The sequence below is a fragment of the Paenibacillus vandeheii genome, from assembly GCF_030433635.1.
Lineage (GTDB): Bacteria > Bacillota > Bacilli > Paenibacillales > Paenibacillaceae > Paenibacillus > Paenibacillus vandeheii.
Map to the genome: position 1 here is coordinate 1 of NZ_JAROCD010000013.1, position 115,343 is coordinate 115,343.

At 46.6% G+C, this 115,343-nt stretch carries 99 protein-coding genes, 11 tRNA genes, 2 rRNA genes, 1 pseudogene and 1 riboswitch (1 of these 114 running past the window's edge); of the genes and pseudogenes, 83 read left to right on the forward strand and 30 right to left on the reverse strand.

All coding sequences use genetic code 11. The features are described 5' to 3' along the window. From P5G61_RS23775 to glmS, 21 genes are all read left to right on the forward strand, one after another. Positions 1-739: ribosomal RNA gene (locus P5G61_RS23775) — 23S ribosomal RNA — on the forward strand; the annotation flags it as partial. A 145-nt stretch (positions 740-884) separates the two neighbouring features. Further along, positions 885-1,001: ribosomal RNA gene (rrf, locus tag P5G61_RS23780) — 5S ribosomal RNA — on the forward strand. Positions 1,002-1,085: 84 nt separating this feature from the next. Beyond that, positions 1,086-1,161: transfer RNA gene (locus tag P5G61_RS23785), tRNA-Asn, on the forward strand. A gap of 3 nt (positions 1,162-1,164) precedes the next feature. Beyond that, positions 1,165-1,237 (forward strand) — tRNA-Thr (locus tag P5G61_RS23790). 10 nt (positions 1,238-1,247) lie between these two features. Then, a tRNA-Glu gene (locus P5G61_RS23795) sits at positions 1,248-1,319 on the forward strand. A 123-nt stretch (positions 1,320-1,442) separates the two neighbouring features. Beyond that, positions 1,443-1,518: transfer RNA gene (locus P5G61_RS23800), tRNA-Val, on the forward strand. A 10-nt stretch (positions 1,519-1,528) separates the two neighbouring features. Further along, positions 1,529-1,603, forward strand: a tRNA-Gln gene (locus P5G61_RS23805). A gap of 16 nt (positions 1,604-1,619) precedes the next feature. After that, positions 1,620-1,695 (forward strand) — tRNA-Lys (locus P5G61_RS23810). 6 nt (positions 1,696-1,701) lie between these two features. After that, positions 1,702-1,782, forward strand: a tRNA-Leu gene (locus P5G61_RS23815). Between the two features lie 10 nt (positions 1,783-1,792). Next, positions 1,793-1,867, forward strand: a tRNA-Gly gene (locus P5G61_RS23820). A 6-nt stretch (positions 1,868-1,873) separates the two neighbouring features. Next, positions 1,874-1,950 (forward strand) — tRNA-Arg (locus tag P5G61_RS23825). Positions 1,951-1,966: 16 nt separating this feature from the next. Continuing rightward, positions 1,967-2,040, forward strand: a tRNA-Pro gene (locus tag P5G61_RS23830). Positions 2,041-2,049: 9 nt separating this feature from the next. Continuing rightward, positions 2,050-2,120 (forward strand) — tRNA-Gly (locus tag P5G61_RS23835). Between the two features lie 573 nt (positions 2,121-2,693). Continuing rightward, the gene (gene ppc, locus P5G61_RS23840; protein WP_301248700.1) at positions 2,694-5,486 is read left to right on the forward strand and encodes a phosphoenolpyruvate carboxylase; all 2,793 of its coding nucleotides are present in this window, start codon (positions 2,694-2,696) and stop codon (positions 5,484-5,486) included. A 256-nt stretch (positions 5,487-5,742) separates the two neighbouring features. Next, positions 5,743-6,309: an RNA polymerase sigma factor SigW gene (gene sigW / locus P5G61_RS23845; protein WP_017692117.1), complete on the forward strand. Its 567-nt coding sequence runs from the start codon at positions 5,743-5,745 to the stop codon at positions 6,307-6,309. A gap of 136 nt (positions 6,310-6,445) precedes the next feature. Continuing rightward, positions 6,446-7,060, forward strand: coding sequence for a zf-HC2 domain-containing protein (locus tag P5G61_RS23850; protein WP_024631514.1), 615 nt, complete (start codon positions 6,446-6,448; stop codon positions 7,058-7,060). A gap of 393 nt (positions 7,061-7,453) precedes the next feature. Next, positions 7,454-8,293, forward strand: a complete 840-nt coding sequence (gene cdaA / locus P5G61_RS23855) for a diadenylate cyclase CdaA (protein ID WP_024631513.1) — start codon at positions 7,454-7,456, stop codon at positions 8,291-8,293. After that, positions 8,286-9,767, forward strand: a complete 1,482-nt coding sequence (locus P5G61_RS23860; protein ID WP_301248701.1) for a CdaR family protein — start codon at positions 8,286-8,288, stop codon at positions 9,765-9,767. The genes cdaA and P5G61_RS23860 overlap by 8 nt, the downstream gene beginning before the upstream one ends. A 73-nt stretch (positions 9,768-9,840) precedes the next feature. Continuing rightward, positions 9,841-11,181: a phosphoglucosamine mutase gene (gene glmM, locus P5G61_RS23865; protein WP_301248703.1), complete on the forward strand. Its 1,341-nt coding sequence runs from the start codon at positions 9,841-9,843 to the stop codon at positions 11,179-11,181. A 322-nt stretch (positions 11,182-11,503) separates the two neighbouring features. Then, complete coding sequence (locus tag P5G61_RS23870) at positions 11,504-11,677, forward strand: hypothetical protein (RefSeq protein ID WP_301248704.1); 174 nt, start codon at positions 11,504-11,506, stop codon at positions 11,675-11,677. A gap of 245 nt (positions 11,678-11,922) precedes the next feature. Next, on the forward strand, positions 11,923-13,755 hold the full coding sequence (glmS, locus tag P5G61_RS23875; RefSeq protein ID WP_301248705.1) for a glutamine--fructose-6-phosphate transaminase (isomerizing): 1,833 nt from the start codon (positions 11,923-11,925) through the stop codon (positions 13,753-13,755). A 346-nt stretch (positions 13,756-14,101) separates the two neighbouring features. Here the strand turns inward: glmS and catA are convergent. From catA to P5G61_RS23890, 3 genes and pseudogenes are all read right to left on the reverse strand, one after another. Continuing rightward, positions 14,102-14,753: pseudogene (gene catA, locus P5G61_RS23880) on the reverse strand (type A chloramphenicol O-acetyltransferase); the annotation flags it as partial. 157 nt (positions 14,754-14,910) lie between these two features. After that, positions 14,911-15,585: a VOC family protein gene (locus tag P5G61_RS23885; RefSeq protein WP_301248706.1), complete on the reverse strand. Its 675-nt coding sequence runs from the start codon at positions 15,583-15,585 to the stop codon at positions 14,911-14,913. 22 nt (positions 15,586-15,607) lie between these two features. Beyond that, the gene (locus P5G61_RS23890; RefSeq protein ID WP_301248707.1) at positions 15,608-16,489 is read right to left on the reverse strand and encodes a LysR family transcriptional regulator; all 882 of its coding nucleotides are present in this window, start codon (positions 16,487-16,489) and stop codon (positions 15,608-15,610) included. 164 nt (positions 16,490-16,653) lie between these two features. Here P5G61_RS23890 and P5G61_RS23895 point away from each other — a divergent pair, with 164 nt between their 5' ends. Next, on the forward strand, positions 16,654-17,847 hold the full coding sequence (locus P5G61_RS23895) for an MFS transporter (protein ID WP_301248708.1): 1,194 nt from the start codon (positions 16,654-16,656) through the stop codon (positions 17,845-17,847). 159 nt (positions 17,848-18,006) lie between these two features. Here the strand turns inward: P5G61_RS23895 and P5G61_RS32090 are convergent, their stop codons facing one another. Together P5G61_RS32090 and P5G61_RS32095 are read right to left on the reverse strand one after the other, a co-directional pair. Further along, on the reverse strand, positions 18,007-18,582 hold the full coding sequence (locus tag P5G61_RS32090; RefSeq protein WP_301248709.1) for a WYL domain-containing protein: 576 nt from the start codon (positions 18,580-18,582) through the stop codon (positions 18,007-18,009). A 107-nt stretch (positions 18,583-18,689) separates the two neighbouring features. Beyond that, positions 18,690-19,013 carry a helix-turn-helix transcriptional regulator gene (locus P5G61_RS32095; protein WP_301248711.1) on the reverse strand — a complete coding sequence of 108 codons (324 nt, stop codon included), beginning with the start codon at positions 19,011-19,013 and terminating at the stop codon, positions 18,690-18,692. Between the two features lie 88 nt (positions 19,014-19,101). Between P5G61_RS32095 and P5G61_RS23910 the strand changes: the two genes are divergently transcribed. Beyond that, a complete protein-coding gene (locus tag P5G61_RS23910) occupies positions 19,102-19,545 on the forward strand; it encodes a VOC family protein (protein ID WP_301248713.1) in 444 nt (147 codons plus the stop codon). Positions 19,546-19,630: 85 nt separating this feature from the next. Here the strand turns inward: P5G61_RS23910 and P5G61_RS23915 are convergent, their stop codons facing one another. From P5G61_RS23915 to P5G61_RS23930, 4 genes are all read right to left on the reverse strand, one after another. Further along, positions 19,631-20,410 carry a PHP domain-containing protein gene (locus P5G61_RS23915; protein WP_301248715.1) on the reverse strand — a complete coding sequence of 260 codons (780 nt, stop codon included), beginning with the start codon at positions 20,408-20,410 and terminating at the stop codon, positions 19,631-19,633. Between the two features lie 65 nt (positions 20,411-20,475). Further along, on the reverse strand, positions 20,476-21,303 hold the full coding sequence (locus P5G61_RS23920; protein ID WP_301248717.1) for an energy-coupling factor transporter transmembrane component T family protein: 828 nt from the start codon (positions 21,301-21,303) through the stop codon (positions 20,476-20,478). Further along, positions 21,278-23,170, reverse strand: a complete 1,893-nt coding sequence (locus P5G61_RS23925; RefSeq protein ID WP_301248719.1) for an ABC transporter ATP-binding protein — start codon at positions 23,168-23,170, stop codon at positions 21,278-21,280. The genes P5G61_RS23920 and P5G61_RS23925 overlap by 26 nt, the downstream gene beginning before the upstream one ends. Continuing rightward, on the reverse strand, positions 23,163-24,050 hold the full coding sequence (locus tag P5G61_RS23930) for a DUF8171 family membrane protein (protein WP_301248721.1): 888 nt from the start codon (positions 24,048-24,050) through the stop codon (positions 23,163-23,165). The genes P5G61_RS23925 and P5G61_RS23930 overlap by 8 nt, the downstream gene beginning before the upstream one ends. Before the next feature lie 393 nt (positions 24,051-24,443). Here P5G61_RS23930 and P5G61_RS23935 point away from each other — a divergent pair, with 393 nt between their 5' ends. The 7 genes from P5G61_RS23935 to mmuM all read left to right on the forward strand — a co-directional run bounded on the left by P5G61_RS23935 (position 24,444) and on the right by mmuM (position 33,405). Next, positions 24,444-25,277 (forward strand): MurR/RpiR family transcriptional regulator, encoded by an 834-nt coding sequence (locus P5G61_RS23935; RefSeq protein WP_301248723.1) that lies wholly within the window; start codon positions 24,444-24,446, stop codon positions 25,275-25,277. A gap of 396 nt (positions 25,278-25,673) precedes the next feature. Then, positions 25,674-26,534 carry a methyl-accepting chemotaxis protein gene (locus P5G61_RS23940; protein ID WP_435874284.1) on the forward strand — a complete coding sequence of 287 codons (861 nt, stop codon included), beginning with the start codon at positions 25,674-25,676 and terminating at the stop codon, positions 26,532-26,534. 150 nt (positions 26,535-26,684) lie between these two features. After that, the gene (locus P5G61_RS23945) at positions 26,685-28,379 is read left to right on the forward strand and encodes a spore germination protein (protein ID WP_301248725.1); all 1,695 of its coding nucleotides are present in this window, start codon (positions 26,685-26,687) and stop codon (positions 28,377-28,379) included. A 27-nt stretch (positions 28,380-28,406) separates the two neighbouring features. Further along, positions 28,407-29,504: a spore germination protein gene (locus P5G61_RS23950; protein WP_301248727.1), complete on the forward strand. Its 1,098-nt coding sequence runs from the start codon at positions 28,407-28,409 to the stop codon at positions 29,502-29,504. Then, on the forward strand, positions 29,501-30,703 hold the full coding sequence (locus tag P5G61_RS23955; protein ID WP_301248728.1) for a Ger(x)C family spore germination protein: 1,203 nt from the start codon (positions 29,501-29,503) through the stop codon (positions 30,701-30,703). The genes P5G61_RS23950 and P5G61_RS23955 overlap by 4 nt, the downstream gene beginning before the upstream one ends. Before the next feature lie 84 nt (positions 30,704-30,787). Then, positions 30,788-30,890: riboswitch (SAM riboswitch) on the forward strand. Positions 30,891-30,977: 87 nt separating this feature from the next. Then, a complete protein-coding gene (gene mmuP, locus P5G61_RS23960; RefSeq protein ID WP_301248730.1) occupies positions 30,978-32,390 on the forward strand; it encodes an S-methylmethionine permease in 1,413 nt (470 codons plus the stop codon). After that, the gene (mmuM, locus tag P5G61_RS23965) at positions 32,368-33,405 is read left to right on the forward strand and encodes a homocysteine S-methyltransferase (protein ID WP_285079649.1); all 1,038 of its coding nucleotides are present in this window, start codon (positions 32,368-32,370) and stop codon (positions 33,403-33,405) included. Before mmuP ends, mmuM begins: the two co-directional genes overlap by 23 nt. 90 nt (positions 33,406-33,495) lie before the next feature. Here mmuM and P5G61_RS23970 read toward each other — a convergent pair whose 3' ends face one another. The 6 genes from P5G61_RS23970 to P5G61_RS23995 form a co-directional block, all read right to left on the reverse strand. Continuing rightward, entirely contained in the window at positions 33,496-34,356 is an 861-nt protein-coding gene (locus P5G61_RS23970) for a DUF4097 family beta strand repeat-containing protein (protein ID WP_301248731.1), read from the reverse strand. Positions 34,357-34,378: 22 nt separating this feature from the next. After that, positions 34,379-36,772: an ABC transporter permease gene (locus tag P5G61_RS23975; RefSeq protein ID WP_301248732.1), complete on the reverse strand. Its 2,394-nt coding sequence runs from the start codon at positions 36,770-36,772 to the stop codon at positions 34,379-34,381. Between the two features lie 12 nt (positions 36,773-36,784). Beyond that, positions 36,785-37,543 carry an ABC transporter ATP-binding protein gene (locus P5G61_RS23980; RefSeq protein ID WP_301248733.1) on the reverse strand — a complete coding sequence of 253 codons (759 nt, stop codon included), beginning with the start codon at positions 37,541-37,543 and terminating at the stop codon, positions 36,785-36,787. A 126-nt stretch (positions 37,544-37,669) separates the two neighbouring features. Continuing rightward, positions 37,670-39,112, reverse strand: a complete 1,443-nt coding sequence (locus P5G61_RS23985; RefSeq protein WP_301248735.1) for a sensor histidine kinase — start codon at positions 39,110-39,112, stop codon at positions 37,670-37,672. Positions 39,113-39,132: 20 nt separating this feature from the next. Next, positions 39,133-39,831 carry a response regulator transcription factor gene (locus P5G61_RS23990; protein ID WP_301248737.1) on the reverse strand — a complete coding sequence of 233 codons (699 nt, stop codon included), beginning with the start codon at positions 39,829-39,831 and terminating at the stop codon, positions 39,133-39,135. Between the two features lie 197 nt (positions 39,832-40,028). Further along, positions 40,029-40,847 carry a helix-turn-helix domain-containing protein gene (locus P5G61_RS23995; protein ID WP_301248739.1) on the reverse strand — a complete coding sequence of 273 codons (819 nt, stop codon included), beginning with the start codon at positions 40,845-40,847 and terminating at the stop codon, positions 40,029-40,031. Between the two features lie 144 nt (positions 40,848-40,991). Here P5G61_RS23995 and P5G61_RS24000 point away from each other — a divergent pair, with 144 nt between their 5' ends. Both P5G61_RS24000 and P5G61_RS24005 read left to right on the forward strand, forming a co-directional pair. After that, entirely contained in the window at positions 40,992-41,768 is a 777-nt protein-coding gene (locus tag P5G61_RS24000) for a sugar phosphate isomerase/epimerase family protein (protein ID WP_024631488.1), read from the forward strand. Between the two features lie 27 nt (positions 41,769-41,795). Beyond that, on the forward strand, positions 41,796-42,815 hold the full coding sequence (locus tag P5G61_RS24005; protein WP_113055467.1) for a Gfo/Idh/MocA family protein: 1,020 nt from the start codon (positions 41,796-41,798) through the stop codon (positions 42,813-42,815). Between the two features lie 332 nt (positions 42,816-43,147). On the opposite strand, the gene P5G61_RS24010 is transcribed toward P5G61_RS24005, so the two are convergent. Beyond that, positions 43,148-44,095: an aldo/keto reductase gene (locus P5G61_RS24010; RefSeq protein WP_079350172.1), complete on the reverse strand. Its 948-nt coding sequence runs from the start codon at positions 44,093-44,095 to the stop codon at positions 43,148-43,150. A gap of 21 nt (positions 44,096-44,116) precedes the next feature. After that, positions 44,117-45,121 carry a Gfo/Idh/MocA family protein gene (locus P5G61_RS24015; protein WP_094937094.1) on the reverse strand — a complete coding sequence of 335 codons (1,005 nt, stop codon included), beginning with the start codon at positions 45,119-45,121 and terminating at the stop codon, positions 44,117-44,119. A gap of 118 nt (positions 45,122-45,239) precedes the next feature. On the opposite strand from P5G61_RS24015, the gene P5G61_RS24020 reads away from it, so the two are divergent. Continuing rightward, positions 45,240-46,076 (forward strand): helix-turn-helix transcriptional regulator, encoded by an 837-nt coding sequence (locus P5G61_RS24020; RefSeq protein ID WP_079350170.1) that lies wholly within the window; start codon positions 45,240-45,242, stop codon positions 46,074-46,076. Between the two features lie 110 nt (positions 46,077-46,186). Then, positions 46,187-46,594, forward strand: a complete 408-nt coding sequence (locus P5G61_RS24025; RefSeq protein WP_094937093.1) for an Rrf2 family transcriptional regulator — start codon at positions 46,187-46,189, stop codon at positions 46,592-46,594. Positions 46,595-46,775: 181 nt separating this feature from the next. Here P5G61_RS24025 and P5G61_RS24030 read toward each other — a convergent pair whose 3' ends face one another. Together P5G61_RS24030 and P5G61_RS24035 are read right to left on the reverse strand one after the other, a co-directional pair. Then, positions 46,776-47,990 (reverse strand): sugar efflux transporter, encoded by a 1,215-nt coding sequence (locus tag P5G61_RS24030; RefSeq protein ID WP_301248742.1) that lies wholly within the window; start codon positions 47,988-47,990, stop codon positions 46,776-46,778. A gap of 207 nt (positions 47,991-48,197) precedes the next feature. Next, positions 48,198-49,574 carry an MFS transporter gene (locus tag P5G61_RS24035; RefSeq protein WP_301248743.1) on the reverse strand — a complete coding sequence of 459 codons (1,377 nt, stop codon included), beginning with the start codon at positions 49,572-49,574 and terminating at the stop codon, positions 48,198-48,200. A gap of 207 nt (positions 49,575-49,781) precedes the next feature. Here P5G61_RS24035 and P5G61_RS24040 point away from each other — a divergent pair, with 207 nt between their 5' ends. Both P5G61_RS24040 and P5G61_RS24045 read left to right on the forward strand, forming a co-directional pair. Then, a complete protein-coding gene (locus P5G61_RS24040) occupies positions 49,782-50,105 on the forward strand; it encodes an ArsR/SmtB family transcription factor (protein ID WP_301248744.1) in 324 nt (107 codons plus the stop codon). 386 nt (positions 50,106-50,491) lie between these two features. Beyond that, entirely contained in the window at positions 50,492-50,674 is a 183-nt protein-coding gene (locus P5G61_RS24045; RefSeq protein WP_024631476.1) for an aspartyl-phosphate phosphatase Spo0E family protein, read from the forward strand. A 62-nt stretch (positions 50,675-50,736) separates the two neighbouring features. Here the strand turns inward: P5G61_RS24045 and P5G61_RS24050 are convergent, their stop codons facing one another. After that, positions 50,737-51,615 (reverse strand): carbohydrate ABC transporter permease, encoded by an 879-nt coding sequence (locus P5G61_RS24050; RefSeq protein ID WP_301248746.1) that lies wholly within the window; start codon positions 51,613-51,615, stop codon positions 50,737-50,739. A gap of 133 nt (positions 51,616-51,748) precedes the next feature. Next, complete coding sequence (locus P5G61_RS24055; protein ID WP_435874285.1) at positions 51,749-52,708, reverse strand: ABC transporter permease; 960 nt, start codon at positions 52,706-52,708, stop codon at positions 51,749-51,751. Positions 52,709-53,051: 343 nt separating this feature from the next. Between P5G61_RS24055 and P5G61_RS24060 the strand changes: the two genes are divergently transcribed. From P5G61_RS24060 to P5G61_RS24090, 7 genes are all read left to right on the forward strand, one after another. Beyond that, positions 53,052-54,812: a sensor histidine kinase gene (locus P5G61_RS24060; RefSeq protein ID WP_301248747.1), complete on the forward strand. Its 1,761-nt coding sequence runs from the start codon at positions 53,052-53,054 to the stop codon at positions 54,810-54,812. Continuing rightward, positions 54,787-56,379 carry a response regulator transcription factor gene (locus tag P5G61_RS24065; RefSeq protein ID WP_301248748.1) on the forward strand — a complete coding sequence of 531 codons (1,593 nt, stop codon included), beginning with the start codon at positions 54,787-54,789 and terminating at the stop codon, positions 56,377-56,379. Before P5G61_RS24060 ends, P5G61_RS24065 begins: the two co-directional genes overlap by 26 nt. A gap of 99 nt (positions 56,380-56,478) precedes the next feature. Next, positions 56,479-58,131 (forward strand): extracellular solute-binding protein, encoded by a 1,653-nt coding sequence (locus P5G61_RS24070; protein ID WP_301248749.1) that lies wholly within the window; start codon positions 56,479-56,481, stop codon positions 58,129-58,131. A gap of 20 nt (positions 58,132-58,151) precedes the next feature. After that, the gene (locus tag P5G61_RS24075; RefSeq protein ID WP_301248750.1) at positions 58,152-58,313 is read left to right on the forward strand and encodes a hypothetical protein; all 162 of its coding nucleotides are present in this window, start codon (positions 58,152-58,154) and stop codon (positions 58,311-58,313) included. 174 nt (positions 58,314-58,487) lie between these two features. After that, a complete protein-coding gene (locus P5G61_RS24080) occupies positions 58,488-60,176 on the forward strand; it encodes a DUF6138 family protein (protein ID WP_301248751.1) in 1,689 nt (562 codons plus the stop codon). Between the two features lie 61 nt (positions 60,177-60,237). Next, entirely contained in the window at positions 60,238-61,272 is a 1,035-nt protein-coding gene (locus P5G61_RS24085; protein WP_301248752.1) for a hypothetical protein, read from the forward strand. Positions 61,273-61,876: 604 nt separating this feature from the next. Then, the gene (locus P5G61_RS24090; protein ID WP_301248753.1) at positions 61,877-63,361 is read left to right on the forward strand and encodes a hypothetical protein; all 1,485 of its coding nucleotides are present in this window, start codon (positions 61,877-61,879) and stop codon (positions 63,359-63,361) included. A gap of 235 nt (positions 63,362-63,596) precedes the next feature. On the opposite strand, the gene P5G61_RS24095 is transcribed toward P5G61_RS24090, so the two are convergent. Then, positions 63,597-64,700 (reverse strand): stalk domain-containing protein, encoded by a 1,104-nt coding sequence (locus P5G61_RS24095; RefSeq protein WP_301248754.1) that lies wholly within the window; start codon positions 64,698-64,700, stop codon positions 63,597-63,599. Positions 64,701-64,909: 209 nt separating this feature from the next. Between P5G61_RS24095 and P5G61_RS24100 the strand changes: the two genes are divergently transcribed. After that, positions 64,910-65,767, forward strand: coding sequence for a phosphotransferase (locus tag P5G61_RS24100; RefSeq protein WP_301248883.1), 858 nt, complete (start codon positions 64,910-64,912; stop codon positions 65,765-65,767). A 12-nt stretch (positions 65,768-65,779) separates the two neighbouring features. Here the strand turns inward: P5G61_RS24100 and P5G61_RS24105 are convergent, their stop codons facing one another. Beyond that, positions 65,780-65,986 (reverse strand): hypothetical protein, encoded by a 207-nt coding sequence (locus tag P5G61_RS24105; protein WP_053780164.1) that lies wholly within the window; start codon positions 65,984-65,986, stop codon positions 65,780-65,782. Positions 65,987-66,325: 339 nt separating this feature from the next. Here P5G61_RS24105 and P5G61_RS24110 point away from each other — a divergent pair, with 339 nt between their 5' ends. From P5G61_RS24110 to P5G61_RS24155, 10 genes are all read left to right on the forward strand, one after another. Further along, positions 66,326-67,954, forward strand: coding sequence for a copper amine oxidase N-terminal domain-containing protein (locus tag P5G61_RS24110; protein ID WP_301248884.1), 1,629 nt, complete (start codon positions 66,326-66,328; stop codon positions 67,952-67,954). Positions 67,955-68,254: 300 nt separating this feature from the next. Further along, complete coding sequence (locus P5G61_RS24115) at positions 68,255-68,707, forward strand: disulfide oxidoreductase (protein ID WP_024631460.1); 453 nt, start codon at positions 68,255-68,257, stop codon at positions 68,705-68,707. Between the two features lie 17 nt (positions 68,708-68,724). Next, positions 68,725-69,168: a FixH family protein gene (locus P5G61_RS24120; protein ID WP_301248755.1), complete on the forward strand. Its 444-nt coding sequence runs from the start codon at positions 68,725-68,727 to the stop codon at positions 69,166-69,168. Between the two features lie 89 nt (positions 69,169-69,257). Further along, a complete protein-coding gene (locus tag P5G61_RS24125) occupies positions 69,258-70,238 on the forward strand; it encodes a LacI family DNA-binding transcriptional regulator (protein ID WP_301248757.1) in 981 nt (326 codons plus the stop codon). A 165-nt stretch (positions 70,239-70,403) separates the two neighbouring features. Next, on the forward strand, positions 70,404-71,726 hold the full coding sequence (locus P5G61_RS24130; protein WP_301248758.1) for an ABC transporter substrate-binding protein: 1,323 nt from the start codon (positions 70,404-70,406) through the stop codon (positions 71,724-71,726). 186 nt (positions 71,727-71,912) lie between these two features. Continuing rightward, positions 71,913-72,797, forward strand: a complete 885-nt coding sequence (locus P5G61_RS24135; protein WP_301248760.1) for a carbohydrate ABC transporter permease — start codon at positions 71,913-71,915, stop codon at positions 72,795-72,797. Continuing rightward, positions 72,797-73,624 carry a carbohydrate ABC transporter permease gene (locus P5G61_RS24140; RefSeq protein WP_301248761.1) on the forward strand — a complete coding sequence of 276 codons (828 nt, stop codon included), beginning with the start codon at positions 72,797-72,799 and terminating at the stop codon, positions 73,622-73,624. Before P5G61_RS24135 ends, P5G61_RS24140 begins: the two co-directional genes overlap by 1 nt. Positions 73,625-73,669: 45 nt before the next feature. Next, a complete protein-coding gene (locus tag P5G61_RS24145; RefSeq protein ID WP_301248763.1) occupies positions 73,670-75,217 on the forward strand; it encodes a glycoside hydrolase family 32 protein in 1,548 nt (515 codons plus the stop codon). Between the two features lie 164 nt (positions 75,218-75,381). Then, the gene (locus P5G61_RS24150; protein ID WP_301248765.1) at positions 75,382-76,863 is read left to right on the forward strand and encodes an alpha/beta hydrolase family protein; all 1,482 of its coding nucleotides are present in this window, start codon (positions 75,382-75,384) and stop codon (positions 76,861-76,863) included. A 25-nt stretch (positions 76,864-76,888) separates the two neighbouring features. Then, positions 76,889-77,296, forward strand: coding sequence for a MerR family transcriptional regulator (locus P5G61_RS24155; protein ID WP_301248767.1), 408 nt, complete (start codon positions 76,889-76,891; stop codon positions 77,294-77,296). A gap of 132 nt (positions 77,297-77,428) precedes the next feature. Here P5G61_RS24155 and P5G61_RS24160 read toward each other — a convergent pair whose 3' ends face one another. The 4 genes from P5G61_RS24160 to P5G61_RS24175 form a co-directional block, all read right to left on the reverse strand. After that, entirely contained in the window at positions 77,429-78,106 is a 678-nt protein-coding gene (locus P5G61_RS24160) for a succinylglutamate desuccinylase/aspartoacylase family protein (protein ID WP_301248768.1), read from the reverse strand. Between the two features lie 95 nt (positions 78,107-78,201). Beyond that, a complete protein-coding gene (locus P5G61_RS24165; protein WP_301248885.1) occupies positions 78,202-79,170 on the reverse strand; it encodes an ABC transporter ATP-binding protein in 969 nt (322 codons plus the stop codon). A 22-nt stretch (positions 79,171-79,192) separates the two neighbouring features. Beyond that, a complete protein-coding gene (locus P5G61_RS24170; protein ID WP_301248770.1) occupies positions 79,193-79,993 on the reverse strand; it encodes an ABC transporter permease in 801 nt (266 codons plus the stop codon). Next, positions 79,990-80,766: an ABC transporter permease gene (locus P5G61_RS24175; RefSeq protein WP_285079686.1), complete on the reverse strand. Its 777-nt coding sequence runs from the start codon at positions 80,764-80,766 to the stop codon at positions 79,990-79,992. The genes P5G61_RS24170 and P5G61_RS24175 overlap by 4 nt, the downstream gene beginning before the upstream one ends. Positions 80,767-81,071: 305 nt before the next feature. Between P5G61_RS24175 and P5G61_RS24180 the strand changes: the two genes are divergently transcribed. The 10 genes from P5G61_RS24180 to P5G61_RS24225 all read left to right on the forward strand — a co-directional run bounded on the left by P5G61_RS24180 (position 81,072) and on the right by P5G61_RS24225 (position 90,102). Then, positions 81,072-81,914, forward strand: a complete 843-nt coding sequence (locus P5G61_RS24180; RefSeq protein ID WP_301248771.1) for a DegV family protein — start codon at positions 81,072-81,074, stop codon at positions 81,912-81,914. 187 nt (positions 81,915-82,101) lie between these two features. Further along, a complete protein-coding gene (locus P5G61_RS24185) occupies positions 82,102-82,770 on the forward strand; it encodes a response regulator transcription factor (protein WP_435874286.1) in 669 nt (222 codons plus the stop codon). A 23-nt stretch (positions 82,771-82,793) separates the two neighbouring features. Beyond that, the gene (locus P5G61_RS24190; protein WP_301248886.1) at positions 82,794-83,699 is read left to right on the forward strand and encodes a sensor histidine kinase; all 906 of its coding nucleotides are present in this window, start codon (positions 82,794-82,796) and stop codon (positions 83,697-83,699) included. Positions 83,700-83,827: 128 nt separating this feature from the next. After that, positions 83,828-84,751 (forward strand): ABC transporter ATP-binding protein, encoded by a 924-nt coding sequence (locus tag P5G61_RS24195; protein ID WP_301248773.1) that lies wholly within the window; start codon positions 83,828-83,830, stop codon positions 84,749-84,751. Beyond that, a complete protein-coding gene (locus P5G61_RS24200; protein WP_301248774.1) occupies positions 84,744-85,442 on the forward strand; it encodes an ABC transporter permease in 699 nt (232 codons plus the stop codon). Before P5G61_RS24195 ends, P5G61_RS24200 begins: the two co-directional genes overlap by 8 nt. 105 nt (positions 85,443-85,547) lie before the next feature. Beyond that, positions 85,548-86,360, forward strand: coding sequence for a bifunctional hydroxymethylpyrimidine kinase/phosphomethylpyrimidine kinase (thiD, locus tag P5G61_RS24205; RefSeq protein WP_024631442.1), 813 nt, complete (start codon positions 85,548-85,550; stop codon positions 86,358-86,360). Positions 86,361-86,602: 242 nt separating this feature from the next. Next, the gene (locus tag P5G61_RS24210) at positions 86,603-87,283 is read left to right on the forward strand and encodes a response regulator transcription factor (RefSeq protein ID WP_285079692.1); all 681 of its coding nucleotides are present in this window, start codon (positions 86,603-86,605) and stop codon (positions 87,281-87,283) included. Beyond that, positions 87,280-89,037: a sensor histidine kinase gene (locus P5G61_RS24215; protein WP_301248775.1), complete on the forward strand. Its 1,758-nt coding sequence runs from the start codon at positions 87,280-87,282 to the stop codon at positions 89,035-89,037. Before P5G61_RS24210 ends, P5G61_RS24215 begins: the two co-directional genes overlap by 4 nt. A gap of 20 nt (positions 89,038-89,057) precedes the next feature. Next, entirely contained in the window at positions 89,058-89,603 is a 546-nt protein-coding gene (pssA, locus tag P5G61_RS24220) for a CDP-diacylglycerol--serine O-phosphatidyltransferase (RefSeq protein WP_024631439.1), read from the forward strand. Between the two features lie 13 nt (positions 89,604-89,616). Beyond that, positions 89,617-90,102 (forward strand): DedA family protein, encoded by a 486-nt coding sequence (locus tag P5G61_RS24225; RefSeq protein ID WP_024631438.1) that lies wholly within the window; start codon positions 89,617-89,619, stop codon positions 90,100-90,102. A gap of 149 nt (positions 90,103-90,251) precedes the next feature. On the opposite strand, the gene P5G61_RS24230 is transcribed toward P5G61_RS24225, so the two are convergent. Continuing rightward, positions 90,252-91,442: a cation:proton antiporter gene (locus P5G61_RS24230; RefSeq protein WP_024631437.1), complete on the reverse strand. Its 1,191-nt coding sequence runs from the start codon at positions 91,440-91,442 to the stop codon at positions 90,252-90,254. A gap of 376 nt (positions 91,443-91,818) precedes the next feature. Here P5G61_RS24230 and P5G61_RS24235 point away from each other — a divergent pair, with 376 nt between their 5' ends. The 5 genes from P5G61_RS24235 to P5G61_RS24255 all read left to right on the forward strand — a co-directional run bounded on the left by P5G61_RS24235 (position 91,819) and on the right by P5G61_RS24255 (position 95,041). Continuing rightward, positions 91,819-92,403, forward strand: coding sequence for a DUF420 domain-containing protein (locus tag P5G61_RS24235; RefSeq protein WP_024631436.1), 585 nt, complete (start codon positions 91,819-91,821; stop codon positions 92,401-92,403). Between the two features lie 72 nt (positions 92,404-92,475). Then, on the forward strand, positions 92,476-93,219 hold the full coding sequence (gpmA, locus tag P5G61_RS24240; protein WP_301248776.1) for a 2,3-diphosphoglycerate-dependent phosphoglycerate mutase: 744 nt from the start codon (positions 92,476-92,478) through the stop codon (positions 93,217-93,219). 175 nt (positions 93,220-93,394) lie between these two features. Continuing rightward, positions 93,395-93,574: a hypothetical protein gene (locus tag P5G61_RS24245; RefSeq protein ID WP_094937074.1), complete on the forward strand. Its 180-nt coding sequence runs from the start codon at positions 93,395-93,397 to the stop codon at positions 93,572-93,574. Positions 93,575-93,721: 147 nt separating this feature from the next. Then, complete coding sequence (locus P5G61_RS24250; protein WP_301248777.1) at positions 93,722-94,630, forward strand: aldo/keto reductase; 909 nt, start codon at positions 93,722-93,724, stop codon at positions 94,628-94,630. 84 nt (positions 94,631-94,714) lie between these two features. Further along, positions 94,715-95,041, forward strand: a complete 327-nt coding sequence (locus P5G61_RS24255; RefSeq protein WP_024631432.1) for a thioredoxin family protein — start codon at positions 94,715-94,717, stop codon at positions 95,039-95,041. Between the two features lie 463 nt (positions 95,042-95,504). On the opposite strand, the gene P5G61_RS24260 is transcribed toward P5G61_RS24255, so the two are convergent. Then, positions 95,505-96,293, reverse strand: a complete 789-nt coding sequence (locus P5G61_RS24260; RefSeq protein ID WP_301248888.1) for an undecaprenyl-diphosphate phosphatase — start codon at positions 96,291-96,293, stop codon at positions 95,505-95,507. Positions 96,294-96,532: 239 nt separating this feature from the next. Here P5G61_RS24260 and P5G61_RS24265 point away from each other — a divergent pair, with 239 nt between their 5' ends. The 5 genes from P5G61_RS24265 (at position 96,533) to P5G61_RS24285 (ending at position 100,184) form a co-directional block, all read left to right on the forward strand. Further along, complete coding sequence (locus P5G61_RS24265) at positions 96,533-97,165, forward strand: TetR/AcrR family transcriptional regulator (protein WP_301248779.1); 633 nt, start codon at positions 96,533-96,535, stop codon at positions 97,163-97,165. A 176-nt stretch (positions 97,166-97,341) separates the two neighbouring features. After that, positions 97,342-98,175 (forward strand): substrate-binding periplasmic protein, encoded by an 834-nt coding sequence (locus tag P5G61_RS24270; RefSeq protein ID WP_301248889.1) that lies wholly within the window; start codon positions 97,342-97,344, stop codon positions 98,173-98,175. Between the two features lie 31 nt (positions 98,176-98,206). Further along, positions 98,207-98,851: an amino acid ABC transporter permease gene (locus P5G61_RS24275; protein WP_301248781.1), complete on the forward strand. Its 645-nt coding sequence runs from the start codon at positions 98,207-98,209 to the stop codon at positions 98,849-98,851. Between the two features lie 16 nt (positions 98,852-98,867). After that, entirely contained in the window at positions 98,868-99,614 is a 747-nt protein-coding gene (locus P5G61_RS24280) for an amino acid ABC transporter ATP-binding protein (protein WP_079350127.1), read from the forward strand. 147 nt (positions 99,615-99,761) lie between these two features. Next, the gene (locus P5G61_RS24285) at positions 99,762-100,184 is read left to right on the forward strand and encodes an OsmC family protein (RefSeq protein WP_301248783.1); all 423 of its coding nucleotides are present in this window, start codon (positions 99,762-99,764) and stop codon (positions 100,182-100,184) included. 104 nt (positions 100,185-100,288) lie between these two features. Here P5G61_RS24285 and P5G61_RS24290 read toward each other — a convergent pair whose 3' ends face one another. After that, complete coding sequence (locus P5G61_RS24290) at positions 100,289-100,900, reverse strand: TetR/AcrR family transcriptional regulator (protein WP_301248784.1); 612 nt, start codon at positions 100,898-100,900, stop codon at positions 100,289-100,291. A 142-nt stretch (positions 100,901-101,042) separates the two neighbouring features. Here P5G61_RS24290 and P5G61_RS24295 point away from each other — a divergent pair, with 142 nt between their 5' ends. From P5G61_RS24295 to P5G61_RS24335, 9 genes are all read left to right on the forward strand, one after another. Next, complete coding sequence (locus P5G61_RS24295; RefSeq protein WP_301248785.1) at positions 101,043-102,221, forward strand: MFS transporter; 1,179 nt, start codon at positions 101,043-101,045, stop codon at positions 102,219-102,221. A gap of 194 nt (positions 102,222-102,415) precedes the next feature. Then, positions 102,416-104,206, forward strand: a complete 1,791-nt coding sequence (locus P5G61_RS24300) for a sensor histidine kinase (protein ID WP_301248787.1) — start codon at positions 102,416-102,418, stop codon at positions 104,204-104,206. Further along, positions 104,199-105,803: a response regulator transcription factor gene (locus tag P5G61_RS24305; protein ID WP_301248789.1), complete on the forward strand. Its 1,605-nt coding sequence runs from the start codon at positions 104,199-104,201 to the stop codon at positions 105,801-105,803. The genes P5G61_RS24300 and P5G61_RS24305 overlap by 8 nt, the downstream gene beginning before the upstream one ends. A 357-nt stretch (positions 105,804-106,160) precedes the next feature. Continuing rightward, positions 106,161-107,144, forward strand: coding sequence for an ABC transporter permease (locus P5G61_RS24310; protein WP_094937065.1), 984 nt, complete (start codon positions 106,161-106,163; stop codon positions 107,142-107,144). Positions 107,145-107,159: 15 nt separating this feature from the next. Continuing rightward, positions 107,160-108,062 (forward strand): carbohydrate ABC transporter permease, encoded by a 903-nt coding sequence (locus P5G61_RS24315; RefSeq protein WP_024631420.1) that lies wholly within the window; start codon positions 107,160-107,162, stop codon positions 108,060-108,062. Positions 108,063-108,246: 184 nt separating this feature from the next. Further along, positions 108,247-109,935: an ABC transporter substrate-binding protein gene (locus P5G61_RS24320; RefSeq protein WP_301248790.1), complete on the forward strand. Its 1,689-nt coding sequence runs from the start codon at positions 108,247-108,249 to the stop codon at positions 109,933-109,935. Positions 109,936-110,315: 380 nt separating this feature from the next. Continuing rightward, the gene (locus P5G61_RS24325; RefSeq protein ID WP_024631418.1) at positions 110,316-112,016 is read left to right on the forward strand and encodes an ABC transporter substrate-binding protein; all 1,701 of its coding nucleotides are present in this window, start codon (positions 110,316-110,318) and stop codon (positions 112,014-112,016) included. 328 nt (positions 112,017-112,344) lie between these two features. Beyond that, complete coding sequence (locus P5G61_RS24330) at positions 112,345-114,042, forward strand: ABC transporter substrate-binding protein (protein ID WP_435874283.1); 1,698 nt, start codon at positions 112,345-112,347, stop codon at positions 114,040-114,042. A gap of 268 nt (positions 114,043-114,310) precedes the next feature. Beyond that, positions 114,311-115,343 carry the start of a glycoside hydrolase family 95 protein gene (locus P5G61_RS24335; protein WP_301248791.1) on the forward strand. The gene runs 1,349 nt beyond the window's last position, so 1,033 of the gene's 2,382 nt are visible here — the first part of the coding sequence; its start codon is at positions 114,311-114,313; the stop codon falls past the right edge of the window.

The following is a 115,343-nucleotide window of genomic DNA, read 5'->3' on the forward strand; positions in this document are numbered from 1 at the left end:
TGTGGAGGCACCGTTGGGATACCACCCTGATCGTATCTAGGTTCTAACCTGGTACCGTAATCCGGTGCGGGGACAGTGTCAGGTGGGCAGTTTGACTGGGGCGGTCGCCTCCTAAAGAGTAACGGAGGCGCCCAAAGGTTCCCTCAGAATGGTTGGAAATCATTCGAAGAGTGCAAAGGCATAAGGGAGCTTGACTGCGAGACCTACAAGTCGAGCAGGGACGAAAGTCGGGCTTAGTGATCCGGTGGTACCGCATGGAAGGGCCATCGCTCAACGGATAAAAGCTACCCTGGGGATAACAGGCTTATCTCCCCCAAGAGTCCACATCGACGGGGAGGTTTGGCACCTCGATGTCGGCTCATCGCATCCTGGGGCTGAAGTAGGTCCCAAGGGTTGGGCTGTTCGCCCATTAAAGCGGTACGCGAGCTGGGTTCAGAACGTCGTGAGACAGTTCGGTCCCTATCTGTCGTGGGCGTAGGAAATTTGAGAGGAGCTGTCCTTAGTACGAGAGGACCGGGATGGACGTACCGCTGGTGTACCAGTTGTTCCGCCAGGAGCACCGCTGGGTAGCTATGTACGGAAGGGATAAGCGCTGAAAGCATCTAAGCGTGAAGCCCCCCTCAAGATGAGATTTCCCAGTATGTAAGACCCCTTGAAGACGACGAGGTAGATAGGCTGGGGGTGGAAGTGCAGCAATGCATGGAGCTGACCAGTACTAATCGGTCGAGGGCTTATCCAAGATATGCAGGTTGTACATCGCAAATTTCGTTTCGGATCTAGTTTTCAGAGAATAATCTCTGAAATGAAAATTGGTACATCACGGATGTGTGTATGATTTTCAGTTCTACAATGGATTTTGAGAAGCTATGCTTCGACAAATCACGTTTGGTGGCGATGGCGGAGGGGTTCCACACGTACCCATCCCGAACACGACCGTTAAGCCCTCTAGCGCCGATGGTACTTGGACCGCAGGGTCCTGGGAGAGTAGGACGCCGCCAAGCGAACTCTTTCATCCTACATAGAAAACAGGCTCTGCATGTTAACGTTGTATGATGAATTGCATTTGCACTGCAAATGCATATTATTCCCTGATAGCTCAGTTGGTAGAGCACTCGACTGTTAATCGAGTTGTCACAGGTTCGAGCCCTGTTCGGGGAGCCATTTGCTCTCATAGCTCAGTAGGTAGAGTGCATCCATGGTAAGGATGAGGTCACCGGTTCGATCCCGGTTGAGAGCTTTGGAAATGGGGCCCGTTGGTCAAGGGGTTAAGACACCTCCCTTTCACGGAGGTAACAGGGGTTCGAATCCCCTACGGGTCATAGTTATTTTTATTAGCTTAAAAAAGGGATGAGAATTCCAAAGGTTCGTCGGAGGATTAGCTTCGTTAGCAACTGCTTCGCAGTCTCGAATGAAGTGAGAGTATCCCCTACGGGTCATAGGATGGAGGCTTAGCTCAGCTGGGAGAGCATCTGCCTTACAAGCAGAGGGTCGGGGGTTCGATCCCCTCAGCCTCCACCACTTAACTTAATGGGGATTAGCCAAGCGGTAAGGCAACGGACTTTGACTCCGTCATGCATAGGTTCAAATCCTATATCCCCAGCCATTTTAGTTTTTAGTTTGAGTCATTAGCTCAGTTGGTAGAGCACCTGACTTTTAATCAGGGTGTCGAAGGTTCGAGCCCTTCATGACTCACCATTATATGCGCGTGTGGCGGAATTGGCAGACGCACTAGACTTAGGATCTAGCGTCTTTGACGTGGGGGTTCAAGTCCCTCCACGCGCATCCTTTATAAGCGGACGTGGCTCAGCGGTAGAGCATCGCCTTGCCAAGGCGAGGGTCGCGGGTTCGATTCCCGTCGTCCGCTCCAATATTTGCGCCCTTAGCTCAGCTGGATAGAGCGTTTGACTACGAATCAAAAGGCCGGGAGTTCGAATCTCTCAGGGCGCGCCATTATTTTCATAAGTATCGGGATGTAGCTCAGCTTGGTAGAGCACCTGGTTTGGGACCAGGGGGTCGCATGTTCAAATCGTGTCATCCCGATTTTTATTTGCGGGTGTAGTTCAATGGTAGAACTTTAGCCTTCCAAGCTAATAGCGTGGGTTCGATTCCCATCACCCGCTTCATGTTACATTGAAAGGTCTCTGTTTACACAGAGGCTTTTCTTTTATTTATAGGAACAATACCTCATTATAATACCAATCTTCCCCTATACTCATTTGATAAGTGTAAGAATACCTCTAACCTCTTCATTATTTCTGCTAAAAGAATCAAAAAATTTTTTAATACACTCTTTAATTTATTGCATCACTGTGATAAAGTATACAAAAGCTTGCTTTGCCGGTCATGTTTCTTTATGTTTCGTCTGGTTTGTAATAATGGAATATGTAGATATGAACCCAATCAGTACAATGAACATTCTCAGTCTAACTGTATATTTATGAGGAAATAAGTATAGGTATGAGTTATTCGAATGATGAAAAGTACGTGAAAAGGGTATCATGTGACAGCATCTGACCATTAATCGAAGCAGAACAAGAAAATGAATAATAAAGCGTGTTTTTGTGCTGTAAATCAGGGTAAATCCCCATTTTTACTAGTAGAAAAATAAAGATTTTCGTACCATTTTATTGTATGATGTTATGAAGGTGTCAAATTTACGTGTACGAATGGAACGATCAGATGGGAGGATAAGCATGACTGAAACTATGGTAACCGCCAGCAAAAGCCAATCCAACAACCTGCTTCGGCGAGACGTGCGGTTCCTGGGCAATATACTCGGAGAAGTTCTTGTCCATCAAGGAGGCACGGAGCTTCTAGATATCGTTGAGAAGATTCGGGAAACGAGCAAATCGTTGCGTGCAGAGTTCTTGCCAGAACTTTATGCAGAGTTCAAAACGATGATCCAGGAATTAGACTCGGAAAATCGCCATCAGGTGATTCGAGCTTTTGCGATTTATTTTCAATTAGTTAATATTGCTGAACAAAACCATCGGATCCGGCGTAAACGGGATTATGAACGTTCTGCAGGAGATTCTGTGCAGCCAGGTTCGATTGAAAAAGCAGTACAGGATCTGAAGGAACGTGGACTGTCTCATACGGAAGTAGAGGATATTCTAGACGATTTATCTCTGGAACTGGTGATGACAGCTCATCCAACCGAAGCTATGCGTCGGGTTATTCTGGACATCCACAAACGGATATCCGAAGATGTCATGTCACTTGATAATCCTACGCTGACGTTGCGTGAACGTGAACAGTTGCGGGAGAAGCTGCTGAACGAAGTCATTACACTATGGCAGACCGATGAGCTTCGTGACCGTAAACCAACTGTGCTCGATGAAGTGCGGAACGGGATGTATTACTTTCATGAAACGTTGTTCCATGTACTTCCGGATGTATACCAGGAGCTTGAACGCTGCCTGAATAAATTTTATCCTGACCATGACTGGCATGTGCCGACGTATTTGCGGTTCGGTTCCTGGATCGGTGGAGACCGGGATGGAAATCCTTCGGTAACTTCAGATGTAACATGGCAGACCCTGTTGATGCAGCGTAAGCTCGCTTTGCGTGAGTATCAACGGATTATGATTGAACTTATGGGGCATCTCAGCTTCAGCACGAACATCATCAGCGTATCGGATGAGCTGGTGCAGTCGATTGAGCAGGACCGTAGTTGTGTAACATTGAAAAAAGTGGATATGTGGCGGAACGAAAAAGAGCCATACCGTATCAAATTGGCATACATGATTGCCAAGCTAAACAATGTTTTGGATGAGAACAAAGTAGGACAGCCAGACCGCTATGACAACGCTCAAGGACTGATGGATGATCTGATGATTATTGATCGCAGCCTGCGCCATCACTTTGCCGATTACGTAGCCGATACGACTATTCGCAAAATGATCCGTCAAGTGGAGCTGTTCGGATTCCATACAGCTGCATTGGATGTGCGTCAACACAGTAAGGAACATGAAAATGCGATGTCGGAGATTTTGGCTAAGATGAACATCGTAGAAGATTATGCTCGTCTGACGGAGGATGGCAAAATCGATTTGCTGGCTCGTTTGCTGGATGACCCTCGTCCGCTGACTTCCCCTTATCACCAATACACAGAGGGGACCAAAGAGTGTCTGGACGTATTCCGTACGATCAAGCGTGCACAGAGCGAGTTTGGGACCGGTTGTATCACAAGTTACCTGATTAGTATGACCCAAGGGGCAAGTGATCTGCTCGAAGTTATGGTATTTGCCAAAGAAGTAGGTTTGTTCCGCAAAGAACATAACGGTGAAGTGGTATCTACGCTTCAAGCAGTTCCATTGTTTGAAACGATTGATGATCTTCATGCCGCTTCGGAAATTATGCAGAAGCTGTTCAACCTTCCGGTTTACCGTGCAAGTGTAAGCGGGCGGAATGAACTGCATGAAATCATGCTGGGTTATTCGGACAGTAACAAGGATGGCGGGGTTGTTACAGCGAACTGGGAGCTGCGTGTAGCGATGAATGCTATTACCGCTGTTGGTAATGAACATGGCGTTAAACTGAAGTTCTTCCATGGACGCGGCGGAGCGCTTGGACGTGGAGGTATGCCTCTCAACCGCAGTATTCTTGCTCAACCACCACATACTATTGGCGGGGGCATTAAGATTACAGAGCAGGGTGAGGTTATCTCTTCCCGTTACTCCCTTCAGGGAATTGCATACCGCAGTCTTGAGCAGGCCACATCGGCTTTGATCACAGCTGCGCTGAACGGTCTGGAGCCGCAAGAGTCGGAATCGGAGCAACAGTGGGACAGCATTATCAAGGATATTTCCGAAGTATCCCTGACGAAATACCAGGATCTTATTTTCCGTGATCCAGACTTCTTTACCTTCTTCAAGGAATCGACACCGCTGCCTGAGGTGGGAGAACTAAATATTGGTTCACGTCCATCCAAACGGAAAAACAGCGACAAGTTCGAGGATCTGAGAGCGATCCCTTGGGTATTTGCCTGGACCCAGAGTCGTTATCTGCTTCCCGCATGGTATGCGGCAGGAACGGGACTGCAAAGTTACTATCAGGATAAGGAAGAGAATCTGAATGTCCTGAAAGAAATGTATGAAAACTTCCCATTCTTCCGTACACTAATTGATACGGTGCAGATGGCTATTGCCAAAGCAGATCTGGTCATTGCGAAGGAATACTCTGCCATGACTTCCAATAAGGAAGCACGTGATCGCATCTATGGTCAGATTGAATCGGAATTCAAGCTTACCAAAGAGCTGATTCTGAAAATTACCGGAGAAGCTGAAATTCTGGATGATGTACCGGTGATTCAAGAGTCGATCCGACTTCGTAATCCGTATGTCGATCCTTTGTCCTACATGCAGGTCCAACTTCTGAGTGAGCTCAGAGACATGCGTGAGCGCGGCGAGGATGACACAGAGCTGCTGCGTGAAGTGCTGCTGACGATTAACGGTATTGCTGCAGGACTTCGGAATACCGGCTGATCGTTAAGCTGCTTAAGAATTAATGAAGTGAATTTTACAGCCATGTAGACAGCAAATAGCTTAATTTTTTCCTCAGCTTGAGTGAGAGATGAAACGGGACTCCTTCTGGAGTTCCCGTTTTTACTGTTTTTGGCGGATATTTTCCGGCACAGTCTTGATTTTTGACCAAAGTTGATTTACGATTTGATTGGTGAATTACAAGTGTGGACGGGTATCAGAAGGCGGAAGACCCATCAGCATGTCTGGGGGAATAAGGGTGGACAATTTGGAGAACAGGCTTGTTAAGCTGGTACTGAAGGGTGACCAGCGAGCCTTTGCAGAAATCGTTGAATTATACAAGGACAAGCTGTTTCATCTGGCATACCGGATGCTGAACAATCGTCATGAAGCCGAAGACGTTGTACAGGAGACGTTTTTGCGTGTGTTTCGTAATATGGAGAAGTATGATCCGAACCAGAAGTTCTCAACCTGGATTTACCGGATTGCAACCAATCTGTGTATTGACCGCTTACGGCGGAAGAAGCCTTCTTACTCATTGGATGCAGAGCTTAATGATCAGGAAGGATCTGACGGATATGCGATGCTTCCCAGTGATGATCGTACACCAGAGAGCGAAGCGCTTTTGTCTGAGACACAGACACTTATCCGTGAAGCGATTGACAGTTTGCCGGCCAAGTATAAATCAGTCATGATTTTGAGATATTTACAGGACTTGTCGCTGCAGGAAATCAGTGATGTGACAGGTATGCCCGTAACAACGATTAAGACTCGTGTTCATCGGGGTCGTGATTTTTTGCGTAAAAAACTGGAGTATAAGTTGTAAATGTAAAACGTCTTTTATTTTGGGCGAAATTATTTGAAACATATCCGAAACGGATACGTATGTAATGTATGCAAGTCTTATGCGTGCTTTTTGGCAATGCAAGGACTAAGTGATCTAAGAAAGGATTGGCTCTCATATGGATTGCAACTCGGCCGTCTCTTTAATGCATGAATGTTTGGATGAGTCGTTGTCCCCGGCCCAGAAGGTTGACCTGAAAAGTCACCTTGTGACCTGTCCGGATTGTCGCATGCGCTTTAAAGAGTTGGAACAGACGGAAATGCTACTCTTTGCCATGAAACACTATTCACCGTCTGCCTCGGATGAGCTGACCAATCGAATTATGAATGCTCTGCCCCAGCCCAAGAGACAGCAAGTATGGCTCAAATGGGTCAAAGGACATCCCGCGCTGACGGCGGCAGCCTTCTTTTTGGTCGTGATGCTCTTTAGCGCCTGGAATTTCTGGAATCAGAATAACGAAATGGTCGTTAAGGGAAATAATCTGGACCAGATCGTGATTGAAGGAAACACGGTTATTGTTCCGGAGGGTAAGTCCATTGCTGGCGATCTTACGATAGAGAATGGAACTGCCCAGGTGTACGGTGATGTAAATGGCAATCTGACGGTCATCGACGGACAGCTGTATCAGGCTTCAACGGCGCATATTTCCGGTCAGGTGAAAAGTATTGATCAGGCGCTGGACTGGTTCTGGTACAAAATAACCAATATGGTAAATGAAGTGGCATACCGCTAATATAGGGTGACTTCTTCAATGGTATATACCAAGCAGGGTACCTCCAGATTGCTGGGGTACTCTTTTTTATCTTATGAACTTTGTAATTTATGGGATTTGTGTTGTTTCTGCGCAGTTTGTGACTCCCGTAACTTGCAACCTGAACGTTAACGTTATAACCTAGATACTAAAGAGAACATACTACTACATATAGATAAGCATTTTGCCTAAATTCAAAGAGCGTTCTTCAATCAGCAAAATATAGATCGAAATGGTTCAATTCGTTTATATTTTGTGCCTGGGAGCGAGCTTGAATCGAATGATGCAAAAATGCGAGATAAGGATTATTTAAATCCTAATGGGTTAATATGAGATCAGGGTTTACTCATCAATGGGGATAGCGGGGGCTGGCTTATGAACTATTTTGCTGACTTAACGTGGAAAGAGTCCATTAAGGACGTTATCGATATATTGATCGTTACCTATATTATGTACAAACTGATTTTGCTCGTGCGAGGCACCCGTGCGGTTCAACTGCTAAAAGGTATATTGTTCCTTGTGGTGATCTGGGCACTAAGTACGTGGCTAAATCTCTATACGCTCAAATGGCTGATGAACCAGATGTTTACGTTTGGTGTCGTTGCGGTCTTTATTATCTTTCAGCCGGAGCTGCGCCGTGGTCTGGAGCAATTGGGCCGTGGCAAGCTGTTTGGACGCTCGGCAGCGGCAAGTGACGAAGAATTAACGGTGTTAATTGGTGAGATCATTAAGTCCGTCAATTATTTGTCACGGCGAAAAATTGGTGCATTGGTTGTATTCGAACGCGAAACCGGCCTGAACGATTACACGGAGTCCGGGATCCAGATGCAATCACTGGTTAGCTCGGAGCTGATGATTAACATTTTTATTCCGAATACACCGCTCCATGATGGAGCCGTCATTATACAGGGCAAACAGATTTCGGCGGCAGCCTGTTATTTGCCATTGTCCGAGAATCCGTTTATCAGCAAGGAGCTGGGAACGCGTCACCGTGCAGCAATCGGGATTACTGAGGTGGCAGACGCGATCTGTCTGGTTGTTTCAGAGGAGACGGGACAAGTGTCTCTTGCAATGAATGGACAGGTCGTCCGGGATATCAAGGAAGAATCGCTGATTGCCAAACTGTACGAAGAACTGCGTCCAACATCCAATCTAAGTAAAAAGAATGGTTGGACTACCTTCTGGAAACGGAAGGGGGGGCGTAAAAATGGATAAATGGTTTAACAATAACAATTTTGCGAAGATTCTAGCCTTAGCGGTGAGTTTGTTGCTTTGGTTCATGATACATCTGGATGAAGTACCAACTACGCCGACGATCTCAACTGGGACGACCAATAAGGTTGTGGAGCGTACCGTGCCTATTCAGCCCTATGGGCTCGACAGCAACTCCTACGTCCTTACTTCATTAAGTACGGATGAAGTACGTCTGGAGATTAAAGGGCAGCGCTCGATGTTAACTTCGATTTTTACGAATGATGATTATAAAGTGCTAGTGGATCTGAGTCAGGTGAAAGATGGGTCCAACACGTTACCTTTAGTACCGGATCTGCCTTCCGGAGTTGAAGTGGTGAGCATGGAGCCTTCCATGGTTACAGTCAACGTGGAAAAACTGGGCACCAAATCTTTCGACGTGAATATTGTACCCGAAGGAGAACCTTCCGCCGGATACAGCGCTGGAACGCCCGTTGTTGAACCTTCAGGGCCAGTTAAGGTAACTCTGCCGGAAGGGCAGCTTGACGCCGTAGCGAAGGTTCAGGGCAGTGTGAGCGTGAAGGATGCGAAGGATGATGTGGTTCAGAAAAAAGTGAAGCTTCAGGCATTCGACGCCGAGGGCAAGGTCATTGAAAATGCGATAGTTACACCAGAGACCGTTGAAGTTCGGATTCCGGTCAGGCAGCCCTATACAACTGTACCCTTAAGAATCAAATATTCAGGACAACTGCCGGAGGGGCTGGTGCTCTCCACGGTTGAGCCAAGCGTGAAAGAAGTCTCGGTTTACGGTGCAGAGGATGCTCTTGCGGGTATTCAGTCCTACGACCAAGTAACCCTTGATCTCACACAGTTTGATGGGGCAGGAACGTCGACAGTTAACGTGGACTTGACGCCGCCTTCCGGTTTTGAGAAAATCGAGCCTAGTTCGATTCAGCTTAAGGTGACGGTATCGCCTTACGATGAGCTTCAGGAGACGACCAAAGTCTTTCCGAACGTCCCCATTACGCTTACTGGCGCCGGGAACGGGCTGGAAGGGACATTGGTTACTCCCAAAAGCGGTGGCTTAAATATTACGCTTAAAGGTTCTTCAACGATGCTTGAAGGTCTAAATAGCGATGATATTAAGCTGACTGCGGATCTTACTGGACTTACGGTAGGCACGCATGAAATAAAGCTTGAGGCTGACTTGCCTCGTTTTGCCAAACTGGATGAATCATCAAATGATCTGAGCGCTACCGTCAAGATCAGTGAAAAGGCTGATGATACGACGGTTGCTCCCGGCGAGGATCCGAAGGATGAAGGGACGATAGGGCCTGATCCTTCACCAGTCGAAGTTGAGAATGGGGATACCGAAACTGCTCCTGGAGAAGAAGAAACAGAATCGAATACGGACAATCAGGAGCAGAGCCAGCAGGGGAATACCAATCGAGGTAACTCCAATAACAGCGGTAGCAGCAATAGTGGCTCCAACCCGTAAAAGAAAATGTTCAGATCAAAATTTTAAAATAACGTTTATGCTCTTATATGATGCGAATAGAAGGAGTTAGATCATGGGGAAATATTTTGGTACAGACGGTGTAAGAGGTGTTGCCAATAAAGAGTTAACGGCGGAGCTGGCTTACAGCATCGGACGCTGTGGTGGTTATGTGCTTGCAGGTGGTGTGGAGAGACCAAAAGTGGTTATCGGTATGGATACCCGTATCTCGGGGCTGATGCTGGAATCCGCACTGGTTGCAGGTTTGCTATCCATTGGCGCTGATGTAATTCGTCTGGGCGTTGTATCCACTCCTGGAGTGGCGTATATTGCTCGTCTGCTGAAGGCCGATGCAGGGGTAATGATCTCGGCTTCCCACAATCCGGTTGAGGATAACGGAATCAAATTTTTTGGCGGAGATGGCTTCAAACTGTCGGATGAGACAGAGAACCGGATCGAAGAACTGATGGATGCAGAAACGGATCAATTGCCTCGTCCTGTAGGTGGTGGTTTGGGAACCGTAACCGTGGATGAAGAATCCCGTTATCGTTATTTGGACTATCTGAAAACAACCGTAAATGAGTCGTTCTCAGGACTCAAAATTGTTCTGGACTGCGCTAATGGAGCAGCTTATGAGCTGGCACCAAAATTGTTCAGAGAACTTGGTGCAGAAGTCATTGCTATTGGCGCTGAGCCTAACGGCCTGAATATCAATGAGCAATGCGGATCAACTCACCCGGAGCATTTGAAACAAGAGGTGCTGAAACATAAAGCGGATCTGGGTCTTGCTTTTGACGGGGATGCGGATCGTCTGATTGCTATTGATGAGACAGGTGCTGAGGTTGATGGTGACTTTATTCTGTGCATCTGTGGTGATGCGATGAATCGTGCAGGCAAGCTGAAAGACAGTACCGTGGTATCTACTGTAATGAGTAACATCGGATTCTACAAAGCAACGGAGAAACTGGCACTGAAAACAGCAAAGACTGCCGTAGGTGACCGTTATGTGATGGAAGAAATGCGCCGTGGGGGTTACAACCTGGGTGGAGAGCAGTCCGGTCATGTTATTTTCCTGGATTACAATACAACAGGCGATGGAATGCTGACAGCGATTCAGCTCGTGGATACCTTGAAAGCTTCCGGTAAAAAGCTGAGTGAACTTAAGGCGCTGATGACCCAGTACCCACAAGTATTGGTGAACGTGCGTGTTGAAGATAAGAGTAAATACGAGGGCAATTCTGCGATTGAGCAAGCGATTGCTACAGTAGAGCAACAGCTGGGTGATAATGGACGGGTACTTGTTCGTGCGTCCGGGACCGAATCCCTGATCCGTGTTATGGCGGAAGGACCAGATAAGAATGAACTTGAACAATTCGTGTCTCAAATTGCAGATGTAGTGCAAAAAGAACTGGTATAGAACCTGATCGATAGGTTTTACAGACACAGTTGTGTCAAGGGAATCACTGTCACATAAGGCTTAATCTAACAGGGATTATTCCATATAAACCCATATCCCTACGTCCCGGCCTAGTGAGACCATGGGTCTGTTTATCGGGTCGGGATTGTGGGTAAATATGCCGAAATTGTCACAGGTACTTTGCTCCATTGCAAAATGAACCTGACGTGCATATAATGAGTGGAGTCGTCATTCAGACACAGAAAGTGAGGATCGTAAGGTACTAGTTACACAAGCGCCAGAGCTTGAAGTTGCGCGGGAAGGATTTTGATCGGTACGAATCTTGAAGTATGAGAGACTACTGAGCAGGATCGACGGCAATCAAGCTGACGAGGTGGAGGTGTTCGGATTGTTCGGCGGGGACCTCCCGGTGATGCACCAGAGCCGTAAACCGGATTGCGGAAAATGGATGGGTGACTGTCCACACAACGTGCCGGTAGGTGCAAGAATCAACTAAAATTCAAATGAATGTGCGCGAAGAGCGTGAACAGTGCGCGGACGGGAAAATGATGTACATTCATGATTGCATCTAATAACAGCTTATGACTGCGGAGCGGCAAGAGGCTGCTCTGATCATTGATAATTGAATAGTTGAAAAGTATTCATGATACGTTAGGCAATCATTTTCATTTTTCTGATATGCCGTGCCAGCCTGTTTCTCTTCGTAGCGCAGTATTCATATACAATCGGAGGAACTAAACTATGTGCGGTATTGTTGGATATATTGGTAATAAGAACACTCAATCGGTATTGATCGAAGGATTGAAAAAGCTTGAATATCGTGGTTATGACTCTGCAGGTATTGCGGTATTTACGCCGGAAGGTCTGCAAATTTCCAAAGCTCTGGGACGTCTTGCGAACCTTGAAGCCAAACTGGAGGGTGCTCCGCTGGTAGGTAATGCCGGAATCGGACACACTCGCTGGGCTACTCATGGTAAGCCATCAGATGAGAACTCCCATCCCCACACGGATGAGAGCCAGAAGTTCTCTGTTGTTCATAACGGAATTATCGAGAACTATCTGGATCTGAAAGACGAACTGATTGCTCAAGGCCATACTTTCACATCCGAGACAGATACTGAAGTTATCTCTCACCTGATTGCACGTGAATACGATGGAGATATCGTTAAAGCTGTGCAAAAAGTGATCACATTGATGCGCGGAGCGTTCGCGCTGGGTGTTCTGACAGAGTATGAGCCTGAGAAACTCGTAGCTGTGCGTCAAGCAAGCCCACTGATTATTGGTATTGGTGAAGGCGAGAACTTTATCGGTTCCGATATCCCGGCAATTCTGGAGCATACACGCAATGTGTACATTCTGAATGACGGTGAAATGGCTGTTTTGACACATGATGCTGTCGAATTGATGACGATTGAAGGCAACTTTATTTCTCGGGAAATGATTCATGTCGATTGGGATGCTGTGACCGCAGAAAAAGGCGGATTTGAGCACTTCATGCTGAAAGAAATTCATGAGCAACCAAAAGCATATCGTGATACAATGCTGGGTCGCATCGACAATGAAGGCAAAAAAGTTCAACTTCCTGAGTTGAAAATGACAGAAGAGCAAATTAAAAATATTCGTAACGTTCAAATCATCGCTTGTGGTACGGCGTACCATGCGGGTCTGGTTGGACGTACTGTAATTGAGCAATTGGTGCGTATTCCGGTAGAAACAGATGTTGCTTCTGAATACCGCTATCGTTCCCCGATCGTGAGCAAAGATACACTTGTAATCGTGGTGAGCCAATCCGGTGAGACAGCAGATACCCTTGCTGCACTGCGTGAAGCACAGTCGAATGGTGCACATGTACTCGCCATCACTAACGTTGTGGGCAGCTCCATTGCACGTGATGCAGACGATGTAATCGCAACGCTGGCAGGACCGGAAATTGCGGTAGCCTCCACTAAAGCGTACACTTCGCAATTGATCGCGTTCAACCTGCTGGGTCTGTACCTTGCGCAAGTTCGTGGAACACAAACAGCAGAAGAAATTGCGCACACGTTGGCAGCGATGCAAGCATTGCCTGAGCAAGTGGAATCCATGTTGGAGCAAGCGGAAGCAATCAAAGGATATGCAGAACAAATCTCCAAACATGAACATCTCTTCTTCATCGGCCGTGGTCTGGACTATGCAGTAGCACAAGAAGGTTCGTTGAAGTTGAAAGAGATCTCTTATATTCACTCCGAAGCGTATGCTGCGGGTGAGTTGAAACATGGTACGCTCGCCTTGATCGAGGAAGGTATCCCTGTCATTGCTCTGGCAACACAGGAGAATGTTCTGGAAAAAACCGTGAGCAACATCAAAGAAGTGAAAGCACGTGGCGCAGACGTACTGGCAATTACGTACGAAGAGCACGTAGCACCATTGCTGAAATCCGTTGACCAAGCGTTTGCTATTCCTAAGACGCTGCCACTGCTTAGCCCGGCTCTGTCTGTTGTAGCATTGCAATTGCTTGCATACTATGCTTCCCTCGCACTGGGCCACGATGTGGATAAACCCCGTAACCTGGCGAAAAGTGTAACGGTAGAGTAAGGGAATTGTCTTTAAATTCAAAGATGACAGAAGAAAATAAAGTTCTTAAAATGTTAGACTGACGATGCTTCATTTAGCTAGCAGGCAAGTTATTGACATTAGAACGGGGCTGTCCCACAAGTCATAAAAATGGCTAGGGACAGCCCCGTTTTCTAAATTGTAAAACAAAAAAACCGTTCCTTGGTAAAATGGAGGTAACACCCAGCCATTTGAAAAGAATGATGGAAAAGCATAAACGGGACGAAGCAGGATAGACCTTTGCTTCGTCCCGTATGTACATATCAGGTTAGTACTCTTCATCGATATGCATTTTTTAAGAGCTTGTGAGACATCTCATTTTCTAATTATTATAAAAGCCAATCATTAGATCTATCTGCGAATTCCTGGATAGAGCTCATAAACAATCCTGTATGATAACCATCACAAACCGAATGATGGACTTGTAAAGACAACGGTACATATATTGAATTGCCCTCACTAATGAATTTTCCTGCTGTAATAATGGGCAGAAGATAATTACTGTTATTATTGATATTTAAGTTAAACCCCGTAAATGAAGTCCATGGAAGAATAGAAATGGAAAAAGTATATTCAGGTATAGGTGTTTTCGGAAACAATTTCCCAGAATCTTTATATTTCTCTACATCGGAGAGGTAAAGATCATAAAACTCTTTGAAGTCATCCTTTCCAGTAGTCCAAATACCAGAGAATGTTTCAGATATACTATCAAAAATCGTATAAAGTGGGTCTAACTTATCCCAATAACCTAAATCTCCTTCGCTATTGTAACCAGTTCTAAAAGCTGTATTTGAGTTTATCACACTTGTTACTAAGAAAATTAATGCAGGATAAAATTTATATCCTATTTGTTTAATGTTTCGGTATAGAACACTAATATCAATTTCTGTGGTTATGCTAAAAGTCGTTTGTTGGTTCAAATAATGATTAAATATCTCTTTTCTATTCCAATTGTCTATATCAATTTTATTAAAGTTCATTTGATATGCCTCCTAATTTTTATCTAAAGTGAAATTAGGAGGCTGATTTGTCTGCTTTCTTCATTGGAATCAATCCTTTTTTAAGAGTCCCAATTATTGTATCATAAATATTTATTTGAAAAACAACACACTTCATCACAACACATGAATCTCTGATTTAATTCGAAATAATAGAGTACAAACCATTCTGTAACGAAATGCTCCCAGTCTGTTCAGTTTCAACTTTTACCTCAGTGGCAAAAACACCAGGCATACGCCCGTCTGGGAACCAGGGCAGCTCTTTGTCGATGACAATAAACATGCCTTCTGCGTCACCGATGGGGGCAAATTGCTTTCCGTCTCCGGCAAAGGGTTCAAGTTGATACTGTCCATTCATTGTACTTATTGTATCGGGTACATCATCGACGGGGAGGCCGATCTCGCTGATGCACAGCAGCTGCCCAGAATCGAAGGCTTCGTCGACTGCATTATCCAAGGAATGGTGCGCGATGAACTCCATCAAATTGCCGCTGGGGTCATAGAAATAGAAAGCTGTCGCATCCCAGTAGGGGAAATAGAACTCATCTTTATCGTCCTTGGAAAGCAAAGAGATGTTTCGATCTTGAACCCACTTCTTGGCTGCAGCGAGTTGGTTTGTTGGAATCGTAAATGCCACATGATAGAATGGCTTATCCTGACCAGGAGCTTGCTGAAATGAAAGAATCGAACCTCCTGTGCGGAACGATACAACCGTTGTATTCTCCTTCAGTAGCTCCAACTCCAATAACGTACCGTAAAACTGCTTCATTGCCTCCATTTGATCTGTGAGCAAGCCCACCTCTTTTATTTGCATTCAAGTCACTCTCCCTCTGAACTTATCCTTGATTAAAATAATCAATGGTTTTCTCAATAAATGCTTTGGCAGATTGGGTCAGGTAACGGTCGGACCGATGAATGATCTCAAAGTGACGGTAAGGAGCATCGTCCGTGATTCGGATGATGCGTAGTGTGGGTTCATTCATTGCTTTGATCAATGGATATGGCAACACGGTTCCGCCAACGTTAGCTTTGACCAGGCTAATGATGGAGGTTGCCGAACTTGTCTCCATGATTGTATTCAGGGTGAAGCCATATTTGCGGCAATAGCGATCAACGAGCTCTCTGCCTGTGAACCCTTCCGGGAACATTACGGTCTGAATATCCCGCAGTTCCTTGATTCCAATCTCCTTTCGTTCAGCCCAAGCATGGTTCTCGGAAACGACGAGTACATATTCTTCACTGCACAAAGGAATGCGGACAAGACGGTCATCAGGAGCAGAAGTAAGCTCGATTCCGATGTCTACTTCGTTATCCAGGACTTGATTTATTACATAAATCGAAGAGACCACCTTCAATTTTACTTTGGGAAATCGGCTATGAAACTCAACCAGCAATGGAGTGAGGCGGTAGTCCAAATCGGACGGAAGGACTCCGATCACCAGCTTGCCTCGCTGATCATTGCGGAATTCCGCTAACGCATCCTGGGTATTCTGCAAATGGCGAACCATTTGTATGCAGTGCTCCAGAAACAGAGTCCCAGCTTGGGTCATCACAATTTTTTTGCCCACCCGGTCGAATAAGGGAACACCCAATTCATCCTCAAGCGCTCGTATTTGTTGACTCAAGGTGGGTTGAGAAATGCCAATTTTATCTGCTGCACGTGTGAAATGGAGTTCTTCACAAACAACGATAAAGTTTTCCATTTGACGGATTTCCATGTTGAATTCACCTCTAATCATTGGTTTTTATAATCATTTTAATAGAAACTATTGTATTGTTCAATCATTCAATTGCTTCTATACTAATCATGCACCACAAAAAGATCTACAATCTGGATCAGGAGTGAATGCAACGATATTAACCATACATGAGGTGATCCAAAGTGAAACTGTTTTATATTGTCCTGGCGCTTATTCTGGCTTCATTGAATTTGCGACCACCCATTACATCCATTTCTCCTCTAATGAGTACCATACAAAGTGATTTGGGCATTAGCGGAATTACCGCAAGTCTGTTAACCACGCTTCCCGTATTATGTATGGGCATATTCGCTCCATTTTCCGTAAAGCTAAGCAGGAGGTGGGGGAATGAGGGCGCGATCGTTTTGGCTTTAATGCTCATTGGAGTAGGTACGGCACTTCGGTTGTTCGTGGGTGCAACGCCTCTGATGATGTTTACCTCATTTCTATCCGGAGTAGGGATTGCATTGGCCGGTCCGCTTTTGTCCAGCTTTATTAAGCAGCATTTCCCGACGCGAGTTGCTGCCATGGTCGGTATTTACTCTACTGCTATGGTCGTGGGGGCCAGCATAAGTGTTGGATTATCCGTTCCACTTCAAAATATCCTGGGGGGTTCGTGGAGGAGCTCGTTAGCAGTATGGGCATTGCTCGCAGCGATTGCTCTGCCGATCTGGATGAGATTAGCCTCGTCAGCGCGAAAGGATCGCCAATCCGGGCACATTTCTGCTGTGAACGTTGAACCTCTCCCTGTGAAAAAAATGCGAGCTTGGGTACTGACGTTGTTCTTCGGATTGATGGCAGCGATCTTCTATTCCTTAACCGCATGGCTTGCGCCTGCAATCCAGAGCCAGGGATATACGAAAGAGACTGCCGGAAGCATCCAAACGTTATTTACGTTGATATCACTACCGTCTACGTTATTCATTCCAATGCTCGTACACCGTTACCAAAGACGTGTATTCTGGCTTGTAGGATGTGCGGTAATGGAGTTGATGGGTGTCTTAATGCTGAACCTGTCCGTCAGTCCTTGGCTGGCCGCGATTCCACTCGGCATTGGTGCCGGGGGACTGTTCCCAATTGCATTGATGCTGCCTATTGATGAGACGAATAACGCTCAGGAAGCCAGCGCATGGTCAGCTATGACCCAATCTGGTGGTTACATTCTGGGCGCGCTTGGTCCACTGGCGATCGGCTGGCTGCATGATGCCACGGGCAGCTTTGTTCAAGCATTCTATGGTCTGGCAATAATCATTGTGCTGCAAATCATCGTTCAGTTGGCGATAGGCAATAAAAAAAGCTCTCCGGCGAGCTATGTCAAACCAGAATCTGATCTATAACAAACGGTTAATATGAGATGAAATGAGATGAGATAACAAACCCAGCGGGACTATATCAAGTGTACTAAATATATGCGCGATAACAGTGTTCGGAAGTTCTGACCGACACGTGGCCCAGTGTAAAATCATGAGTTCTACTTATATCATTTGTAGCCATTTTTAAACATGATCAAGTAAATCCAGATAGTGTTGTCTTAAAGACTCTTTTAATGTATCGGGTTCCATGATCTTGATGGAGTTGCCGAAGCTTGCGAGATAACGAATGATGAACTCAAGCTCATGCGCTTCATACGAACCGACTAAATAGGTGTGTCCAGTTCGTCCAGAATCAGCGCCAGATTCGTTAATAAGCTGCATGGATGGAAACTGTTCTTGCTGGAACAGCTCCACCCCGGTTTCATTGATCAGACATTTGAATGGGATGGCGTTCTCTGATGGTTTCCATAACGAATGGGCATCCTGTAGATTCAGTTCATTAATATGAGTTATAGGTTCGATGTCTGTCATCTGAGGTGATGTGATACGGTCACAGCGGAACACACGGTACGCCTGTTTATCCAGATCATACGCTTGGCAATACCAGTAGCCTTTCATGGCATAGAGGGCAATTGGCTGAATGGTGCGGATACTAGGCCTAGGGTTTGGTTTGTCGGGATTAGAGCTGTGATATGGGTTGCTGCTACTGCGAATGTTCTGATACGTAATTTGTATCACTATATTCTGAACAGCAGCCATCAATAGAAACTCCAAATGCTCACTATCCCGGATTTGCTCGGTGTGCCGGAAAGAGACACGATGTTGAATTCGCTCGATATCCTGTCTCTGGTTATCGGAGAGGGCGCTCAGAAACTTCTCGTAAAGAAACGAAAAGACACCTGAAAGGGCAGGTTGGTAAAGCTTCGCAAAGCCTGCATGGCAAAGTAGAGGGCATGAAGCTCACTCGTATTAAACGAAATAGGTGGCAGCTGCATTTGCTGAAGCAAACGATATCCGCCGTAACGTCCGTACTCAGCATAAATAGGTGCACCGATTTCCTCCAATGATTCGATGTCTCTTAACGCGGTTCTCTTGGATATCTGAAACTCCTGCATGAGATCTTGCAGGGTGAAGTGTTGTTTTTGATTGATAAAGCGCAGCATCTGATTCATACGTTCGGATTTTTTCATAAAAGAACCTCTCAATGGTGCCATAGATTGGCACCATTTATTGTTATAGTAAACAGTGTAATCCAATCAAACGAAGGAGGCAATACAGATGAATGTTGAAGTGATCCCGTTTCTGTCGATGAATGGAGACGCTGCGGCAGCCATTGCTTTTTATGAGAAGTATCTGGGTGCTAACGTGTTGTTTAAGAAAAATTATAAAGAGATGAAGGAAATGAATCCGGGGTTTGAATATCCTGAAGGCCAGGATGAATATATTACACATTCGGTTCTCCAGATCGGGGTAAACAAAGTGATGATTGCTGAGGAGGAAATGGATAGGGAGCGGCCTTGGCAGCTGGGAAACAGCACTTCACTATGCATTCAATCGAAAGACAAAAGTACGATGACTGAGCTGTATAACTCTCTTGTACAACATGAAGAGGTTACGGTGCTGGTGCCTTATGAGCAAAACGAGTTTAGTCCGGGGTACGGGATTATCCGTGATCCGTTCGGAATCGTGATTCAGCTTTGTGTGACGGTGCATGATTTTTAATTAGGAAAAAAATGAATCCGCAATGAGCCTGAAGGATGTATATCCTTCGGGCTCATTCTGAATTCTTTAGAAGTTGTCGTTTTCTCTACACTTCCTGCAAACGTGCAGCGTCCAGCTTGGCCAGACGTTTCATCACTTTTTTAAGCATCACAGAAGCTTTGACACGGAGGGGAAGATCGGGGGAGATTTCGATGCTGTACGCTCCGGCGATAATCTGCTCTTTGAGCTCTGCAACCGATGCGCATGGACGATCCAGCACGTTGAATACACTGCCGTATTGCAGGCATTGGTGGGTATCACTTCCGGCAGTGACCCGTTTGCCGAGGGACTGTGCGAATGGCTCAACCTGATTGCGACACGTCTCGATGCCGTATTGGTACATATCCTTGGCGTTCAGATCAAAGGCATCCAGACGTCCCAGCAAATCACGATCCAGCTCATACAGCGGGGTGGATTCACGGAAGGGATGCGCACCAATTTTGAGCAGGGGCCAGGCTTCGGCCAAATCCAGCAGTTCGGCAAAAGGAATGAATGAACCTTTGGCTGTATATGGCTCCAGGCCGCTGCGGACGGCAAGGATGTGTTCTTTTTGACCCATTAGCAAAATATGTCCTGTCTCTTGAATATCCACTTCCATGCCGGGAAAAATGCGCAGTCCGTCTGCATCGTAGTACTCTCCGTTATAAGGATAGAGACGATCCAGCGTCTCGTAGACATCGTAGAAGTTGCGGGTATTAAAATGCTCGGTAAGCGCGAGAGCTTCGAGCCCGCTGGCTTTGGCTTCCTTGACCATTTCGGTGAAGTAATCAACCGAGAAGTCAGAGTTTTTGGATAGTTTGCCGTGTGTATGAAGATCAATGCGCATAGAAGACACTCCTTTTATTTCATGAATGGTTAATGGTATGAATAATTACAGCATTTTATTTTGGATTACAGAATCTCATAACGTCCGCCGAGCCAGAATAGCAGTGCAACATAGATTGCCGATCCGGCGAGAAATCCGAGGTCACGTGAGGTGATTTTCAGATGAGCGAGCTTCAGGCGTTTGGACTCAGGATGCTTCATGCCGTACGAGAAACCACGCGTCTCCAGTGCTTCCACGGTAGTGCGGGAACGCTTGGCGGTAGCCAGCATGAGCGGGAAAAAGGACACAACGAACAGCTTCATATAATAAACAACAAGCCGCCAATAGAGCCATCCATGCCGGGAGGGAACCTGACCCCGTAGTCTATAGGACAGCATAATGTTGCGGAATTCTCCGAACAGCACCGGCAATATGCGGTAAGCATAGGAGAGGCTGAAGGAGAATGTCGCAGGCATGCCGAGTGCAAGTAAGCCATCGCCGATGCGTTCCGGGTCCATGCCCGAAAAGACGGTGATACTCGCCAGCGAGACGATCGACAGCTTCAAGGTGAGCAGCAGCAAAGGGAATGCAGATTCCAGATTGCCACCGAAGAACAGCGAGATGATGAACATCCACCCGACCTGACCGATCAACCCCAGGCAGAGAATGATGATGATAAAGGGAGCGGCTCTGGACAGTATGGTGGTGGTCACCATTAACAGAAACATGCCTAGCAGCACAGTCCCGTTATGAATAAACCAGGGAACGATGGCAAAAAAGAGATACCAGATCAGCATGGCACGCGGATCAATTCGCGACAGGCTGGCATGCCCGCTGCCATATACGGTGTTCATCAGCTCAAGCTGAATACGTTCAATGGATATTTTGTCAAACCAGTTGCGGACAAGCTGCATGATGCGCATCCTCCTTGGTGAGTGATTGATTCAACAGGCTTTCAACAAATGCGTCAGTTGTCGGTGAAAGTGTTGGCAGTCCCATCTGGTGCGAAAGCTCCATAATCTGTGTAAGCGCTAGTCCGGAGCGGCGCAGGAGGGATTCATCTGCAAACACGTAGGCAGGTGTACCGTCTGCTTCCACCTGGCCATTGTGAAGCACGATAACACGACTGGCCCATTGGGTAACCAGCTGCATGTCATGCGTGGCAATGATGGTTGTTCGCACATGCTGATCCAGCTCATCCAGCACACCGATCAGTTCTTCGCGGGTGGCGAGGTCCAGATTGGCGGTGGGTTCATCCAGCAGCATGAGTGAAGGCTTCATCGCTGCACCGATGGCCAGTGTGACCCGCCGTTGTTGTCCACCACTGAGAAGTCGGGCATCCCGCTCTTGCAGAGGAGTAAGCCGGAAACGCTCGAGTACATGTGCAATTTGCTGCTCAGCTTCCGGAATGCGCCGGTTTTTCAGGAAATACGCTACTTCTTTGCGGACACTGTCTTCGATAAACATTTCGGAAGAGTTCTGAAAAATATAAGCTACCTTGCCTGCCAGCTGCTCCAAAGAGGAACGGTGGGTAACTTCACCCAGAACGCTGACGCTACCTTCCTGTGGTAGGCTAATACCAGCCATCAGCTTCAATAATGAGGATTTGCCGGCACCATTGTTGCCAATTAAGGCAATCCGTTCTCCTTCATGGAGTGAAATATTAACACCGCGAATGACCTCATGTTCTTTTTTGCCCAGTCCTCTGTAACGCAATCGGGTCTGATGAAACTGTACAATAGGAATCAATGGTTCAGCAGCCGAGGCAGGCGTTGGGCGCTCCGAATTCACAATCCGATTGGAGGTGTCATGCGCCAAGGTTGAATAGGATGAATGTTCATTGTGCAAAGAACCGGATGGAATGGACGAGTAATGCTCGGCAAAATAAACCTTTGCTTCTTCCACAGTGACAGGGAAACGTTGGGCTGAACCTGAGAGGTCCGCCTCTTTTTTTGCTCCCTGCGATAACTCAGCAGCCTGAATAGCTGCACGTGTCACCTCAGGGGGCTGAATGCCAAGCCGCTCCAAATCGGCGATTCGATTCAAACCATCCTTAACCGGAAGATTCCACAAGACCCGGCCTTTGTCCATCAGGACCACATCCGCACAGAAGTCGGCGATAAATTCAGTATGATGCTCAATGACGATAATCGTCTTGCCATATTCGGTATTCAATCTGGAAAGGCACTCATATATGAGTCTTGCGTGCTGCGGGTCAAGCTGCGAGACAGGTTCATCCACGATCAGGATGTCCGGGTCGAGCGACAGAGCTCCAGCCAGAGCGAGCAGATGTTTCTGTCCACCGCTTAACTCCCAGATGTATCGATTATGAATGGCATCCAGACCACACATGGCAAGTGCGCGTTCGCCGAGCTCCCGATAATTGGGCAGTCCGTAATTGAGAGGTGCAAAGCAAGCCTCGTCCAGTACGGTAGGCCGCACCAGTTGGTTATCGAAGTCCTGATAGACGTAGCCGATCTTTCTGGACAGTTCTGCGACACTTCGGCCCTCGGCAGACACACCAAGCACATGGACATCACCGGAGAAGTCGCCTGTGTAGAATTGAGGGATTAGGCCGTTGAACAACTTGCACAAGGTGGATTTGCCGCACCCGTTGCCCCCGATAATAGCTGTGAAACTGCCTCGCCGTAGTTCTAGCGAAGCTCCGTTCAGGACAGGCTCTTCCGAGCCTGGATAGGTAAAAATGACATTTTGAATGGAAATGGCGGATTCCGGTGCAGTAATAAGGTCAGAGGTTGATTGGACATTATGCTTATGCATAGGGTCTGTTCTCCGTACCTGGGACACTTTTGTTCTTGTTGCGTCTCGCCCGCATGATTAGAAGGGTCACTATGGCGACCAGGGCCGCAGCACCGATGCTGATCCAGATCGAAGCAGAACCGTACTGATCTTCGTAATCCGTTTCCCACACTGCGAAATTGATGTCCATTTCGGACAGAGATTCCGCGCCAAAGGCCACTGCGAGCAGCAGCACACCGATGAGGATCAATTTTGGACGGAAAAAGCCGATGCCTTCATATTTCATACCTGGATTACGAGGCTTGATGCCGAGCAGCGGTTCAATTTTGCCGTAGAGCAGAGGAACCAGATACAGCGTCGGCAGAAGAGCGAACAGAATACCTGAGAACAGTACGTCATTCAGAAAGCCAACCCCTTCGATCAATACAACACTTTCCGCAAGTCCAGGAACGGCTTCCAGCTGCTCCACACCGATCCACACTTTACCGATATCCACCAGTGAACTGAGGAACTGATGAATGATGACTCCCGTCATGGCTGCGATTCCGACTTGTCTGCGATTACGTGGATCACTGACCATACGTCCTGCGACATACATGGCAAAGGAAAAGGTAATGAATTTCTCCAGCTCGCCCAAACCGCCGAATTGACCCAGCATCAGCTCACCGAAGATCACTTCGCCAAGAGCCGCGCCAAGGGCAGCAATCATAGGGTGAAACAAAATGCAGAGTGTCAGCGGAATGAAAGCAAAATATTCAACAGACAATTCAATGGGTCCAAGCTGGAGCTTGGGAATAAGCTCTGTGAACATGTTGGACAAGCCGTACAGTGACATGGAAAGCACAAACACCATCATTTTCTGTGAAGACGTCAGCGTATAACGCTCAGTCATCTTCTTCATCGTTACATACCCCCTGAAAGTTGGTGATCATCATAGCCACAGTCTAGGGGCAGAGTATTAACGGGAAAGAAGACATTTGTAAATCGAATGTAATTTTTATTACACAATCTAAATTTAATGAAAAAAATATTACATACATAAACGACTTCCTCTTCGTTCAACTGATATACTGAGTGCAGTACTATATAAATTGAACTAAACATTTACACGAGAACGTAGAGGACAGAAATAACCTGAAGAAGCGGAGCGTTCGCCTTTATCCCCGGATTTACCCCTTTATAAGGGATTCAAAAAAATCTGGGGATAACAGCGATCGGAAGGTTGTTCTGGCATCGAAGTGACAAGTGTAAATATCCTTTAATTCAATTTATATAGAAAAGGAGTGCATACGGAATGAATTTGTTTACTCATAAAGAACAGCTGTCACCAGGCCATCTGAAAATTGCTGATTTTGTTGAACGCAATCCAGAGGAAATCCTGTTCATGACAGAACAGGAGATTGCCGACAGGCTGGGAGTCAGTATTGCAACGGTATCCCGTTTCTGGCGTGCGGTAGGATATGATAATGCCAAAGCGTTCAAAATTCGACTTCGTACATCCGAAGACACCACACCTGCCCTCAAATTAAATAAAACAATCTCCCGCATGGATACCGACAGCCTTCCCGTTCAATTACTGGAAGCCTCGGTCAGCCATTTGCAGGAGACGTTGTCCCATATGAAGCAGGGGGATCTGGAGCACGCAGCAGCCATCCTTGCAGAAGCACGAAGAGTATATATCTATGCCCCTGGACCTTCCGCAGGTTTGTCGGAGTTATTGTCCTTTCGGCTGTCCAGATTCGGATTGACGGTTATCCACCTCGCTGGTGGGGGGCATGAATTGTTGGAATCATTGATGCACATGCAGCAGGAGGATGTTGTGCTGCTGATGTGTTTCACCAGACTGTTGCCTGAAGCAGAGGTTATTTTGGATTATTCCAGAGATACAGGCAGCAAAGCTGTACTTGTAACAGATCGGGAAGATCTGTTATACGGACTTGGTACGGAGTTATCTTTTTATGTCAGCAGAGGAGAACTTGGCGAATTTCATTCTATGGTTACTCCACTCCTGTTAATGGAGCAGTTGGTGCTGGCGGTGGGATTAATGCAGAAGGAGCAAGCACTGTCCAAGCTGGAGCGGTTAGCCGATCTGCGCAGTCGATATGCAGACAAATTGCCGCGAGGTTGAGGGCGGGCAGGTAGCGTGGCTTATGTAAAGTATGACTACAGATAACATCATATTTATGGCATGATATTCCATAAAATGGGGCGGTTAAACCGTCCCTTTTTGTGTTAGAATTTGCTCATGAAAAATAATGTTTAGACGGGTGGGTTATAGGGTATAAAAAGGCAAGCCGTAAACGAATTGTTGAAAATTGATTTGGGAGTGATCCAATTGACTGCAATTGGAGTATACAATAATAGAGTCGTCTCTATTCAGTTGAATACATAATTGCACTACAACAGGAACTGCCAGAATGAGAACGGTTTAATCATAGGAAGAAGTCAGGGAGTGGGGATCGCTTTGCCTATAGTAGATGTGGAAAAAAAAGATGTTGTTACCGATGCGCTGGTTATCAAGGCCATGGAGAAAAGTCTTGCTATGATTCGATTCAATCTGGATCGACGGGTCACTTATGTTAATGAAGTGTTTGCCCAGACGATGGGCTATACGGTGGCTGAGATGTTTGGCATGATGCATCAGCAGTTTTGCTTCGATGAATTTGTGAACAACCCCGAGTATGAGGCATTCTGGAGCAGTATGCTTAACGGTACCAGCTTTCAGGACAAGATTGAACGCAAGGATGCAAAGGGGAATTCCGTATGGCTTGAGGCAACCTATATGCCTGTCTATGATGAATTGAATCAGAACATAGTGGGTGTGTGCAAAATAGCTACAAACATAACTACCCGTCAGAACAATATTTCAGCTGTAGTTAATGAATTGAAGTCGATGTCACATGATATGAATGAACATGCTGATATCGGCATTGAGCGGAGCCGTGAGCTGATGTCCAGTATCACGTATATATCTGATGTTTCCTCCCAGAACCGAGCGACACTGAATCATCTGCAAGAACAGGCACGTTCGATCCAGGGTGTCGTTAAAACGATTCGCGAAATTGCATCGCAGACCCAACTTTTGGCCCTGAACGCTGCGATTGAAGCGGCACATGCAGGCGAATATGGGCGTGGGTTCGATGTTGTAGCCAAGGAAGTACGCAAATTATCGGCCATGGTCGAAAATTCCATTAATGAGATACGGGATAGTGTGAATGGGATAACGAAAGAGATTGCGAACATCTCTGGTGGAACACAGCAGGTTGAAGGATACGTGGAGCGTAGCCAGCAGCAAATCGAGGTGGCGCTGAATGATTTTACTACCATTGCAGCGTCTGCACACCTACTGGATGCGAAGGCACAGCACGTAAGCAAAATCGTATAGATAAGGTAAATTCCATAACCCTATAGTGAAGTGGGTGCCAATGAGGCATCTGCTTTTTTTGTTGTTCAGAAAAAGAGGGAATTATTGAGAGTGATTGGGGAAACAATACTCAGTGTTATCAAGAGAGTCTAGATAGGTGAGGTGAGTCGGATGTGGTCGAGAATACATACTTATTTGCCGGAGTGGCCTATTTGGGGCCAGGCCTTTTTATTAGCTATCATACCGATATTGATCATGAAAGGATACAAGGTGCTGCGATTATCCCTTAAAAAAGGAACCTTCTCCACTAAAGATCAACAAAATCAGGATGCTGTGTCTGAGTCTTCTTCTCATGAAGAGACTGGAAGTTACGCAAATATAAGGCTTACCGGGAATTATGCAAAGGATCTGATTAGTGTAAAAGCAACGTTTGGCCAAAATGCAGACGTATGTATACGGGAGTTTGTAATAAGAGGAACCAATACGCCAGCAGCTGTCGTGTACGTAAATGGATTAGTTGATCATGATCGGTTAGATATGCACATCTTTACACCCCTTATGATTGAGGGGATCCCCGAAAAAGAATGGCATATATTCGAAGCACCGAGTGATGAAAATGAACTCAAAGTTTACGTGAAAAATAGTCTTCTGCCTGTTGGTGAAGTTCAGGAAGTGGAGACGCTGCAACAAGCGGCCCAAGCGGTTTTTATTGGGAAAAATGCTGTGTTTATTGATGGAATGGCCGGAGCTCTTCTTGTCGGTTCAGCGAAGGGGAAAAGTCGTAGTCTAGAAGAGCCGGTATCGGAGGCACTGATCCGTGGGCCAAGAATCGGTTTTACCGAGCGGTTAAGCGACAACACCGGAATACTGCGGGAGTTTGGAGGCAACAATGCGTTGTTTATGACCAAGCACCAGGTCGGTACTCGGGTCAAAAAGGACTTAATCATTGTATATATTAAAGATATTGCCAGTACTGATCTTGTCACCGAAGTGGAGAAACGTGTCCTGAATATGGATATGGATATTATGTTGGAGTCCGGTTATGTGGAACAGCTGATTGAAGATGATGAGTTGAGCCTCTTCCAACAGGTTCAGAACACAGAGAGACCCGACCGCGTAATCAGTGGTCTGTTAGAGGGACGTGTAGCTATCTTACTGGATGGAACACCCTTTGCTTTAATAGTGCCGTCGACCTTCAGCATGCTGCTTCAATCTCCTGAAGATTATTACGAGCGCTGGATCCCGGGGTCGTTTTTGCGTATGCTTCGTTTTTTGGCGGCCGCAATCGCCCTGCTAGCGCCAGCTTTGTATATCTCCTTTATTTCGTTCCATCCGGGCCTTATTCCGACCAAGCTGGTTTTAACCATTATTCAAACTAGACAAGGGGTACCTTTCCCTTCTGTTATTGAAGCGTTGATTATGGAAATTGCCATTGAAATTCTGCGGGAAGCAGGAATTCGTCTTCCCAAGCCAATTGGACCTGCTATGGGAATCGTAGGCGGTTTGATTATTGGGGATGCGGCAGTACAGGCCGGAATCGTCAGTCCGTTTCTGGTTATTGTGGTGGCTGTTACGGCGATTTCTTCGTTCTCAATCCCTACATATAGTGCCGGTATAACGCTACGTATATTGCGCTTTGCAGGTATGTTCAGTGCAGCAATGTATGGATTGTTTGGGGTTGTCATGTTTTTCTTGTTGCTCTGCAGTCATCTGGTTCGTTTAAAAAGCTTTGGAGTACCTTATGTCACTCCGGCTGTACCATACAGCCTGTCTGACTGGAAGGATTTCTTTATTCGAGCACCTTTTAGAATGATGAGAAAGCGTCCAAGCATGATGCATCCAAAAGACCCTGACCGCAAAAAGTAGGCAAATCGGATATCCAGGAGGTGAACCATGACTCGTAAACAGGACCAACTGACGACAGTTCAAACCTCAGTTATTATAATCAATTACATGTTGGGCGCAGGAATCCTTACCCTTCCTCGAACTACAGTAACGGCTTCCAATACCCCTGATGTATGGATCTCCATTATATTGTCAGGTCTATTGGTTATGTTGTTGGGTACCATCCTGGTCACGCTGTGCAGACGATTTCCAGGGAAGACTGTTTTCCAATTCACTGAGGAAATTACAGGTAAATGGATCGCTTATGCTTTGGGCATAACGATTATCTTGTATTTCATTACCATTTCTGCCTTTGAAATCAGGGTGATGGCAGATGTCACCGGATTATATTTATTGGAAGGAACTCCAGTATGGGCCATTGTCATGGTATTTATGTGGGTCGGCTTTTATTTGATCTCAGGTGGTGTAAACCCCATGGCTCGCTTATATGAGATCATTTTGCCCATCACACTTATTCTTTTTGTGCTAGCCATTTTTCTGAGCAGTGAGCAGTTTGAGATTAATAATTTGAGGCCTGTGTTGGGAGAGGGGATTATGCCTGTTCTCAAAGGAATTAAACCTACGACACTGGCATATACGGGTTATGAAATCATGTTTGTCATTATGGCTTTTATGAAAAATCCGGAGAAGGGGAAGAAGGCCATGGTCTGGGGGATCCTTATTCCTATGGGAATCTACTTCATTACCCTGGTTATGGTTATCGGGAGCTTATCCATTGAAGGCATGAAAACAAGAACATGGCCAACCCTTGACTTGATGCGCAGCTTCGAGATTGAGGGGTTGGTCTTTGAAAGATTCGAATCCTTGTTGCTGGTGATCTGGATTATGCAGATTTTCTCTACTTTTACGATTACCCATTATGCTGCTTCTCTCGGATGTTCACAATTGTTCAAGAAAAAAATGATGCCATTTCTGATTATTTTGCTTCCCATCACTTACATTATTGCTATGCTTCCACAAAATTCAAACGACACGTTCAAACTAGGAGATACTTGCGGAAACGTTTCTATTTATTTGTTTGGTGTTGTACCGCTATTGCTTTTGCTACTGAGTATGATCCGTAAAAAAGGAGGAAAGCACAATTGAACAGATTCATAAGGAAATCAATCATGTTGTTCACGTTGTTGCTGCTCGTTTTTACCTCAGGGTGCTGGAGCAGTAAAGAGATCGAAGATTTGAGTGTTTATGTGGGTGTGGGATTGGACTTAGCCGAGGAATCCAAATTTGAAAAGAGCATTAATGCACAGGGAGGTCACTATCCCAAAAACAACAATTTTACAGCTACCGTACAGATTGTTCCACGGATCGGGCCAAAGCAAGAAAATCAAAAGAATGCCGGGGCTTCCGAGGGGCAATCTTTTTTAAACGAAAGGTTAACCGGGGACTCCCTGTTTCAGATTTTTCGTCAGTTTGCTCTGAGAAGAGACCGGCCACTTATTGGTCATCATTTAAAGGTCATTGTTGTTTCTCATGAGTTGACGAAGAAATACAGTCTTGAGCAGCTGCTTGATTTTATTTTGCGAGATAATGATATCCGTCCCAGTTCCCTTGTTATGGTGAGCCATGGAACAGCCCTGGAAGCTCTTAGCTCTAATGAGCCGGGTGAAATCCCAGCCTTTTATTTAAAGGGGGTGGTGGCAAATGCTTACCGCTCCAACAAGATTCTTCCGGCAGTAACTCTCGCAAAACTGGACGGGAAAATGCAGTCGGGATCAAGCTTTTTGTTGCAAAATGTCCTTACAGCGGAAGGTGAACATAAATTCTCAGGGGCAGGGATCTATAAAGGGGAAACGAAAAAATGGGTGGGCTCCTTAAACCAGATCGAACTTGAAGGATTGTCATGGATTACAGGGGACGCTCAGGCCGGGGCTGTGAAGTCGTATGCTAAGCCTCATGGACACACGGTAACCTATGAAATTAAGTCTACCAAGACGAAAATAACGCCAAAAGTCCAAGGAGATGATATTTATTTTCACGTAAAAGTTGAATCGGAAGGCCAACTTATGGAAGATTGGAGTTCTCCAGAAATTCCTTCAACAGATACGTATATTAAGGAATTGGAGGGACAATTCGCTGATACAGTTAAAGAACAAATACAGCAGGTTTTGAACAGAATGCAAAATACGTATCGGGTTGAAGTGGCCGGATTTGGAGAGCAGTTGCGTATCAAATATCCGAAGGTATGGAAAAAGGTCAAAAAAAATTGGGATGAAACGTTTAGTCAGATTCCCGTAACCTATGATGTCAAAATCAACATTATAGATGCTGGATCATCGACGGATTAAAGATGAAGATGTATATATAGTTATTCCATAATATTTAATTGTTGACACAACCATGATAGATCGCTATATTTATAAAAAATCATTTTCTTATCCAGAGAGGTGGAGGGACTGGCCCTTAGAAGCCTCAGCAACAGATCTGAAGGATACTGTGCTAATTCCAGCGGGTGAACAGCCTGATAGATAGGAGCGTTTGTTTTTATTTGTCAGTTACGGCGCACTCTTCAGGAAGAGTGTGTCTTTTTGTTTTTCTGGATGAAGAATTAGGGGAGCAGGCATGGATAACAACAAAGATACAGGGCATTTTCAGCGCAAAATGCAAGCACGGCATGTGGTCATGCTCTCACTTGGTGGAGTTATCGGTACAGGTTTATTTCTTAGCTCGGGTTATACCATCCAGCAGGCAGGACCGATCGGAACGATTCTGTCTTATCTGATCGGAGCGATTGTCGTTTATCTGGTCATGCTCTGTCTGGGTGAACTTTCGGTTCATATGCCGGAGACAGGTGCATTTCATAGCTATGCGGCTAAATACATTGGGCCGGCAACAGGATACACCGTGGCTTGGTTGTATTGGCTAACCTGGACGGTTGCCCTCGGTTCCGAATTTACAGCGGCCGGTCTGCTGATGCAGCGCTGGTTCCCTTCTGTGAATGTTTGGATCTGGAGTGCAGTGTTTGCGCTCATGATCTTCCTGTTCAATGCGTTAACCGTTAAATTTTTTGCGGAATCAGAGTTTTGGTTCTCATCGGTTAAAGTCCTTACGATTGTGGTCTTTATTATTATTGGTGCGGCAGCCATGTTCGGCATTATTCCAATGGCAGATTCGGAACCTGCCCCTTTTCTAAGCAATATTACAGGTTCAGGGTGGTTTCCAAATGGGGCTACTGCGATACTAATGACGATGCTTGCCGTAAACTTTGCGTTCTCGGGCACGGAATTGATCGGAATTGCAGCCGGGGAGACCGAGAATCCGGAGAAGATCATTCCAAAAGCGATCAATACCACGTTGTGGCGTTTAATTATCTTTTTTATTGGAACGATTGTTATTCTCTCAGCGTTATTGCCGATGTCGGATGCCAGTGTTCTTGAAAGTCCATTCGTGGCCGTGATGGAGCGGGTCGGTGTCCCTTACGCAGCGGATATAATGAATTTTGTCATTCTGACGGCGATTCTCTCTGCGGCCAACTCGGGTCTATACGCTTCTTCGCGCATGCTGTGGTCACTCGCGGATAAAAAGACGATCTCTCCGTGGTTTGCCCAATTGACCAAGCGCGGTGTACCGCTGAATGCACTTCTGATTAGCATGGTCGGGGGCGGTCTGGCTTTGCTGTCCAGCATTATTGCCCCGGGTACTGTGTATATTACGCTGGTGTCCATCTCAGGCCTCGCGGTTGTTGTGGTGTGGATGAGCATCAGCGCTTCACAGTATATGTTCCGCAGGCAATATATTCGAGAGGGTAACTCGGTAAAGGACCTGGTTTACCGAACGCCGTTTTATCCGGTGGTACCGATTATTTCGTTTGTATTATGCCTGGCTTCATGCATAGGTATTGCCTTTGACCCGACACAGCGAATTGCGCTGTATTGTGGGGTTCCATTTATTGCAGTATGTTACGCCGCGTATTATCTGACAGAACGTGTGAACAAGAAAAGAGGACAAGTACATGACGCAAGCACAACAGACTAACCCCATAGAACAGATCCTACGTAAACATCCGGTCATGATTCTGGATGGAGCGCTGGCCACGGAACTCGAACAGCATGGGTGTGATCTGGATGATCCACTATGGTCGGCTCGTGTATTGCTCGAGAATCCAGATGTTATCGTTCAGGTCCATGCGGATTATTTCCGCGCAGGAGCCGACTGTGCGATTACATCCAGTTATCAGGCGACGGTGGATGGCTTCCGCAAGAGAGGAATCGGAGAGCAAGAAGCGTTAGACCTGATTCGCAAGACGGTGCAGCTGGCTGCACAGGCAAGAGATGACGTATGGGCAGAAGTGCAGGACGGGGGATTTGAAAACACGGCAGTTAAACCGGAGGGCAATCTGGTAATCGGCACGGAACGTCAAACGTCTGATTTGGAGACAGGGGTCTTGGCTCGGCCACGACCGATGGTTGCTGCATCCGTTGGGCCCTACGGCGCTTATCTAGCTGATGGATCGGAGTATGTCGGTCACTATGGTGTCTCGGACGAGACGTTAAGCGCGTTTCATCGTCCACGGATCACAGCCTTGCTGGAAGCAGGGGCGGATATTCTGGCCTTTGAGACGATCCCATCCTTGCAGGAGGCACAGGTATTGATCGCTTTATTAAAAGAATTTCCGAACGCCTATGCATGGCTCTCCTTCTCATTAAAAGACGGGACAGCGATCAGTGAAGGCACGCCATTGGAAGAGTGTGCACGATTGTTAGGAGCTGAACCTCAGCTTGCTGCGATTGGGCTGAATTGTGCTCCCATGGAACTGGTAACGGAAGCGGTCGGTATTCTGAGCCGTGCCAGCGATAAACCTGTTATTGTGTATCCGAACTCGGGAGAAGTATACGATGCAGCAACGAAGACGTGGAGTGGACAGGGTACATGTGGCAGTATGAGTGATGCTTCGGAGGCATGGGTTGCTGCGGGTGCAAAAATCATTGGCGGCTGTTGCCGTACTACGCCACATCAGATTGGCGAACTTGCGAAGAAGTGGCGGAGCTGAAGGATATCCAGCCGAGCCAGACCTGCATGGAAAAGCCCTTTCGTATCTTATAAAGGATACGAAAGGGCTTTTTGGGTGCTTTTTTTATAATTACTTATTCTCTACCTTAATGGTTCCTACAGATGTGCTCAGGGAAAGCAGAGGTCCACCGCCGTTGATATCACTCTTTCCCCTCGAAGCACCCGAGACCTTGCCCAGATCCGTTTCCGCTTTTAGTGTGTAAGCCAGATTGGAAGGCAGCAGGGCAGTGATGGTACCTAACTCAGTTGAAGCTTTGAGCTGGCTTCCATCGTGCAGCTGATTCAGATCAAGACGGATGGTACCTGCATCGGATTTGATGCTGGATTTGCCTTGGACTTGAATGTTGTTAAGATCAATGGAGCCTGTGTTATTGGCAAGCTCATAGCTTCCCGTTAAACCTGCAAGTGAAATATTGCCAACTTCTGTAGAAATCTCATATTCAACGATATTGGCCGGAGCCTCAATTACATAGTTTACGATGAAATGGGAATTCCCTATATTTTTATCGGCCCATGACCAAAGATCGGTTCCCGTTTCATCCTTGGGATGGATATCAACGGTGGTTGTGTTCCCCTTGGTCGTTAAGGAGACTTCTGCATTTTGAGCCAGTTCTTCCAATGTGGATTCACCGGTACGATTGTTCAAAGCCTGAATGTACGTACGGACTTGAAGTTCACCATCTTCACTGCTCCGCACCTCGATATTTCCTACAGGATGATCAACAACCAAGAGACTGGATGCGGATTTCTCGCTGACTTGATCAAGTTCCTTATCTATAGCATTATTACTAATCAGCTTCATCCATGGGGACTCGGCGCCCTGGGCGTTTCCGCTCTCTGATGAGGAGTTGAGGGGATTATTCGTACAAGCCGCAAGTAAGCCAACGGAGCCTAGGGCGGCGACCAGAAGCTTTTTGTATACGCTGTGCATGAGCACTCCTTCTTTCTACATGTTATTCGACGACAAGAATACGCGGCGATGCCTGACGAATCACTTTGGACGATACCCAGGATCCAAGAGCTGCGGCAAGAATACTTAGACAAGCAAAGAGTATAATGCCTCCCCAGTTCAGAATGAGAGGAATCTGTACAATCCCGTATCCCGATAGGACTTTTTCAAGTAACAGGGGGAGAAGGTATACGCCTACAATGACTCCAAGCATTGAACCAATCAGAGCTAATGCAACTACTCCAGTAGCAATGGAGAAACGGATTTTTCCAGATGTCATTCCAATCGACTTATATATGCCATACGTCTTGCTCTCTTTGCGAATACTGATCCGGCAGGTGCTGAAGATAATGATAAATGTAACCAAAATGAACAGCAGACCAATTAGAGCCATGGGGTACACAAAAATGCTTGCAGCTTCTGCATAAACAGAATCCAGCAGCGTTTTTTGCGTGACGATGGAAGCAGAGTCTTTGAACCGCTCATTCAATTGGTTAGCAATGGCTCCTGCCTGTGAAGGATCGTTGACATTGATAAACGCGACATTTACATCTCCGTAATCCGGATTCACGCTTCGAACCGCTTGAGCTGTGATTCTTCCGGATACCGACAAGTCGGAGATGGCCTGATAGATGCCCGAAATCATGAACGTGCGCTTCTCTCCTTCAATGTAGAGATCAATGAGATCTCCCATATCCTTGTTGAACATCTTGGCAACACTAACCCCGATTGAAATTTCATTTTCGAGTTCCGGATTGTTTCCTCTCAACGTCTCAAAACCAAGATCTTGATAGCTTCCATCCAGTACTCTTAGATAAAGACTGGTAGACTGGCTGGCCACGTCGGTTGAATCATCTGGAAGGATAACTCCGGTGATGTTCCCTTGCCAGCCCACATTTTTGATGCGAGGGTCTTCTTCCAATACGTTCTGCAGCTCTGCTCTCGGAAACGTAGTTTTGTTTACAACGACTGCGGCAATGTTAGCATTGTCATAACCCCATTTGGCCGCCGTCTGATAGATTCCGGTAATGCTGGTCAGTACAACATATCCAAGGACAAGCACAGAGGCAGCCATGGTGGTTAACAACAGCATCAGTATGGAGCTTTTGGTATTCTTGATCAGATTGCGTATGCCAATAACGGCTGCAACAGGCAGTCGGGCAAATCCAACCCGGCCCGCGAGCGGGGAATTCATTCGGCGTGCCAATCGGGTGTTGTCCGTTTCCGACATACCATAGCGAATGGCCTGCACGGGTTCAATCCGGCGTGCCTTTTTGGCATACAACACAACGAATAAGATGACCAGAGCAAATAGCAGTATGCCGATCAACATGGCGGCTCCGATGCCTTCCATCGGTATATCATTATTGCCAGCCCGAAGAGAAGAAACAGAAATATGGATAATGAACTTGGATACAAAAACGCTCAGCGCAACGCTTGGAAGAACGGCGACCAGGGAAAGCAGCGTATATTGAATGACGTATGTACCAATTGTTCTTCCAGAGGTCAATCCCAGTGATTTGAGGATACCTATCGTTTTGTAATTGGCCAAGATGGCATCCGAGATCGTAAATCCAATAGTGATGAGGGCAATAACCATCATGACGGCTCCCAAGAAAATCATAATGAATCCAATAATCTGATTGATGATCAGATAGAAGGAAGAGATGCTCTCAAACTCCATCTTGGTTTCCAGAAATGGTGCACCCGTCTCGCTGGCATAACGCTCCCAATAGCTGGAATTCGTTTGATAATCGTCAAAATGTATGCCCATCATATGATTATCTTTTCCTGCGAGTGTCTGAAAATCACTCTGGTAGTCTGTACTGTTCATCCAGATTCTTGCCGTATTGGTGAACGGTGCCCCATAAGGCACATCAACCACAATTCCGGAAACACGAAGATTAAGGGTGGTCGACCCGGTCTTGAAATTAACGGTATCTCCCACAGCCATATCATAGCCATTCGCCATGGAAGTGGGAATCCATATCGTCCCCTGTGCTGGAGCAGAGCTCTGTGTACCGCTTGAGAAGACCAATTCATCCACAACCCATGGCGGTGAGGGGGTATTCATCATGTACAGATACAGGTTGGGAATATCTGTGCCTTTGAAGGTGATGCCAGACAGCGTACGGTAAGTCAGCAGAGGTGAGACCTCAACTCCGTCTTGGGCAGCCCACCAGTCATGCACGGCTGTAGGGTCATTCAGCCCTTTATCGAACGTCAGTATTTGATGAGACCCATTGGTTCGGTTGTGCATTTCGTTAAATAGGTTACCTGTATTGGCCAGAATGATGACCGCAGTGGATACCAGAAGGGTCGATAGCAAAATGAGCAGGGTGATGAACCCGTTTTGTATTTTGTTTTTGTTCAGGTAGGAGAGGCTCAGTTTCAACATGGCAGCCATAAATTACTCCTTTCCCGATACAAACGCGAAGACCATTGATTCCCGATCCTGTATCTGGTGTTCGTCATATTTGTCAAACTCGAGGATACCACCAACCTTGCCATCCCGGATAAAGATCAGACGATCAGCCCGGCACGCTGCCTGGATATCATGTGTAACCATGACGACCGACTGTCCCTTCCGGTTGATATCGGTCAGGATATCCAGTACCGCTTTCCCGTGGTCATGATTAAGGCTCCCGGTGGGCTCATCCGCAAAGATAATGTCAGGTGAATTAATCAGTGCGCGTGCGATTGCTGCCCGTTGCTGCTGTCCTCCCGATGTTTGGGAGGGAAGGCGGCTGTTCTGTCCATCAATATCCATTGCCTTCATGAGATGGGAAGTACGTGCCTTGATCTCATTTCTTTTACTACCGGCAATATATCCAGGCAAAGCAATGTTGTCCTGAATGGAAAGGTCGGGCACCAGGTTGATGCTCTGATAGATGTAGCCAATTCTACGAGTACGGAATTCGGACATTTCCCTTTCACTATAGGTATCAATGCGCTGATCACGGAAGTAAACCTCCCCGGCTGTCACTTGGTCCAGTCCGCTCAGCAGATATAACAGCGTGGATTTGCCTGAACCAGAATTGCCCATGATGACCGTGAAGTCCCCTTCATAAATATCAAGATCAACATTGCGTATGGCATGATATTGCTCGCTTCCAGTATTATATGTCTTGCATAAGTTTTGAGCGTGGATAATGGTTGTTTTGGTCAAGTGGATCACTCCCTATTGCAGTATACAGTTCATTCTAAAGAGAGGATGTTGAGGAAGAATTATCAAATTATGAATAAAGTATTACAGTGCGCTGTGGGGAAGACAGTGGAAACATCACTTTACCGCTCAGCAGATTGGAAGAGTGAACTGAAACAGGGTACCCTGACCCTCTTTGCTTGAAAAGGAAATATGTCCTCCGTGCGCTTCGATAATGCTTTTGCAGATGGACAGTCCGAGGCCGGTTCCTTCCTGTACATTCCGTGAGGAGAATGAGGAGTTGCCCCTGAAATACCGCTCAAACACAAAAGGCATATCTTGTGCCCTTATTCCCTGCCCAGAATCAGCAATACTGAGCTGGAATTTCCCTGAATCCAGTTCTGTATTAATGCGAATGGAGTCTCCCGGAACGGTATGTTTGAGCGCATTGGATACCAGGTTGGACAGAACCTGTTCAATTCGTATGGAGTCCATTCGGATGAGAACATTGGGGATGTGCTCAGGTTCTTCATAATTCAGGCCGTTCATTCGTACGATATGTCCGATGGGCTTCAGCATGGTTTCAAATGCAGAAAGGCTGTAAACCTCACGCGGCTCCACTGAAATCTGGCCGAGCTCCTGCAAGGCATGTACAAGCAGGTCCTCAACGAGACGGGCCGTTTTGTCTGTATGGGTACGCATGATTTCCATATACTCCATCAGCGTCTCCTCATCAGAGCACAATCCTTCAAGAATGGCTTCTATGTATACTTTTACAGTTGTAATCGGAGTTTTGAGTTCATGGGATATATTCGTAATCAGTTCTTTTTGTGCCTTCTCCTGTCGAATACGCTGCTCACTCAAATGCATTATTTCGGTGCGCATCAGATCCAGCATGGCATACAGTTCGCCCATCTCATCTGTCCGGTTGTACTGAATCTGCTCATCATACTGTCCTTTGAGAATCGATTCAGCATGTTGCTTCAGTTGTATGATAGGGGCCAGCACTCGTTTTCTGATCTTGCGCTTCATAACGATCAGGAGAAGCCCCAGGAGGAGAGAGATCATGAACAGGGTTCCCAGGACAAAAAAAGTGAACGTGGAAGACTTCTGAACGATGACAAGCGACTGCGGAATCGTAAAAATGGCATTACCGATTTGTCTGCCCACCGGGCCGTCCATAACAGGAAAAGCGATGTTAAGTGAATTGCTCCCATCCATAGCTTCTAAAGCATGATTCAGATCATAATGCAATTCAGATCGCAGATTAATCTTTCTGCCCTCGAAGGAAGGAGTGGAGGATAGCAGCACCGTTCCGTCCAATCCGACATAGTCGAAATCAACCCTGCTTTTTTCGGCGAGGGAACGCAACTGTTCCTTGATATTGGAATCATTCAATTGATCATGGGTTTGCTCCAGTTGAAGCAGAATGGGGTTAACCCTGAGTCGAACCTGATTGATTGCCAGATTGGACTCACCTGAATGTCTGCCTATAAGCAAATCAAGAAAGAAAGCGAGGCTGCATCCAATGAGAATAAACAGGAGAGTTAATGACGTTTTGAGCCAACGTTTGGTCCAGGTGTGTAGTGACATACAGTCGTCTCCAATCCCACTTATTCATGGTTGAATTTGTATCCGACGCCCCATACTGTTTTCAGAACAGAAGGGCGGGAAGGGTCTGCTTCGATTTTTTCTCTCAATCTTCGTATGTACACGGTAACCGTATTTTCATCTCCATACTCGGCATATCCCCAAATCGCGTCAAGCAACTGGGATTTGGAAAACACTTGATTCTTATGGCTTGCCAGATAAAACAACAGCTCAAATTCCTTGGCGGAGAGAGAAACTTCATTCCCGTTGAGGGTAACCTTATAGGCTTTCTTGTCAATTTCCAGATTAGACAAACGCAGCAGGTGAGTGAGATCACGTTCTGTACTCAGACTGTCATATCGTCTAAAGTGGGCATTGATTCGGGCAAGTAATTCGCTCAGGGAAAAAGGTTTGGTCATATAGTCATCCGCTCCGAATCCCAGGCCGAGCACCTTGTCCGTGTCACTTCCCCTTGCGCTCAATATGAGAATAGGAATGTTGTTTCTCCGCCGAATTTCCCGGCATACATCAATTCCGTCCATATCCGGAAGCATGATGTCCAGAATAATATAGTCCGGCTGCAGAATGTCCATCATCTGCAACCCGTCCTGACCGTTACCGGCTACTGCTGCTTCATACTGGTTCTTGGTCAAATAGTCTCTTAAAATGCGTGAAATATCATGTTCATCCTCAATGATGAGAATTTTGCGTTTAGATTCCATTGAAATCTCTCCAAATTGTAGATTAATAGATTATAAGATTGAGTATGTATGAATCTATAAGAATACTATATTTAACTATACAGGTTTGTGGTTGTAGCGTCATGTGAAGTAGGAGAGTTTTTTTGGAAGAAAGTAGCAGATGGGAAACCGGCTGCTTTCTTCCTGAAGTAAGGAGAGAATCAGGTCACAACTATCACTTATAAATGCTCCAGATCAATGGACTGATGGGCCTGGGATTTGAGATATTCAGCCGGGGACATTCCAAAATGGGACCGGAATACCCGGTGGAAATAGGAGTAGCTTGCAAAGCCGCAGGTTTCGGCAATATGCTCCAGGGTCATATCGCTGTATTTCATACGCTCCAGTGCAGCATTCAGGCGGATTTCGATCGCATATTGAATCATCGTTTGGCCGTAGTGCTCCTTGAATAATCGCACCGCACGAGACAGGCTTAGTCCTGCGTAGCGGGCGGCTTCTTCGAGTTTGAAGGTCACGGTAGCATGCTCTTCAATGAATCGTTTCAGCTTCAGCGTCGAAGAAACAGATCGATCCGTCTGAATATTCTCCTTGATGGCCCGATCGATATACAGGCACAAGCCCCGCAGCAGTGCGTCACTCAGTTCTATATTTTCCTCCAGTGGTCCACGGCGTTTCTCCAGGAGCATATTGCGCCAGAGGCTCACCAATTTATCATCCAGTCCGATGTGACTCACGGTGGACCGATGGTGACGCTTCCACCAGCTTTCAATCCACGTCCCTTCACAGAACAAATAATAGTCTCCGCTGGACAACCTGCCCTCCTTGTGAGGTTCTTCGACAACGAGATGGTAGTCGTCCCCGGGTTTGAGCAGCAGTAAATCCCCGCCAATCATCTTGAACTCTTCATCCTGTACATATACTTTGCAAGAGCCCTCGGTTTGCAGACGGAACAAGTACGTTTGCAACTCGCCCTTCATATTGTGGTTAAACGCCTTATAGTGATAGGAATAGTCACAGATCAGTACTGAGGTTTCCAAAAGATGTAATCCTCCAAATTTAAAAATTTGATCAGATAGTTCATGTTCTGACGATATTGTATATGTTCATTCTAGCCTGTTTTGCGTTAGGATGATACCAGATAGAGCAATGAAAGCAAATTTGAGAGCAGAGGTGTATCTAATATGAAAAAACTTAATATTGGTTTGCAATTGTTTACGCTCCGTGATGAAACTGCAGCAGATTTCCGTGGAACTTTGCGTAAGGTAGCAGAGCTTGGTTATGAAGGCGTCGAATTCGCCGGATATGGTGACATTCCTGCAGAAGAAATGAAAGCGCTGTTGGATGAGCTTGGACTGAAAGGTTTCAGCAGCCACGTTTCATTGCATGCGATGCGTGAAGATTTACAACAACAAATCGACTACCTCAAAACCATTGGTGCTCAATATATGATCTGCCCTTACCTGATGCCTGAAGATCGTCCAGAGAATGCAGAAGGCTGGACCAAACTGTTTAACGAATTGCAACAATATGGTGCAGAAGCGACCAAACAAGGTCTGATCTTCGGTTATCATAACCATGATTTCGAATTCCACGGTCAGGTTGGCGACGAAAATGCCTTTGATGCGATGTTTGCTCAAACGACACCTGAAGCGGTTCAAGTGGAAATGGACGTATGTTGGGTACAATTTGCCGGACAAAATCCGATTGAGTACATCAATAAATATGCAGGCCGCTTGCCGCTGCTTCACTTGAAAGACTTCAGCAAAGACGAACAGGGTCAGATGAAGACTTTGGAACTGGGACAAGGTTCGGTTAATTTGCCAGCTGTTATTGAAGCAGCTACAAGTGCAGGTGTAGAATGGCTGATTGTGGAACAGGACGTTTGCCAGAATCCACCGCTTGAAAGCGTAGCCAACAGCCATAACTGGTTGAAGCAGAATTACCTGAACCAATTCTAATTTATTTGTCAAAGGGGACATTTGTACATGAGTAAAATTAAAGTTGCTGTATTCGGCTGTGGAGCCATTGCCGAGCGCAGACATATTCCAGAATACGCTGCCAATGAGAACGTAGAACTTGTCGCTTTTGCCGATCCGATCGTGGAGCGTGCGGAGAAGATGGCCGAAACTTACGGCGGTAAAGCTTACTCCAGCTACGAAGAATTGCTGGCAAGCGAAGAGGTGGATGCAGTCAGCGTTTGTACGCCGAACTACCTGCATGCCTCGATGGCCATTGCTGCTGCGAATGCCGGTAAGCATGTATTGGTTGAAAAACCGATGGCGGTTACAACCGAAGAAGGCGAGCAAATGATCGAAGCTGCCAAGAAAAACGGTGTGTATCTGATGGTTGGACACAACCAGCGTTTGATGCCTCCACACGTGAAGGCCAAAGAAATTCTGGACTCCGGCAAACTCGGCAAAGTCCTGAATTTCCGTACTTCCTTTGGTCATCCGGGTCCGGAAGGCTGGAGCGTAGACGGTGCAGAAAGCTGGTTCTTCCGTAAAGAAGAAGCGATTATGGGTGCCATGGGTGACCTGGGCGTGCACAAGTCGGACTTTATCCGTTATTTGCTGGATGATGAAGTGTCCGAAGTTGCTGGTTTCATCAGCACGCTGCATAAGGAAAACACCAAAGTGGACGATAACGCAACTTGCCTGCTGCGTATGAAGAGCGGTGCTATCGGTACGCTGGTTGCCAGCTGGACACAATACAGAGCAGGAGATAACAGTACGGTTCTGTGGTGTGAAAATGGTGTGATGAAGATCGGAACGGTAGAAGGCGATGAGGTTATTGTTGAACTGACTAACGGAACGGTTGAGACATACAAAGTCGGTGCGATGGCTACGAACGAGAAACAAGTACCAAGCGGCGTCATTGATGCTTTTGTAGAGTCAATTGTAACTCAAACACCTCCAAGCATTTCCGGTGAAGAAGGTCTGCGTTCCCTGCAAGTCATTCTGGCAGCATTCGAATCCGAGAAGACAGGTCAGATTGTGAAGCTGTAATCGTTACGATATTATCGTCATTACTATAATTAGTGTGACTATCTCATATTAAAAAGGGGCTTACCTCCAGAAAAATATTTCTGATAGGTAGTCTCTTTTTATTACTTTTTTTATGACAATCATATATGTGGAATACGTAATAGTGGACAAGTCCGAACCGGATCTTTGGCGATAAACGGAGCATAGCGAACAGCGACTATTGATCCTGCCTGCGGGATGGTTACAATGTTCGAATAGTTAGCTGGAATCCAAATAAGGACCGACCACTCCGCTACATTGCGGAATAGTCAGCCCCTTTATCCTTTAAGGTTGGATCACAGCGCATATTTGAATTAAACGCTTGGTTTTACATTACTGCCCAGGTCCAGCCAATCCAGTTCCTCACGTGTCAATGTGATACGGGAACCTTCGTCACAGGACAGAAGCTCTTCCCGATTTTGAGCGCCAATTAGCGCACAGGTCGGAAATGGTTGGTTTAATACATAAGCAAGTGCAATCTGAATTGGTGTGGTATTTTTGGACTCGGCCAATTGTTCCGCCCGATGCAAACGTTCCCAGTTGCCGTCACTGTAAAATACACGAACCAGATCTTCATTATCCCGTACTTCAGGTGTGAATCGTCCGGTAAAGAAGCCACGAGCCTGAGATGACCAGGACAGCAAAGGAAGCTTGGTGCGCTCATGCCATGCCAGCGTTTCTTCGTCTGCCGATACACAGCCTGCCCAGAACGGTTCGTTTGCTTTGGCAAGACTGAGATTCGGGCTGCTGAATGTGAAACCTTTCAGACCATTAGCGGCCGCATATGCGTTAGCTTCCTCCAGCCGCTGCCAGGTCCAGTTGGAGGCGCCGATCGCGCCGATTTTACCGGATTCAATATGTTCGTTCAACGCTTCAAGAATTACACCAACGGGGATGTTTGGGTCATCCCGATGCAGGGCATAGAGCTCCACATGTTCGGTTTGAAGCCGTTCCAGACTGGTAAGAAGATCGCTGCGGATAGCATCAGCGTTAACACGTGGACCATTCTGATCGTGATGTGCACCTTTGGTCAAAATAACGATCTCGTTACGGTTACCCCGTTCCTGCATATAACGTCCGAGCACTTCTTCACTCTGCCCGCCACAATAGATATGCGCGGAATCAACGGTATTACCGCCAATCGCGAGGAATGCATCCATGTTCGTAGCTGCTTTCTCATAGGAATCATTGTAGAAATAATCGGTTCCTTTAATCAATCGGGAGATCGGTTTGCCTGCACCAGCAATTTCAATGTATTCCATAATTCAGTTCATCCCCTTTTCTTATAGTGTGATTCGTGTACGTTCTTCTGCCGAGCGAAGACAAGCTTCGAGTACTTTCATATTGGCTACAGCATCGGATGGAGCGAAGCGCAGAGCCTTACCTTGAAGCACAGCTCGTGCCATGTCGTCCCCTTGAAGCGAGTAGTGGTTCACCTGTGGGACTTCAATTTCTTTACGCTCACCGTCAACAATTACAAAGAAGTTGGAGCCACGGTCCGGATTGCTGATATAAGCAGATGGTACCTCGATGATGCCATCTGACCCAAGTACCTCCAGTGTGTTGCGGAAGGCAGCCCACATGCTGCTGTCAAAGGTCACGCCAATATGATTGTCGAACTCAAGCAAGCCGGATGCCATCATATCCACATGACCATGCTCGGGAGAGAACATGCCAATGACGGTCGCGGCCGAAGGCTCCTGACCAAGCAGTAACCGTGCTGCACTGATGGAATAACAACCGATGTCATACAGAGCACCGCCGCCCCAATCACGCCGGAAACGGACATTGCCCGTCGAGCCGGAACTGTTGAACGAAAATGTACTATGAATGCCGCGGACTTCACCAATTTCTCCGCTGGCGATAATATCCTTAATCTGATCATAACGTGGATGGTGTCGGTACATGAGTGCCTCGGAGAGATGAACACCGGCGTCTTCGCAGGCTTGCACCATCTCCTGAGCTTCCTGCTCCGTCAGTGCCAGGGGCTTTTCACACAAAATATGTTTACCAGCTTCAGCGGCACGGAGTGTCCACTCCCGGTGCAGATGGTTCGGAAGCGGAATATAGACCGCATCAATGGAATCGTCAGCAAGTAAAGCTTCATAGCTGCCATAAGCTTGAGAAATGCCGAGTTGATCAGCGGTTTGTTTCGCTTTTTCTTCATCCCGGCTGGCAATGGCGGTCACTTCATTCAACTCGGATTGCTGCAAACCTGGAATAACGGATCGTACGGCAATGCTAGCGCTGCCAAGAATTCCCCAGCGCAATTTTCGATCTGAATTCATTTGTTGTTTCCTCCTATGAATGAATGTATATTGTGATTATATGTAATAGATGAATGAATGAAAATGATAATATATTGAAGTGAATTAACACAATATTGTTTAGAAAAGAGAATAGGCCATGATGAGACAGACGGTACTGCTAACCTTGCAGGATATTCCCTATTTTTGTTATCCAGAGTCCGTTGGACTTTATGTCGACCACCCCGAGCACACCGTATTACGGGAGGCAGGCGCACTTAACAATTTCAATATTCACTACGTTGCTTCTGGTAAGGGGTACGTGGAAGTGGAGGGGGTAGTGCATGAGCTTCGAGCGGGCCAGGCTGTACTATATTTCCCGCAGCAGCGGCAGCATTACTACAGCAGTGAGGACGATCCATGGGATGTGCGATGGGTTCATTTTTACGGTGAACGGCTGCATGATTATATGATTGAGCGGGGGTTGCATCGTAATCTGCTGTGGACGCTGCGGCAGCAGGCTCCATGGGAAGAAGCACATATGGCTCTACTGAATGAGGCCGAGCAGAATCGGATGCTGCGTCCAGCCCAACTATCTACCCTGACTTACGCTGTGCTGGCAGAGTTCGTGCAGCATGCTGTTCCACTGAAAAGCACACGCACGAGCAAGGCCGAGAGTCGTATTCTTGGACTGCTTCCACAGATGCAGCAGGAGGCGTGTCAGCCATTTTTGTTACAGGATTGGGCGGATAAGGCGGGTGTAAGTTCGTATTACTTTTGCAAAATGTTCAAGAGTGCCGTGGAGATGACCCCGATGGAATTTATAACCCGTTCCCGGCTGCAGATGGCGAAGCAGTGGCTGCTGGAACGTCCAATGGCCAACATTGGACAGATCGCAGAGGAGGCGGGATATCCCAATGCCAGTTATTTTAACCGCCAATTTCTGGCTCATGAGGGCATGACTCCAACGGATTATCGTGGGCTTTATCACAGTTAAATGTGCGGATGCCCCGTTTGTTTGATTTTGTTGGAATTTTCGACGTTTGACAGAGCGTTCAATCAAGTCTATTATAGATAAATTAAATCCGTATATAATGAGGTGCCCTCATGAAATATTCGAAAGCTACAAATTATGCCCTGCACACGATGCTTTTTCTGGTGGCGACCGAACCGGAACAACTGGTTAGTGTACATCAATTAGCTGAGATGCAGAAAGTATCTCCAACCTATTTGTCCAAAATATTGACCAAGCTGGTCAAAGCCGGCATGATCGAATCAACTTCGGGTGCCAATGGTGGTTATCGGCTTAGCCGGAAGAATCCGGACCCTTCTTTTCTGGAGATTATCCATGCGATTGAAGGCAAGGCTTCCCTGTTCGAATGCTCGCAGGATCATAACGAAGGCTGCTTGATTCAGCAGGTGATGGTTCGTGCGGAAGAAGAGATGGAGAGCTATTTGAACGATAAAAAAATGTCTGAACTGGCTGCCCAGATGAAAGCTGCACATTCCGTATAACTTGATTCGGAGATGCAGTCAATCCTAGAGCTTCGCCCAGAAGGGCAAATTTAAAATCCTTCCTCCCGCTTAAAGGGAATGGAAGGATTTTTTGCTTTACTGGAACGCTATTGCTGCGTCCTTGGTGGGGCTTGGGTGTGTTCGTGTTTTTACGTTTACTAAGAATTCGATCCAGATCTGTTTAGAGTGAAAGCGTTTGACGTTTCTCTTTTGAAAATTGTTGTGTAATAACTAGCATGCCTAACGAAAGCAGAACAAGCAGCAGGCATACCCAATATGAATTTCGATACCCCCACGCCCCGGCTGTCCATCCCCCTATCAGACTGCCAAATAATCTTCCCAACGTGGAAGCATTGGAATAGAGTGTCGACGCATAGCCCGGCATGGATGGAAGCAGATCCTGCATGTAGCTGATACCGATAGCAGAGATGACAGCGACAAAGAATGCGAGCAGTAGCTGCCCTGCCAGCAAGTGCCACAGTTCACTGGAAAACAAAACAATGACATAGTAAGCGGCACCCACCAGAGAGCCCCATAACATGAGTAAGCGGTTTGGATACCTTGAGGCGAGCAGGCCCAAGCCTAGCATAATGGGAATTTCAAGCCCCGCGCATAGGCTGGCGATCCAGCCAACTTCCCGGGTCCCCCCGCCCAGATGGTGAATAATGAACAGTGATGCATTCAGGTTATTCATCCAATGTGCCATATACAGGAGTGTAGTAATGAGAAAAGGCATATAGATTCTTGCATCCTGATGCAATTTCATGTGTATGCCACCCGTAGATGGACGGAGTGCAGAAGGCTCGGGAGCCTTTTTTAAGAGAAAGAAAAATAATAGTGCATTGATCAAGAAAATAAGACATGTTGAACTGAATATGCCGGTGTATCCGATGTACGCAATCAATAAAGTTCCGAGTAAAGGTCCCGTAATAAACCCCAGTGAAAACGCGGAGCGCAGGGTGGAATTGGCCACAGCATGATCGACGTCCGTTGCGGCATTAACCGCTTCTCTTGCAGCTGCGAACAATTGTGGCATGGCGGGAGATCCGAGTGCAGTCATCACCGTCATGTAGACAAATAATAAAGTGAAGTCGTGAATCCACAAATACCCGGCAAAAGCAAGGGCATTGCAAACCATGGCAATCACCAAAATGATTTTGCGAGCACCGGGTTGATCCGACCGTCTGGCGATCCAGGAACTGAATAACACCCCTGCCATAAGAGTTACTGCAGTGAATAATCCAAAAGTAGCGATGGACACTTCGAGGCGAGTTGTAAAGTAGACCGCCAGAAAGGGAGCGCTGATTGAAATAGCCATGCCTTGTAACAACATACAAACGAGAAACAGCCGGTATGTAGGGATACGAAATAGTGAATTAAACTTTTGAAGCTTCATATGTGAGTAGACATCCCCTTGGTTTTATCATTTTCAAAATATCTATACTATCTGGTTATAATATAAGAATAACAGAGATAAAGTAATATTTATTGGTTTCTTTTAGTCTAATAACAAACCAAAAAGCCAGAGATCAGACCCTATCGGTCCAATCCCTGGCTTTCCTGTATAAAGTGTCTATTATGAGTGAGATCCTTTAAAACCTGTTTAGTGTGAAGCGGCGGTTTCTTTCCGTGACTGCATTCTCAGGTACACCTGGGAGAAAATAATGGATGCCAGAGCAACCACGGTCATGCCCCAGAAAATGTTGGTGTAAGCTGATGCTAATGGCATTTGCTGCATTGCAGTGAGAGCTACGCCAGTTACGGCAACACTAAATGCACCGCTGAAGAACTGGCTAAGCTGGAACAGCCCCATGCCAGCACCGATCTGATCCATCGTCAGATTGCCTGACAGCTCATTGGATACACTCGTTGTCAGTGCCGAGAAACCTACGCTAAGCAGAATGTATACCGCCATAATGGCATAGATGCTGTCGTCTGCAAAAAGAGCAAACAGTCCGGCAGCAGCGAGCAGCAACCATGGCGCGAACTTGAGCAGTTGTGTATTGCCGTGTCGGTCAATCATGCGACCAATTCGATTGGATAACAGCATGGACACGATTGCACCAGGGAAGATGACAAGCCCGGACTGAGCAGGAGTCAGTGCATACAGATGTGCCAGAATTTGAGGCAGCAGGAACAGCGTTGAGAAGTTGTTAATGTACGATACAATCCCCAGTGAGCTGAGCATCATATATTTTTTGTTTTTGAACAGGGCTGGTTGAACAAAGGGATCAGTCGCACGGCGAATACGCAACCAGAACAGAACCAGTGCAGCCGCACCAACGACAAGGGTTACCCATTCACGTGAAGTCAGGAATAGCAGGACACCGGTTGTTCCGATCGCCAGTAGCAGCGCGCCGAGCAAGTCGAAGGAACCCTTTTTCGGCATTTCACTTGGAAGCAGTCTGAAAAATACAGGAATGAGAAACAAGGTTAGTCCGGTAACGATAAACAAATCATGCCATCCGAGAAATTGTGTGATACTGCCTCCGATCACAGGTCCGAGTCCAAGACCAAGTGAGCTGGCAGACATGACAACAGCCATGGATTTACCCCGGCGGTCACTTGGAATGTAGCGAGTAATAAGCACGATGGCGAGCCCCGGTACAGAAGCTGCACCCGCAGCCTGAATCAGACGTGCAATGAGCAGAAGGATAAACTGGTCACTGAAGAAACCAAGAACGGATGCCGCACCAAGCAGTGTAAGACCGGTTGTAAACAGGGTGCGGATCGGTACAAAATCCGATAGACGTGAGAACGTAATCGAGGAAATAGCAAAAACGATGGAATAACCGGTGACAATCCAGGAAGAAGAGACAGATGAAAGCATAAATTCGGCTGCAATTTTGGGCAATGCCAGATTGAACATCATCGTATTCATAACGACAAGCACAACCGTAAAGCCAAGCAGACCTACGATTAACCCTTCCTGTATTCCTGCCGTCCGTTCCCCCGATGATGCAGCTGCGGTGTTGTTCATAAAAACCTCCCAGATTATGTATATTTCGCAACATTTCAGAAACGGTGTGTAACATTTGCAAAATGTGGTATGTGTGAATCCCATGCCTGACAGCAGGGGATACATAAACGAAATAGGTTTATAAGTTCGATTGGTATCGAACATTAGAAATATATCATGGAATTGTGTTAAAATACAATGGATAGTCTGAAAAAAGGAGACTACAGCATGAAAATTTTACACCATCCCCAAGTGGAGGATATTGAACTTTCTTCCGTGTTATACGCTTTAAGTGATCCCATCCGTCTTGGGATTGTAACAGAAGCAGCCAGAAATGGTGAGCAGCCATGCAGTCATTTTCGTGCACCTGTTGTGAAATCCACGATGTCACACCATATTCGAACACTGCGGGAAGCCGGAGTCATTCGGGTGAGAGTGCAAGGTACACAGCATTTCCTGACGCTAAGATCCGAGGATCTGGAAGTGCGTTTTCCTGGTCTGTTGCAACCTTTGTTACAAGCAGCAGCTCGGTCAGAAATACATGATTCCTAAAAAATGTCCTTTCTTCAGACTGAAGAAGGGACATTTTTTATATTAAGGATATTTATACTGCTGCGACATTCTATGTCGTACCATGCCCTTTATACTAACGGTGAAGCAGGCCTTCCCGGAGACGATTGGCAATCGTTTTGAGGATATCGGATTAAGATAAAGAACATCGCAGAGGGCAAAAAATACCGGACAGGCGTGAGTGCCTGTCCGGTATTTTTTGCATTTTGCAGCATAAGAGTCCATTGCACATTTTAATTTCAGTCTGTACAAGAAAAAATAACCATAAATTCGATTTTGGGGTAATGTGCAGCTCCCTTTGTTCCGAATATTATAATAGATGGTCTTTTTTGGATGGAGGATATTGAAGGACAACAGGGGGCGGGAGTATGGTGCATAATCCGGAAACCATTCAGGAATGTATCGAAAAGGCACGACAGAGGCTCTACCAGATTGCAAACTCTCATAAAGAACTGTGGCATCCGGAGGTCATTCGTCAATCGATGGTTCTGGATGAACTCATTAATGAATATAACAACGCCATTCGCGGGAAATCATCCCGAAGTAAATAAATGCGTTATGAACCTCGGGATGAATTATGCGTTTTTATGCGAATTCATTCGGTATACGAACCCTATTCTTTTACAGCCCCAAGCACAATACCTTTTACAAAGAATCGCTGCAAGAACGGATACACGAGCAGGATTGGCAGTGCCCCGATAAAGATCTGGGCTGCGTTAACGGTACGCTGCGACATGTTCTGAAGCTGTGTTGCATCGACATTCATGTTGGAGAAATCCTGCTGTACGATAATCGTTTGCATCAACGTAGCGAGCGGGTATTTGGCTGCGTCATTCATATAGATCAGTCCGTCGAACCAGGAATTCCACTGCCCCACCATCGTGAATAGGGAGATCGTTGCAATGGCCGGCATGGATACGGGCAGATAAATACGGAACAATGTGGTGATATGGTTGGCACCATCGATGAATGCTGCTTCTTCGAGCTCTTTGGGCACGTTACGGAAGAAGTTCATCATGAGAATCAGGTTCCAGACCGCCACAGCCCCAGGCAAAATCAGAGCCCACAGGGTGTTGATCAGTCCCAGCTTTTGAATCAGGATATAAGACGGGATCAGTCCGCCGCTGAACAGCATCGTGAAGATGAAAAACCACGCATACAGCGAACGCCCCTTGAAATTCAAACTTTCCTTGGATAGAGGATATGCCGTCAGGGTGACCAGCACCATACTGAGCAGCGTACCAAACACGGTACGTTTCACCGAAATCCAGAGCGCGCTCAGAAAGTTGCTGTTACCAAACGTTTTGGTATAGGCATCGACTGTAAAATCAATCGGCCAGAGTGTTACCAGATTGGCGGAAGCTGCCGCTTTACCGCTGAAGGAAACCGCCAGAATATGAACAAGCGGCAGCACACACAGCAGCGAGACGGCCGCGATGAAGAACAAGTTGAAGCCGTTAAATATACGGTATCCGGTCGTTTTGTGATACACCTTAATTCCTCCTTAAGCATTTTGCATAATTCGATTTGAACCGCTCGCGTGTACAAGATATAGACGAACTGAACCATTTCGATCTATATCTTGCTGATTGAAAGTCGCTGTCTGGATGTATGCAAAATGCCCCTTAGAAAATGCGGTAATTGGCGATTTTGTAAGCCATCCGGTAGGCAGTAATAACGAGGAACATGGCGACAAAGGATTTAAACAAACCAACCGCAGTCGCAAAGCTCATTTTGCCATTCAGAATCCCCATTCGGTAGACAAAGGTATCGATAATATCACCTTTCTCATACACAAGTGGATTGTACAGGTTGAAAATCTGGTCAAATCCGGCATTAAGAATATTCCCCAGTGATAGCGTTCCCACCACAATAATCATCGGCACGAGTGCAGGCAGCGTAATGTGCAGGGTCTGCTTAAGCCGTGTTGCCCCGTCAACTTCGGAAGCTTCGTACAGCGCAGGGTTAATCCCCGCGAGGGCTGCAAGAAAGACAATGGTACCAAATCCAAATTCCTTCCATACATCACTGATGACCACGGTTACACGGAACCAGTCGCCATCGCCAAGAAAGAAGATCGGTTCAATGCCAACAGCCGCAAGCACCTGGTTAATCAGTCCGCCTTCGGGAGAGAGCATATCCAGCAGGATGCCGCCCAGTACAACCCAGGACAGGAAGTGGGGCAGATATACGAGCGTCTGCGAGAACCTTTTGAACGTGGAATTCCGTACTTCATTCAGCAAAATGGCAAACACAACCGGGGCCACGAGTCCGGCCACAATTTTCATGGCAGCGATCAGCACCGTGTTCCAGATGACCTGAACACTGTCCGGATATTCGAACATGAATCGGAAGTTATCCCATCCTACCCATTTGGAGCCGGTGAATCCCAGCCATGGTTTGAAATCCTGAAAAGCAATAATAATGCCGCCCATAGGCACATAGGCGAACAGCAATGTGAGCAGTACCGCAGGCAGCAGCATCAGATGCAGCGGCCAATTGCGTTTGAAATTCCAGCGGGTACGTTTGCGTGGATTGTGTGTTGCCTTCCGCACCGGCGTATTGGTCGTTAGTGGTTGTTCCATAGCCATCAGGTCCCTCCTTTATATCGTCCAGCCTCTGCATCATGAGGCCAGTCAGCCTCTGCAAAAAGTGGAGCAACTGAATTATAGCAATGGAAACGGGCCGGCTATAGAACAACATTTCAAGGCGGATGTTGATTTATTAACTTGTTGATATAACAATGCATAAAGGGGGAACAGAGCGAGGAACAAGGGTACTATTCAAGAAAAATGAGCATCAAATAAAACTGTCGACCGAGAGGTCGAAAAGGACTTCATGCTAAATTCAGTATAGATATGTAAGGGGTTTCAATATAAAATAGGACTTCGATATGTATCTTTACTTTAACCGGGACAGGGTGAAGCAATGAAATTTACAGTATTCTCAAAAACAGTCATGCTGCTGGTCTGCTTGTTGGTACCCATCTTGTTGCTCTATACTTACGCGAATCAGGCGAACGTAGACATGATCGTCGAGGAGAAGCAGCAATCCAGCTTGAACCAGTTCAACTACTTCAGCTCTCAGGTGGATAAAAATATTGAGCAGCTCTCGCTCTATGGGCTGACTTTACTGCGTGATCCAAGCATTTTGCATTATCGTTACATGACAGAATCGACTAGCCAATATGAGAAAAACAGCATCTATCTCGATATTCTCGACAAATTGTCGCTGTACCAGTCCACCAGCCGCTGGAAGAACGACATTACCATTGTGCTGCCTCAGGCAGAGTTGGTGTTATCCACCAAGGCAAGTCGAACCGTTTACAATGAGAACATGTTGAAGTTTCCCCCAGCTGGACAGTGGCAATTGGATCAGGGGAGTTTTACCTACTTCTTCACGGATAATTATGAGTGGAGTGCAAAACCGGTGACTACGGGTGTTCGAACCGTGATGGAGATTAATTTTGATCCGATGAACATTGTAGCCATGCTGGACGATTTCAAGGAGGCCCAAGGGGGAGATCCCTTTCTATTGGTACCGGGCAACGAGCCGTTATTGAATCGCAGTGCGGACCCTGAACTGATCCAGGCTATCATGGAGGACATGCCGTTAAACGGACTGGGTAGTGAAGGCAACCATCAGTTGGAGGTGGGCGGAAAGCAGTATTTGGTCAGTTATATACTCTCCAAACAGCTGAATGGAATCTATGTTAACCCGGTTGTGCTGGATGATCTGCTTACGCCGATGGACAAGAGCCGGAATATGTTCATTACTTCCATTTTGCTGCTGCTCGTGCTCAGTATTGGCGCTGCACTGTTGTTATACCGAAAGGTACAGGTGCCGATCCAGCGTCTCATGAGAGGACTGCAACAGATTCGCAAAGGACAGCTATCCACACGAATTCCGGTCGATCACTCCCGGGATGAATTCGCGTATCTGACGCAGAGCTTTAATCACATGGCCGAGCAGATTCAGGAACTGATTGAAAAGGTGTATGAAGAACGCATCCGTTCACGGGAAGCAACGTTGAAGCATCTGCAATCACAGATTAATCCCCATTTCCTGTACAATTGCCTGTTTTATATCAAAAATATGACGCAGCTCGGCAACCGCGAAGCGGTTATTGCCATGTCGCTCAGTCTGGGTGATTATTATCGCTATATCACACGTGATGAGAATGATATGACGACTGTGGAAGAGGAAATTCGGCTGCTGGACAATTATTTGTCCATCCAACAGATGCGAACCAATCGTTTGTCGTATGAGATCGCCGTACCGCAAGAACTGATGCAGCAGCACATTCCGAGGCTGCTGATCCAGCCTATCGTGGAAAATGCAGTCATTCACGGCATTGAACCGATGGAGGGCAGCGGTCACATTGTGGTTACAGGTATGGCCGTACAAGAACAACTCGATGGAAGAGAATACACGCGATATAGTCTGTTTGTCGATAACGATGGTGTTACTTTGACGCCGGAAGAGATTGCCGGTCTTGAACGAGAAATCAATGAACCGATGGGTGAAGAGATTGGCACGGGCACCTGGAATGTACACCAGCGGCTTGTTACGCGATATGGACATTCGTCGGGGCTTCATTTTGGAGCGATCCCTTATGGGGGTCTCAGTGTAGAAATACGATGGTTTGAGGAGGAGTATCCTAATGATGAATCTAATGGTCGTGGATGATGAACATTCAGCGGTGGAATCGATTGCATCCTCCATACCGTGGAGGGAACATGGGATTGGACAGGTGTATAAGGCGTATTCAGTTAAAGAGGCTTTGCAGCAAATGACGGCGCATCAAATTCATATTATCATCACCGATATTCGTATGCCGGGCTTGTCCGGTCTGGATCTGGTGAGTCATATTCGGCAAAAGTGGGAGCGGACCAAATGTATCATTTTATCTGGACACGCATCCTTTGATTATGCGAAGCAGGCACTCCGTCATGGAACAGTGAGTTATCTGCTGAAGCCAGTGCGGGATGAGGAACTGATTGAAGCCGTGCAACAGGCGTCTGTCCAGATTCGGCTGGAGGGAGAGAAACAACTGATGCATCAGCGCGCTATGTATTCGGTGAGGGAGCATTTACCGGAGAAGCGGGCGGGATTAATGAAGGATGTGCTGCTGGGGCATAAATTTGCGGAGAGTGAACTTGTGGAAAAGCTGGAGCAATTGGAGATCGGTTTCCGTCCCCAGGACAAAATGCAGCTGCTGCTCATTCGCTATGATGACCCGCAGCCAACGCACAAGGCATTCCGATTAATGAAATACGCTATCTCGAATGTGGTGGAGGAGATTTTTGGCAGCAGCTATCATCTCTGCCATACGGACGATGCCTATGATGATCTCGTTTTCATGGCTAGCCCCAAACAGGCGCAGTCTGAACCGGAAATCTTAATGGGACGGCTCGGGGAACGATTGCTTCACAGTGTGAAGCAGTATTTAAACGCGACGATCTCACTGTCAGTTAGCCGGATAGGTCGTTTTCCAGAGCAGGTTCCGCAGCTGTACCATCAGGCTGTAAGTGCCTTGCGCAAGCAGGCAGAAGCGGGCAAAGGACTGCATCTCAATGCGGCTGCCGGCTCCCATGGGGCAACATTGAAATCACTTGCGGCGCTGTATGAACCACCTGGACTGACTGCCCTGCTGGAAGTAGGACGGATGGAGGATGCAAACCGCAAGATTGATTCGATTTTCGCCGAATTATCGGATAGTGTGTTCCCCGAGCATGTCTATGTTGCCTTTCACTATCTCGCCGCCGCATTCTCGTACATGGCTCATCGGGAGGGCAGACAGTTGTCCGATGTACTTGGTGAGCAGTATCAGCAGCTGTTGAAGGATGGGTATGGCGTGTCGCTGCGCAGTCTGGAAGCATGGACCCGGAGTGTGATGGAACAATGGGCTCAGAGCACAACCGTTACGGGCCAGGAAAGTGGATCGAGCATGATCAGGCAGGTCCAGCAATGGATTGACCATCATCTGGGTGAAGATCTGTCCTTGCAGGTCATTGCCGGGGAGGTACATCTACACCCGGTATACTTGTCCAAAATGTATAAACAATTCACAGGTGAAGGCATTAGTGATTACATTATCCGTTCGCGGATGGAACGTGCTGTTCACTTGCTGAAGCATACGGCAATGAAGATTTATGAAGTCGGCCAGGAAGTGGGATATAACAATACCCCTTATTTCATTCAAGTATTCCGCAAACATTATGGCTTGACCCCGCAGGATTTTCGGAACGGTTAACAAATCAATATGAACATTGAAATTGTGATATATGTTTGCTTCCCCGGCTGCACTATCCTTTTCATGTAAGGGTATTCAAAGTGATTGAGGAGGGGTTTCATGTATAGAAAAATGATGACTGCATTGCTTGCACTGACGATGGTTGCCGTAACGGCATGCAGTTCGGGGGCAAAGGAAGAACCGTCCAAGGAAGCGGCTGCGCCACTTGCGCTGCAAGACGGCAAGTATGAACCTGCGGTTCAGATGAGCTATTTGCGAGCCTGGAATGATGATACAAAGTTCAAGAACGGAGAGACTGCACAGAACAACGTGCACACGAAATGGGCCAAAGAACGTCTGGGCATCGACCTGACTACACCTTGGGCTGTATCGGTGACCAACGATGCTTTCTACACGAAGCTACGCCTCTCCCTGTCGGCTAACGAAGAGCTGCCGGATATCGTCTCCATCCGTGGTGACTACAATCTGGTACGTGAGTTGATTGAGTCAGGTAAATTCGCCGATGCAGGTGAATTGTTCGACAAGTATGCATCTGACACATGGAAAGGGGCTGCCGAATCTGCACCGGAAGAGTGGTACCCGTACATGTACGAGGGTAAACGGTATGGTATTCCGATCTTCGACTATGCCTACAACGGCGACCCGGTTATGTTTATTCGTGAAGACTGGCTGAAGAAGCTGGGACTGGAAGAACCAAAAACGATCGATGAGCTCGTTACGGTAATGGATGCATTTACGAATAAAGATCCGGATGGTAACGGGAAGAAAGATACGTACGGTCTGACAGTCGGCATGAAAATTGCTCTTAATACCTGGATGACTGAATCCGGCTGGATCTTCGGAATGTATAACACGATGCCGGGACAATGGAATTTGAATTCAGAAGGAACACTGGAATACGGCTCGATTCAACCAGGTGTGAAAGAAGGGCTTGCAACGATGAAAGACTGGTTGTCCAAAGGCTACCTGCCGAAGGAAGCCGGCGTATATGACGAGATCAAGGCAGCCGAACTGTTTACAGCAGGCAAAGCCGGAATTATTGTGGGACCACACTGGATGCCGAACTGGCCGATCGATGATGTGAAGAAAAATGTGGACGGCGCTACCTACAAAGCAATTGCCCTGCCAACTGGACCAACTGGCGAGAGCCATCACCACGGTTCAGGTGCGAGCAACGGGGTTGTGTTGATCAATAAAGATATGGCCAACCCGGAAATTTTCTTCACATATCAAAATTATTTGTTCGATAACTTTGCCAATCCGGAAGTGGGTGGGGAGTTTGAACATGGCTTTGCCAAAGGATATGACTTTGATATTGTAGACGGCAAAGTGCTGGGTGAAGCTGATTTGAAAGACGGCGTATCCCCGCTGAAATATACACTCACTTATGATGGTGCACGTATTCCGAATCTGATGATGGATACCTTGGCTGAGCTTGCTTCGGGTAAGGAGCCTGAAACACCATTTGAGAAAAATACGAAAATTGCCAACAAACCTGAAGTGTTCGCTGCGGCTCAAGTCGTGGTAGCTCATAAGGATGATGCAATCAAGAACAAATTCACGGGTGCACCTACGGATACAATGAAAATGAAGAAAGATGCACTCGACAAGCTGGAGAAAGATACATTCAGCAAAATCATTTATGGTCAGGTTGGCATCGATGAATTCGACGCATTTGTGACGAAATGGAAATCCATGGGCGGCGATGAAATCACAACTGAAGTCAATGAATGGTTCAAAACAGTCAATTAATACCGTGTATAATTCACTAGATGAATCATACTAAAGTTATAAAAAAGGATCGTAATATTTTCGTGAATACACCGGATATGGGCGGGAAATCGCCCAATCCGGTGTTTTTGTCTTGGTATGCGGATGCACAGACTGGGGCAGGAGAGAGGATCATTTTTTTTAGCGCGAACAACCGTGCGTAAGACTTATTGTTCCGGGTGAGCTTGAGAGAGTAAAATAATAGGTGGAACTACAAACGTAGATACGTATTTTATATAGATGGTATGCGAAGTTATCAGAGATTAGCAGGAGCTTTTGGGCGGTAGATGTTAGTAGACATCAGCAGACATTAGATAAATAGGAAGGCGGCCGAGAGGATGAGCACACTCTATGATCAGGCAATGGAAGAGATGGTTGGGGCCATTCATGAATGGTTTGAGGAACAGATGAAGCGGAATGACCTGGAAAAGGCTGTGAAGCGAACAACGCTGCAAATGGGGATCTTTAATGATATTTTGCTGGATTACCGACCTGGACGGACCACGGTAGACAGTGTGGATCTTGGATTGGATGAAGGATTCAAATCGAAGAAAACGGGTCCCTTTACGGAGGAACAGGTCCGAAATGAAATCCAGCCCAAGCTTGCAGAAGTGGTTCAAGAGAAATTGGACAAGCTGGCGGATACACCGTTGATCGACTATCGTTTTACGTTTCGCGGGAAATTTCCAACGACAGAAGGAAAGCTGCAAGTGACCCTGCTCGAATATATCAACGAAGGGAAAAGGCAGCAGCTGCTTGAGCGCATTCATACATATGTAGACCATAAGCTCCTGGGAGGTTCATACCCAACAAAGCCGTTAGAATCCTTTTTTTTGACGCGTCACCTGCTTGACCCGAGATTGTTCCCTGAACTGGACGTAGCGTGGACTATAGCGCAATATGATCGCATTCAGGAGCTGAACAAAGGGCGTCAGGAAGCTCTGGCGGAGCATCGTGGTGATATGATCCGTGCGATAACGTCATGGGCGGAGAATTATTTTTTGCCACGTTACTTTGATGTACAGCCCTCTGCGTACAGTGCCAATGTATATACACTTAAGCCAAGTGCTTCTTTGGAGGAGGAGCAACCTCAGAGTGAGCATGAAAAGCAGGCGGCACAGCCTATTGATCTGCTGCTGTATGCAGCCGTGATGATTCTTCGTTACGAGCCTAGTTACAGTAAACCGAAGGGGCTCACCTTTCTAGAACTGGCGAAACAGCTTGGCAGTAACCGTGCGATTCGCATGATGACGGAAGGTAGCGGAACCTATGCCAAGGAAGATATCCATTTGAAAAATGAGCAGGTGGAGTTCACCGCGAACGATGTGTTCTCGATGATTACCATCAACATTCGCAAGGAAGAAGCAGCTGCCTACGAACAGGCCCTTGCTTTTATTATCCGTTTGTTGAAGCAGGGCTTCCCGAAAAGCTACAAAATCAAGCTCAAATCCAGTGTAAAGCAGTACCTGCCGATTAAAGGACTCGCGAAGTCGGATACGCATCGATTTTTCGCAAATGCACTGGAGTACCCGGAGATGCGTCCGCTGCTTGAAGAATATGCACGAGAGGCTATTGAAGAGTTCGAATTTTATGCAGATACCGAAGGTGAGAAGAGCTGTATGCCAGGCAGCTACGCAACATTCGGACTGGGGCTGACAGATGAGCGGTATTTCCCGTTGGTTGAATACTACATGGGGGAAATAGATGATGAGCACCAGCTGGTACAGGACAAATTCACAGTTGCCTTTGCTGAGAAACATGGTGTAACGACCAGCTCCGTGCCTGCGCTAGTTGCCTGTCTGCGTCGTTCTACGGATCACCTGAAGCTGAAAATCCAATCGGAACTGGAGGATGAGGAGAAGCTTGAACTTCTGTTTCAATCATTGCAAGGACTGGAATCTTATGAAGTGGAGCGAGTGCTATATCCGATCTGGGGCAAATTGGAGAAGCTTGCAACGCTGGCCCGCAAGGCGGAGGGGAGACGGAAAGAATGGCTTTTGGAGCTGTTAAAGGCGGCTGGAAAATAAGGATATGCCGTAATGGCTTTCAAGGGAAGTTTATTAGACAAAAGTGAAAGTGGGTGAGTGCGTGGAAGCATGGAAAGGGTTATCTACTCAGGAAAAAGAGAAGTGTCTGCGTGATATGCGCAATGATTTACCCGCAGGTATGCATTATAAGGGATTGGAGACATTTGAGCGATTCGGTCAGCAAATCGAGACAGGTGTATTTTTGTATGATGAGCAGAGATTTGTGTTTGTGCCTGGTGATCGGGTGACACTTGGTTGGGATTGCTGGCAGGACGGAATGAACGAAGAAACGTCAGCGGATTTGCTCGAGACTGTCAGTGAGTACGGCGTGGAAGATGTGGATTCTTTTTTAAGTAGTCAGATGTCTCCTGTGAGAGAAGTTCAGATTGCGCCCATGCTAGTGGAGTGCAGTAGCCATTCCCTTGGCTGGATTGAAGTGACGGAAGCGGAAGCGATGACGCAGGAGAATGCCTGTTTTGCAGATGAGTTGGAGAAATTTAAGCTGTCCGATCTGAACCAATATGAACTGCATCAACAGTTCCGTCTGGTCCGTCAAGGTGAGGATGTGCAGATATTTTGGTTCAATGAAGATTTGACGCTGGAGTACCTGGTTGAGGAGGAAGCAAAAGCGGGTTTTAGTTTGCTCACGGAGGATGAGTGGGAGTATCTGTATGGAGGGGGATGCCGCACCTTTTTTCCATGGGGAGACAGCTTCGATTACACGATGAAATTAAAGCATTTTGGCAGCCTCGAAGGGGTGGAGGGGATTGTTGTGAGTGATTCGTCAGAGCCTGACCCTTCGCTATTTGAAGATTATGATCGCCCATATGATTTGGAGCTGCCCAACTTTTTTGGTGTCCAGTTTGCTGGAGATCCCTATGCGTATGAGCTAACGCTTGATGCGTCTGGAACCATGATACCCAAAGGTGGCGACGGTGGCGCAATGATCTGTGGTGGCATGGGACCGTTGGTCGGTTTTCTGCCCGCTGCAGCCGTATACTATCGAGACGGTAATGCAGTTGAGTTGGATTGGGAGGGTATGATTGATTATATGAACTATCGGAGAGTGATTCGTTTAGCCAATTTGGAGGTGTAAACGTTATTAAAAAATAGAACTTTGTTTGCGAACTGGAAGTAAATGTAATGAATATTTAGGTTGGAAGTTCTATACTTAACAGGTCCCATAAAATATACATTACATTGAGAAGGAGTTAAGTATGTCCAGAATATCTATTTGTTTAGTTACTGTGTTGGCTTGCATTATGCTATTTTCCTTACCCGGACTAACAGTTGCAGCTTCTAGCCCTGGAACCAATAAGCAAAGCACGCAATCCGCAACCACTTCTTTAAAGGAACGGGTAAGGCATAGCATTAATTTTGCGATCAGGGAACATGAGGTTGTTGTAGAAACCATCCGAACGAGTTTTGATACAGGTGAAAGAAAGGTGAATGAATATCACTTTACCGAGAATGCAGTTCTCCCCCAAATTTATACTGGCTCAACGATAACTTCAGGACATTCTGATACTATTGTTTCCGATACACCACTAGGTTTAAAGGGATACATAACTTACTACGCTACTGATAACAATCAATATTATTACGTCTTATATGAGTATGATTACAATAGCAACTCTCTTCGCAAGGTACATGAAGGTGAAAATAGAATTTACTTGGAGCCACAATTAGGGATATTTTATATGCTTTATGTAAAAGAAGAATATAAGCCAATATACTATTCCATGACTACAGGCAAGAAGGTATATACTGGCGGAAAAATTATGCTTGAGAAGGATTTTACCGATACGGATTATGCCATTTCACCACTCCCGCAAACCCGTAACGTCGGTGTATACTGCACTGATAAGTACCAATGTAACTATATTGAATATGGTGGTGCCAAAGGAAAGACAGCCAAGGTGAAACAGCTTTGGATGAAGCCTGACATAAAGACAGGGCTGTCTACCAAAGCTTTTCAGGCAAGTACAGATGTTAATCTGAATATCTCACAAACCAACACAAGAGACCGCAAATCCGATTGGACTGTTGTTGCGACCAAGAATGGAAAGAAAAAAACACTTCTGAAAGATCGTATTGGCTATGTTCATACGTCTGTCTCACCAGAAAGAAAAACGCTGATTCTGGTTACTGAGAATGGTTTGGATAGTAAGATGGAATCGTCCACGGTTCATTTATATGATCTAGAGACCCTCAAACTAATTCGAACTTATGATTCTCCCTATCGTGCTCGCACAGAGGGTGTTCAGTGGGTAACAGAGGATGAATACATTATAGAACAGTATTTTTCAGCTCCAGGTTCATTTCCTCCCTCTCTATATATCATTTCAGAGAATAAACATCTGAAGTTGCAATATGATACATATCGAGAATGGAAGGGGTACTGGGATTCATTTCAATTTTCAGGCATATTCTTTCCGTTACAGCCAGTAGGAATCAAGTCAGGGGAGGGAGTATTGAATTATAAGGGACAACCTTCATTTTATCTGGAGGGGCAACATTATGTTCCTTTAGAGGAATTTACCAAGGCTTTTCATATTCAATATGTATTGGGTAAGGAACAAGTCACATTCAGTCGTGGACAGCGTTCATCCAGTGTGGATCGATCCTCAAGTAAATTGCTGACACTCTACAACCAGACCTTTATTCCTTTGGGACAATGGAACAAGGATTTGGGGCTCAAAGTGTCTGAAACGAAGGCTTACTGGGGCAATAAAGAATTACTAATTAGTGATGATGAGCGTAATACGAGTGCAGCCATGACACCAGAAAACCTTGCTTTTCATGCAAGTGCCCGGCGAATTGAAAGAGTAGGGGATATCTACAAGTTGGATCAGAACAATACAAAGTCATTGGAATCATTTTATCCGGATCGTATTGACGGTGTGGTTCTGAATTTTGACGGAACTTTGACTTTATCAACTTCTACTCTCCATTACATGGATCTAACTAGAGTGTTGTTTACCAATCAGGACTATACCAAGGTGCTTGGGACGTTGTCCATAACGGACATGCCAGAAGCGAGGTGGGGAATCAGTACGGCAAAGATTCCAGAGCAGGCGTTACAAGATGGTGTTCTGACCATGATTATACCAACGAAGGAAGATGAATCTACACTTGTCTACACTTTGAAACTTCCAGGCCCTTTTGACAAAAATAATTTCTAATCCTAGATGCTCAGAAGTACAGCTTAAATTCTATATAGCTGTGTTTCTGGGCATTTATTGGTTCAATATAATGAAATTTGTTGTCTGAGCATCTTGAGAAGGGGGATTTTACCGTACAGATGATTTTTACATAAGAAAAAAACACATCGAAGTCTCACTTGTTTATAGAGAACTTCAATGTGTTTTTGATATAAATATTTATTTTTATGTTAGTTGATTTTTTAATAATTAGTCTTTATTTCACTTTTTGCACAGATACCGCCATTTGCTCCAGCTGTGTGTGAGTTAATGCATTTTTTGGCGAGCTGAGAGTCACATAGCGATCATCCAGTTTGAATGTCAGCATATCGGTTTGATCCGGTGTATACCATTTGGCGGTAACGCCGTTGGGCAGTTTTACATTTTTGCCGTCATAGCTGAAGGAATAGTCTTTGGGTGATACTGTCACGTTCATGTGATTAAAAACAAAGTTTACGCCGTCCCCGCCAGCACCTACACTTTTAAACGTATCCCCGGCAATCATGTGTTGTGGTGCGTAAGCCGTCTCGAAGCCTTGGAATTTCGCAAATGCCTTGCGAATGGCAGCCGACTGTTCTTGGGTATATTTCACATCAGCGAACCCGGTAACGCCCTGATCATTGCCTTGAACCTTTTCCACAGATACTGCCACTTGCTGCAGCTGAGCCTGAGTCAGCTTATGATCCGGTGAACTAATTGTAACGTAACGATCATACAGTTTGAACGTGAGCATACCCGTTTGATCCGGTGTGTACCATTTGGCTGTGACGCCATTAGAAAGTTTTACGTCTTTGCCATTGTAACCATCCGAATAATCTCTTGGAGACACACCGACTTTCATATGACTGAAAGTAAAGCTTACGCCGTCTTCTCCAGCTCCTACACTCTTGAATGTATCACCTGCAATCATTTGCTGAGGAGCGTAAGCTGCCTCGAAACCATCGAACTGTGCAAATGCCTTTTGAATGGCTTCTTTTTGCGCTGCGCTATAGGTAACATTGCTCAACGTGGAAGGATTGCTTGTGGCTTCTCCGATGATGACCTGTCCTTTTTTGCCGTCATATGATACAGGTACATGCAGCGCATCAGCAATGGCACGTACAGGCAGATAAGTTGAATTATTGTAAGTGATTGGAGCCAACTTGTTGCCATTGCCATCTGTTGGTGAGTAAGCCGCACCGTCTACATTGAAGCTGATGCCGTGGTTGAGATATGCCGAGATTTTCTCCAACTGAGTGCCTGCGAATACGCCCGTTGCTCCTGTTAATGTCATACCCAGTACCATCATCGTTGCTGCGGATTTCTTCAAGTTTTTCTTCATCATATATCTCTCCTTTAAATTTTGTTATTTATAATGGCTTACTGTCCTTATGGCTTTATATTACTCGCTGAACATATCCAGAATAATTCTGAATTATCTCCAACTTGTAAACATGTGCATGAACGCGTCAAAATATCATTTTGCCTATTGAATAGATCATTGGGGAAATAAACAGGAAATGGAGTGTAGCTTTGATAGACATCGATTTTGTGGCAGAGCAATACGATATTGGGAATATTCTAGCCTGTAACTCCATACAAGAGGGGAACAGTTCGAAAGCGATGTTGGTTCAGACTTCATACGGGAAGTTCGTGCTACGTAAATTGAGGAACGTACAACAGGCGTGGGCTGAGCAAGAGATGTATAAGGTTATGGCAACCGTAAATCTTTCTCCATCCATGGTGGAGGCGAAAGATGGCCTTCCTTATATGACATATAAGGGTGAGTTTTATAATTTGCAGTTTTACGTAGAAAATGTACTTCTGCGTAGCCAGATTAACGTGGACTTCGTTCGGTTAGGTCAGGTGATTTCTCTTTTTCATCGTGTGACGAGTCATCTAGAAATTACTGAACAGGCAGATCGCTTCGCGTTACCCCGATTATGGAGTGAAGTTTCTAGAGAAGTAACAGCCTCATCATCTGAATGTATACGATCACTGCAAGAACATACCGAGCAATGCATGGAATATAAGGAACTATTTAAAGCAGTCATCCACGGGGATCTTGGCATTTGGAATTTGTTATTTACAGAGGAGAGCATTCACATTATTGATGTTGGAGAAGCAAGGAGAGGGGATATTCATTTCGATCAGGCAGCCGCGCTAACTTCATCCACCCTTTCATCTGTTACGGAGAGAGAATTAAGCGAAATTGTGGCTGACTTTGAGCAGGGATATGCACAGGGAGGTAATTATTTCAGCAGGAAAAGTTTATACGAACAGATGCATTTGTGGGTGGTTCGTGGAATCTTGGCCGTCATGAGGGAGAAGGGAATGGTTTGCCAAACCATCCCATATGTACAACGAAACCTTCAATTACTGGAAAAGTTTAAACATGTACTTTGCTGACAACCAATTCATTCAGTTAAATAGATACAGGACGAAACCGCCTATGCCGAGAACGATGGCACCAACGTATACATAGGTAAGTTTGCTCAAGTTTTGCTTGGTCCTGCGATCATACTCGGGGTTGCTGGTCTGATTCGCTTTCGAATTCCCAATAATCATCGTAGCGATCCCACCGAACAGGGCGATGCCAACAATTAAAATATAGGGCAGCAATGTCATGAGTTGACCTCCTTCATTGAAATCAATCGTTCTGTTCATTGTACTTCAGGTTTACCTTGGATGTAAGCTTTTATTGATAAATATAGGAAAATAAAGTTCTTCACTTACAGTATGCATGCAGTGCTGGATGGAATGGATCACTATAATTTTTGAAGATTAAATTTGAGATAAACCTTGTTGTGGCGCGCATTCGCGGCTTTCCTGGACGGAGGCTGCGATTTTTTTTGCCCAGAAAGTGATCCAGATGGAAGAACCCTGCGTTACACCCTATGAAGACGACGACGAGGAAATAAAGGATAAACAAAACAAAACTAACCGAGGAGTGAACACGTAATGAAAATGAAAATGAAGAAATTTATCGCACCCATGCTGAGCTTGACGTTATTGATGCCAGGAATCGCCGGGGCTGCTTCAGCACCACAGACACCAATGACGATGATGAAAGCAAGTGTCAATACACCTGCTGCTGACCTGAGAGCGAACCTGGATCACCTGTTATCCGAACACTTTGCACTTGCTGTAACCGCAATGGCGAAGGCATATGACGGAGCAAAAGATGCGGACGCAGCTTACAAGGCACTCGACCAAAATGCATTGGATATGCAGCCGGCCATCGCCTCCCTTTATGGTGATGCAGGAGCCAAAGAATTCGAACGTATCTTCCGCGCTCATAACAAATATACAGATGATCTCGTGAAAGCAACTAAAATGGGTAACCAGGCTGGAATCAAACAGGCACAGGATAATATCAACGGTTTTGTAGAAGAATTCTCTACATTCCTGAGCACAGCAACGGAAGGCAAATTGCCAAAAGCAGCAGCCAAAAATGCTTTGAAAGTACATGAAGATCTCGTGCAAAAAGTATTTGATGAATATGTCGCTGGTGACTACACAGATGCATACAAGGCGTACCGTGAAGGCTTCAAAGAAATGTTCGACGTAAGTAAAGCACTCTCCACAGCAATCACCACACAGATGCCTGAGAAATTCGGGAATAGCAAAGCAGATACACCAGCAGCTGATCTGAGATCGGCATTGAACCACTTGGCTTCCGAGCACTTTGCCCTGTCGGCTCTGCAAATGCAGGAGCAGTATGATGGCCGCACAGCAGCATCGAATGCACTGGTTACAGCTGAAGCTGGAAACACAGCGGATTTCAAAGCAGCGATCGCTTCCATTTACGGTAATGATGGTGCCAATGCATTCGAGAAAATTTGGGTAACCAACCACGTGAATGCACAAAGCGACTATGTTACAGCCGTTAAAAACAATGATGCAGCGGCTCGTGCAGCTGTCGAGAAACGTATTGACGGATTCACAACGGAGTTCGCGACATTCCTGGATTCCGCAACAGCAGGCAACCTGCCAAAAGCTGCCGGACAACAAGCACTGACTACACATGAGAAGCAAGTGCAGCAAGTGCTGGATCAATATGCTGCAGGTAACTACGACGCTTCGTACACCACCAACCGTGAAGGCTTCAAAGTCATGTTTGGTGTAGGTCAAGCCCTTGGCAATGCAATCGTGACTCAATTCAACGACAAATTCCAAGAGCAACCAACCACACCGACAATGCCTGAAACAGATACAACTACGGTATGGATGCAACTGAACAGTAAAATGCTGAAAATCAATGACAAAACAACCAATATGGATACAACGCCAATGCTCTGGAAAAACACAACCTACATTCCACTGCGCTTCCTGAGTGAAGGTATTGGTGCAACCGTGAAATGGGATCAAAAAGCCCAACAAGTAACTGTAATGGCTGGTAATGATACACTGAAATTCTGGGTGAACAACAACGTTATGGAAGTGAACGGCATGAAGAAAAACGTGGGTGCAACGGTCTTTGTAAACAAAGATGGTCGTACGCAAGTGCCACTGCGTTTCATCGCTGAGCTTCTTGGCTGGGATGTAAAATGGGCTCAAAAAGATGGTTCCATCACACTGACTAAATCCATGTAATAGCGATTCATAAAAGAAGAACGAAAAGGCTGCCCCATACGGCAGCTTTTTTTCGTTTCAGCGGCTCCACCTCATCTTACTTGGTGAATCTGCAATCTAATTGCATAACATGGAAGCAAAAAGGCACATCAAAATATTCAAATATTTGGTATAATCAAGGGGTCAGCAACCTCACCGAAACGTGTATATTGATCACGGTACGGTTATGGACTGTACATAATTGTAACCACTAGCCCGTTGGAGTCATGTATGTTGTATTATTATTCGGTATGATCAAACAAGAAAAGGGGGTTCAAGCGGATGGACACAGCTTCAAAGCCTGAGGGACGGGCAAAAAACATTGATACCCGTCTGTTTATTGCCTGGGCTGTATCAGTCATTGCGACTGGAGGCAGCCTTTATTTTAGTGAGATTAAGGGATACATCCCCTGTGATCTATGCTGGTTCCAACGGATCTTTATGTATCCGTTAACGATTTTACTGGGTATTGCCTACTTCAAGGATGATGTGGGCATCACCAAATATGTTCTTCCGCTTAGTTTCATTGGGGGCGGAATCTCGTTATATCATGTAACCATTCAGCGTATTTACTCCGCTACAGGGAGTTCAGTGGCATGCGGACAAATTCCGTGTTATACCGATTACTTGAACTGGTTTGGTTTTATCACGATACCGTTACTTGCACTGATCGCATTTATCATCATTATTGTGATGCTGTGGGGAATTGGCAAAACACCAAAATCTTCTTCATAAGAAAGGACAGATAATTGATGAGCGGACAAGTCCGTTGGTTTATGCCCTTCATCATTCTGACCCTCCTGATTGCGGGATGCTCCTATGAGGAGCAGTCCCAGTCTGGTGAGATGCCGGAGATGATCAAAGTACAGTTGGTGGTCCCTGACAAGGCTTCACTCCATAAGCCTGTGACCTTGCAGGTGAAGCTTACTCAGGGTGAAGTGCCGGTAAGCAATGCGGATCAAGTTCAATTCCAGATATGGGATGAGCTTGAGGATGCCCCGGCAGTCTCGCCTGAACTAGGAATGATGACAGAGGATAAGCTGGAGGAACAAGGCGCCTTGAAGGCAAGCGAGGTAGAGAGTGGTCTGTATGAGGTGCAGTATACTTTTGAGCAGGCAGGTACGTATGTGGTTCAGGCCCATGTGACACATGGGGCCATGCATAGTATGCCCAGAGCGAAGATCCAGGCGAAGTAAAGAGCAGACTGGCGTGCGGATTGGTTTGGGGCTGAAAATACGTATATAATTATTAAGATATGAAGAATGTTGTAGGAAAAGAGGTTGTTATGGCAACAATTCATGATGTTGCACTTAAAGCAGGCGTTTCCGTAACTACCGTGTCGCGTGTATTGAACAATCGGGGTTACATCAGTCAGAAGACCCGGGACAAAGTGTACCAGACCATGAACGAATTGAACTATCGCCCCAATGAGATTGCCCGTTCTTTGCTGCGCAAGCAGTCCAACGTCATTGGCTTGATTATTCCTGATGTGTCTCACCCGTTTTTCGGAGAACTGGCAAACTATATTGAGTATCATGCATACCGGAACGGGTTAAAAATGATGCTGTGCAACTCACACATGGACCCTTCCAAAGAGCGAGAGTACGTGGAGATGCTCAAGGGTAACCGGGTCGATGGAATTATTATGGGAAGCCATACGCTCGAAGTGGATGAGTACATGAATCTGCATTCTCCCATCGTTACATTGGACCGGCAGATTGGTACTGACATCCCGTTCATCTCATCTGATAATTATCAGGGTGGGGTTATGGCAGCCGAATTGCTGCTCTCCAAGGGCAGACGACACGTGGCGCATATCTGCGGCAATCTAGGGCTGCAAATGCTGTCTAATCGCAGAACTACAGGTTTCACGGACACACTGAAGGCACATGGAATCCAGCCGGTTATGATCCATGAAACCGACCTGAATGTGTTCAGTCAGCATCAGTATACCGAATTGGTCGGAAAACTGCTTGCTCAGCATCCCGAAGTGGATGGACTGTTCGTAACCAGTGATCTGATGGCCATTCATGCCTTGAAGCAAATCGTGCTTCATGGTCGCAAAGTTCCCGAGGATATCGCAATTGTGGGTTATGACGACATCCAGGCGGCCGGTTACGCGATGCCAGGAATTACAACCATAAGGCAGCCAATGGAGGCCATGGCTGAGCTAGCCGTAGAGTTGATCCGAGGCCAGATCGCTGAGGAGGAAATCGGGATGGAGCACATATTGCCAGTCACACTGGTGGAGAGAGAGACGACCTAAACAAGGTCGTTTTTTGCATGCTTTTATTCGTCTATACATTCTAATAATTAATGGAAAGGTAACTTATTTATTTTTATGTCAAACGATTGACATGTCAAACCTTTGACACTATAATCATTTTTGTAAGCGGTTCCTTTTATATTATTGAACGGGGGGCAATAACAGATGAAAAAAGAATGGAAATGGATGAAATTATCAGTCTTATCATTGGTTATGGTAGTTATTCTTTCGGCGTGTGGTGGTACCAAGTCAGGAGCGGGAACGGAATCATCGTCCGCATCCGGTGATAGTGTCAAAATTACACTGCTGAATTCCAAAGCAGAAATAAACAGTCAGTTGGAGCAGGCAGCAAAGAATTTTCAATCTGAGAACCCTAATATAACACTGGAAATCGTACCTGTAGGAAGTGGGCAATCTCCTTTTGAGAAAGCCTCGGCGCTCTATGCATCTGGCAATCCGACAACAATGATGATGCTGGATACAGGGGATGTTGAGAAATTCAAGGACCGTGTCATGGACCTTACCTCTGAAAAGTGGATGAAGGATGCCGTTGAGAACAGCACCACGGCAACAACATTTGACGGGAAAAATTATGCATTTCCACTCTCCATTGAAGGATATGGTTTCATCTACAACCAGAAGATACTGGATCAGGCCGTAGGCGGCACATTTGATCCCCAAACGGTGCAAACCACTGCACAGCTCGATGAATTGTTTCAGAAGATTGCAGCAACCGGAAAATCACCCTTAATTGTATCACCTATGGATTGGTCGCTTGGCGCCCACTATCTGGCACTTGCATATGGCGGACAGTCTCCGGATCGCACCAAAGTGGATCAGTTCATAAGTGATCTGAAAGCAGGTACAGTGGATTTGGCTTCCAACGCTGTATTCAATGGCTTGATGGATACGTTCGATCTGATGAAGACCTATAACATCGACAAAGCCTCCCCGTTGTCCGGGACGTATGAGCGTGGACCCGAAGTACTGGGTAAAGGCGAAGTTGGCATCTGGTTTCAAGGCAACTGGGCATGGCCGCAAATTCACAGCTTTGATACCGCGGATGGACAATATGGCTTCCTGCCGGTTCCTATAAGCAACAATCCCGATGATTTTGGCAACACGCAAATTTCTGCAGCCGTATCCAAACGCATTCTGATCGACAAGGAAAAAAGCACACCAGCGCAGCAGGAAGCTGCGAAAAAATTTCTGGACTGGATAGTCTATGAGGGCAAAGGTCAGGATTTCCTGGTGAATCAGGCCAGCATCATTCCTGCATTCAGCAATATTACCCTTGAACCGGCTGATCCGCTGGGCAAGTCGATTAGTGAATACATTAAGGCAGGCAAAATTGAGGAATCGATGAGCGCGCTTCCAGCTGACCATTGGTCCAAACTGGGTGCTTCCATGCAGAAATATTTGGCTGATGTGATTGACCGTAATGGACTCGCCAAGGAAATTCAAGATTATTGGACCAACGTGAAATAAACTGGAGCAGCGTTAGGGCATAGATAAAAGCAACTCTTTATCTGTTGTCCACCGGGTTTTGGATGCTTCACATAGAGAATGGTGGGGATACCGGGGACACTAGTCGGGCGGGAGATCAACTTTCCGCGCCCGCTTCGTCTTCGGGCAACCGACTGTATACACCCTGGGATAGAGTGGAGGATAACGATGCTTACCGAAAAAGGATTATGGACCCGATTGCGCACCCGGCTAATTTTTACGGGTCCAACACTATTTGCGTTTGCAACGGTCATGATTATTCCGTTTCTGTACGGGATTTATCTGACGTTTACGGATTGGGATGGTATTGCTGTTGAGCAAAGCCTTGTGGGCTGGGATAATTATATCGGCGTGTTCAAGGATGCCGTGTTCTGGAAGTCATTCGGGATGACTTTGGAATACGTATTTATTACCGTGGTGTTGACTAATGGCGTGGCATTTCTGCTTGCTTACGCGGTAACACGTGGTATGAAGGCACAGGGCTTGTTCCGGGCTGGCTTTTTTCTACCCAATCTGGTCGGCGGAATTGTGCTTGGATTCATATGGCAGTTTATCTTCAATCAAGTACTGGTTTTTGCCGGTCAGAAAATGAACATTCCGCTGTTCGGAACATCATGGCTATCGGACCCCGATAAAGCGTTCTGGGCACTAGTTGTCGTTACCGTATGGCAGTACGCAGGATATATGATGGTGATCTATATTGCAGGGCTGATGAATGTGCCCAAGGATGTCATGGAAGCGGCCAGTATTGATGGAGCAAGCAATCGCAGAATGCTGGCACGGATCGTGTTGCCACTTATGGTACCGTCGTTTATCGTATGCATTTTCCTATCCCTCCAACGGGGCTTTATGGTCTATGATCTCAATGTCTCCCTCACTAGCGGAGGACCCTTCAAAAGCACAGAAATGGTATCCATGCATGTGTATGAACAGGCCTTTCTGGCACGTGATTACGGGCTTGGTCAAGCAGAGGCGTTTGTACTGTTTATTCTAGTCGCTACTATTACATTACTCCAAGTCTATTTCAGCAAGAAATTGGAGGTGGAGGCATAATGGCTGGACAATCTCGCATGCTGGGCTGGATGAAGCTGTTTTTATTAATCGTTGCGATGCTGCTGTTCATTTTTCCGTTTCTGCTGCTCATTACCAACTCATTTAAGGCCAATCAGGCCATAACTTCAGATCCACTGGGTTTGCCCGCATCTGTTCAATGGGATAATTACGTTAGCGCCTTCGATAAAATGGGGTATATGTCTGCCTTCGGAAATTCATTGCTAATTACGGTGGCAGGTGTATTACTGATTGCAATGCTCGCTGCGATGACAGCTCATTATTTTGTACGGCACCGCAGCAAGCTGAACCAATATCTTTTTTTTCTGATGGTGGCAGCAATGATTATTCCTTTTCAGGCAATCATGATTCCACTCGTGAAAATATATGGTTCATTGGGGATGCTGGACAACAAATGGTCACTGATCTATATGTATATCGGCTTTGGCAGTCCGCTCGCCGTCTTTATTTACCATGGTTTCATCAAGAGTATCCCGCTGGAGTTGGAAGAAGCGGCACTAATGGACGGCTGTGGCCGGGTACAGACCTTCTTTCGCATCGTTTTACCGGTGCTCCTGCCAACAAGCGTTACGATTACCGTGCTGAACGTCCTGTGGATCTGGAATGATTTCTTGTTGCCCTCTCTGGTACTGACTTCATCCGAACAGCGGACACTACCGTTATCCACCTTTTATTTTTATGGTACCTATACGGTTGATTATGGTCCATTAATGGCTGGTTTGGTGCTCACCTTGTTGCCGGTGCTAGTCGTGTATCTGTTTGCACAGAAGTATATTATTCAAGGCGTGATGCAAGGGTCCATCAAATAATTGGTTTCAGATTGATTGCAGTAGAGAGACAGGAGTGATAGACATATGAATCAGGAATCATACTTGAAACGGGAAACAGAAACAAAACAAGACTCGGACAATGAACTACTGGATATATCGCATCCTTCACAGGGAACTTATACACTAGCCCGCTCAAATGCGTATATCAGGGAAAATCGGCAACAGGTTAATCCGGCTTACCGCCTGGCATACCATTTGATGCCTGAAGTGGGCTGGATGAATGATCCTAATGGTTTTGTATACTACAACGGGATGTACCACATGTTCTATCAGTACTACCCCTATGCTCCGGTATGGGGACCGATGCATTGGGGCCATGCGGTGAGCAAGGATCTGGTCAGCTGGACTTATCTCCCGGTGGCGTTAGCTCCAGATCAGAGTTATGACAGTGGAGGGTGCTTCTCAGGGAGTGCACTCGTTCAGGGCGACAAGCTGCTGCTTATGTACACGGGTCATGTCGTGACTGGACCAGACAAAGACAATGATTACAGGCAGACGCAGAATATCGCTGTATCGGACAATGGCGTTGATTTTGTCAAAAGTGCGCTGAACCCGGTCATTCGGCTGGATCAGATTCCGGAGCATACAAGTCCAAAGGACTTCCGTGATCCCAAGGTGTTTGAACGAAATGGGATCTATTATTGCGTGCTGGGCTCAAACGACGCGGCTGGCCGAGGTGTAATTCTGTTATATCAATCCACCAATCTGGAAAAATGGAGCTACGTCAACGTCATGGCGCAAAGCGACGGTACCCTTGGAGACAACTGGGAATGTCCCGATTTATTTTCTCTTGGAGGCCGAGATATTTTGATCATGTCTCCGCAGCGGATGCCCGCTCAGATGGATAATTATCGAAATTTACATTCCACGGTTTATATGATTGGCACACTGGATGATAAGCTGGGTGTGCTGGAATATGAGAAGTATTATCCACTCGATTACGGGTTTGATTTTTATGCACCGCAGACAACGGACGATGAGCAGGGCCGACGCATCATGGTGGCGTGGATGGAAACATGGGAAACGGATATCCCTACGCAGCATGACCATCATTGGGCAGGAGCGATGACGCTGCCACGCCAGATTGTTCTGAGAGGGGAGCGATTGTTCTTTCTGCCGATCTCGGAGCTGGAGCAATATCGCACGAACGAGATCAAGCAACAAAATATCCATTTGGACGGGATACGTGATTTGGATATGCCGGGTGACCGCTATGAACTGTATGTTGTTTTTGAAGCGGGAACGGCAGAGAACTTTGGATTGAAGTTACGTGTGGGTGAGGGGGAAGAGACCGTTATCACCTATCAGGTGGAAGAGCGTAAGCTCCGTCTTAATCGGGATCGTTCGGGAACTGGTCTGAGTGGTGAACGTGCTGCAGACGTGGAGCTGAACGACGGCAGGCTGGAGCTGCGAATTTTTGTGGATGTCTCATCGGTTGAAGTATTTATTCAAGGCGGGGAGAAGGTCATGACAGCGCGTATTTATCCGGGACCGGACTCAACGGGAATATCAGCATTTTCCTCCGGTAACTGCACGTTGACTGAAGTTCTCAAATGGGATCTGAAGGTATAGATGGAAAAGAACTGTTCCCACGCTGATTGCTGCGTCAGGAACAGTTCTTTTTGCTTAAACGAGAACATTCCAATACGTGGAGTCTGACTTGAAATTGGACCTTGACCTTGAAGTATACTTCAAGGTTTATCCTTGGTGTATTACATCAGGTTGGAGGTTGGAAAATGAGAATTTTAGAATGGATTTTAGTATGTGTGACGGTTATTAGCACCGTAGTCATGTTGACGGCTCCCAAACGTCGGGCAGTGAAAGTTGGTACGTTGTCGGCACTGGCACTGGCAATCCTATTGCATGGGGGAATCGATCATTTTCGTGTGCAGTTACTCCCCACTTATATCGTGGCCCTTGTTTTACTGATTGTATTGGCCGTTCAACTGAGGAAGTCCGGGCGCAGAAGTCAGCTTATGCAGAAATCGAAACGTCGTTCGTGGTTCAAAACCATTTTGGCATCCATTCTGGTGCTGGCTCTCAGTGCAGGTTCAATGGTGTTGACGTCGCTTTTCCCTGCATTCACGATGCCTGAACCAACAGGTTCATTCGCCATAGGCACCTTTTCGCAGCAGCTAACGGATGAAGCACGCGAAGAGACCAAGACGGCTGAAGCGGGTGATAAGCGGGAGCTTATGATCAATGTTTGGTATCCTGTAGACCAGGAAACGGCCAAAGGATTGCCGCTAGAACATTATCCGGCCGAGTTGGGAGAGGCAATCAGTCTCGTATTTGGAATTCCGCCGATGGTGTTCAGTTACCTGGATACGATTCCCACACATGTTGTTAAGGGTGCTGAGGTATCTGCCGCACAGAGTAAATATCCAGTATTACTGTTCTCCCCTGGAGTGCGCTCAGCACGTTTTCAAAGTATGACCGCGATTGAGGAACTGGTAAGCCATGGCTACATTGTTGTTGGGATCGACCATCCGTATACATCTGCTCAAGTGACATTCCCGGATGGACATATTGCTTCATATGAGCCAGATCCTGACTATCCAACGTCAGAGGAGCTATATCAACATAATATAGAAGGTGTTGGTATTCGTGCAGCCGACGCTAGCTTTGTACTGGATACACTCACCCAGTGGAATACACATGATCCAAATCAACTGCTTGAAGGCAAACTTGATCTGGATTCTGTCGGTATCTTTGGTCACTCCTATGGTGGTGCGACAACAGCGGAAGCGCTGGCGCAGGATAGCCGTTTCAAAGCAGGACTCAGTCTGGAAGGCGGATTCTGGGGGGCCGTTTCCACGACAGCCTTGAAACAGCCATTTATGTATATCATGTCGGGTGGAACAGCCCAAAGTTTGGACCCGAACGCTACGGCGAAGGATAAAGTGTTTTATCCCGAGTTTGTACCGGATTTGGATCGAGTGATGACAAATAGTCTCAATGATACCTATTATCTGACCGTGGATGGCTTCTTCCATCAGAGTTTCACGGATATTTCCTTAATTTCACCTAAGATGTTTGCCAAAGGCATGACGCCGGAGCATAATGTGGACATTACCAGATCGTATACATTGGCATTCTTTGACCGTTACTTGAAGGGAGAAGAGGAGCAGCCATTGCTGGAAGGGCCGTCAAACCGTTTTCCTGAGGCCACCTATGATATGAAGTATACCAAGCTGCGCAGCAAGCAGGCGGAATAATGCATAGAAGGATGGAGGAGTAGGCATGAAAACCATGACAAGAGGAGAGTTGGCCAAACGTACGGGTGTAAGCATGGCAACACTTCGATATTACGAGGACAGCGGCATTCTGCCTGCTCCCCGTCGTTCATCCAACGGATACCGTGTGTATACCGAAGATTATCTGGTTAAGATCAAATTCATTAAGGATGCTCAATCGCTAGGTTATTCCTTAAAGGAAATACAGGATACGTTACAGCTGCTCAGTCAGGAGGATATGGAGAGTGAAGCACTAAAAGCACTCGTTCGTGACCGAATTGAAGAGATTCAACTGCATATCGATAATCTGCAGCAGATGCAGACGCTTCTTGCCGGGTTGCTTCAGACGCCAGAGCATGATATTCACAATTATATTAAATCTTTCCGAATCAATAGGGAGGATGGGAATACGTAAGGTAACTTCATAAGTAACTTCATAATGTAACCCTGTAAACAATAAACACCTTCGAAGAATTATCCCTGACGCGTCCGGCGTGAGAGATATCCTTGAAGGTGTCTTTTTTGTTCCAGCCATCCCAAAATTGATTCAAAACAAACCTGCTTCACGCAGAAAATGGTGCACAATTGCCGTCTGATACTTGATCCGGTCCGAACGGTTCAGACTCCAGCAGGTTTCTACCGTAACCGAGCGCGCTTGAAGCAGGCGAGCTGCGGCTGTTCGTGCTGAACCGGGCAATTCGTGCTGCTTCAGGTTGAAGTGTCTGTCCCGAATGGGAATTGACCGATTCATTCGCGCTATTATTCGTTTGCATACCGGAACAGCCCGGCTGCCTGGATTGGTAATCAAGGATTGTCCCAGTACCCGTGAACTGCGTTGGGATAATCCGTTTGCTTCATGCAGGTCCAGCCACCAGGCAGGTCCATATTGACGGGCAAGTCGAAAGACAGCGGAAGCAAGCGGATGTTTGGCTCTGCCAGAGAGATGCCGCGGGAACGTGCGGTTTAAATCAGGTTTTCCTCGGCTGTTGTTCCGATAGGCCTTCTGATTCACCCGTGGCACAATAATGAGGATTCCGCGTACCACGTGTCGTCGTCCTGTCATGCAGTCATTAGCCAGCTTCTGCGCAGCGGCCATGCTTGCGGTTTCGTTCCCGTGAACTCCTGATGTGATCATGATGACGGGTCCGGGCTTCGTGCCTCGAATGAGGTAATAGGGAGTGGCGTGTGCACTGGATGCAGCAAGTGTGTGTTTGGTAACAAGCATGACACTTCACCTCCAATAGTACAGTACGTCATGTCCCTCCCGCATGTAACGGCATTTGAACAGGCCCTCATCCAGATCCGAATAAAATAGGCCAGTCAGTACACCCGATGAATAATATCCTCAAAATCGGGTTCCTTCATCTCCACATCCTCAATCTCGCCCCATTGCTCAAGCTGCTTCAGGATGTCCATCGTGCTCCACTCTTTTCGATTCACTTCGACGGTGACGACTTGGCCTTCTGCCCCTGTAATCTGAATGGCGGACGAGATGGCATCCGGCATATGAAACGAACCCCGATACGTCACCCGGATAAGGGTGGGCAGACCGATGGTGTCACGCAGGGAAGGGATCGAGCCGTCATACGTGAGTTGACCGTGATTAATCACCATCACCCGACTGCATAACTGCTCAATGTCGTCCATGTCATGGGTGGTCAGCAAAATCGTTTTGCCAAACTCTTCATTTAATGTACGAAGAAATTGACGAATGTTCCGCTTCGCATTTACATCCAGTCCAATGGTCGGCTCATCGAGAAAAAGCAGTTCCGGATCATGCAGCATCGAAGCTGCGAGATCGGCACGCATCCGCTGCCCAAGAGAGAGCTTGCGGACAGGTGTGGACCAGAATGATTCAAGATCCAGCAGCTCGGCGAACTGGCCCAAACGTCTCTTTTTGTCCTCGGCACGGACTCCGTACATCTCGGCCAAAATATCATACGAATCCTTCACGGGCAGATCCCACCAGAGCTGGCTGCGCTGTCCAAACACCACACCGAGACGTCCAACCGTGCGGCGTCTTTCCTGGTGTGGATTCATGCCACCGAGCAACACCTCACCCGAGGTCGGATGGAGGATACCCGTCAGCATTTTAATCGTGGTGGATTTGCCAGCCCCATTCGGGCCGATATAACCAACAAACTCTCCTTTGCCAATATCAAAGCTAATGTCTCGCACCGCTTCCTTGGACAGATATTCGCGTGAAAACAAGGTGCGAAGCCCGGAGAACCGGCCTTCGCGTACCACAGGCGTTTTGAATTCCTTTTGCAGATGCCGCGCTGTAATCATAGTCATGACGATATTTTCCCCCTTAGCTACCCGTACTTTGATATTTGGTTATACCGAATTTCCAGAACCGCAGACTTGCGGCCAAACTCAGGACGGCTACAACAACAATCGCAACAAGAACCCATGCACCTAATTCGCCGCGAAGCAGATAGAGTGACGGAACATAGTTGACGAAACCTACCGGGATCAAGGTCAGCAGAATACCAGACATCCATTTGGGATATAGCGTAAGCGGATATTGGGCAGCCGTACGGGCCGCATCCTCGGTGATGGTCTGCAGCTCCTCAATGCGTGTGGTCCAGAATCCAAGCGTTGCCGTGGCCAGTCCGATCGAAAAAAGAATAATGGACCCGGTCAGGATGACGAGCAGAGAGAAGGGGATGACAGTCCAGCCGATCTGTCCGCTATCCATCATGCCCGCCAGCGACCAGCAAAGAATAAACCCGCCTTGTAACACTTCACCAGCCATAATTCGAAAGTTTTGGGGCAGTAACGCCAGCAATACGGGCATGGGTCGGGTTAACAGTTGATCGAGTTCGCCGCCGACCAAATATTTTTCCAGATGATGCACTTCGTTGCCAAACGTTCGATATAACGTCTTGGATAGGGTCATGATCGCGAAGAGGTAACCGATTTCATGAAGGGACCAGCCTTTAATGGCTCCGAATTTGTGCAGCACGAGAGCAACCATCAGAAACTCGGAGATTTGAATCAATGCAGCCAGAACCGAGGCCATAATGAAATTGAACTTGTATTGCATCCGACTGCGGATGCTTGTTCGAATGAGCATTTTATATAAAGTGAACCAGGAAGTGGTTTTCATCCGCCCTGCACCTCCACTTTACGGCGAAGTACCTGTGTGATTGCCAGACAGACGAACGTCATGAGGACGCACCAAATCAAGGTTCCCCATAACAAGGAGCCGTTTTCGTAACCCAGATAGATTCGGGTTGGGACATAGAGCAGGAAAGGATAGGGTGATAACCAAGCGATTCGTTCCAGCCAGTCTGGCAGCCATTCCAGCGGGATGAAGAAACCTGCGAGCAGATTCATCATGGCGTGATTGCCCCAATGCAGCCAGGAAGACTCTGTAGTCCACATCGCGGTGGCGCCAATAATGTAATTCATACAGATGGATAAATAGGATGCGCCGGCAAGACCAATTGCGGTAAATAGCAGGGTTGAAGTTTCTGAGGGCCATTGCAGAGAAAATACGATGGAGAAGAGCAGGTAAATCGGAATGCTTTTGTACACGAACTGGTAGGCAATCTGCCCCCATTCACGTGCCATCAGGTGGGTGAACAGATGAACCGGCCGCATGAGATCAAGCGCGATCTGCCCTGTCCTGACCGTGAGTGGGATACCCAGTCCATTGGTGAGAAAACCTGAGATCCAGAGAGAGGATTGCGTAAACGCAATGTAACTGATCATCCCCTGTGTCCCGTATTCTCCGAGAGAGTGGTCGGCCCCGATGCCAATCCAGAGGCAGGCATACATGTAACCGAACATGGCGCTTGCCAGGTTATGTACCATGTGAGCCCCGCGGTATTGCAGGTTCCGGGAGTAGGCTTTGGAAGCCAGAGTGAAATAAAGCATGTGACACCTCCGATAAGTTGGTTGAACGGCGATTCCGTTCACTTCAGTCAAGGCGAAAAAGAGAGAAGGACAACAGCATACCAATTTATTCCTTCACAGGCAAGACATTTTTTTGGCATATACCGGAAGAAATGAGGCTGTTCAACAATGCGCCACAAGACAGCGGTTTGTCCGTTCCTTTATAATTGAGGGGCAAGAACGCAAACGTTTACAATATAAACTATTCAAATTATAAATAATCCGCCGGGTATGTGCCTGACGATTGAGGATACAGCTTCAACAATCCGGCAAGAGAGAAGGTTGGAATGAGGAAAATTGCATGGGTCACCGACAGTACGAGCACACTCGATCCGCTATTTGCTGAGCAGAATCATGTTTACATCGTACCTCTGCGCATTGTATTTGGAGAGGAATGTTACCGGGAGACGGAGGATATTTCATCGGAACTATTCTATGAGAAACTTGGGGAGGCATCACGGGCAAGCAGTTCACAGCCGCCGATTGGTGAATTTATCGAACTGTATGAGTCGTTGAAAGGCCAGTACGATGAGATTATTACCATTCATTGCTCCACTGCGCTTAGCGGAACGCTGCACACTTCGATGCAGGCTGCCGAGATTGCTGGTGTGACGATTACCGCCATTGATTCCAGAGCAGGTGCTTATCCGTTACGGGAGATGATTTTGCAAGGACTGGAATGGCAGAAGCAAGGCTATTCAACATCCGAAATCAAACTTCACATCGAGCAGATGATTGATAATATGTCCTTTTACCTCATTCCGGCCAGTCTTCAGCATCTTCACCGCAGTGGTCGTGTGTCGGGGACCCAGCTTATCCTTAGCCAATTGTTGAAGATTCATCTGCTCTTACGATTCGAAGAGGGCAAAGTGGTTGTAAATGAGAAAATTCGTACGTTCAAACGGGCCAAACAGCGCATGCTGGATGTGCTCAAGGTGGATATGGGGAAAGTGAAGCATGTATGCATCATGCATGCGAACAATCAGGAAGAAGCTGTTACAATCAAACAGCAGATTGCAGATTTGCTTCCCCGCATAAAGACGGAAATTATGCCTTTTATCCCTGTGGTAGGCATTCATGCAGGTGCGGGGACGATCGGGCTGTGCTGGATACGAAGCGAGACGGTATAGGATTTGTTTATTAGACCTGGCAGGTGGTTCACTTTGAAACATAAAGTGGCGATCCGGCCGGGTTTTTCGTATTTCATTGCCAATTCATGCAAACTGTGAGGTAATAAAGGAAAACGTTCATGTTGGAGGGAAGCTCGTGTCAAGTTATCGCTTGCTGCTTGTTGAAGATGATCGCTCAATTAGTGAGATGGTCGGTCCTTATTTGGAAAAAGAGGGCTATGACGTCTCTTATGCATATGACGGATTAGAGGCAGAACGCCAATTCAGCCAATCCCGGCCAGGCTATGATCTGGTCATCCTGGATCTGATGCTGCCGCATAAAAGCGGTATGGAAGTGCTTCAGGCGATCCGTGCCGTCAGTCTGGTGCCTGTTCTCATCCTGTCTGCGAAGGACGGGGAGGTGGACAAAGCCCTTGGACTTGGGTTCGGCGCTGATGATTACTTGAGCAAACCGTTCTCATTAATTGAGCTGACCGCCCGGATCAAGGCGGCTATTCGGCGTGCCAATTATAATGCACAGTCTGAGATTACAGCCCCTCCAAAGTCCCAGCGCATTGAGATTGGCGGCATTACGGTCGATATGGAGACGTATGAGGTGGAGCGGGATGGGACACCCGTAAGGCTCACCTCCAAGGAATTTGGCATTCTCAAGATGTTTGTAACCCATCCCGGCAAAGTATTTACCAAGGCTCAGATCTACGCTTCCGTCTGGAACGATCACTACTATGGTGACGAAAATATCATTAACGTTCACATGCGCCGTCTGCGCGAGAAACTGGAAGCTGATCCTTCAGAGCCGCGATACATCAAGACGCTGTGGGGGATTGGTTATAAGCTGGAGGTGGACCCGGGGTGACGCTGCTCTTTGCTGTTTCTACCATGATCTTGGCTATTATCGTTATCCTATTGAGCATAAGGATGCATAAACGCAGTAAAGATCTGTCCTACATCCATGAGAAATTAACGGCGATTGTGAAGCAAGGGAGCTTTGAGCGCCTGCTCGTGTTTAATAGTGATGCTCAAATCAGCCAGCTTCTCAAGGATGTCAACGAGCTGCTGGATTATGCCCATCGGGCCAAAGCGGGTTATGCCAATCAGGAGAAGGAGATGCGCAATATGCTCTCCAACATCTCACATGACCTGAAGACGCCGCTAACGGTCGTGCTCGGTTATAGTGAAACACTCCTGCACAGCACTCCCCTAACAGATCAGGAACGCGTGATCATGACTGGCAAAATTCAGGATAAGGCGCAGGAGGTGCTGCGTCTGATTCATTCTTTTTTTGACTTGGCGAAGCTGGAGTCTGGAGACACCGAGCTTGCACTGACAAAGGTTAATGTAAGCGAATTGTGCCGAGTGAAGATGCTTTCTTTTTATGAGATGTTAACGAATCTGGGTCTGCAAGTGGAGCTGGAGATTCCCGAAGCAGATATCTTTGTGAGAGCCAACGAAGAAGCACTGGACCGTGTACTGGATAATCTGATTACCAATGCCATGAAATATGGAGCGGATGGCAAGATGCTTGGTCTTTCACTCGATTATTCGACAGGGGAGCAGGTAAAGCTTAACGTCTGGGACCGGGGCAGGGGTATTCCAGAACAGGAGCACAGCCGTGTATTCGAACGCATGTATACGCTGGAGGATTCCCGTAATCGTCTCTATCAGGGTAGCGGACTGGGGCTGACCATTACGAAGCGGCTGGTGGAGCGAATGGGTGGGAGCATTGATTTGCGTAGTGTTCCTTATGAACGAACGACGTTTTCGGTTGTTTTAAAACCCTTTTAGGTGCATTCAATAAGGACTTCGTTAAGCTTAAGATTTTTGTAAGATTTGAGTAATAAAAAATAAAACTTTTCTCTTTACAATACAGATATAAGAACCCGTCAGGGACGAACGTAAAGGAGAATAAGAACATGACATATATTGCGCGGACGATAGGTGTGACCAAAACCTATGCAGGGACAGAGGTTGTATCCAACGTCAATATGAATATCAAGCAGGGGGAGATTTACGGGTTTCTTGGTCCGAATGGAGCGGGAAAAACGACCATGATGAAAATGCTGACCAACCTGGTCAAACCGACGGTAGGGGAGATTGAATTGTTCGGTGAGAAGCTGACCCCTACGTCCTATGAACTCCTGAAACGTATGGGCAGCATCATTGAATATCCTTTTTTCTATGATCAGTTGTCCGCGAAGGAGAATTTGGAGCTCCATTGTGAATACATGGGATTCTACAACAAAAAGGTCATTGACAACATGATGGAAAATGTAGGGCTGAAGGACACGGGCAAGAAGCCGGTACGAGACTTCTCTTTGGGGATGAAACAGCGTCTGGGCATCGCCCGTGCGCTTATCACAACACCGGAACTGCTCATTTTGGATGAACCGATTAATGGGCTCGACCCCGTAGGTATAAAGGAGATGCGCGATTTATTCAAACGTCTCAGCTCCCAGTATCGGATTACTCTGTTAATCTCCAGTCATATCCTTGGGGAGATCGAACAGATTGCGGACACCGTCGGGGTCATTCGGAATGGACGTCTGGTCGAGGAAGTATCAATGGACAGCATCCGCGGCAGCCACAGCGAATACATTGAACTGCAAACGCTGGACCCGCGTAAAGCGGCCTATGTCCTGGAGCACCAATTGGAGTTGAATAATTATAAAATGGTCAATGACCAAACCATACGCATCTATGATCCAGGTATTGCTCCATCGCAATTGACAGGTAAGCTGATCCAGCATGGGGTTGAGATTGAATCCATTTTCAAAAGGGCACATTCATTGGAAGAACACTTCATGAACTTAATGAAGGGGGATGAGGACGTTGCTTAAACTAATCCAGCTGGAACTGCGCAAACATCGGTTTGCCCGGAATTTCAGAACCGCAGGTATTGCCATTCTCGTCCTGATCCTGTTTCTATTCCTGATTGGGTACACCGATTTGGGTGCTGAAGATTATGCCTTTGCCGATTACTCCGTTTCCTTTATGTTAATCGATACGTTTGCCAGAGCTGTTTTTATCATCTTTGGCGGTGCGCTGATCTCGAAGCTGATTATCAGTGAGTATCGAAATAAAACGATGAATGTCATGTTTACCTATCCGATTAAACGGCATAAAATCATTGCTGCCAAATTGATTATAGTGTTTGTTTTTACTTTCATGATGATTTTGTTAACCGATGTGCTGATGGGGGCATTATTAGTTGCGGTAAACCATTTCTATGACTTCATTCCCGATACGTTGACGTTGCGTGATGCATGGGTACTGCTGCTGAAGTATGTCGTCAGTTCCCTCTCCGCTGCAGGCATGGCCCTGATTCCCTTATTCTTCGGGATGCGTAAACATTCGGTCACGACTACTTTGGTGTCATCCATTTTGCTTGTTATGGTGGTATGTTCGGGCTTTAACGGGCCTTCGTTTTCAATTAACATGATTATCGTGATTCCCCTGACATTGGGGGCCATAGGAATATGGGTTGCTTCACTGTCCATGTTCAGTCTGGAGACAAAAGATATGAACTGAATTCCTCTGGAAACCATACTCCGTATGGCTTCAGATGCCATTGACATCCGCTCGTACAAGGGATAGGATAATGTCAACTGAAGGACGAAGGAGAATGCAACTACCATGACGATTCCAAAAACATTAACAATAGCTGGTTCGGATACGAGCGGAGGCGCAGGGATTCAGGCAGATTTGAAAACTTTTCAGGAGCTTGGTGTGTATGGCATGACGGTGCTGACTACTGTTGTGGCGATGGAGCCTGACACGTGGGATCACCAGGTCTTTCCTGTGGAATTAAATGTAGTAGAGGCACAGCTGCGTACCGTTCTGGATGGTATCGGTTTTGATGCAATGAAGACGGGCATGCTGGGTTCTGTAGACATCATTGAATTGGTTGCAAAGCATATCCGCCGGAGTGGATTGCCACAGATTGTTATCGATCCGGTAATGGTCTGTAAAGGTACGGACGAGGTGCTGCAACCTGAGAATACAGAAGCGATGATTGAATTCCTGTTGCCGGGTGCTGATCTGGTTACCCCGAATTTATTTGAAGCATCGCAGCTGGCGAAAAGCGGACTAATCCGCTCCAAGGAGCAGATGGAAGCTGCGGCAGCTGTCATTCACGCTCATGGGGCGAAGCATGTCCTGATCAAGGACAGAGGCGTTATTAACCCGGGCAAAGCGATGGATCTTCTCTATGACGGAACGAACTACGAATGGTTTGAAGCCGATGTTGTTGGCTCCGGATACACACACGGTGCAGGTTGCACCACATCTGCGGCTATTACCGCAGGTTTGGCGCGCGGTCTGACCGTGAAAGAGGCTGTTCGTGAAGGTAAAGCCTTCGTGACCAAAGCGATTGCTGGTGGATTCCCGCTGAACCGCTTTGTTGGCCCAACATTGCATGTGGCACACCGACTGGAGCATCAAAGCTAAGCGGTGCGCACGTGTAGTGTGTAATCGCGGAGAAAAAGCGTGGTTTCAACCAGAGTAGCTGTCAATGAGCAGGATGTTGCTCGTTGACGGCTTCTTTTTTTTGTGGCTGCTTATAAAATTTAGTAACTTCTGGTATATATTAATCGTATATAAGATGGAGTCCGTTCCAGAACATGGATGGACACACGGACGACACATGGAATCGTTATGTTATCAACAGAATGCTAAAAGGAGAGTCGGCCATGGTCAGAACAGTGCTTCTGGTGGAAGACGAAAGCCGCATTCGTGAGATTGTGGCCGATTATTTCATAAAAGAACAATGGAACGTGATTGAAGCAGAACATGGGGTTGAGGCGTTGGAATTGCTGGCACTGCATGAAGTGGATCTGGTCATTCTGGATGTGCTGATGCCGGAAATGGATGGATGGACCCTATGTGGGCATATTCGTTCTCAGTCTACCGTACCTATTATAATGCTGACTGCGAGATCGGAAGATGATGACAAGATTCATGGCTTTCAGCTTGGTGTGGATGATTATGTAACGAAGCCTTTCAGTCCTCGTGTGCTAGTGGCACGTGCAGAGACATTAATGAAACGGGTAGAGGGTGCAGTTAGCAGAGAGCAGGGCGTAATCCGGTTTGGACATGTAACACTCGATCCCTGGGCTCGTCGGCTTGAGAAGGATGGAGCTGAGGTGGAGCTTGCACCCAAAGAGTATGATCTGCTGCTGTATTTAACTCGTAATCAGGGAATTGTATTGTCCCGTGATGCCATTCTCAACCGGGTATGGGGATACGACTTTGATGGAGACTCCCGCGTTGTGGATACCCATATTAAGAAACTGCGCAGCAAACTTGGCGATGAAGCCAAGTGTATCCGTACCGTCATTGGTACCGGCTATCGATTCGAGGTTGAGGCATGAGACGTAACGGTGTAACGATGAAGCTGTTTCTGGTCATGGCCGGGTTCCTTCTCCTTCTATATGGAACCACGGTGATTGCCCAACTGGTCTGGTTCCCGGACTTTTACCAGCATCAGAAAATTAGCAGTATTAAGAAAAATCTGACCAAATTCGAGCAGCAATATTCAGCCGGACATTGGAGTGATGTGCAGCTGGCCAAGGAAACCGGGAATTTCATGCGACAGAATCAATCGCATCTGGTCATCCTGACGAATACGGGTAAGCTGGTCAATGACCCGTTCCACATTATATTGCTCCGAGAGGATGGCACGCAGGTGAAGGTATCCTTGTCACTGTTTATCAACAGTGAGAATGCAGGCTGGATTGCTTCCCATCTCAAATATGGACAGCAATTAACTGTAACAGGTCCAGCCAGTGGGTTGACGGAACCGATGGTTTATCCATTTAAGATCAAAGATACCAGCTCTTCTGTGTGGGGAACAGAAAGTTTTCAGGAATTAGCTGAACCGGTACAGGAATGGTCGGGGGTATTAACGGATGTGGTTCTTCCTAATCTGGCAACCTGGAGTCAAAGGCAGGGCTTGCTTGTGCAGGCGCTGGACAGCCGCTTCCCGCTGGCTAAGGAAGATCAGCAGAGTCTGGCCAATGGTAAGATGATCAATGAAGAATGGACTGATAGCTGGAGCGGTGTACGAAATGTGCTTACCATTGCACCTGTACACAGCTCCGGACCCCAGCAGCAACTTATTTTCTCGCTGACATCACTGCAAGAAATGAGAGAGGCGAGTAAAGCGACGCAGCTATTCTATGCGTATTTCGGTATTGCTGCATTTGTACTCATTGTATTCCTTTCCCTGCTCTTATCCCGAATTGTTACCAAACCCTTGCTCGCTCTGAACCATGTTGCCAAAAAAATGTCGACCCTTGATTTTACCGTGAAATCGCCGATTCGCCGCAATGATGAAATTGGCAGCCTTTCCGACAGCCTGAACGCATTATCAACGACACTGGGTCAGACCCTGGAAGAGCTAAGGCAGGCTAACAGCCAGATGCGTACGGATATGGAAATGAAGCAGCAGATCGAACAACGGCAGCGTAAATTTTTTGCCGATGCGTCTCACGAGCTCAAAACCCCGATTAGCATCATCAAAGGGTATTCCGAAGGGTTAAAGGATGGTGTAAGTGAGGGCAAGCGAGAGCGATATATTGAGATCATTGCCGATGAAGCTGTGAAAATGGAAACGATGGTAGAAGAGATGCTGGATCTGGTACGGCTTGAATCCCAAGCCGTTAGGCTGAATACAGATGCAGTGGCTCTTGGAGATATGATTGAGGATATTGCGGGACGCCTTGGGCCGCAATTGAAGGATAAAGGGCTGGAAGTTGTGCTTGTATCCACCACAGAACAGTCTGTGGAAGGGGATCGCAGCAAGCTGGAGCAAGTGATCTACAATATGATGATGAATGCCATACGCCATGCCGTTCCCCATACCGATATTGTGATTGAGATCAGCAGGCCGGAAGGGCAGGTTCGAATCTCGATTGAGAATAAAGGGGAACGGATTTCGGAAGCCGAACGCCAGTATATCTGGGAAAGGTTTTACCGGGTGGAGCGTTCACGTAATCGTAAAATGGGGGGGACCGGGCTGGGCCTGGCCATTGCGAAGCAAATTCTCGATCTGCACGGATGCAGCTATGGCGTAGAAAATACGCCGGATGGAGTCCGTTTTTATATTATTTTTCCTAATGCTTAGTACGAAAGGGAGTCAAGTCTATGAAATCTTTACCGTCCATTCTAACGTTGGGCAACCTAACTTCAGGCATGCTGGCTGTCATAATGGCTATCCATGGCGAGTTTGCGCTGGCTGTGACGCTGATTTGGGTAGCGATGTTCTTTGATCTGTTTGACGGGTTCGCTGCCCGGAAATTGCATTGTGAAGGGGAGTTCGGCAAAGCGCTGGATTCACTGGCTGATGTCATTTCGTTCGGAACAGCCCCTGTGCTGATCCTGTATTTGAACTCTATGTACGAAGTAAGTACGCTGGGTATGGCGCTGACAGCACTATTCCCGGTATGTGGTGCATTGCGTCTCGCCCGTTACAATTGCCAGAAGACAGCAAGCCATGGTTTTGTTGGCATGCCGATTACGTTTGCAGGCGGTCTGATGTCCTTTTTTGCGCTCTGGAGTCCTTATTTCACTCATGGTGTAGCCTATCTTGTCATTATCGTATTATCCGGTCTTATGGTTAGCCAAATCCGATTCCCGTCTCTAAAACAAGTGCTAGCCCCCCATGAGAAGGATATTGTGGAGCCGAAATAAGGAGCGAGTCAGTATGGAATTTGCAAGAGAATTTATTGGTCAATATGGTTATTTCGCAATCTACGGTCTGCTGGCTCTTGGCGTGATTGGCATGCCTATTCCGGATGAGGTGATGATGACCTTTGTCGGTTATCTCGCCTCCATCTCTGTGCTGAATTATTCGGTGTCCATCGTTGTCAGCTTTGGCGGAGCGTTCACCGGAGGACTTCTGAGTTACACCATTGGCAAAAAGGCCGGTCGGCCACTGGTGGAGAAGTATGGTAAATGGGTCGGGGTCAACGCCAAACGGCTGGGCAGAGTGGAGTCTTGGTTTTTGAAATACGGATACTGGTCCATCATACTGGGATACTTCATTCCAGGCATTCGTCATCTGATGTGCTGCTTCTCCGGGATTAGCCGTATGGCTATGGGGCGTTACGTTCTGGTCTCCGGCATTGGGGCGTTTATATGGTGTGTTGTCTTTATATCCATCGGTTTTTATGTAGGGGTGCTAACTTAAAATGGGACAGCCTGTTATGAACAGGCGAGGATAAAGACCTTTTGCATGTAAGGGGTCTTTTTTTGTTTGTACATGAATCAACTCTATGGAAAATATAAAAAAAGCCCACCGTGGAATTTCCACGGCGAGCTGATACATAACATTTCGTTTTACCCACTTAAATGCGAGTCTTCAATGCCTTGTTCAACACGGGCTTCGCCTTTTTTACGAGCAAAGGTGATTTTGAGCAGAGGTGGCGTAACCAGTGTTGTAATGATAACCATAATAACCACACTAGTGAAATATTCAGGGTCCAGTAATCCGGAAGCGAGTCCGGTGGAGGCGATAATAAGAGCAACTTCCCCCCTGGAAATCATACCTGATCCAATTGCCAAGGATGAGGCCCGATCAAATCCAGTCAGCCGTGCACCTGCTCCTCCGCCGAGAAGCTTGGTAACAATGGCGATAAGACTGATGACAACAATGAACCAAATCTGTGAACCGACACCCTCAAAGGTAACATTCAAGCCAATACTTACAAAGAATACGGGGACAAAAATGCTGTAAGCAATTGGCTCAAGTTTGGTTTCGACTTCATGTTTGAAGTTGGTTTGGGAGATGGCGATACCCGCCGCAAATGCACCGATAATCCCGGCAACACCCATCCACTCGGCAAAGTACGAAAAACCGAAACAGATGATCAGGCCCGCGGTAATGACGGTCTCCGTAACCTTCAGCGGTGCCATCCATTTCATGATGCGTGGAACAAGGAACCAGCTGGCAGCGATAATAATAACAAAGAACAGCAGCTTTTTACCAATGAGAAGCGGGATGGATGTGTCTCCAGCACCTGTTCCGAGCAAGCTCATCATGACAGCGAGAATGACCACGACCAAGACATCATCTACAACAGCTGCCCCCAGAATCGTAGTGCCTTCACGTGAGCCCAACTGATCCATGTCCTTCAACGTCTGGACAGAGATACTTACGGATGTTGCACAGAACAAAAGTCCAAAGAACAATGCATGTGTCTGCGACATGCCAAAGGCTATTGCGGAACCGTAACCCCCCATAAAAGGTAAAATAATACCCCCAACGGCTACGGCAAAGGCCGCCTTCCAGTTTTTCTTCAATTGCTCCAAATCGGTCTCAAGTCCGGCAATGAACATGAGCAGCAGTACCCCAATTTCGGCCATATAATGGATGAAATCATTCGGTTGAACCCAACCGAGCAAAGCAGGTCCGAGAATGACACCAACGATCAATTTACCCAATACGGACGGTTGACCAAGTCTTACCGACAAATCTCCGGCTAACTTGGTGAAAATCAGAATTAGCGCAAGAACCAAAATAAATTCCATAGGTGTGCTCCTCTCCAGCAGTAGCGTTTATAGGGTTACCTGTCCAAGGGGGGATCATTCCAAGCCTAAAGAACAAAAAAAGGCATAAAACAGCGCTTGTAAAAGTGCCGCTTTATGCCTTAAAAAAAGACAAGGAGGGCCCTTGGTGACAGGCTCCTCCAGTTCAACGCGTATGTGTTTAATTGCATTAATTATACCACAAATACAGGATGGGGTAAACCAGTGAAGGCGAGCTTTTAATGAAAATGGCCTTAAGGGGGCATTTTAAAGGAACCTGACAAGGCTTTTTGTTCAGAGTGTTGTCACTTAACAGTCGAGATATGGCAAGATATAATGAGATAGAACATAGAAGTTAGGATATGAGGAGGATTTTTCATTGGGCAAACAGGACAAAGGGGACCCGAACATTCAATCCAATCAGATTGCCCCGACCAGTAATAAAAATTTCGCAGGTCTCATTATTACCATTTCCATTCTCGCCAACGTCATTATTTTATTGTTGTTCTTTGCACCATCTATCGGATACAAAGGCGATGTGGCCTTTGACATTACAATTTTGCCGCGGTTTAACGCCGTGTTCAACAGCTTTACCTTTATCTTTCTGCTCGCGGCACTAATTGCCATCATCAAACGGAATGTAAAACTGCACAAAAGGTTTATCCTTGCTGCATTCTCAACGACGCTTTTATTTTTAGTTACGTATTTGTCGTTTCATTATCTGTCTCCTGAGACGTCCAAATACGGCGGGGAAGGTATCATTCGTTCCATCTATTTCTTCATTCTGATTTCGCACAGCATATTGGCAGCCATCATTGTGCCGCTTGCTCTGTTCACTCTGGTATGGGGCTGGACAAATCAATTGAAGAAACACCGTAAAATTGCTCGCTGGACGATGCCAATCTGGCTCTACGTTAGTTCAACGGGAGTAGTTGTATATCTGATGATGGCACCTTACTATTAATCATTTCACATATCATGGGCATATCCGGCTCGCCTTGCGGGTAATGGTTTCATGGAAGGAGGATTCACGCTTATGTACAGAGTTGTATTGATTCGCCATGGACAGAGTATGTGGAACGTGGAGAACCGTTTTACCGGTTGGACGGATGTGGATCTGACGACCGATGGATACGGAGAAGCACGGAAAGCGGGAAAGATCCTGAAGGAACAGGGTTTTGATTTTGACTACGCCTATGCTTCGGTACTTAAACGCTCCATTCGTACACTGGATATTGCTCTCGATGAGATGGATCGGATGTGGATTCCGATTACGAAGACGTGGAAGCTGAACGAACGTCACTATGGGGCACTGCAAGGACTGAACAAACAGCAGACTGCGCTGAAGTATGGCGAGGACCAGGTGATGGAGTGGAGACGCTCCGTCAGCATATCTCCCCCAGCCCTGGACGAAACAGATGATCGTTATGTTCAGGATCAGGACAAATATCAACGGTTGGGCTGTACCATCCCGCGTACCGAGAATTTGATGGATACATCGAAGCGGGTGCTGGAGTACTGGAATGCAGAGATCAAGCCGGTTGTGTCAGCAGGCAAAAGGGTGCTGATCTCCGCGCACGGAAATACGCTCCGTTCACTCGTCATGCATCTGGACCAAATGTCCGAGGCGGATGTAATGGCGCTTAATATTCCGACAGGCATTCCGTTGGTCTACGAACTGGATGAAGATTTGCATCCGATCGGTCACTTTTACCTGACTGCGGATGGCTCTACGTACAAACATGAGGAAATGACTCATGTCGCGCCACCGTCCGATTGATTGAATGCTAAGACAGCACGTTAGAAAATGGCTCCTGAATTCTCAGGGGCCATTTTTTTACGTTATAACAGGCCATTCTTTAAATTTAGAGATGGCATCTGACGTTTCGTTTTTCTCCTACAGGGTAAATTCAAGCAAGACACAATGTACATTAATCCTGAAGGAGGAACAACATATGTCTAAGAAAAGTGGAATCATTGTAACAGCTATTGGAGCAGGCGTGACTTACTTGATGAGGAACAAACAGGCAAGGGATAAGCTGTTCACTACGGTGTCAGGACTGATGAAAAATTCAAGTTCATCTTCAAGACCGACTTATGGAAGCAAAACAGGTTCACGTGTGGATTTAAAATAGATTTTGGTATAGAAGTACTTTGCATGAGAAGCCCGGAGCTGGTACGGTCCCGGGTTTTTGTGTGCGCTCATATGTCATATGCGATTTTTGCCAGCAAGAATGATACAATGGAAACTTGCAGAACGTATGAAAGGGGATGTGCAACTTATGAAGAAAAATCGTCTGGGTTCATCCGAACTCATGGTTGGTGAAATTGGGCTTGGCTGTATGTCGCTTGGAATCGAAGCGGGACCTGCCGTCGCCTTGATTCATGAAGCATTGGATCGTGGTGTTAATCTTCTGGATACCGCTGACCTCTATGATGCGGGGAAAAACGAGGAAATCGTGGGACAGGCCATTCAGGGCCGCAGGGATCAGGTGATTGTGGCAACCAAAGTTGGCAATCGTCGCCTACCGGGGAAAGAAGGCTGGTCATGGGACCCGTCCAAAGCCTATATCAAACAGGCTGTTCGAGACAGTCTGAAACGGCTTCAGACGGATTATATTGATCTGTATCAGCTGCATGGCGGTACAATGGATGATCCAATCGAAGAGACGATTGAAGCCTTTGAGGAACTGAAGCAGGAAGGGCTTATCCGGTATTACGGTATATCCTCCATTCGTCCTAACGTAATTCGGGAATATGTGCAGAGGGCTTCCATTATCAGCGTAATGAATCAATACAGCGTAGCAGATCGTCGGGCCGAAGAGGAAGTATTGCCTTTATTGGAGCAAAAGGGCATTAGCATTATCGCTCGTGGACCCGTAGCAAGTGGGGTTCTCGCCGATTCTGGTGCTGCCAAGGCAGATAAAGGTTATCTGGATTATACACCAGAGGAGTTGCATTCCATTCGCCAAGGACTGAGCCGTTTGGTTACAAACAATCGCAGCATGGCTCAAACCGCCATTCGTTATGCACTAGCGCATCCAGCTGTTGCCGCTGTTGTGCCAGGAGCCAGTTCGAGAGAGCAGTTGCTGCATAATATTGCAGCCTCGGAATCAGCAGCACTTACGGATGCGGAGATTAACGAAATACGGGAGCTCAGCCCTGCCAATCTGTACAAGCAGCACCGCTAAACGTTGGCAGCCTATTTTCAATTGTAACTATAAGAGGTACAATGAAGGTCGACCATAAAGAATCAAACAAGGGAGAGAAGACATATGGAAAGAATTCAAAGTGAGCAACAATATCGCGATACGATCAATTCTGACGGGCTTACCGTCATTAAATTTGATACAACCTGGTGTCCGGATTGCAAAAACCTAGATCGTTTTATCGGGGATGTTATCGACCAGCATGCGGATAAAACCTTCTATGCCCTGGATGCAGAAGAGTTCCTTCCTTTTGCTGAAGAGAACGGTGTACGCGGCATTCCAAGTCTACTGGTATTCCAGAACGGCAAGAAAATTGCGCATCTGCACAGCAAATGGGCAAAAACACCTGCTCAAATCTCGGAGTACCTGCAGACTTTGGAGTCCAAGGTATAAGCGGAATCAGTTTGTTTAGATCGCAGTAGTTATACGAAACACACACCTCCTATCGCTGATAGGAGGTGTTTTTGATGTTGGGGCGAGGAGGAAGGATGCTGTTCACAAATGAAATCGAATTGTTGAGAGTTTGTTAAGTACGCTCTCGTATAATGTTCAGGATAAACTAAATATTGGGGTGACAGAGACGGAGATGAGCAATACGATTCTTAAAGAAATGCATCAATTGAGTCATGAGGATGAACTGAGATACCTTTTATTGATGAGAGGTGTGAAACAACTGTTGGAAGAAAGAAAGCGTAATAGGAAGCATATTATTAAAAGAATCAGGTATCTAAAGAAATTAAATAAAGTTCAGGCCAGAAAGTGGTCCTAATTTTGTTTAGTACATAAAAATGGCGACCAGGTTCCGTAGGGAAACAGGTCGCCATTGGCTTTTTTATTACATGCCTTGAAGATAGGGTTACATCATTAAAATGATAAAGAATACGGCTGCCAGCACGAAGCGATAGATTGCAAAGACGGTCAGGCTCAGTTTTTTCAAAATGGACAGGAACGTCTTGATGGCAAGCATGGCTACGATAAATGCGGCAATGAATCCAATCGCGAAGATCGGGAAATCGCTGATATTCAGGTGATCGATACTTTTGTACAGATCATATCCTGTGGCTCCGATCATAATCGGCACAGAGACCAGAAATGTAAATTCCGCTGCTGCAACCCGGCTTACTCCTGCGAACAGTCCACCCGAGATCGTCGAACCGGAACGGGAGAAGCCTGGCCATAATGCGAGAATCTGAAAAAGCCCCACAACAAATGCCTGTTTATACGTAATATCGTCTACATCATGGGTTGTAATGCGCTCGCTGCGGTGACTCCAACGTTCAGCCACAATCATCAGAATACCACCTATAACGAGACTGTACAGTACCGTCTGTGCACCAAACAAATGCGCTTTGATCCAGTCTCGGAATACAAGTCCAATGACCACGGCAGGAACCATCGCCAAAAAGATATGTATGAGGTTCAGACGGGAGGTGTAGCTCCTTTTGCCTCCGGTGAAGCGGAACATATCAATGAATTTGTTCCAGTACAGCACAACGACAGCTAGTACAGCTCCGAGTTGCACAACCACCTCAAACGTTTTGACTGACTCGTTGTCCTCCGATAATCCCAGCAAGTGGGCAGTCAGAATCATGTGTCCGGTCGAGGACACGGGCAAAAACTCAGTCAAACCTTCGATGATGCCCATAATAATTGATGATATAAAGTCCAATTCTCTTCCTCCTTGAAATGCAGATGACAGCGTAAAGGCTGTCCTGCGTGACAATGCCCGTTCATTTGAACAAGGCTATCATCTATTATGATCACAAATGCGCTCAACTTCAACTTATGCTTGTAATGAATTGTTTAAAACTATATTGACAAAAACCTAGTTATCCAATAGGATATACATTAACTGACTGACTGATCAATCGGGAGGGTAGGCAAATGTCTAAAAACAATCATTTGGAACCCGGAGAAGAACGCCGGGACCAAATTATACGCATAGCGATGGAGCGTTTTGCAACCCAGGGCTACCATCAGACCAAAATTTCTGATATCGTCCGCGAAGCCGGTGTAGCGCAAGGCACCTTTTACTGGCACTTCAAAAGCAAGGAAGCCATTGCCTCGGAGATTGTATTAACTGGCAGGGAGGAGCTGCTTGAAGCGATCGGGCAAGGTTACCGCAAGGATGCCGGATCGGTTGAGGATATGGTGAGAGCTTCGGAACGGCTGTTCACCGACCTGTTTTCCTTTGCAGCGGACAATCGTTACTTTATGGAATTGTTGCTCAAAGGCATCGTGTCGGAAGAGTCGGTACGTCGTTTGGTTGAAGAGACACGGGGTGCGGTAGAACAAGCATTTCGTCACAACATGCAGCGGGCCATTGAATTGGGCATGCTGCCACAGTCCATGGATGTTCCGCTCCGCGCTGCGCTGCTGGTTAGCATGATTGAAGGTATGATTACGCGCTGGCTGTTTGGCTCGGAAGAGTTGCACAGCGAGTTCTCATCAATGACCGCAACAAAGCTCGCAGCTGAGGCGGCAAGCTTTGAGTTTTACGGACTGCTCGGCATTTAAAGGTGTGATGGCCCCGGAGGTTTATTTTCAACAACGGGATTAACTATTCACATGATTAAGCCAGCAGCAGGGAATAATGGGTACAACTGTAGTTAGAGAACTAAGGGAACATAATTTTCAACAAGACATGACTAGATGGATGAGAGGAAGTTAATGACATGAATAAAACATATGGAATGAAATCTCGCAAAGGCTGGACTTTAACAGCCCTGCTGTTAATGACGGTGCTGGTACTGAGCGCTTGTGGCAATAAAGCTACGGACAATGGAAGCAGTAATGGAGCACAGGCAAACAATGAACTGGAGCAGATCAAGTCTGCTGGCGTCATCAAAGTGGGGATGATGGGCACATACGCCCCATACAACTTCCTGAACGATAAGAAAGAAATGGACGGCTACGATGCCGATATCGCACGTGAGGTTGCGAAGCGTCTTGGGGTTGAGGTTGAATTTGTATCCCAGGAGTTCTCCGGCCTGACACCAAGTCTGCAAGCCAAAAAGCTGGATGCCATCATCAGCCAGATGACGATCACCGATGATCGGAAGAAAGTACTGGATTTCAGTGATCCGTATATTACCAACCAAGTCAAAATCATTGTGAAAAGTGATAACAACGATATTACCAAGTTGGAAGATTTCAAAGGAAAAACGATTGGCGTAGGTCTGGGTACGAATGATGAAACATATCTGCGTAATGAAGTGTTGCCAAAAGTGGGCGACTTTACGATTAAAACCTATGATGATGTGATCTCTTCACTCAAAGACCTGAATGCTGGACGGATTGATGCCACAATCAACAACATGTATGCGCTGAAACCCATTGTGGATGCCAACGGATTAAATATCAAAGCCGTAGGTGAACCGATTAAGAGTGACCAGGCAGGTATTGCTGTGCGCAAAGACAATCCGGAACTCGTAGCAGCACTGAATGATGCGCTCAAAGGCATGAAAGATGACGGTACGTACAATACCATTTTCAAAAAATGGTTTGGTGAAGAGCCTGCGCAATAATGAACCGGCAGGGCGAAGGGAAGTTTGATCGATGGAATTGGTATTTGAGAATATCCCCTTCTTTTTGAAGGGGGCATACTACACGCTGTATGTAACTGTAATCTCCATGTTTTTTGCTTTTATCATCGGGGTGCTCGTCGCTATCGCGCGTCTGAAAGGACCGATGTGGCTCAGGATGATCGCCCGTTTCTACGTATCCATCATGCGGGGAACCCCGCTGCTGGTGCAATTATTCGTTATTTATTACGGATTGGTCGATTATGGTGTAACCTTGGGCTCACTCACGGCAGCCTGCCTCGGGCTTAGTCTGAATGCAGGTGCGTTTCTGTCCGAAACGTTCCGCGGAGCCATTCAGGCTGTACCGAAAGGACAGACGGAAGCTGCATACGCAACGGGAATGACGCCGGCTCAAGCGATGAGACGGATTATCTTCCCGCAGGCTGTTCGCATTGCCATCCCGCCAATGGGGAACACGTTTATTGGCATGCTGAAGGAAACATCCCTTGTGGCAGCGATTGGTGTTACCGAGTTGTTGCGGTCAGCACAATTGCTTGTATCACAATATGCGGTGAATATGCCGTTTTATCTGGCGATTGGCGTGATCTACTGGATCATGAGTATCGGCTTCTCGTCCATTCTGGAACAAGTGGAGCGCCGGCTGGCCCGGGCTTACTGATAGGAGGGGAGAACCGATGATTACAACGACAGGATTGACCAAACGTTTTGGAAAAAATGAAGTTCTCACAAATATAGATCTGCATGTCGATGCAAAAGATATTGTTGTACTGCTGGGACCCAGTGGATCAGGCAAAAGTACGTTGCTGCGCTGTCTGAACGGTCTGGAAGAGCTCTCTGGCGGAAAGATTGAAGTCAATGGAGTGGTAGTAGACAGTACCGATTCGCAGCGAATCCAGCGGTCAAGGGTACTGGAAATCCGCCGACAGACCGGTATGGTATTCCAGCAGTTCAACTTGTATCCGCACAAGACGGTGCTTGGCAATGTGATGGAAGGTCTCGTGACAGTGAAAAAAATCAAGCGGGACGAAGCGGCCGAACGCGGCCGGATTCTGCTGGATCGGGTCGGGCTGTCGGACAAGCAGGATGCATATCCATCCCGTTTGTCTGGTGGACAACAGCAGCGTGTGGCGATTGCTCGCGCACTTGCCATGGAGCCAGAAGTAATGCTGTTTGACGAGCCTACCTCAGCCCTTGATCCTGAACTGGTGGGAGAAGTGCTCTCCGTTATGAAGGAGCTGGCACAGGAAGGCATGACGATGCTGGTGGTCACGCATGAATTGAAGTTTGCCCGGAATGTGGCGAACAAAATCGTCTTTATGGCGGATGGATCGATCGTGGAAGAAGCAAGTCCACAGGCTTTTTTTGAACATCCAACGCAGGAGCGGACACGCAGATTTTTGCAGCAAATTACTGAATTCTAAGAATTCTCAGAGATAGCAGAATGAGTGAAGGGGACGGAATCGATTCTGAAGAAGCGCAGCGTTCGCTTTTGTCTCCGGAAGAACAATCCGTACCCTGAACGGATATCTGCAGAGCGTAAACTATTCTAAGAAAGAAGGATAAACATCATGAATGTAACAACTGTATGGAAAGGCAAACGCGCGTTTACTTCCGAAGGACCCTCTGGCTACGCGGTTGGCATGGATGCCACAGCTGCTTATGGTGGTGACAGCAAGGGTGCTACACCCATGGAATTGTTACTGGCGGGTCTCGGAGGCTGCATGGGGATCGATATCACGATGATTCTGGACGCTTTCCTGGACAAAATAACAGGGATCGAGATTGAGGCTCAAGGTACACGCAGCGAAGATATGCCAAAAGGTTTTACTGCCATTGACCTGATCTTCAAAGTAGACGGCGATATCCCGGATTACCGGATCTGGAAAGCCATCCAAATGGCTGAAGAGAAGTATTGTGCAGTTTCCGCTTCGCTGAGCGCAGATATTCATCCCAAGCTGATTTTGAATGGGGTAGACACTCCGCGTCCATAACGGTACCTGATAAATTGTATATTGCAGAGGCACTTCCAATCATGGGAGTGCCTTTTTTGGCTTTTTTTACACCATCGGTCAGTAAGAAACAGTCAGTAAACAGGTCAGGCAGGCTGTTGAGCCAGGTCCCAGATGCCCATAATTTTCGTGATGGCCTGATCAAGCGTTGCAAAAGGAACGCCGTCCCGGGCTTGTGTAGAAATACCTTGCATAAAGGTATCAAAAACGGTGGTCAGCATCGAGATATTAGTGGAGGCAGGCAGTTCACCGATCTCCACAGCACGCTGGATGCATGCCTGCAGACGGCCGCGAGTCAGCTTTCTTTTCTCAGCGACGATGTCACGAATATGATTGTTTCTGGAAGAACATGTGCTGGCTGACAGCACAATTAAACAGCCGGATGGATGGGTGCTGTCTGTTTGCATTTTGGCGGTACTTTTTAAAGTTGTTTCAATCGCTTTTCTTGGAGACAGCGTAAGATCGGAGAAGCTTTCCGTTACGCGTCCAAACGTACCCATATATCGTTCTACCGCTTCTTTATACAGAGCTTCTTTGGACTCAAAGGCCGCATAGAAGCTGGCAGCAGAAATATCACCCATGGCCGCTCGAAGCTGAAGCAATGAGGTGGCCTCGAATCCTTGTTCCCAAAAGAGCATCATTGCCTGCAATAAGGCTTCTTCCCGATCAAAAATGCGCGGACGTCCGGTTCTAGCCATAAGAAATCCCCCCTTGTTTTTCTTAATTATATACTAATCGATCCAAAAGTCGTTGACAAGATGGGAGAGGCTGGATAATATAAGGAATGATCGATCCATAATTCGATTATTGTCCTATATTATCTGAAAAGGAGCTGCACAGATGTCCGATAGATATTCTCTACGCTTCCCGTGGTTAGGACTGCTAGCCTTGGCTATGGCTGGCTTTATAGCCATCATGACTGAAACACTTCCGGCGGGGTTGCTGCCACAAATCAAGGAAGGACTGCAGGTCTCTGAGGCAGGGGCAGGGCAGCTTGTCACATTTTATGCAGTTGGATCGTTGATTGCCGCCATACCTGTGGCCGTGCTGACAAGAGGCTGGCGACGCCGACCGCTTTTACTTCTAGCGATTATCGGTTTTCTCGTCTTCAACACCATTACAGCCCTCTCGTCAAACTATGTACTGACACTTGTCGCTCGTTTTTTTGCCGGTGTTGCAGCAGGTGTCTCCTGGGGCCTAATTGGCGGTTATGCGCTGCGGATGGTGCCTGATCATCTCAAGGGCAGGGGCATGGCTGTTGCGATGATCGGTACACCGATTGCCTTATCGTTCGGTGTTCCGGCAGGTACACTGCTGGGTTCCTATATGGGCTGGCGCTCGGTATTTTGGCTAATGTCATTGCTGGCGTTTGTACTGATTTTCTGGGTGCTCTGGAAAGTACCTGATTATCCGGGACAGTCTGCTGATCAACGCATTTCTTCATTAAAAGTGCTGCTGACCCCAGGCGTAATTCCCATTCTGGCGGTCGTACTGACCTGGATGCTGGCTCATAATATTCTGTACACGTATATTGCTCCTTTCCTCGCAGATGTTGGTCTGGAATCAAAGGTCGGACTCATGTTACTTGTGTTTGGCCTAATGGCATTGGTGGGCATCTGGATTACAGGCATTCTTATTGATCGGTGGTTGCGTATGCTGGTTCTCATCAGTCTTGCGGGCTTTGCACTGATCTCGCTTGTATTAGGTCTTTGGAGTGAGCATACCGGCGTTGTCTTTGGTTCTGTTGCGCTGTGGGGTCTGACATTTGGTGGCGCGGCTACACTGTTGCAGACCGCGCTTGCCCAAGCAGCCGGGGAGCAGGGTGTGGATATTGTTATGCCGATTAATACGACCGTCTGGAATCTGGCTATTGCCATTGGCGGATTGGCGGGAGGTGTGCTTCTGAATCAATGGGGAGCCTCGTCCTTTACCTGGGCCATTCTGCTTCTGTCCCTTGTGGCTTTGATTGTTGCGCTGCGTGCCAAAGGACATGGTTTCCGCTCAGCACGCAGCCGCTAAGCATTCAGTTATCCTTCCTACATTAGAATGAGCTATATAAGCATCATGCTTGTTTTATAGATCAGCATACAGCCTTTTTTCGGAGCCCTCTTGCAGGGCTTTTGCTGTTATGTGGTATGATGAATTAGAAGAGCAGGAGCGATATGTCCTGACCTTTATATGTAAGCGCTTATAAGACGACGGAAGGTGCAGATATGTTTAGAAGGCTCATACGAACATCCAACAATCTTAAATTAAAGCATAAATTGCTCATATCCTATGTACTTGTCGTCATGATCCCGGTACTGATTATAGGACTTGCTGTAACCGGGTACTTTCGTAAGCAGGCGCTGGACAACGCCATTGGACAGACGATCAACAACGTTGACAAAGTCAAAAGTCAGACCACGACATTACTGCGTGTGCCGACGGATATTTCCAACATTCTGATGTTCAACAATGAACTGAAGGAAATTGTGAACAAACGATACCAAAGCGTTGTAGAGCTAACTTCGGCTTACCTCGCATACAAAGATTTTCAGGAATACAAGCGTCTGTACCGTGAGGTTGCCGGCATTCGGTTTTACTCCACCAATCCGACGCTGATCAACAATCTGGAGTTCATTCCGGTGGACAAACAGACCGAGGAGAGCTACTGGTACCAGAAGGCGCTCAAAACGACGAGTATCGGCTGGTTCTACATTCCTGACAAGGGAGATAATCCTGTGCACAAGCTCAGTCTGGTGCGCAAAGTTCCTTTTGCCGAATATCGGACCGAGGGCGTGCTGATGATTGTCATCAATCAGGATGAGCTAAATGGATTGCTACGTCAGGAACCGTTCGAGACGTTAATTACGGACGAGCAGGGATATGTGGTAGCGGCCAAAAATACCGACATGGTGGGTAAAACGCTGAATGAGCTTGATTTTGGCGTAGATCTGCAAAATCAGGCCAAAGGCACAATTGAAGCAGATTTCCAGGGAGAGCCATCCAACATTGTCATTGATGAGCTGCGCCCTGGTTCGAGCATGAATAGCCTGAAAATCATTTCGGTTTTTGCAACCAAAAATATCGTCAAAGATGCCAATACGATTAGCATGATCGGTATGCTTTTCATTACGCTTGTGCTGGTCATTGCCTTGCTGCTTGTATATATCATTTCATTTCTCACGTCGAACCGATTGCTGCGCCTCAGCAAACATCTGAACAAGCTCGCGCTGGGTGATCTGAATGTCACCTCCCGCATTGACGGGAATGATGAGATCGGACAGCTGTCCAGGCAGTTCAATTACATGGTGAAGAGTATTAATGAACTGATGACACAGGTGGTGGAGGCAACGGAACAGAACAATCAATTGGAAATCGCACAGAAAGAGATTAAACTGAAAATGATGGCCAGCCAGATCAATCCTCATTTTTTGTTTAATGCACTGGAGTCGATCCGCATGAAAGCCCATATCAAAGGGGAGGCGGAGATTGCCAATATCGTCAGGCTGCTGGGCAAGCTTATGCGTAAGAGTCTAGAGATTGGCAGCGGCAAAACGACGTTCAGAGCCGAACTGGAGATGGTACGTTCTTATCTGGAAATTCAGAAATTCCGTTACGGCGACCGACTTGCTTTCCAGATCCATATCGACCCGGAGGTGGAGAAGATGTACATTCCTCCTTTGATCATTCAGCCTCTGGTTGAAAATGCGATTGTGCATGGTTTGGAAAATAAAGAGGGCACGGTCCGTGTGAGTATAGATATTCGTTTGGTGAAAGATGAAGTGCAGGTGCGTGTCGATGACGACGGGGCAGGCATTACACCGGAGCGTCTGGCTGAAGTGATGCAGTTCATCTGTGGACCGGAAGAGCAGGAGAAGAGCCGGATCGGCATGCGTAACGTACATCAACGTTTAACGTTGACCTACGGCGAGCCATACGGATTACAGATCAAGAGTGTGTACGGGGAAGGAACAGAGGTTTCTTTCACCTTGCCAGCAGGAGGAGACCAGCATGTATAAAGTATTTTTGGTAGATGATGAACCGAGCATACGTGAAGGATTGACAACGATTATTGATTGGGAACAATACGGCTTTCAAGTGATTGGCACAGCTGCCAGTGGGCGTGAGGCCATCACCCGGTTCGAAGAGCTGCAACCGGACCTGACGATCATTGATATTCGCATGCCCGGCATGACCGGACTAGATGTCATTGAAGAAGTGCGGCAGACCCATCCGGGTTCGCACTTTCTGATCCTGAGTGGATACGCCGATTTTGATTATGCCAAGAAAGCCATCAGTTTTGGCGTGGATGGATATCTGCTCAAGCCAGTGGATGAAGAGGAGATTATCAGTGAGCTGGAGCGGATTTCTGTGATGCTGAAACGGGAGAGGGAAACACTGGCCCGCCATGCTGGTGAGGATACAGCCTACCGGGAGCATCAAATAGAAGCGTTGCTGTTTGATAGCCTGGAAGGTGCAGGCACGATAGAAGCAAATGCGCTAGGGTTGAATTGGCCGCAGTATCAGGTTGTGCTGCTGGAGATGCATGCCGAACCTGATTTACAGCGTGGTAGTGTGGTGAAACGCAGACTGGCGGAGGCTTTTGACCAGAAAGATCGGGGCATTGTGTTTTCATTTCATTCTGGACTGGGACTGTTATGCAAAGAGCCTATTTTGACTGTACAGTCTGCTCACAATTTATATGATGAATTGAAACGCATGCTGGAAGAATGGAATATTTACATGTATATTGCAGCAGGTCAACCTGTGAATTCCACAGCTGACATCGCACATTCCTATAATCAGGCCAACGGAGTATTAGGCAGACGTTTTCTGTTTGCGGAACAACGCGTAATGTTATGGAATGAAGAGGAGAAGAGCGAAGGTGCATCTGGGCCCGTTGTAGCGCTTGGGGAACAAAGTGGTGAACCGGATGAAGCAGAATTGGCAGACAAGCTGTATTATGCGCTCGACATTCGGAGCAGCGAGTCCGTAATGCGTGTGCTGACGGAGATGGAAGAACGCCTGGTTCCGCATCACCAGACAGAACAAGCGATTAAGACGGCGTTCTCCCAAGTGTTTTCATTGGCGATTAACAAACTTGCAGCAGCCAATCAGCATATGCAATCCATCATGCAGGAGCATTCCGTTCTCATTACGGAGGTTTACCATCAATTAACGCTGCTGGATCTCAAAGGGATGGCCGCTGAACACCTGAACCGTCTTATTCAACGCATGGGTGGAGGCAGCAAGGATACGGTACTGAAACAGATGATTGAATTTATCCGTCGTAATCCGGGCGAAAATCTCAAGCTTGAGGTACTCGCAGAGGTATTTAACTACAATAGCAGTTATCTGGGCAAGCTGTTCAAGAACCATACCGGGGAATATTTCAATGCATTTCTCGATAAGGTTCGAATGGAGAAGGCGAAGGAACTGCTCGATGAAGGGTTAAAGGTTCACCAGGTTGCCGCAAGAGTAGGATATGCCAACGTGGATTACTTCCACGGCAAATTCAAGAAGTATGTAGGGGAATCACCCTCCGCATACAAGCATGCTAGAGAGCTTGCCAGATCACAGTCCAAGGATTCTTCAGGAGAGCCCGAACAGGAGTAGGCCATGATTTCAGTGGAGGTGCTTCTGTCGCTAGGCATTTCTCCAAATTAGTCGTAAAACGTTTTCGAATATAAAGTCTGTTTGAAGGACCCTTGAGGTCCTTTTTTCTTTTCAATTTATGCAAAGTAAACGATTTCTATAAAACGTTTTCGGAAATTACCATTTTCAAATTAAATTCCCTTTTAATTTCATTAATAAATAATAGACTGCGTCATTATCACTAATTTTATAGATATAATATCGGATTTTATAGGGGGATATCTAATTTTTATATGATTTTCTCTAAAATCCAGCTGGTATTTTGAAAACGCTCTATCAGGTATGATTATTTTATAAAACAGAGGAGGGGGAACGGAGATGGAAACGCTAACAAAAAAATCCGCTTCCGCGAAAAGAAGCAGTGACCCCAATCCGCCAACACAAAAACGGCGGAACAGAATTTGGGACAGCATGAAACAGCAAAAGTATCTCTATCTCATGTCATTGCCATTCGTAGTTTGGGTTTTTGTATTTAACTATCTGCCACTATGGGGATGGACGATGGCTTTCCAAAACTATAAACCGGCCAGATCGTTCGGCGATCAACAGTGGGTTGGTTTTAAACACTTTGCAGAGCTGTTCAGTGATGATCGCTTCTATCTGGTACTTCGAAATACGCTTGCAATGAGCTTGATGGGACTGGTTATCGGTTTTATCGTGCCGATTTTCTTTGCGATTCTCTTGAATGAGATGAAAGGCATGTTCTTCAAGCGTGCCGTGCAAACGGTATCATATCTGCCTCACTTTGTATCCTGGGTCGTAGTGGCAGGGATTATTACCAAGATGCTCTCCACCGATGGAGGGATTATCAATGATCTTTTGGTAAACCTAAACATTATTGACCAGCCGATCCAGTTCATGGCCAAGGGGAACTTGTTTTGGTACATTGTAACCGCTTCAGATATGTGGAAAGAAACGGGCTGGAATGCCATTATCTATCTCGCAGCTATTACAGGTATTGACCAAGAGCTCTACGAAGCCTCCCGTGTGGATGGAGCGAACCGCTGGAGACAAATGTGGCACATCACGCTGCCAGGCATACGGACCACGATTTCCGTACTTTTCATCATGTCGATCGGGCATCTGATCAGTATCGGTTTCGAGAAGCAGTTCTTGCTTGGCAACAGTCTAGTCACCGACTACTCGGAAGTTCTTGATCTATACGCGCTCAATTATGGTTTGAATATGGGACGATTCTCGTATGGTACAGCCATAGGCATATTCAATTCCGTTGTCAGTATCATCCTTCTGTTTACAGCGAACGGATTGTTCAAAAAATTCACCAAAGAAAGCATCATGTAGGGAGGGGACGACATTATGGCGAACAAAGCATTCAATGCTACTCGGGGCGATAAGCTGTTCGATATATTCAACATCCTCGCGATGACCCTGGTGCTGATTGTAACACTGTATCCATTCCTGAACGTACTGGCTATCTCGCTCAATAACTCGACAGATACCGTACGTGGTGGAATTTACTTGTGGCCTCGCGAATTCACATTGCAGAACTATAAAACCATTTTCCAATACGAAGGATTGCTGCAAGGTTTGCAGATTTCCATTCTGCGTACCATTGTAGGTACATTGCTCGGCTTGATCAGTTCCTCAATGATTGCATTTACACTGAGTCGGCCTGACTTCAAACTGAGAAAATTTGTTTCGACTACACTTGCACTCACGATGTATTTCTCCGGTGGTCTGATTCCGGTGTACATCCTGATGCGTGACCTGAACCTGATCGGTACATTCTGGGTATATGTATTGCCAGGTATGATCAGTGCGTTTAACGTATTCATCATCCGTTCCTTCATTGATGGCCTGCCGTATGCCTTACAGGAATCAGCGAAGCTGGATGGTGCGAATGACTTTAAGATCTATTACAAAATCATTTTGCCGCTCTGTAAACCGGTACTTGCAACCATCGCGTTGTTCCTGGCTGTAGGCCAGTGGAATGCCTGGTTCGATACGTACCTGTATAATGGTTCAAAGGCTCATCTGACAACGCTCCAGTACGAGCTCATGAAAGTACTGCAAAGTACACAGCAAGGCTCAGGTGCCGGACGAAATGCCAATGACATGGCTCAGCAGATGACACAGATTTCACCGGAATCCATCAAGATGGCAATTACGATTGTTGTTACGGTTCCAATCCTGATCGTGTATCCGTTCCTGCAGAAGTATTTTGTGGGCGGTATGACATTGGGTGCAGTAAAAGCATAAGCAAGTCTGTACAGGTTGCCACATAGAGCGGCCGTACATTTATAAAAGAAGCATCAGGATGCCCGAAGCGCAGCCATTAGGTATGCGCTTCACCGTATAGGGCTGCGGAGTGCATCCATGAAGTTATAGACAGGGACTAAAAAGTCCCGAATAGACAGACATATGAAACGGGAGGATTACCATTATGGCAAGAAACAAAATGAAGATTGCACTGGCTCCAGTGCTTGCGATGTCTTTGCTCGCAGGTTGCGGTGGAGGAAACAGCGGCGATACGTCGTTTAAGGACACAAGCGGGGATACATCTCCGATTACTTTTGACTTTTTTAGCGTCGATCCCAGTCCGAACTGGAACGGTATGAAGGATGAAGTGGGGAAAGTCCTTACAGAGAAAACAGGAGTAACCCTTAACGGTGAATTTGCTGTCAGTGGTGGTCAGGATAAAGTATCCTTGATGGCAGCAAGCGGAGATTATCCAGATATCGTGTCACCCAAAGGTGAACTAAGCAAGCTCGTGGATGCTGGGGCCATGGTCGATCTGACTGATCTGATTGAGCAATATGCTCCCAATCTGAAGAAGCTGTATGGTAATTACATGGACCGGCTGAAATATAGCAACGAAGATCAAGGGATTTATGTACTGCCTACGTATTATGCGGTAGACCAGAAGTATTTTGATGCAGGCGGTGGATTTGGGATTCAACAGCGTGTATTGAAAGAGCTGGGATACCCTGAAGTACGTACGCTCCAGGATTACGAAAATGTATTGAAGGCATATAAGGAGAAACATCCAACGATTGATGGACAACCAACGATTCCGTTATCCCTGGATGCGGATGACTGGAGAATTATGATTACCGTAACGAATCCGGCATTCTTAGCAACAGGCGCGCCCGATGATGGCGAGTACTACATTGATCCTGAGACATATGAGGCAAGTCTGCATTACAAACGTCCGGAAGAGAAAGAGTATTTCCGTTGGTTGAACCATATGTACGCAGAAGGACTGCTCGATCAGGACAGCTTCGTACAGAAAACGGATCAATACAAATCCAAAATTGCAAGTGGACGTGTACTGGGCGTCATTGACCAGGATTGGGGTTATTCCGATGCGGAGAACGCATTGAAAGCAGCGGGTAAAGACGAAGCTACCTATTCACATTTCCCGGTAACTCTGTCTAAAGATATCAAGGATCATTCCTTCCAGGACCCTGGTTTTGTATCTGGATGGGGTGTAGGGATTACAACATCGAATCCGGACCCGGTTCGTACAATCAAATTCTTTGATTACCTGGCTTCTGAGGGAGGTCAAGTGCTGATGAACTGGGGTATTGAAGGCAAGCAGTACGAAGTGAAAGATGGCAAACGTGTGATTCCTGCGGATGTGCTGGACCAAAAAACGAATAATGCTGCCGTATTCCAGAAGGAAACAGGTATTGGCCTCTACACCAATATGTCTGGTCACTATGGAGATGGTGTCAAAGATTCAACGGATAACTATTACACAACGAATTTTCCTGAACAGATTGTAGCGGCCTATTCCGATGCGGAGAAAGAGACACTCAAAGCATACGGAGCAACAACGTGGAAAGATCTGTTCCCAAGTGAAGATGAGTTCCCGGTTAAACCATGGGGAGCAGCGTACAATATGCCGACTCCAGGTGACTCGGATTACAACGTTATTTTCCAAAAAACACAGGATATTATCCGTAAACGGATTCCAGAAGCAATACTCAGTTCCCCTGAACAATTCGATGCCATTTATGACGGGATGATTGCTGAGCTTAACAAAGCCGGAGCAGAGGACATGGAAAAACAATACACTGAACTTGTCCAAAGCCGTGTTCAATTGTGGAGCGGTGAAGAAAGTAAATAATGCGTTTTAGCAGACTGATTTTTTTGAAAGAAAGGGCCCAGGAAACTGGGTTCTTTTTTATGCCTAAAACGTTTTCCGAAAAACGTTTTCAATTTTGTTAATTCACTATTGACAAGGACTTTTAGAGGGATTATTATTCAATTATGAAAGCACTTTCATTACTGGTTTATCAGGACTTGTTCATGAATCTCTTCAGTCAGAATGGGTAAGGAATAGCATCCCGAATTGTTGAATAGAGTGTGGTTTTTCACTTCATTTTAGAAAACGCTTTTTATGTTATAAAATCAAACGTTTTACAATCAGAATCACCGATATCGGTATGTGCAGGTCAGCCTGTTCTACAATAGATAGCTTCATTTTATCCATAAGGGGGATTACACATGAAGGGCAAAACACCAAAAACATTCGCAATGCTTCTGTTAGCCAGCGCTCTTGCTATTACAGCAGGTTGCAGCGGCGGAGGAGGAACTACGGCTTCAGAGACACCAACGGATACAGGGGATACGACCAGTCCAATTACTTTTACGTTCTTTGGTGCTGACGCAAGTCCAAACTGGAACAACATGAAGGACGCAGTCGGCCAAGAAATTACGAAACAAACAGGTGTTACAATTGAAGCTGAGTATGATGTGAATAATGGTGGCGACCAAAAGATACCTTTGATGGCTGCCAGCGGTGAATACCCTGATATTATCTATCCTAAAGGTAACTTATCTAAGCTTGTGGATGCAGATGCGATGCTTGACCTGACAGATCTGATTGACAAATATGCACCAAACCTGAAAAAAATCTATGGGGACCAAATGAACCGTCTGAAATACAGTTTGGAAGATCAGTCCATTTATACGATCCCAACAAACATGGGTGTAGATAATGTTGCGTTTGATGCTACAGGCGGATTCGAGATTCAGCAAAAGGTATTGAAAGAACTTGGCTACCCAGAAGTGAAAACACTTGAGGATTACGAGAAAGTTCTGAAAGAATATTATGCAAAACATCCAACCATTGACGGACAACCAACCATTCCACTGACGCTGAATGCAGATGACTGGAAGATTATGATTACGGTAACGAATCCAGCCTTCCAGGCAACAGGTGGACCGGATGACGGTGAATATTACATTAACCCTGAAACGTATGAAGCGGTGCTGCACTATAAACGTCCAGAGGAGAAAGAATACTTCCGCTGGTTGAACAAAATGTACAATGAAGGCATTCTCGACAAAGATACATTTGTGCAAAAGGATGACCAATACAAATCCAAAATCGCTAGCGGTCGGGTACTGGGGCTGATTGACCAGGAATGGAACTATGGTGAAGCTGAGAATGCTTTGAAATCCGTTAACAATGGGGAGAATACGTACGCTCACTTCTCTGTATCCCTCAACAAGGATATTGTGGATCATACGTTCCAACCAACTGGATTTGATGGATATGGCATCGGAATTTCGAAAACGGCAAAAGACCCTGTACGTATTATCAAATTCATGGATTGGCTCGCTTCGGATGAAGGCCAGGTGTTGAGAAACTGGGGTATTGAAGGCCAACATTACAACGTTGAAAATGGCAACCGTGTAATCCCTGCTGATGTGCAGGACCGCAAAGTCAATGACAACTCGGCGTTCACCAAAGAAACTGGTATCGGAATGTACAACATTTTCAGCGCTAGATATGGCGATGGTGTCAAAGATTCCACAGGTAACTACTACACAACGAACTTCCCTGAGCAGATCCAAGCAGGTTATACTGCCGCAGAGAAGGAAACATTGAAAGCCTATGGCATTACAACGTGGAAAGATTTCTATCCTTCTGAAGACGACTTGAAGCTGAAAGATTGGGGCGCAGCATATAACATGCCTGTACCTTCCGATACGGATTATAACGTAACGTTCCAGAAAACGCAGGACATTATCCGTAAACGTATCCCTGAAGCCATCCTTGCCAAACCTGAGAACTTCGACAAAGTGTATGATGATCTCCTGGCTGAACTTGATAAAGCAGGTGCGGTAGACATGGAGAAACAATATACCGTTTGGATCAAGGAACGTGTATCTCTCTGGACAGGTAAAGACGTGAAATAATACTGAAAATAAGGCAGGATAAACGATCATTTTCAAAGCAAAATGGGTCCCTTTAAAGCCCCTATAAAGGGGCCTTTTTTGTTGTTGACGAAAGGGGATGAATAGCATATAATCGTTAATGTAAGCACTTTCAGTAAGCGTTTTAAATTATTTTCCGAAAACGTTTTACGGATGTTAGAAGAGAGTTTTCATGAGTTTAGGTTCTGATAAAAAAGAGTACAAATTTAATTTTTAGTAAGCGCATACAGAAATGTGTCTTACGGCGGTATCCTCAGGCCTAAAGCCTGTTATACAGATAAAACCTTCATAATAATAGGGGGACTAGACAATGAGAGGCAAAATGAAAGGCAATACACCCAAGACGTTTGCAATGTTGATGCTCGCAAGTGCAATGCTGGTTACAGCTGGCTGCGGAAATTCGGGAAGTAAAGAAGCCTCCGAGTCCAGCGGAACCGAACCCGTCACCATCACATTCTTTGGTGCGGATGCAAGTCCAACCTGGAACAAGATGCAGGATGCAGTTGGTAAAGAGATTACGAAGCAAACAGGCGTTACGATTGAAGCGGAGTATGATGTAAACAATGGTGGAGACCAGAAAATTGCACTTATGGCGGCTAGCGGCGAGTACCCTGATGTTGTTTTCCCAAAAGGGAACTTGTCTAAACTGGTAGATGCAGGGGCAATGCTTGACCTGACGGATCTGATTGAGGAGCATGCTCCAAACCTGAAAAAAATATATGGGGACCAGATGAACCGGCTGAAATACAGTTCGGAAGATCAGGCCATTTATACAATCCCAACGAATATGGGTGTCGATAATGTTGCGTTTGACGCAACAGGTGGATTCGAAATTCAGCAAAAAGTACTAAAAGAGCTCGGATACCCTGAAGTGAAAACGCTTGAGGATTACGAGAATGTATTGAAAGAATATGTGAAAAAACACCCAACGATTGATGGACAACCAACCATTCCATTGACGCTGAATGCAGATGATTGGAAGATTATGATTACCGTAACGAACCCGGCATTCCAGGCAACAGGAGCACCGGATGATGGAGAATATTACATTGATCCTGAGACGTATGAAGCTACGCTCCATTACAAACGTCCTGAGGAGAAAGAATATTTCCGCTGGTTGAATCATATGTACAATGAAGGACTGCTGGACAAAGATACATTTGTCCAAAAGGATGACCAATATAAATCCAAAATTGCAAGTGGCCGTGTACTCGGTCTGATTGACCAAGAGTGGAACTACCAAGAGGCTGAAAATGCACTCAAATCAGCAGGCAAAGATGACAGCACATATGCTCACTTCTCTGTATCTCTGAACAAGGATATTGTGGACCATACGTTCCAGCCAACCGGATTTGACGGATATGGCATCGGCATCACAACTTCTGCTAAAGATCCGGTTCGCATTATCAAATTCATGGACTGGCTCGCTTCAGACGAAGGTCAGGTGCTGAGAAACTGGGGTATTGAAGGCGAGCACTACAATGTAGAAAATGGTCAACGGGTGATCCCTCAAGACATCCAGGACCGTAAAACCAATGACAACTCTAACTTCACCAAAGAAACAGGAATCGGAATGTATAGCGTGTTTAGTGCGAGATATGGTGATGGCGTGAAAGATTCCACGGATAACTATTACACAACGAACTTCCCTGAGCAGATCCAGGCTGGTTATACTGCGGCAGAGAAAGAAACGTTGAAAGCATATGGCATTACAACATGGAAAGAATTCTATCCTTCTGAGGATGATTTGCAACTGAAAGACTGGGGCGCAGCATACAACATGCCTGTACCTTCAGGTACAGAATATGAGGTAACGTTCCGAAAAACACAGGATATCGTGCGCAAACGTATTCCTGAAGCTGTTCTTTCCAAGCCAGAAGACTTCGATAAAGTATATGATGGTTTCCTGACTGAACTGGATAAAGCAGGTGCAGTCGAAATGGAGAAACAGTACACCGTTTGGGTTAAGGATCGCGTGTCCCTGTGGACAGGAAAAGACGTAAACTAACAGAAGTTTAAGTAATTAGATTGATATACAAAATAAGGCCCTGACCAAGGGTCTTTTTTGCATTCCATGTGATGTTTAACATTGACGCAAAATTCGAAATCCAATATAATTTTCTTACTGTAAGCACTTTCAGATAATCGACACTTTGGTCATGTCTGTAACACAGGTTCAGGCCACTTTTAATCGGAAAATATGTGTTTTATTGCATTTTACGAAAACGTTTTAGTTACAAAACAAAAAATAGCTGATTCATGAACAGGAGTTATCTATGTCCCCATTCAATGAGAGAACAAAAGAAAACCGTCTGTGGTATCGTCAGCCGGCCACTCGCTGGGAAGAGGCACTGCCTATCGGGAATGGTCGCCTCGGAGGTATGGTGTATGGCGGAGCAGCAGATGAACAAATCCAGCTAAATGAAGATACATTGTGGTCCGGGTTTCCACGGGACACCATTCAGTACAGCAGTCAGCGTTACCTGAAACAGACCCGTGAACTAATCATGTCCGGGCAATATAGCGAAGCTGAAGAATTGCTGAACCGCGAAATGCTTGGACGAGATGTGGAAGCGTACCAGCCGATGGGTCACTTTAAGCTGCAGCACGCTGAACTGGATGAGATCCCATACGATGAATTTGAGCGGGAGCTTAGTCTCCACACCGGGATTACAACGACGAAATATTCGTATAAAGGGATTCGTTATGTACGTGAGGTATATTCCAGTGCACCGGATGACCTCATGGTCTGTACCATCACTGCCGATCGTGAGGGAGCTGTTAATGTCAGCGTTACGCTGGACAGTCCACATCCGTATAACGTGCAAACTTCGGGCAATGCACTTACATTGTTTAGTCGCTGTCCGAGTCATGTTGAATCGAATTATTTCAGGGATCATCCAGAGTCTGTCATCTACGAAGAAGATCGGGGAACGGCTTATGCTGTGCAATTGGCCGCGACTGCGACGGGCAAGAACGCCGAAGTGTCGGTTAAGGACGGGAGACTTCATATTCAGGGAGCCGACCAGGTTATTTTTTACCTGGCAGCGGTGACCTCCTTTGAACGCTACGATGTGGCGCCTGTGAAGGATGACGTGCTGCTGGAACAGGAATGCAAAGAGGTAATCAGCAAAGCGATGACTCATGGCATGAGAGCACTTCGAGAGCGACATGTGATGGATCATAGTGCTTTATTTTCAAGAGTATCTATTGATCTCGGCGCATCAGCGAATGAAGAATTACCTACAGATGAGCGGCTGCGAGCTTATCAGGCAGGAGCTAATGATCCCGGTCTGGAGGCTCTTTATT

Coding starts and splice junctions, on each gene's coding strand:
- ppc (WP_301248700.1), top strand. CDS start 2,694: ATGACTGAAACTATGGTAACCGCCAGCAAAAGCCAATCCAACAACCTG.
- P5G61_RS23850 (WP_024631514.1), top strand. CDS start 6,446: ATGGATTGCAACTCGGCCGTCTCTTTAATGCATGAATGTTTGGATGAG.
- cdaA (WP_024631513.1), top strand. CDS start 7,454: ATGAACTATTTTGCTGACTTAACGTGGAAAGAGTCCATTAAGGACGTT.
- P5G61_RS23860 (WP_301248701.1), top strand. CDS start 8,286: ATGGATAAATGGTTTAACAATAACAATTTTGCGAAGATTCTAGCCTTA.
- glmM (WP_301248703.1), top strand. CDS start 9,841: ATGGGGAAATATTTTGGTACAGACGGTGTAAGAGGTGTTGCCAATAAA.
- glmS (WP_301248705.1), top strand. CDS start 11,923: ATGTGCGGTATTGTTGGATATATTGGTAATAAGAACACTCAATCGGTA.
- P5G61_RS23885 (WP_301248706.1), bottom strand. CDS start 15,585: ATGCAAATAAAAGAGGTGGGCTTGCTCACAGATCAAATGGAGGCAATG.
- P5G61_RS23890 (WP_301248707.1), bottom strand. CDS start 16,489: ATGGAAATCCGTCAAATGGAAAACTTTATCGTTGTTTGTGAAGAACTC.
- P5G61_RS32090 (WP_301248709.1), bottom strand. CDS start 18,582: ATGGCTGCTGTTCAGAATATAGTGATACAAATTACGTATCAGAACATT.
- P5G61_RS32095 (WP_301248711.1), bottom strand. CDS start 19,013: ATGAAAAAATCCGAACGTATGAATCAGATGCTGCGCTTTATCAATCAA.
- P5G61_RS23910 (WP_301248713.1), top strand. CDS start 19,102: ATGAATGTTGAAGTGATCCCGTTTCTGTCGATGAATGGAGACGCTGCG.
- P5G61_RS23915 (WP_301248715.1), bottom strand. CDS start 20,410: ATGCGCATTGATCTTCATACACACGGCAAACTATCCAAAAACTCTGAC.
- P5G61_RS23920 (WP_301248717.1), bottom strand. CDS start 21,303: ATGCAGCTTGTCCGCAACTGGTTTGACAAAATATCCATTGAACGTATT.
- P5G61_RS23925 (WP_301248719.1), bottom strand. CDS start 23,170: ATGCATAAGCATAATGTCCAATCAACCTCTGACCTTATTACTGCACCG.
- P5G61_RS23930 (WP_301248721.1), bottom strand. CDS start 24,050: ATGAAGAAGATGACTGAGCGTTATACGCTGACGTCTTCACAGAAAATG.
- P5G61_RS23935 (WP_301248723.1), top strand. CDS start 24,444: ATGAATTTGTTTACTCATAAAGAACAGCTGTCACCAGGCCATCTGAAA.
- P5G61_RS23940 (WP_435874284.1), top strand. CDS start 25,674: ATGGAGAAAAGTCTTGCTATGATTCGATTCAATCTGGATCGACGGGTC.
- P5G61_RS23945 (WP_301248725.1), top strand. CDS start 26,685: ATGTGGTCGAGAATACATACTTATTTGCCGGAGTGGCCTATTTGGGGC.
- P5G61_RS23950 (WP_301248727.1), top strand. CDS start 28,407: ATGACTCGTAAACAGGACCAACTGACGACAGTTCAAACCTCAGTTATT.
- mmuP (WP_301248730.1), top strand. CDS start 30,978: ATGGATAACAACAAAGATACAGGGCATTTTCAGCGCAAAATGCAAGCA.
- mmuM (WP_285079649.1), top strand. CDS start 32,368: ATGACGCAAGCACAACAGACTAACCCCATAGAACAGATCCTACGTAAA.
- P5G61_RS23970 (WP_301248731.1), bottom strand. CDS start 34,356: ATGCACAGCGTATACAAAAAGCTTCTGGTCGCCGCCCTAGGCTCCGTT.
- P5G61_RS23975 (WP_301248732.1), bottom strand. CDS start 36,772: ATGTTGAAACTGAGCCTCTCCTACCTGAACAAAAACAAAATACAAAAC.
- P5G61_RS23985 (WP_301248735.1), bottom strand. CDS start 39,112: ATGTCACTACACACCTGGACCAAACGTTGGCTCAAAACGTCATTAACT.
- P5G61_RS23990 (WP_301248737.1), bottom strand. CDS start 39,831: ATGGAATCTAAACGCAAAATTCTCATCATTGAGGATGAACATGATATT.
- P5G61_RS24000 (WP_024631488.1), top strand. CDS start 40,992: ATGAAAAAACTTAATATTGGTTTGCAATTGTTTACGCTCCGTGATGAA.
- P5G61_RS24005 (WP_113055467.1), top strand. CDS start 41,796: ATGAGTAAAATTAAAGTTGCTGTATTCGGCTGTGGAGCCATTGCCGAG.
- P5G61_RS24010 (WP_079350172.1), bottom strand. CDS start 44,095: ATGGAATACATTGAAATTGCTGGTGCAGGCAAACCGATCTCCCGATTG.
- P5G61_RS24015 (WP_094937094.1), bottom strand. CDS start 45,121: ATGAATTCAGATCGAAAATTGCGCTGGGGAATTCTTGGCAGCGCTAGC.
- P5G61_RS24020 (WP_079350170.1), top strand. CDS start 45,240: ATGATGAGACAGACGGTACTGCTAACCTTGCAGGATATTCCCTATTTT.
- P5G61_RS24025 (WP_094937093.1), top strand. CDS start 46,187: ATGAAATATTCGAAAGCTACAAATTATGCCCTGCACACGATGCTTTTT.
- P5G61_RS24030 (WP_301248742.1), bottom strand. CDS start 47,990: ATGAAGCTTCAAAAGTTTAATTCACTATTTCGTATCCCTACATACCGG.
- P5G61_RS24035 (WP_301248743.1), bottom strand. CDS start 49,574: ATGAACAACACCGCAGCTGCATCATCGGGGGAACGGACGGCAGGAATA.
- P5G61_RS24040 (WP_301248744.1), top strand. CDS start 49,782: ATGAAAATTTTACACCATCCCCAAGTGGAGGATATTGAACTTTCTTCC.
- P5G61_RS24045 (WP_024631476.1), top strand. CDS start 50,492: ATGGTGCATAATCCGGAAACCATTCAGGAATGTATCGAAAAGGCACGA.
- P5G61_RS24055 (WP_435874285.1), bottom strand. CDS start 52,708: ATGGAACAACCACTAACGACCAATACGCCGGTGCGGAAGGCAACACAC.
- P5G61_RS24060 (WP_301248747.1), top strand. CDS start 53,052: ATGAAATTTACAGTATTCTCAAAAACAGTCATGCTGCTGGTCTGCTTG.
- P5G61_RS24065 (WP_301248748.1), top strand. CDS start 54,787: ATGATGAATCTAATGGTCGTGGATGATGAACATTCAGCGGTGGAATCG.
- P5G61_RS24070 (WP_301248749.1), top strand. CDS start 56,479: ATGTATAGAAAAATGATGACTGCATTGCTTGCACTGACGATGGTTGCC.
- P5G61_RS24075 (WP_301248750.1), top strand. CDS start 58,152: ATGAATCATACTAAAGTTATAAAAAAGGATCGTAATATTTTCGTGAAT.
- P5G61_RS24080 (WP_301248751.1), top strand. CDS start 58,488: ATGAGCACACTCTATGATCAGGCAATGGAAGAGATGGTTGGGGCCATT.
- P5G61_RS24090 (WP_301248753.1), top strand. CDS start 61,877: ATGCTTTATGTAAAAGAAGAATATAAGCCAATATACTATTCCATGACT.
- P5G61_RS24095 (WP_301248754.1), bottom strand. CDS start 64,700: ATGAAGAAAAACTTGAAGAAATCCGCAGCAACGATGATGGTACTGGGT.
- P5G61_RS24105 (WP_053780164.1), bottom strand. CDS start 65,986: ATGACATTGCTGCCCTATATTTTAATTGTTGGCATCGCCCTGTTCGGT.
- P5G61_RS24110 (WP_301248884.1), top strand. CDS start 66,326: ATGAAAATGAAGAAATTTATCGCACCCATGCTGAGCTTGACGTTATTG.
- P5G61_RS24115 (WP_024631460.1), top strand. CDS start 68,255: ATGGACACAGCTTCAAAGCCTGAGGGACGGGCAAAAAACATTGATACC.
- P5G61_RS24120 (WP_301248755.1), top strand. CDS start 68,725: ATGAGCGGACAAGTCCGTTGGTTTATGCCCTTCATCATTCTGACCCTC.
- P5G61_RS24125 (WP_301248757.1), top strand. CDS start 69,258: ATGGCAACAATTCATGATGTTGCACTTAAAGCAGGCGTTTCCGTAACT.
- P5G61_RS24130 (WP_301248758.1), top strand. CDS start 70,404: ATGAAAAAAGAATGGAAATGGATGAAATTATCAGTCTTATCATTGGTT.
- P5G61_RS24135 (WP_301248760.1), top strand. CDS start 71,913: ATGCTTACCGAAAAAGGATTATGGACCCGATTGCGCACCCGGCTAATT.
- P5G61_RS24140 (WP_301248761.1), top strand. CDS start 72,797: ATGGCTGGACAATCTCGCATGCTGGGCTGGATGAAGCTGTTTTTATTA.
- P5G61_RS24145 (WP_301248763.1), top strand. CDS start 73,670: ATGAATCAGGAATCATACTTGAAACGGGAAACAGAAACAAAACAAGAC.
- P5G61_RS24150 (WP_301248765.1), top strand. CDS start 75,382: ATGAGAATTTTAGAATGGATTTTAGTATGTGTGACGGTTATTAGCACC.
- P5G61_RS24155 (WP_301248767.1), top strand. CDS start 76,889: ATGAAAACCATGACAAGAGGAGAGTTGGCCAAACGTACGGGTGTAAGC.
- P5G61_RS24160 (WP_301248768.1), bottom strand. CDS start 78,106: ATGCTTGTTACCAAACACACACTTGCTGCATCCAGTGCACACGCCACT.
- P5G61_RS24165 (WP_301248885.1), bottom strand. CDS start 79,170: ATGATTACAGCGCGGCATCTGCAAAAGGAATTCAAAACGCCTGTGGTA.
- P5G61_RS24170 (WP_301248770.1), bottom strand. CDS start 79,993: ATGAAAACCACTTCCTGGTTCACTTTATATAAAATGCTCATTCGAACA.
- P5G61_RS24175 (WP_285079686.1), bottom strand. CDS start 80,766: ATGCTTTATTTCACTCTGGCTTCCAAAGCCTACTCCCGGAACCTGCAA.
- P5G61_RS24180 (WP_301248771.1), top strand. CDS start 81,072: ATGAGGAAAATTGCATGGGTCACCGACAGTACGAGCACACTCGATCCG.
- P5G61_RS24185 (WP_435874286.1), top strand. CDS start 82,102: ATGGTCGGTCCTTATTTGGAAAAAGAGGGCTATGACGTCTCTTATGCA.
- P5G61_RS24190 (WP_301248886.1), top strand. CDS start 82,794: ATGATCTTGGCTATTATCGTTATCCTATTGAGCATAAGGATGCATAAA.
- P5G61_RS24195 (WP_301248773.1), top strand. CDS start 83,828: ATGACATATATTGCGCGGACGATAGGTGTGACCAAAACCTATGCAGGG.
- thiD (WP_024631442.1), top strand. CDS start 85,548: ATGACGATTCCAAAAACATTAACAATAGCTGGTTCGGATACGAGCGGA.
- P5G61_RS24210 (WP_285079692.1), top strand. CDS start 86,603: ATGGTCAGAACAGTGCTTCTGGTGGAAGACGAAAGCCGCATTCGTGAG.
- P5G61_RS24215 (WP_301248775.1), top strand. CDS start 87,280: ATGAGACGTAACGGTGTAACGATGAAGCTGTTTCTGGTCATGGCCGGG.
- pssA (WP_024631439.1), top strand. CDS start 89,058: ATGAAATCTTTACCGTCCATTCTAACGTTGGGCAACCTAACTTCAGGC.
- P5G61_RS24225 (WP_024631438.1), top strand. CDS start 89,617: ATGGAATTTGCAAGAGAATTTATTGGTCAATATGGTTATTTCGCAATC.
- P5G61_RS24230 (WP_024631437.1), bottom strand. CDS start 91,442: ATGGAATTTATTTTGGTTCTTGCGCTAATTCTGATTTTCACCAAGTTA.
- gpmA (WP_301248776.1), top strand. CDS start 92,476: ATGTACAGAGTTGTATTGATTCGCCATGGACAGAGTATGTGGAACGTG.
- P5G61_RS24245 (WP_094937074.1), top strand. CDS start 93,395: ATGTCTAAGAAAAGTGGAATCATTGTAACAGCTATTGGAGCAGGCGTG.
- P5G61_RS24250 (WP_301248777.1), top strand. CDS start 93,722: ATGAAGAAAAATCGTCTGGGTTCATCCGAACTCATGGTTGGTGAAATT.
- P5G61_RS24255 (WP_024631432.1), top strand. CDS start 94,715: ATGGAAAGAATTCAAAGTGAGCAACAATATCGCGATACGATCAATTCT.
- P5G61_RS24260 (WP_301248888.1), bottom strand. CDS start 96,293: ATGGGCATCATCGAAGGTTTGACTGAGTTTTTGCCCGTGTCCTCGACC.
- P5G61_RS24265 (WP_301248779.1), top strand. CDS start 96,533: ATGTCTAAAAACAATCATTTGGAACCCGGAGAAGAACGCCGGGACCAA.
- P5G61_RS24270 (WP_301248889.1), top strand. CDS start 97,342: ATGAAATCTCGCAAAGGCTGGACTTTAACAGCCCTGCTGTTAATGACG.
- P5G61_RS24275 (WP_301248781.1), top strand. CDS start 98,207: ATGGAATTGGTATTTGAGAATATCCCCTTCTTTTTGAAGGGGGCATAC.
- P5G61_RS24280 (WP_079350127.1), top strand. CDS start 98,868: ATGATTACAACGACAGGATTGACCAAACGTTTTGGAAAAAATGAAGTT.
- P5G61_RS24285 (WP_301248783.1), top strand. CDS start 99,762: ATGAATGTAACAACTGTATGGAAAGGCAAACGCGCGTTTACTTCCGAA.
- P5G61_RS24290 (WP_301248784.1), bottom strand. CDS start 100,900: ATGGCTAGAACCGGACGTCCGCGCATTTTTGATCGGGAAGAAGCCTTA.
- P5G61_RS24295 (WP_301248785.1), top strand. CDS start 101,043: ATGTCCGATAGATATTCTCTACGCTTCCCGTGGTTAGGACTGCTAGCC.
- P5G61_RS24300 (WP_301248787.1), top strand. CDS start 102,416: ATGTTTAGAAGGCTCATACGAACATCCAACAATCTTAAATTAAAGCAT.
- P5G61_RS24305 (WP_301248789.1), top strand. CDS start 104,199: ATGTATAAAGTATTTTTGGTAGATGATGAACCGAGCATACGTGAAGGA.
- P5G61_RS24310 (WP_094937065.1), top strand. CDS start 106,161: ATGGAAACGCTAACAAAAAAATCCGCTTCCGCGAAAAGAAGCAGTGAC.
- P5G61_RS24315 (WP_024631420.1), top strand. CDS start 107,160: ATGGCGAACAAAGCATTCAATGCTACTCGGGGCGATAAGCTGTTCGAT.
- P5G61_RS24320 (WP_301248790.1), top strand. CDS start 108,247: ATGGCAAGAAACAAAATGAAGATTGCACTGGCTCCAGTGCTTGCGATG.
- P5G61_RS24325 (WP_024631418.1), top strand. CDS start 110,316: ATGAAGGGCAAAACACCAAAAACATTCGCAATGCTTCTGTTAGCCAGC.
- P5G61_RS24330 (WP_435874283.1), top strand. CDS start 112,345: ATGAGAGGCAAAATGAAAGGCAATACACCCAAGACGTTTGCAATGTTG.